The sequence below is a fragment of the Actinoplanes sp. NPDC019969 genome (assembly GCF_055562375.1).
On sequence record NZ_JBVHFK010000014.1, the window covers coordinates 173015 to 285584 of the forward strand.

A 112570-nucleotide genomic window follows, 5' to 3' on the forward strand; every position below is an offset into this window, starting at 1 on the left:
AGCGGGGAGCCGCCAAGCCGCCGCTGGCCGAGCTGGGCCCGGACCCGGTCACGCAGAAGCCGATGGTGGTCAAGGAGGGCCGGTTCGGGCCGTACGTGACCGACGGCGAGACCAACGCGACGCTGCGGCGCGGTCAGACGCCCGAGGAGCTGACCGCCGAGCAGGCCGCCGAGATGCTGGCGGAGAAGCGGGCCAAGGGGCCGGCGACGAAGCGGGCGCCGGCGAAGAAGACCGCTGCCAAGAAGGTGCCCGCCAAGGCCACCGCCGCTGCCGACGGGGAGACGCCGGCCAAGAAGGCGCCGGCCAAGCGGGCCACCGCGGCGAAGAAGACGACGGCGGCCAAGAAGACGACGGCGGCCAAGAAGGCGGCCCCCGCCAAGAAGGCCGCCCCGCGCAAGGCGGCCACCGCCGCCGAGTGAGCTAACCGCCCAGGACCCTCGTCAGGTATTCGTTGGTGAAGATCCGATGGGGGTCCAGGCGGTCGCGGACGGCGAGGAAGTCGTCGAACCGGGGGTACGCCGTCCGCAGCGATGCCGCGTCCCGATAGTGCAGCTTGCCCCAGTGCGGCCGGCCGCCCAGCGGCGTGCAGACGTCCTCCAGGGCCCGGAAGTACGGCTCGTACGGGCTGCCGAGGTACTGGTGCACGGCGATGTAGGCGGACTCCCTGCCGTACCCGTGCGACAGCCACACGTCGTCCGGCCCGGTGAACCGCACCTCGACCGGGAACTGCACCTTGAACGGCAGCCGCTCGATGATCTTCCCGAGCGCGTCCAGGACCTCGGGCAGGGCGGCGCGCGGGACCTCGTACTCCATCTCGGTGAACTTGACCTTGCGCGGGGAGCAGAAGACCTGATCGGAACGCCCGGTGTAGGTCCGCGCGCTGAGGGCCCGGGCCGAGACGGCGCTCAGTGCCGGGACCACCGCCGGGAACCGCCGCCCCACCGCGCAGACACCCTGCCAGACGGTGTTGGACAGGAAGTCGTCGTCGAGCCAGCCCCGGAACCTCGACAGTGGCCGGTCGTCGTCGGCCACCCGCCGGTTCCGCTTGAGCGACGTGCGGTTGGTGTACGGGTACCAGAAGAACTCGACGTGGTCGTACGCCGGCAGCCACTCGTCGATCCCGGCCAGCACATCCGGCAGCAGCATCGGCTGTTCCTCGGCGAGCAGCGTGAACGCCGGCACGCAGCGCAGCGTCACCTCGACCAGCACGCCGAGCGCGCCGAGCCCGAGCCGCGCCGCCGGGAACTCGGGGGCGTCCACGGCGTACCGCTCGGCCTTCCCGCCCGCGGTCACCAGGGTCACCGCCTCGACGCAGGAGGCCAGCGTGGCGTGCCCGATCCCGGTGCCGTGCGTGCCGGTGGAGATCGCCCCGGCGACGGTCTGCGCGTCGATGTCGCCCAGGTTGGGCATGGCCAGGCCGTGGTCGGCGAGCACCGCGTTGAGGACGGACAGCGGCATCCCGGCCTGCACGGTGACCAGCGGCCCGTCGACCGAGACGAGCCGGTTCAGCCGGTGCACGAACATCCGCTGGTCGTCAGCGACGGCGATGGCGGTGAACGAGTGGCCGCTGCCGACCACCTTGATCCGCCGGCCGCTTTCGCCGGCCTGGTTCACTTGGGCGATGACTTCGTCGATGTCGGCGGGTGTCAGCACATCCGCGATCGATTGCTGATTGCGGCCCCAGTTGGTCCAGCGGCGCGCGTTAACGGGTGCGGTCATTCGGGCCTTTGTCCTCCATCCGAGCGGACACCGTCACCCGGCGTCCCGTCGATGCGCCTCGCTCGTTGATCCGAGTAACGTTCGATTTAATACTGTCGAGAGGGAGTGGCGACGCGTGTCGACACCAACCGTCAGCACCGGACCGCTGAGGCGGGTTCCGGTGCAGGGCAGAAGCGTTGCCCGGGTTCAGCGCATGCTCGACGCCTGTGCCGAGCTGGTCGACGAGGTCGGCTATGAGGGCCTGACCACGACGCTGCTCGCCGAGCGCGCCGAGGTCGCCATCGGCTCGGTCTACCAGTTCTTCCCGGACAAGCGAGCCATCGTGCAGGCGCTCGCGCTGCGCAACATGGATGCGTACCTGCAAAGTCTGTCCGATCGGTTCGCCGGCGAGACGTACACCCATTGGTGGGATGCCGTCGACGGCGCGATCGACGCCTACATCCACATGCACCGCAGCGTGCCCGGCTTCCGGACGCTGCACTTCGGTGACGTCGTCGACCTGCACCTGCTCGACTCCGACCGGGACAACAACGCGGTCATCGCCGAGCGCCTGGCCGAGCTGCTGGTCGAGCAGTTCAAGCTGGCCGACCGGAACCGTCTGCGGTTCGCGCTGCAGATCTCGGTCGAGGCCGCCGACGCCCTGATCAAGCTGGCCTTCCGCCGGGACCCGGGCGGCGACGAGTCGGTGCTGACCGAGGCCAAGGCGTTGATAAGGGAATACCTGCACCGCCACGTCTCCGCCTGAGGCGTCAGCCCAGGAAGGCACGGCCTTCTCCCCGGTAGGTAGGGGCCGGCGTGGCTGTCCCGCCGTCGACCAGCTGCAGCTCGTTGACGTGTTCGCACAGCTCGCCGGCCTTGGCGTGCCGGAACCACACCCGGTCGCCGGGGCGCAACTGCTCGGCGGCCGCGCCCAGCAGCGGCGTCTGCACCTCGCCGGCGCCCTCGTCGGCCTTGAACCGCAGGCCCTCGGGCAGCCACGGGACCGGCAGACGGGACGGCTCGGGCGCGCCGGAGGCCACCCAGCCGCCGCCCAGCACGGTCGCGATCCGCGGGGCCGGGCGGCGCACCACGGACAGCGCGAAGAACGCGGCCGGGGCCGGCTGCCAGTTGCGGTAGGTGTCGAAGAGGGTGGGACCGTACAGCCCGGAACCGGCGGTGACCTCGGTGACGGACGGATCGGCGCTGGTCGCGGCCACACTGCCGGTGCCGCCGCCGTTGACGAACTCCAGGTCGGCGTGGGCGGCGACGGCCCGTACCGCCGCCTCTCGTCTCTTCAGCAACTCCGGCAACGCCCGGCTCTGCATCAGCCGGATGGCGCGGGCGCGCAGCGCCTGACCGGGCGGGTTGTCGCCGACGCCGGCGATGTGCGCCTCGTAGCACATCAGGCCGACCAGGCGGAATCCCTCGCGGCCGGCGATGGTGGCGGCCAGTTTCCCGGCCTGGGCGGCCGAGTGGACGGGGGAGCGGCGTACCCCGATGTGCACCGGGCCGGCGGGACGCCAGGACGCGTCGAGATCGATGCACAGGCGTACGGGGGGACGCGCGGCCGGCTCGGCGACCTGGTCGACCAAAGTGAGGTGGGACGGATGGTCGACCATCAGGGTGATCGCCGCGGCCAGCACCGGGTCCGACGCCAGCTCGCGCAGCGCGGCCCGGTCGGCCGTCGGGTACGCCACCAGGACGTCGCCGGTCACGCCGGTGCGCACCAGCCAGATCGCCTCCGGCAGGGTGTACGCCATCACGCCGTGCCAGCCGGGCCGGGCCAGCACCCGTTCCAGCAGCGTCCGGCAGCGGACCGACTTGCTGGCCACCCGGATCGGCTTGCCGCCGGCGCGGGCGGTCAGGCGCTCGGCGTTGTCGTCGAAGGCGGCCAGGTCCACCACGGCGACCGGGGTGTCCAGGTGGCCGGTGGCGCCGTCGAGCCGCCGGCGCAGAGCGATGCGGTCTGTGAGCACGCGAGCACGGTATCCCGTGACGAAGGTAACGCGAAAGACATTCATCTCTGCTCCACCCGTTCGTGGTTGCCCCACACCTCGTGAGGCGGGCGGTTACAGTGCTCCGAGCAATGACCACGGGAGGTAGGGCCATCAACACCGACACGCAGCCGGACCCGGGGCCCGCCGACCTGACCGGTGTCGCGGCCCTCCGCTCGGTCCTCCGGCGGCGCGGCTTCCGGCGTCTCTGGCTGGTGCTCGCGGCCGCCTCCTTCGGCGACTGGATCGGCCTGCTCGCCACCGCGCTCTTTGCCTCCGCGCAGTTCGAGAACACCGCCGCCCAGGGCGCCGCGTTCGGCCTGACCGTCGCCGTACGCCTGCTCCCGGCCCTGGTCCTCGGCCCGATCGCGGGCGTGCTCGCGGACCGGTTCGACCGCCGCTACACCATGGTCATCGTCGACCTGCTGCGCTTCTTCATCTACGGGTCGATCCCGCTCGTCCCGCTGCTCGGCGGCTCCCCGGCGCTGACCGTCACCTGGGCCACCGTGGCCACCCTGATCGGCGAGGCGATCACGCTGATCTGGATCCCGGCCAAGGAGGCCGCGGTCCCCAACCTGATCCCGAAGTCGCAGATCGAGGTCTCCAATCAGCTGACCCTGATCACCACGTACGGGATCACGCCGATCCTGGCGGCGCTGCTGCTCTCCGCGATGACCGCCGGCCTCCAGCAGTCCGGCGTCTCCCTGCCGGACTGGGCACAGCCGGTGCAGATCGCCCTCTACATCAACGCGCTGTCCCGGCTGGCCACCGCGATCGTGGTGTTCTTCGGCATCCGCGAGATCGGCGGCAAGAGCGAGGAGCGCCGCAAGGCCGCCGAGCAGAGCATGACCACCCAGTTCGTCGAGGGCTGGAAGTTCATCGGACAGACCCCGATGGTCCGCGGCCTGGTCCTGGGCATCTTCGGCGCGTTCACGGCCGGCGGCGTGGTGATCGGCGCGGCCCGTACCTTCGCGTACTCGCTCGGCGCCGGCGAAGCCGCCTTCTCGCTGCTCTTCGGCGTGATCTTCATGGGCCTGGCGTTCGGCATCGGCCTCGGCCCGATGATCGTCAAGGATCTCTCCCGGCGCCGCTGGTTCGGCATGAGCATCGTGCTGGCCAGCGGTTCGGTGATGTTCCTCGGCCTCTCCATCCACCTGTCGATGGCGCTGGTCGGCGCGCTGCTGGTGGGCGCCGGCGCCGGCATGGCGTTCCTGTCCGGCACCACCCTGCTGTACGGCGAGATCGCCGACGAACTGCGCGGCCGGGTCTTCGCCGTCGTGCAGATCGGCGTGCGGACCGTGCTGCTGCTGGCCATCACGCTCGCCGGTGTGCTGGTCGGTCTGGGCAGCTCCCGGCGGGTCGAGCTGGGCCCGGTCGCGTTCGACGTCTCCGCCACCCGGGTGCTGCTGCTGGTGGCCGGCGCCGTCGGGATCTGGGTCGGCATCGGCTCGTTCCGCCAGATGGACGACAAACGGGGCGTCCCGGTCTTCGCCGACCTGATCGGCTCGCTGCGCGGCCGGCCGCTGTCGCCGCCCGAGGAGTTCGCCCGCTCCGGCGTCTTCGTGGTCTTCGAGGGCGGCGAGGGCGCCGGGAAGTCGACGCAGGTCAACCGGCTCGCCGACGCGCTCAAGGCGCAGGGGCGGGACGTGGTCGTCACCCGGGAGCCGGGCGCCACCGCGATCGGCGCCCGGATCCGCGGACTGGTGCTGGACACCCCGGAGGGGCCGTCGCCGCGGGCCGAGGCGCTGCTCTACGCCGCCGACCGGGCGCACCACGTCGCCACGGTGGTCCGGCCGGCCCTGGCCCGCGGGGCCGTGGTGATCAGCGACCGGTACGTCGACTCCTCGCTGGCCTACCAGGGCGCCGGCCGTACTCTCCCGGTCCAGGAGATCTCCTGGCTGTCCGCCTGGGCCACCGGCGGCCTCAAGCCGGACCTGGTCGTCCTCCTCGACGTGGACCCCAACGTGGGCCTGACCAGGGTCGACGCCCGGGGCGCCGGCACCGACCGGCTGGAGAGCGAGTCCCGTGCCTTCCATGACCGGGTCCGGTACGCGTTCCTCGACCTGGCCGCCAACGACCCCAAGCGGTACCTGGTGCTGGACGCGTCCCGCCCGGTCGACGAGATCGCCGGTACGGTCGCCGAGCGGCTGACCACCATCCTGGCCCCCGCCACCGCCGACGCCTGAACCCCGCGTGTGTAGTTCGGCCGTCATGCGCGCCCCAACGACACATGGCAACGTCCAAGCCCAGCGTGTGTAGTTCGGCCGTTATTTGCGCCCGAACTACACACGCTGGGATGTCAGCTCTTGAACAGGCGCAGCGGGACGGCGGCGGCCATCGCTGCCATGCCGGCGTCGTTGGGGTGCAGGTGGTCGCCGCTGTCGTAGGCCGCGGCCAGGCGCAACGGGTCGGCCGGGTCGCGCACCGCGGCGTCGAAGTCGATCACCCCGTCGTACTCACCGGAGGTCCGGATCCAGCTGTTCAGAACGGACCGCTTGCGCTCGTTCTCCGGGCTGTAGAAACCCAGCGTGTCGTCCTTGAACGGCAGGATCGTCGCACCGTACGCCCGTAGCCCCGCCTGCTTGGCCCGGATGATCAGCTGACGGTGCCCCCAGATCAGGTCGTCGGCCGAGACCACCTCGCCGGGCGGGGCGGCCGTGCCCGGGTGACCGAGATCGTTCACTCCGAGCAGCACCACCAGATGCGTCGCGCCGGGCTGGGCCAGCACGTCGCGGTCGAAACGGCGCAGGCCGCTCTGGGCGAAATACGCCGCGTACGCCTCGGCCGGGCTCCCGGCCGGCGGGTTCGGATCGTGCAGCAGCCGGTTGCCGGAGACGCCGACGTTCGCCACCCCGAGCCGGATGCCGGTCGCCCGGAACCGGGCCGCCAGATGATCCGGCCAGCGGTGGTTGGCGTTCGTCTCGGTGTTCGCCCCGTTGGTGATCGAGTCACCGAGGGTGACGACCGCCCCGGCGCCGCCGTGCACGCTCACCCCGGAGAGGAACAGGTACTGCGTGACCGTGCCGGTGGGCGTGATCCGCCGGGCCGCGGTGACGTTGCCGGCGGCCAGCGCGTTCTCCTGGAAGGCGAAGGCGGCCACCGTGGTCACCGGCGTCGGGTCCGGCAGGTAGATGCTGACCAGCAGGTCGTCCCCACCCCGGACGGACAGCGCGATCGGGTCGCTGACCAGGGGCGCGCCGGCCGGCACGGTGACCGAGGACCGCCCGCCGAAGGTGACCGGGCGGTCGGTGCCCGGCCGGGCGTCGGTGCTCGCGCCCGCGCCCGCGCCGGCTCGGATCGCGACGCGTACCTCGCCGATCCGCAGCGGCGCCGTGCCGAACTCGTTGGTGAGCCGCAGCTGGATCCGGCTGCCGCCGGAGCTGAGGTGCGCCACCTGGCGAACGGTCTGGCCGGACAGGGTCAGCGGGGCGCCGGGCGGGACGGTGGTCGGCGCGGCGGCCCAGGAGGCGGTCCAGCCGTCGTCACGGCCCCCGGCGAGCACCAGCTGGGGAACGGCGGCGCCGGCGATCGCGGCGCCGGAAGCCAGGACCAGGAGCTCGCGGCGAGTCGACATGAGCACTCCGAAAGTTTCGGAAACGGAGGAACGATCGTCCGTAACGTATGGCGGATCGACAAAGGCAGTCAAGAGGCCGTTTCCGAGATCGCGCATTGACGTCCGTCGGTGAGTGCGCCTAATGTTTCGGACGTTGATCGAAACTTTCGGGAGGGCTGATGGGAAAGCGACGTACCGTGCTGGCCGGCCTGCTAGTGGCCGTGGCCGCCGCCGTGAGTGGCGCGGCGCCCGCCGTGGCTGACCCCTCGGCGGCGGTCGACCCCGCGTCGCTGCGGGCCGCGGCACGGGGGACCGGCGTCCGGATCGGCACCGCCGTCGACATGACCGCGCTGGCCGACGACGCGGCGTACCGGGCGGCCGTCGCGCGCGAGTTCGACAGCGTGACCGCCGAGAACGTGATGAAGTGGGAAGCCGTCGAACCGGAACGCGGCAAGTACGACTGGGCCGCGGCCGACCGCTTGGTCGACTTCGCCCGCGCCAACGGTCAGGTCGTCCGCGGGCACACGCTGGTCTGGCACAACCAGAACCCGGCCTGGCTCACCGAGGAAGCCTTCACCCCGGCCGAGCTGCGCCGGATCCTCCGCGACCACATCCACACCCAGGTCCGGCACTTCAAGGGCAAGGTCTACCAGTGGGACGTGGTGAACGAGGCGTTCAACGACGACGGGACCTGGCGCGACACCATCTGGCTGCGGGCGCTCGGCCCCGGTTACATCGCCGACGCGTTCCGCTGGGCGCACGAGGCCGACCCGAAGGCGAAGCTGTACCTCAACGACTACAACAACGAGGGCGTCAACGCGAAGAGCGACGCCTACTACAACCTGACCAAGAAGCTGCGGGCGCAGGGCGTTCCCGTGCACGGGTACGGCATCCAGGGGCACCTGGCCCTGCAGTACGGCATCCCGGACACCGTGCTGCCGAACCTCCGCCGCTTCGACGCGCTCGGGGTGCAGACCGCGTTCACCGAGGTCGACGTCCGCATGCAGCTCCCCGCCGACCAGATCAAGGTGCAGGCGCAGGCGCAGGGCTTCACCAGCCTGCTGCAGGCCTGCCTGCTGACCCGGCACTGCGTGTCCTACACGGTCTGGGGATTCACCGACAAGTACTCCTGGGTGCCGGGCGTCTTCGACGGTGAGGGCTCGGCGACCCCGTTCGACGAGCAGTTGCAGCCGAAGCCCGCGTACCACGCGCTGCGCAACACCTACCTGCTCGGCCGCCGCTGACCCGGCTCCTCCGCCGCCCTGGCGGCGTTGGTGATCAGCCCTTCCACAGGGTGGTCATCATCGCCTCCAGGGCGACCTGGGGTTTCACGTTCCGGTCGATCTCGTCCCGGCAGGCCAGGACCGCCTCCAGCCGGCGCAGCGTGCTCTCCGGCGACCACTTCTCCGCCGCCGCCGAGGACACCGCGGCCAGATCGCTGTGCACCACCGCCACCGGCGCGCGCAACGAGGTGACCAGCACGTCCCGGTAGAAACCGATCAGGTCCTGCAGCGCCCGGTCCAGCGCGTCCCGCTGCGACCGGGTGGCCCGCGCCTTCTGGGTGCGCTCTAGCTCCTTGAGCTGCCCGGCCGCCCCGCGCATCGCCGACGTCGCGCCCTTGCCCGTGCCGCCCGCGCCGAGCGCACGCTCCAGCGCCGCTCGCTCTCCCGCGTCGAGCTCGGCGACCGCGTTGGCCGCCTCCTGTTTCGTCGCCGTCTCCAGTTTCGCCGCGACCTCGAAGCAGGCGCCGATGCTGGTCAGCCGCCGGGGAATGGCCAGCACGTCCTCCCGCCGGCCGCGGGCCTCCGGATCGGCGGCCAACTGCCGGGCCCGCTCGATGTCGCCCTGCGCGGCGGCCGCGGCCCAACCGGCCTGCTCCGGCGTCATGCCGTGCCGCTGCACCAGGAACGCGGCCAGCGCCGACGCCGACGGCTGCGCCAGCGGCACCACCCGGCACCGGGAACGGATCGTCACCATGATGTCGTCCGGGTGCACCGACGGCGTGCAGAGCAGGAAGACGGTCCGCGGCGACGGCTCCTCGATGGCCTTGAGCAGCGCATTGCTCGCCCGCTCGCCGAGCCGGTCGGCATCCTCGACGATCACCACCTGCCAGCGGCTGCCGGACGGCGCGCTGGCCGCCCGCAACACCAGCATCCGCGTCTCCTTGACCCCGATGCTGAGCCCCTCGGTCGTCACCACGTGCACGTCGGCGTGAGTGCCGACGAGCGTGGTGTGACAGCCGTGGCACTCGCCGCAGCCGGTGCCGTCCCGCTCGCACTGCAGAGCCGCCGCGAACGCCCGGGCCGCGACCGTGCGGCGGGCGCCGGGTGGGCCGGTGAAGATCCAGGCATGGGTCATCCCGCCCGGGTCCGGGTCGCCGGCCATGATCCGGGCCGCCGCTGCGGCGGCCCGGCGCAGCGTCCCGACCGGCTCGTCCTGGCCCACCAGATCGGAGAAGACACTCACCCGGTGATGGTATTGCGAGGGCCCGACAGAAACCCTCACCGGTACGAGTTGATCACTTATCGTAGTCGACTTAGTGCTTTTTGTGACGCTGTGTGGTCAGCGCTGAAGTTATCCACAAAGGACGCCAGGCCGTAGCGGGGTGGTCACTGAAGCGGGTAGGTTCTCAACCCGGAACGCGACGGCGACATGACGCGCGGTGAGGAGCCATGGATGGCCCGCGAGATCGACGAGGCGTGGATCGACGAGGCGATCGAGCGGTACCGGCGCGTCGAGGATCTGCACGCCGGCTTCGAGAAAGCGGTCGCCGCCCACACCGTGTCGGTGCATTCGCCGGACCAGTCGATCGAGGTGGTGGTGACCGCCGCGGGCGAAATCGTCGACGTGCGCATCCACGATGGACTGCGCCATCGCGAGCCATCCGAGTTCGCCCGCGAGATGCGCGCCGTCGTGACCAGCGCGGCCGAGGCCGCCCGCTGGGCGCGCGAGAAGTTGCACGGTGAGATTTTCGGATCGTTGCGGACGCTTGAGGAGCACTGACGTGGACCGGCTCGCCGACCAGATCGACCATGCCGCCGAGGCTCTGGCCATCATGGACCGACGCCTGCCAGAGCTGGTGCCCGCCGCCGCGATCTTCGGCGCCGACGACACCGGCCGCCCGGGCCGGATCGGCCGCGCCCTCTACGCCGGCTGGTCGGCGGTGCTCGCCGCCCGCGCCCGCGAAGCCGCCGACGCGGCCAGTGAGCTGGCCGATCTGGCGCAGTCGGTCCGCGCCACCACCCACGGCTACACGGAGACGGACGATCTGGTCCGGCGCCGCTTCTTGCGAGGCCTCTGATGCCCTTCCACATCCCGCGCGATCCGCTTCCGCGCGCCTTTTGCGCGTGTGGTCCTCTCCCTCGACCGCAGGATCTGTGATGGACCAGTTGGATGAGCTGCTTGATGCGGCGCGACCGCTGCTGAGCCGGGTTGACGAGGTGCTCTCCACGGTCGGCGCCCCCGGTGGGCACGAGGTCTGGGCCGAGCTGCGCCGGGTACGGCTACTGCCCGGCGACGCGGCGCGGGCGGTCGCGGCGCTGCGACCGGCGGCGATCCTGGAGACCGCGCCCGAATTGCGAGCAGATGCCCGGGTCTATGCGAGCCTGGCCGACGCACTGCCGGGGCCGGGCGCCTGGTCGGGTGCCGCGGCCGAAGCCTACGATCAGGCCCGCTGCCGCACCGCCGAACATCTCAACGCCGGCGCCGGCAGCCTCGCCCAGCGGATGGAGGCGACAGCGGACCTCGCCGACGATCTGGCCGGCTGGATGCTGCGCACCCGCGACGACTTGGCGAACGTGCTGGCTGACGTGTCCCGTACCACCGAAGCCCTGGTCCTCACCCGCGGCCCACACCCGCCGGCCGATACGGCTTCCGCTGCGGCAGCGATCGGCGCAATTCTGCTTCGTACGGTCGCCGACAGCTACGACCGCGCGGAAGAACTCCTCGGCAGTTCCACCGACCTGCAATCACCACGGTCGCCGCTGAACGGTTGACGAGCGTTCCTCGTGGGTTCGGGGCCGATCTTCGTCGTGGCGGTTGAAGGGCGCCTGATCGAGTCACCGACCGAGCGCCGTGGCTGTGACATCGACACCCGAAACGCGGACCCGGAGCGCGGCGGCCAAACGGTTCCCAACGCCGCCGAGCAAACGCGGCTTTCCGCTGTTTGATCTCGTTGTGGTGCTGCGGAAACGGAACGGGAGCGCGTTCGGCTCCGCGGGCCGGCGGCTCTGTCCGATGTGGCTGTCTGCCGTCAGGGTTCGTTGCGACGGCGGCGTGAGGTGAGGGCCACCGCGCAGATGCCGCCGAGGATCAGGCCGGCGCCGGCGATGAACAACGTGATCACACGCGGGCCGGTGATCGGGAGACCGGCGATGCCGGCGCCGCTGCCCGCGGACGAGACGCCCTGCCCGGAACCGCCACCTTTCGGGGCGACCGCAGCGGCCTCCAGCATGCCGATGCCGAGGTCGGCGACCACACCGGACGGTACCCGATCGGCCTTGCTGTCCGCTTTGTTCTCATTGCGCACCAGCGTCATCCGGATCGCCGTCGCGCGGGCCGCGATCGCGTCCCCCGCACGTGCCTGGCGAACCTCGCCGAGCGAGATCCGCAACGTCGAGCCTGGCTTGGCGGTGGGCGCGAGCGCGTTCTCCGGTTCGCCGATGGCCGGAAGCTCCGGAATCTTCGGCAACGGCAGTTTCGTGGCCGGTCCGAGCGGTGCCGGCAGTGACTCCAGCGGGCGCATTTCTTCACTCAGCGTGACGTCGATGTGATCACCGGCTGTGGTCAACCGGGTCTGTTTGCCGCCGCGGCTGCTGACCTCCACGATCGCCGGCTGGTAATCGACCCGGCTCTGCCGGTCCGCGGTCATGCTGACCCGCAGTTCCGGGGCACGCAGCAGCCGGATCCGGACCTCGTTGTCGACCAGGCTGATCCGCCCGCCGGTGATCGTCGCCGACGCCACGGTCTGCGCGGTTCCCGCTCGCTGCCGCAGGGCGGTGCTGCTGCGGCTGGAGATCCTTTCCGGTACGCGTACCAGCGCCCCACTCCCACCCCCGGCCACGGTGACCCGGCTGATCTCGGCCGACGCCGCCGCGGCGTCCCCGTTCTCCGGATCGCACTCCATGCCGGCCGCCCATGCCGCCCGGGCCATCAGCGCCCCGGCGCCGACCTTCACCGGTCCGAACTTCTTCGACCCGGTACGCCGTTCGTTCGCCTTCGGGCTGACCGGCGGCGCCTGCTGAATCACCAGATCGGCATCTTCCGCCCCGGCGACCCGCCCGTTCAGGATCCGCGCCGCACCCCCCGAGTTGACCGGCCCATCGGCGATCAGAACGCTGCGCGCGTCCCCGAACCCGACATCGCCGACCACCTGCCCACCGGCCTCAGCACCCCGCTTGCCCGCCCCGGACCGCTGCTCCCTGGGCCCGGCGCCCGGCTTCTCCGCCCCGGGTCGCTGCTCGACAGCCCCGGCACCCGGCTTCCCTGCCCCGGCTCCCTGCTCCCCAGCCGCTGCATTTCTCCTCACCGCCGGCGCCTCGGGGGCATCCGTCGCGCCGCGCTGGCCCCTGCCGGCCGTGTCACCGTCAGGCTGCCCGATCACTCTGCCCACGCCCGGTTCGCGGCCACCGGCGCCAACGGGCTCGGCGATCACTTCACCCGCGCCTTGACCACCGGCGCGAAGCGGTTCATTGATCACCTCGCCCGAGCCCTGGCCGCCGGCGCCGAGGGGTTCACCGATCACCTCACCCGTGCTCTGACCGCCGGACCCGCTGCTGGTGCCGTCAGTGTTCCGGTTGTCGGAACCGCGGCCGGGCCTGTCGGCGGGCGGGTTCTTCCAGGCGGGCAACGTACGGGCCACATGCTCCCCACCAGAGCCGCCCGCACCGCTCTTCGGTGAATCGGGGCGGCTTTCCCCCGTACCCGCAAGCGGTGGTGAAGAACCGGAACCACCGCCCTTGCCGGACCGTGCCGCCGGGCCGAGGTCGAGCCGGTCGATGCGGAGCAGTTCGGCGCCGGATTGGGCCGCGTAGTGGTCCGGCCGGGCGCACGTCTGCGGGGCGGCGAAGGCCGGTGGCGGAACCGTCAGCGTGCCCGCGAGTCCGAGCGCTACGACACTGGCGGCCACCGACCTGGGAGTCATGGGTGAGGGGTCCTTTCGAGCCGTGGGGCGTCTACGGGACTGGCCAACGAGGGTCGATTGGGGCGGTTGCGCGGCATCTATGCGACAACCCTCGCGGGTAGTTCAAATCCGGCATTTGGTGCGGCTGCCGAAGCGTCGTAGGGTTGGTCGCATGGGCATGCTGTGCGCGGTCAGTTTCAACCGGTACGGCCGCCTCTACTACCTTGATCCGGCCGGCTTCACCCCGGCCGTCGGTGATCGCGTTCTGGTGCCCACCGATGACGGTCCCGAGGTGGCGGAGTGCGTCTGGGCGCCGCAATGGGTCGACGAGGACACCTCGGGTTTTCCGAAAGTGGTCGGTCTCGCCGCCGACGTCGACCTGCGCCGCGACGAGACCCTGCGCAAGCGCAAAGCCGAGGCCAAGGTCGCCGCGAAGAAACTGATCAAGGCGCACGAGCTGCCGATGAAGGTCGTCGCCGTGGACCACGTCCTCGACGCGCCGGGCAACGGCGGCGCCCGCACCACGATCTATTTCACCGCGCCGCACCGGGTCGACTTCCGTTCCCTGGTCCGCGACCTGGGCGCCACCCTGCACTGCCGGGTCGAGCTGCGCCAGCTCTCCGCCCGTGACTCGGCCCGGGTCCAGGGCGGCATCGGCTCGTGCGGCCGGGACCTGTGCTGCGCCACCTTCCTGACCGATTTTGAACCGGTCACCATCCGCATGGCCAAAGATCAGGACCTGCCGCTCAACCCGCTGCGGATCTCCGGCGCGTGCGGCCGCCTGATGTGCTGCCTGAAATACGAGCACCCGCTCTACCAGCAGTTCCAGGCCTCCGCCCCGGCCGTCGGCAGCCGCGTGACGACTCCCGAGGGCGACGGCCGGGTCGTCGCGCACAGCGTCCCGAAGGACTCGGTGGTGGTCCGTCTGGATGCCGACGGCTCCCGCTGCTCCTGCTCCCGGGCCTCGGTCTGCGCGCCCCGCCAGGCTCACGACACCCATTACAACCCCTCCCCGGGTACGCCGTAGCAAAGCGCTTGACCCTCCGGGGCACAATCCGGCGGCGTGGGATCACGCTATGGAAAGACCTTCCTCGTCGCCTCCGGCTGGTATGCCGTCATCGCCGTCGTGTTGTTCATCAACGCCCGGCTGCCCCGCGAGGACAGTTCCTGTGATGACACCAGCAATTTCTGCTTCACCGCCAAGGACACGGCCGAGCTGCTGTTCGTGCTGGCCCTGGTGTTCCTCGGCGCCTCGCTGCTGATGGCGTCGCTGGTCGCGATCCCGCTGTCGCGCCGGCTCGGGTCGGCCTTCGCGGCGGGGACGCTGGCGGCGCTGGCCGGCTCGATGGTCACGGTCGCCGGACTCTTCCTCTGGGCCGCCGCGTCCTGACTTCATGATCGACTGCGTGACCGGGGGGACACGCAGTGTCGCATCGAGCGGCTACGATGGTCCGCGCATCCGACCCGGGCAGTGAGGGAGCGGCATGAAGTTCGACATGGGAACACCCACGCTGGGCAATCTGGCACGGCAGACACAGGGCGCCTCGGACGACCTCGGCGCGCTGATCCGGCAGCTGATCGTCGCGGCCGAGCCATTGCAGGGCAACTTCAACGGCGCGGGCCGTCAGGCGTTCGACGGCTTCAAGGCCAACGCCGACGCGATCACCGCCGAGCTCAACTCGTCGCTCACCGCGATCCTCGGCGGGCAGAGCGGCATGGACACCGCGTTCGGCCAGGGCGACACCGAGATGGCCGACAACGCGTCGTCGGCGCAGGGTTCCGCGAATTTCGATTCGGCCCGGTTCTCCGGCCTGCGCTGAGCCGGCGGCTCTGCCTTCCCCGAGCCATTCGGCTCTCCCTGAGCCATTCGGCTTTCCGTGATCCTCCGGCTTTCGCCGAGACGAGAGGCATCGATCAATGACGTTGGACCGCCGCAGCTTCGACACCGGTACGTCCCAGCAGGTACAGGGCGACCTCGCGGGCATCATCGCCCGCCTGGAGGCCACCATCGCCCAGCGCAGCGCGGACGTCGCCGCCGCCATGTCGGATTTCCAGGCCGACGGTGTCTCCGAGGAGTACCGGACGGTCGAGGACCGGTGGAACCGGGCCGCCAACGAGGTCCGGCAGATCATCGACCTGGTCAAGACCACCATGGTGCGCAACGACGAGACCGCCGGGACGACCCTCGCGCGGGCCCGGGCGGCCGTGCAGGGCATCGGCTGACCGACTCCGATCCATCGGCGCGAGGCTGACGCCGATCGACAGTGAGGGAGCACGAGCGTGAGCGCGTGGGACATCTCCCCCCATGGAGTTCGCGGGGTGCTGACCCGGACCCAAGGGGTCGCCATGGAGTTCGACGGCCACATGACCAGCCTCAACGCCGCGGTGCAGGGGGCAGGCGCCCAGTGCAGCTCCGGCATCGTGGGCGAGGCGATCGCGGGGTTCTTCGAGTCGGCGAAATCGGACATCGAGTTCGTGTTCACCCGTACCAACGCCTGTCTCAACGCCGCCGCCCAGGCGACCAACGCCTATGTCGACGGCGACCTGGAGATGGCCGGAAACGCCCAGGCCTCGGCGACCGCTGCACCGGATCCGGCCGCGGTCCTGCCGCGCGGACCGGGCCGGGCGATGGCCGAATGATCAATCCGGCCGAGATCCCGCAGATCCCCGGCGACATGGAGGCCCTCGCCGGGCACGCGGGCGCCATCACCAAGGTCGGCGGTGACTTCGCCGACACCGGCCAGCGGGTCAACGCGACCTGGCAGGGTTTGGCCGCTTTCTACCGGGCACCGGAGGCGGCGCAGCTGTTCGCGGCCACCGGGCCGGTGCAGAGCGTGTCCGGTTCGGTCGGTGAGGACATCGAGGGGGTCGGTGCGGCGCTCACCGCGTACGCCACCGAGGTCGCCGAGATCAAACGGCAGCTCGCGAGTCTGCAGTCGCAGGCCGGCGGTTTCGTGGACTCGGTCACCGGCGACGACGACTGGCGCGAGGACGAGGGCAAGGTCGACCAGCACAACGGCCTGATCCAGGCGGTCAACACCCAGGTCGCCGCGTTCTTCGAGGCGCAGCGCCGGTGCGCCAACACGATCAATGCGCTGTACGGCGGCCGGCAGTACCGCGCCGAGAACGGCGACGGCCAGGTCCAGGACGGCGAGTACGGTTTCGCTGCCGACGTGCTCAACGCCGCCTCCGGTGAGGACGGCGTGCTGCCGTGGGGCGACTCCGAGGACCACGACCGGGGCTTCTTCGGCGACGTCGGCGAATACTTCGGCGGCATCGGCGAAAGCTTCGAGACCATGGTCGGCGACCTCGGCTCGCTGATCGGCCGCGACCCGGAGACCGGAGGATGGAGCTGGTCGAACGCCGGCAACGCCTGGAAAGGCGTCGGAACTTTCGGGTACGCCCTCGTCGTCTACAGCAACCCGATCACCATCACCATCGACCAGACCGCCGGCATGCCCGGCTTCGACCGCCGCGGCGCGGGAAACCTGCTGCTCGGCGCGGGGAAGAGCATCATCGCGTACGACGAGTGGGGCGAGGACAACGCTCGCGCCGCGGGCATGGCCACCTTCAACATCGTGTCCGCCGTCATCGGCACCAAGGGCGCCGGCGCGAGCCTGCGCGGCGCCGGAACCGCCGCCACCGTGCTCCACAACAGCGCCACCGCGGCAAAGATCAGCAGCGGCCTGATCCGCACCGGCAACTGGATCGACAACCTGCCGAGCGCGGCCCAGATCGCCACCAACATCAGCAACAAACTCAACATCCACATCCCGAAGTTCAACTTCGGCCCGATCCCCGCTTTCGCTGACGGCTTCCCGGGGAGCGGCGGTCACCACTTCGACGTGGACATGCCACCCCAGCGCGGCCCCAACACCTTCAACATGGACTCCGGCAACAACTCCGGCGGCGGCCATGTCCCTGACCTCGACGGTTCGAGGGGTAACCGGCCGAGCGTCGGCGATCCGATCCCGAGCGGATCAGAACCGAACGCTGCCGGCGACAGCGTCCCCGCGCGCAGCGATTCGGGGGTGGGCGATCCCGTCGGTAAACATGTCGACCCCGATGACAGTGGTTCGGGCACTGACGGAAACAACAGATTCGAACCACGCGATCGATATGACGTCCCTCACCGAGAACTCACGGACGCAGAGCGTAGCGCTGTTAATAACAGGCTGAATGAGCTGGAGCATCGATATCCCGAAGATTTCGATGCGATGCAGCGTGATCCAGACAAACACGGCAAGATTGGTCCAGACTCCAAGGAGGAGGCCCGTATCGGCCTCGACCTTCGAGAATCGGGCGGTCTGCCCAGTGATATCGAGCGTCCGACCGTGGCTGATCAGGGCGAGTTCATATCGCCGAGCAACGGGAAGCACTACGACATCAAAGGTCTGCATTCCGGCTGGCCCCCGGGATCAAGGCCCAGTGATCCGACCGCACCATTCCCGGAAGCAGTTGACCCCCGTAATAATCCGGAAGCTGCCGAACGATTCGTCAGAAAGATCGAACGCCAGATCTTCGTGAAGCAGAGGGATGTCGTCATTGACACCCGAAATGCCAACCAGGAGGCGATCGACTACATCAAGGACGCCGTAGAGCAGAATAGTTGGGGTGATCATGTCTCCTGGTATCCGTGACCCGTGGAGGCCGGCTCGGCTGCCGTCTGATGCTGAGGCTGCTCGGCGGCTCGAGGCATGGCTGCAGTCGGCGGACGAGCCGTTCAACGCGATCAGCGTGGATCTGCGTGGCGCCGACCTGTCAGGTGCGGACTTCAGTGAGGCTTGGTTGACGTATGCCAAGCTGAGTTCCGTTCTGCTGCGCGGCGTCGAGTTGCATCGTGCGCACCTCGAGGCGGCCGATCTATCCGACGCCGACCTCACCGGGGCAAGCCTGACAAGGGCGACGTTGGATGACGCCCGGTTGTGCCGCGCTCGGCTCGACGGCGCCGATCTGTCCAGTTCCTCGGTGTACGACGTGGACGCCCGGCAGGCGAGTCTCCGAGGCGCGAGATTCGTGGCCGCTTCGGTGGAGGATACCGATTTCAGTGGCGCCGACTTGTCCAACGCCGTCTTGCAAGGAACCGCCTTCGCCGTCCGGATGACTGCGCTGACCGTAATCCAAGGTCTTCAGGGCACCATGTCCGGGTCGGTGACGCTGGTCGATGAAAATGGTGCGACGCCACATGAGTTGCGCGGCGCCGAACTCGAGCAATGGTTCGCCGCACGCGGTGCTCAGGTGCAGGTCCTGACGCCGCGCCCCCGATAGTGGATCTGATGGGAGTCACCTGATGAGCGTGACGGGTCACCTGGTTTGTCCGGCACGACGGCTGACGCTGGCCTTGGGCAAGCGCCTCAGAACCGCCGACGGCCGACTTACCGGCTTTGCTCTCGTGGACCGATTGACCTCGGACGACGCGGAGATGACCCGGGCGCTGTGGAAGTTCCTGGTGGATACCGCCGGCGAGGAACTGGTGGTCAAGTTCAGCGACGAAGAAGACTACGAGGAGATCGCGGGTTACCGCGAGATCAGTCTGTGGGCTGACGGGTTCGACGATGACATCCCGATAGCCGACTACCTACGCGATGGCAGGTAAAGGACGGATGGGCAAGAACGTCTGCGTCGACGGCGAGATCATCTGGGATCCCGCGCTTCGTGTTGCGCAGCTCTTTCAAGCGCAAGTGGCCGCTATTTCGGAGGTCACCGGAGTGCCGAGCGGCGTGGACGAACCGGTCGACGACGAGATCGAGATCGACCTGCCGGTTTTCGAGGCCTTCGTCCGTCACCTGCTCGGCATGCTGGCTACTACCGGTCATCCCATTTCGCGGTTGCTCCTGAGCGGGACCGTGGAAACCTGCGTCGCCGTGCACTACGCCGCGACGCGGACTCGGATCGACGCGCCGGCGAACGTTGAGGAACTGGTGGACCGGGCGACCACGCACGCGATGCGCCCGGCGCCCTGAGCGGCAGGCACGAGTCAGCGGGCCGGGATGGGCAGGCCGTAGGACTGCAGGACGGCGGTCAGCACCTCGTACGGCTGGCCCGGCCCGTCATCGAGGCGGTGCCAGCGGGCGCCGCCCCGCAACCCCCGCCCCGCGACCGGCGGCGTCACGCCGCCGACCGGTGGGGCCTGCGGGCCGACCAGGATGGCGTACGGCAACGGCGGTAACGCCGGCGCCCCCGTACGCAGGCCGCCCTGCCGTCCATGATGAACCGCGACGATCATGCTGCGGATGGTCCCGGCCACGTCGTCAGCCAGCGCTTCGTAGCCGGCCTCGCCCGCGGCCAGGAACGGCGGCCCGGACAGGCGAACCTCCTCGATCACCCCGGTGCGGACCCGTTTCACCGTCACCACCCCGAGCACGTCCTCCCCGACCACGACCAGGCTGCTCGGCGCGGGCGCCCGGTTGCGGCAGTGCAGGGTGAGTTCCCGCCGGGACCACGGCTGAGTGACCGGCTCGGCGACACCCCAGCCGAGCGGCGCCCGGCCGGTCAGCGCACGTACCGCCGCTTCTGTCGTGGCCCCCAGTGAGAGGTCCGCGTCGGCGGGATGCAGCGCGGTGATCTGAATGTCGGCGCTGCCACCCCACACCGTGTCGGGCGCGAGCGGCGCGGCCGGCACACCCTCGGGCACCGCGGTGTACCTGTCACCGTCCCAGTGCAGCGGTGATCCGGTGAGCCCGTCGCGGGCGGTGTCGCCGGCCCTGACCACCCAGCGTCCACCGGTTTCGGCGAGCATGAGTTCCAGCGGGTACGTGATCCGGCTGTCCGCCGGGGTGACCAGCTGAAACGTCCGCCCGTTGCGGGCCGCGGCGACAGCGGCGTCGGCCAGCCAGGCCGACCGCGGCACGACCCGCCGGCCCTGCTCGGCGATCACGGCGGACGCAGTGATCCGGTCGGCTGCGGGATGCCCGGTCAGCGGCTCGTCCATGCTGCTCCTCCCAAAGCCGTGACCAGCGCATGTGTGAACCGGCGAGCAGCCTCCTCCGCCTCCGGATCGTTGTCGGGCCCACGGGTCTCCACCCACCAGACCGGCCCCGGCATGTCGACGCCCAGCAGCCGCCGGGCCTCGCCGGGAACCTGCACGAGCCGGGCGCCGTCGGTGCTCAACAGCACCCTGCCGTCGTCGGGGTGGCGGAGCTGGATCAGCCGCGCGGCGTCGATGGTGTCCACTTTCAACTGTTCGCCGGCGGCGAGCATCGCGGACAACATCATTTCCAGTACGGGCTGGTCCCGGCACAGCGCCACGGCATCGAAGGTCAACGGTCCTCCTGCGGAACAGGGACGGGAACGTGGGCGGTCTGTACGGTGCGTGCCGGTTCCCCGGTGCGGACGAACTGGGCCCGCCCGACCGGCATGATCTGTGGCCGTACCCCCGCGAAGAGCTGCCCTTCGGTCCGGTCGCCGGACATCAGCAGACCCAGACAACCCGCCTCGCGTACGCCCAGCGTGAACGGCTCGTACAACCCCCGAGAGGCGCCCGCGACCCGCCTGGTCATGACGACGTGCAGCCCGATGTCGCGGGCGGTCGCGAGGTACGGCAGGAACCCGCCGAGCGGCTGCATCGTGGAGGCGGACAGGATGTCGTAGTCGTCGATGAGCAGCACGATCCGCGGCGACGGGCCCTGCCGTCCGGCGAGTTCCTTGCACACCGCCGCGGTGAGCTGGGCCGCAAGGGTCGCGTTCGGCGCATAACCGCCCTGGTACTCGTCGGGCACCACGTCGGCGAGGTTCCGGCGCGGGTCGAACACCGCGAACACCAGCTCGTCGGGGCTGTACCGGCCGATCAGCCGGTCGGCGACGAGCCGCAGCAGGTTCGTCTTGCCGGCGCCGGGGTCGCCCAGCGCGAGCAGGTGCTGGTCACGGCCGAACAGGTCGAGCACGGCAGGGGCGAGGTCGCTCTCGAACCGGCCCAGCGGCACCCCGTCCCCGGCCGGTTCACCGTCCAGGTCGGCGGCGGGCAGGACGGCGGGCAGGACCCGTACCGGTGGTGGGAGTGGGCCGGTCCAGGCGCTGCGGACCAGTGTCGCCGCTTCGGTGAGCCCGGAGCCTGCCGGGTCCGGCAGCGCGTCCAGGCGGGGTAGCGCCACCTGGGCGTACAGCTTGCCGGTGGTGAGCGCCCGGCCCGGCGTGTCCACCGGCACCGCGCGGGCCAGCTTGCCGTCCACGCTGGACTCGCCGGGTTCGGTCAGCCGCAGTTCGACCCGGTTGCCGAAGGCGACCTGCTGGGCGGCGCGTACCTCGTTCCACCGGCGTGCGGTGGCCACCACGTGGAGACCGTAACGGCCGCCGCGGGCGAGCAGATCGTGCACCTTCGGTTCCAGACTCGCGAACTCGTCGGTGCCGAGCTGGCCGTACCCGTCGACGAGCAGCACCACATCGGCGCAGCCGAGATCCTCCGGGAAAGCCCGCAGGTCGGCGGCGTTGTCGAAACCATGACGGGTGAAGACGCGCTCCCGTACGGCCATCATCTGATGGACCTCGTCGACGGTGCGCCGGATCCGTTCGCGGTCGTCGCGTCCCGCCACCCCGCCGGTGTGCGGCAGACCGGACAGTGCCTGCAGGCCGCTGCCGAGCAGGTCGATGCCGTACACGCCGACCTGCCGTGGGGTGTGGGTGACGGCCAGGCCGAGGGCGAGCGTCCGCAGCGCGGTGGTCTTGCCGGTGCCGGGCGCGCCGAGGACGAGCAGGTTGCCGCCGCCGGTGGCCAGGTCCAGCCACCAGACGCCCTGCCACTGCCGGGCCGGGTCGTCGACGAGGCCGAGCGGGACCGGCAGTCCGGCGGCGGGGTTCGGGGCGGCGCGGAGGCGTACCCCGTCAGTGGTGATGTCGACGCCGCCACCCGCCCGGTCCAGGGTGATCGCCGGCGGCAGCGGCGGAAGCCAGATCGCGGCGACCCGCTCGCCGGAGCGGGCGAGCTGATCGACGGTGACCGAGAGCAGGGTGGGACCGGTGGTCCGCCGGGTCGCCCGGGCCGGTTCGGCGTCACCGGTCTCGCGCACCGTGCCGAACACCGGCATGGTCTTCACCAGTGGCCCGGAGAGGGGCGCCAGTTCGGCTTCGGCCGGATCGGTGAGCGGGCCGGACACGTACGCCGCCTTGAATCTCTGATAGATCGACACGTCGACCTTCAGGTAGCCGTTGCCGGGCAGCGGCGGCAGGTGGAACGCGTCGGGGGTGTCCAGGACCGTCCGGGACTCCATGTCGGTCAGCGTGCGCAGTCCGATCCGGTACGACAGGTAGTTCTCCAGGCCGCGCATCCTGCCCTGCTCGATGCGCTGACTGGACAGCAGCAGGTGGATGCCGATCGACCGGCCGATCCGCCCGATCCGCAGGAACAGGTCGATGAACTCCTGCTTGGCCGCGAGCAGCTCACCGAACTCGTCGATCAGCACCAGCAGGTACGGCAGGGCCGGCAGTTCCGGGCCGCGCAGGTGGTACTCGGTGATGTCGGTGAGCTTCCCGGCGTCGGCGAGGACCTGCTGGCGGCGTTGCACCTCGCCGTCGAGGCTGGTGTACATCCGGTCCACGAGCGACGCGTCCGCCTCCAGGTTCGTGATCAGCCCGGCGACGTGCGGCAGCCCGGTGAACGGCGCGAACGTCGCGCCGCCCTTGTAGTCCACCAGGACCATCGCGAGGCGTTCCGGTGGATGGCTCGCCGCCAGGGCCAGCACGAGCGTACGCAGCAGTTCGCTCTTGCCCGAACCGGTCGCCCCCACGCACAACCCGTGCGGGCCCATCCCCAGCTGGGCCGGCTCCTTCAGATCGAGCAGCACCGGCTGCCCGCCCGGGTCGACGCCGAGCGGCACCCGCAGGAAGTCCCGGTCGGAGCGCTGCGGATCGGTGGCGGCGAGCAGGGCCGTGAAGTCGGCGGGCGGCGTGCCGGTGCCGTCGTCGTAGGAGTCGGCGGACAGCCGCAGCGGCGCGACCGTCCGGGCCAGTCCTTCGACCAGCGCGGCCGGCGCCTCGTCCGGAGTTCCCCGGACCACGGCGGGCGGTGTCGCGGTCAGGTCCTCCAGCGCCATCGTGTCGCCGTCGAGGGTGACCCGCCGGGTGACCTCGCCCGGTTCGTGCAGCCGGTCGGCGAGCAGATGCACGACGGTGACACCGAGGCTGGGCAGGCCCACCGCCCGGTCCGGGCTGGGCAGCCGGGCGGCCACCGACCCGTACGCGTCGTCGATGACCAGCAGCCGCGGCCGGGTCCGTGCCTCGGCCCGTCCCGCCCCGTGCCGGAACGACTTCATCGCGCTGGTCGCCCGTTCCTCCAGATCGGCGGCGAGCAGACCGGCCAGCGTGCCGGCGTCGGTGACCAGCAGCGGTGTCGGTCCGGCCGGGCCGATGCCGTGCCGGTCGAGCAGGTGCGGCAGCCAGTGCGCCCACGCCCAGTCGGCCGCCCGCTGCGGTGTGGTGATCACGGCGAGCGTCACGTCGTCGGGGGCGTGGAACGCGGCGACCTGGATCAGCACGGCCCGGGCGAAGGCGAGGGCGCCGGCACGGTCCCCGGCGATCACGCTGACGTCGCCCGCGCAGTCCAGGTCGACCCGCAGCGGCAGCCCGGGCGTCAGCGCGAACCGGCGGATCAGCGACTGCGCCTCCCGGCGCATGAACGGGTCGGTGGGATTGCTCTGCGACCCCTGCTCCGGCAGCCGGATCCGCCGGGCCGGCAGGGTGCCCACGCCGGCGCGTACCCGCAGGAAGTCCGGGTCGGCGCGCCGGCGTTCCCAGCGCCGGGCCGGATCGCGGACCACGTCGAGCAGCCGGGTCACCGGCGGGTCGAGCCGGCTCGCCTCCTGCCGCAGCGTGTGTTCGCGGGCGCGCAGGTCCTCCCGCAGCTCCTCCAGGTAGTCCTGGTACTGCTCGCGCTGTGCCCGCCGCTTGCGCGCCGCCCGGCCCTGCTGGGTCACGTACAGCACGGCGGCGGCACCGAGCGAGACCAGCATGACGACGGCGCCGAGCGCGGCGAAACCGGAGCCGCGCAGGAACATCATCATGCTCATCGCCACGCCCGCCCCGGCCATCGGGATCAGCGCCTGGATGCCGACCGCGCCGGTCCGCCCGTCCGGCAGGGCCGGCGGCGGGTCCAGGACCAGCGGTTCCGCCTCGGGAAGCGGGCGTACCACCCGGGTCGGCCGGTGCACCACACGCGTCGACATGTCCGTCTCCGATCAGATCGGCCAGGCGCGGCTCAGGGCGTGACCACCGGCGCGGGTGGCCTCCCGCAGCGTCGCCTCCCCGATCCGCGACGGCACGATCAGGCCACCGCCGGCCAGATGCCTGTCGTACGGCACGGTCACGACCGGCACCGGGAACTCCCCCAGCAGCGCCGCGGCGTCACCGGCGGGCCGGCGCCGCCCGCCGGGCTGCAGCGTGTTCAGCACCACCACCACACGCTGCAGCGACGAGGTACGGCCGTGGCTCACCCGCCGCCGCAGGAACTGGTGGGCGGCCCGGATCCCGTCAGGCGTCGCCGCCGCGACGAGCACCACGGCATGCGCCTCCGGCAGGATCGACGCGGTGACCGGCGAGTCGAACCCGGGCGGGCAGTCGGTGACACACACCGCGAACAGGCGGGACAGGGCCCGGGTCACTTCGCTGCACAGTCGCGGTTGGCGGGGCGCACCGCTGGGCAACACCCAGAGACCGCTTGCGGTACGGGGTAACAGCGCATCGAGCGCCCGCACGGTGGTGTCCCGGGCCGCGATCAGGGTGGGCGCCAGATCGGCCAACGCCGGCGATCCGGTGAGCCCCAGCCGCCACGACAGTGACCCCTCGTACGGGTCGGCGTCCGCCGCGAGCACCGAATCGGCCCGCCGGCCGGCGTAGAGCGAGGCCAGCACCGCCGCGACCGTCGACTTCCCGGTGCCGCCCCGGATCGACACGACCGCGATCCGCCGGCCGGTGGTCAACGGTGCCTGCAGGGCGGTGGCGAGTTCAGCCAGTTCCCGGGCCTGCCGGGGGCCGGCGACAGTGGACCGCACGGTGTGCCACAGCCGTGCGGTCAGCGGGTCCGCGACAGGTGCGGCACCGGTCGGATCGCTCATCGGAAGCTGTCGAGCAGTCGCGGGTACACGTCGAAGACCCCGACCGCCACCGGGACCAGCGCGACCACGGCCAGCGCCTCCAGCCGGTCGGCGTCCCGACGCAGCCGGGCCCGGACGTGCGGCGCCGGCCGGTACGCCAGGGTGACCAGCGCGGCCGCCGCCACCAGAACGGCCCCGGCCACCGGCAGCCACCACTGCCCGCGGGCCGCCCCGGACCCGCTCAGCAGCAGTGCGGCGGTGACGGCCAGGCCCCCGGCGACCAGCGCCAGCATCTCGGCGGCCAGCGGGAAGGCGCGGGTGCGCAGCAGCAACGCGACGGCGAGCAGGGCGGCCAGCGCCGACGTCCACCCCGGCGGCGCCAGGGCCAGCACGATCCCGGCCACCGTCGCGGATCCGGCGACCGCCACCACGCTCACGGCGAGCCCTCGGTGCGCCGCGTCGATCGCGGCGGCGACCGACGACCGGCGTACCGGCTCGTCACTGTGGCGCTGGTCGTCGAGGCGGGTCAGGCCGGACGTCACCATGGCGATCCGGGGCAGCAGCCCGAGCGCGCCGATCGACACGATCGCCATGACCGCCGCGACCCGTGCGGCAGGCAGCCCGGCCAGCAGCGGCCCCGCCCACCCGGCGAGCATCAGCAGCACCGCGGTCCCGCCGGAGACACCGGCCCGCCGGTTGCCGGTGACCGCACCGAGCGCGACGAGCAGCAGCCCGGCGGAAAGGATCCACCACGCCCACCGCCACGGCCCGTCCGGCACCGCTGTCATCGCCGCCGCCGTGCCACTGAGCAGCACCGCGACACCGATCTCGCGGCGTCCCAACAGGCCGGCGGCGAGACCGGCGAACGCGATCAGCACACCGGCCGCCATGATCGCCACGGCCGGCAGCGGGGGAGTGGCGAGCACCGCCGCGAACGCCGTCGCGGCGGCGGACACCGCGGTCGCCGTGGCGGTCCGGGCAGCCGGGCCCCAGCGGCCCGGGCGGCGGGCCAGGTCGTCGGCGACCTCGTCGGAGACGTCGTGCACGATCGCCGCCGGCGGCGCCTCCACCAGCGGGTCGACCCGCAGCACGGCCCCGTCCGGGATGTCGGCGGCGCCCAGCGTGGTGGCCGGGTCCAGCACTCGGCTGTCCACAGTGCTGAGCTGATAGCCGCGGGCGTCTGCGGTGGCGGGATAGCCGACCATGGTCACGATCTCGGGCAGCAGAACCCCGATCGACTCGTCGGAGGGCAGCACCAGATCCAGCCGGCGGCGGCTGCCGGCGAGCGTGACCCGGCTGAGCCTGCCGCTGCGTGGCGCGTGCGGCCCGGGCGTGTTCATCGAGCCGGGTGTGCTCATCGGGCCGCCGGCCGTGTTCATCGGGCCGCCGGTGAGGAGACGGGCACGCTGGTGAGCGGGCCGGTCCGGGTGGCGCGCTGGTCGGCGAGGACGCTCTGCAGAAAGGACCAGCCGACACAGGCGGCGCAGGCGATCGCGGCCAGGACCACACCGATGCGCAGCCAGCGCAGACCGTCACCGGTTGCCCGGGCCCGCCGGTCCCGGCCCCACAGCAGGAGCTCGCGCATGCGGGCCCGGCGGACGGCGACGAACTCGATGAGCTGAGTGTCGTACTCCCTCGCCACGCAGCGATCGTATCCGTACCCGCCGATCTCCGGGGGCCTGACGTCCGGTCAGGACATGATGAGGCTCGTGAGGATGTTGCCGGCGAAGCCGATGATCGCCCCCGCCACGAAGGTGATCCAGGCGACCCGGGTGCCCGACCTCTTGAGCGTCTCGACCTGGGCGGCATGCGCGTGCGCCAGGCGATCGATCTCTTCCTTCAGGCGCGTCTGGCTCTCGGAACCCAGGATCAGCGCGATCTTCCGGGCCGCGTCCTCGTTCAGCGCCACCGTGGCGCGCGCGGCCTCACCGCGTTCCACGAGTCCTCGTACCTCCTCCTCGTAAGCCTTTGCCCGCTCGCTGATGTCGTGCAGACGAGCCATCGTGCGGGAGAGTTCGCTGGAAACCTCACCCAGCTCGGCGTCCAGTGACGGCGCGGCGTCGCCCCCCAGACCTTGCACCGCCCTGTCCAGTTGTCTGCGGGACTCCTCGGCCTCCCCCTCCGCGGCCAGGCTGCTCTGCCGGGCTTGCCGTGCCTCGCGCACCATGATCGTCAGGGCGGTCAGCGAAGCGACGACTCCGGCGACGGTCGCGGGTCTGTCGAGGCTGAGCCAGGTGGTCGCGTCACTGCTGCACCCGGCGAGGACGGCGAGCAGCGTGAGCCCGCCGAGCATGGGTCCAGCGGTCCGGTGCGGGGAGGACGACATCGCCGCAGGGTACGCAATCAGGCGTGCCCAGGCTTCGATACGGCGAGCCGGTGTCAACCGATCGAGCGGACCTGTACCCCGGGCGGGTGCGGACCCGTACAAAAGAGAAACCCCAGGCCGGTGACCTGGGGTTTCCTTCTGAGCTACGGGACTACCGGCGACGGGAGAGGCGCACCCGCCCCACCGTGCCCCTCAATCGCGACTCACCGGCCGTGCGGGAACACCGTGACGTCGCAGCCGTCCGGCACGTCACCGGGGTAGAGCTCACAGGTGTCCCGGTCGACGCCGCCGGAGACCAGGTCGGGCACGTACTCCGACGGGTACGGGGGCACCGACCAGATCACCCAGTCCCGGCCGTCGAGCTTGTCGTCACCGACTCCGCCATAGAGCCGATCGGCGCCCTCGTCGCCGATCAGGCTGTCGGCCCCGGCCCCACCGATGATGGTGTCGTTGCCGCCACTACCCCGGATGTCGTCGTTGCGGCCGGACCCGACGAGCATGTCGGGGCCGTTTCCGCCACGGATACGCTCGAGGTCCGGGAAGAGTGTGTCGCGCTCGCCCCGGGCGCCGTCGTCGCCCTTCACCCCGTCCAGATCGACCGTGACCCCGGCCGCGTATTCCTCGTAGGAGACGGTGTCGACACCGGCGTCGCCGTAGACACGGTCGTCGTCGCCGGCGACGACGGGGGTGTACATCCCAATGCCGTCGTCGCCCGCGCCGCCGGTAATCAGGTCGGCCCCCGAGCCACCGCTGATCCCATCATTGCCGGTTCCACCGGAGAGCGTGTCGTTGCCGGCATCGCCTTCGATGCCGTCGGGGCCTGCGCCGCCGTAGATGCGGTCCGCGCCCGGGCCCCCGCTGTGGTGTTCAGACCAGCCCGCACCGCCGAGGATGGTGTCCGAGCCCTCCTCGCCGTACTGATCAGATCTGCCGTCGAAGGTCTGGAGCGTGTCGTTCCCGGCGCCGCCGTGCATCTCGGTCCACATCTGCGACCGGATGACGACGCGGTCGTCGCGGTCACCGGCGTGGACCAGGACGGCGGGTGCGAGATCCGGCACCCCGGTGAAGACACACCGCACCATGGTGCGGTCCTTGCTGATCACCGTGCATCCCGGACCGGTCCGGATCGGGACGACATCGTCGATGATGACGGACTCGGACGAGGCGGTGACGACGATCTGATTCGTCGCACCATAACCTGCCCAAAAGGCGGCCTGCGCGCCCTGCAGCCGTATGCCGGCGTAGCCGGATGCCACGGCCTGAGCCGGCCCGGCGGCCACCGTGGCGCCGATGGCGCCGACGAGCACGGCCAGCCCGACCGCGAACGGTCGTGATGGATGAATTGCCATGGTGGATCCCCCGAACTCCACTGCGGACGGTACGGCCGCAGTTTAAGGAAGGCTTCGAGACTTGTGGATCACCTTTCCGGCCGAGGGGGCGGGCGACGGCGAAGGCGTGCACCGCCGGGTACCGACGGCCGCAACCCGCGTTGCATCCCAGGGTGGGCAGCTCGGCCACGTCGCCGGCCTACCGGGCGGTCGGTCCGGGCGCGGATGCGCGGCCATGACCCTCGACGCGTATGCGGACCTCTCCGCAGATGACCTGGTCCAGGTCGCGGACCGTGGGCACTGCGGGCACAGTCATCGACCTGGGAAAAAGAAGAACCCCAGGTCGATGACCTGGGGTTTCTCGCTGAGCCGCCTGACGGAATCGAACCGTCGACCTACGCATTACGAGTGCGTCGCTCTAGCCGACTGAGCTAAGGCGGCAACGGTTGCAAGTGTACGGCATGGGCGAAGCCGTCATCATCGGGGTATCTCGGATGTCGTACCTCGTGACTACTGTGCAAAGGGTGACGGAGGATCAGTCGATGGCCATCGTTCCCCTGCCGCGCGCCGCCGACGTCCGGCCGGTCGATCCGGAGCCGAGTTCGTCCCACCGCCCACGCAGTCTCGACCCGCGTGAGCTGGGCTTCGAGCCGCAGGGGCAGATCGGCTGGCTGGCGCCGTTGCTGCTGCTCACCACCGGGCTGCGCACGCTGCTGCACCTGCTCTTCGGGGCCTATCTCGACAAGCGCGAGTTGCAGAACGCTCTCGACGGTGACGTCTTCGACCATTCCGCCACGGCCACCGGCGACTTCTGGGTGGACTATGTGGCTGACCTGGGCGACGGGTTCGACGCCACCTATTCGGTGGCCTATCTGCTGGCTCAGCCGGAACTCGAGGTCGACGGGGAGCGGCTGCCCCGGGGCCGGGTGCTGCTGATGGGCGGTGACCAGGTCTACCCGTCGGCCAGCGGTGACGACTACGAGAACCGGATGAAGGGCCCGTACCGCGCGGCCCTGCCCGAGGCGCCAGCCGGCCTTCCCCGCCCGACGCTGTACGCGCTGCCCGGCAACCACGACTGGTACGACGGCCTCACCGCGTTCCTGCGGCTGTTCGCCCGGCGCAAGGACGGCCACATCGGCGGGTGGCGCACCCAGCAGCGCCGGTCCTATTTCGCGGTGAAGCTCCCGGCGAACTGGTGGCTGTTCGCGGTGGACGAGCAGTTCGGCGCCTACATCGACGACCCGCAGCTGCTCTACTTCGAGAAGGCGGCCGAGCAGGTCGGGCCGGACGACCGGATCATCCTGATGACACCGTCACCCACCTGGGTGAAGGCCCGGCAGAACCCGCACGCGTACGACGCCGTCGACTACTTCATCCGCACCATCGTGGGGCCGACCCGGGCGCAGGTGCGGGTGCTGCTCTCCGGCGATCTGCACCACTACGCGCGGTTTTCTGCCGACGACCGGGAGTTGATCACCTGCGGGGGCGGTGGGGCGTACACGCTCGGCACCCAGAACCTGCCGGAGGAGCTGATGGTCCCGCCGCCGGCGACGTTGAGCCGCAGCGCGAGCCGCAGCCGGCGGTATGAGCGCAAGGCGGCCTTCCCGGACGCGGCGGCGTCGCGGCGGATGGGCCACGGGGTCTTCCACCGGGTGCCGCGGCGCAACGCCGGGTTCGCCAGCATGCTCGGCATCATCCACACGCTGACCATGCTGGCGATGGCCGGCGCGGTCGCCGAGGGCGGCACCTTCCAGCGGCTGTTCAGCATCCCGCTGGTCCTGATGCTGGTGCTGATCATGGCGGGCACGATCCTGTTCGCGAAGCCGGACGGGCACATCCGGCATTGGGTGTTCGGTGCCGGGCACGGCCTGGCCCAGATCGGGCTGGCGGCCGGAGGCACCTGGGTGTGGCTGCAGTTGCCCGCCCGGAACTGGGCGTGGCCCGGCCCGCTGGCGGTGGCCGCCGTCGCCTACGGCCCACTGATCGCGATCCTCTCCACCCAGTTGCTCGCGCTGTACCTGCTGCTCGCCGCCCGTTTCGACGTCAACCTGAACGAGCTGTTCGCCGGCCAGGGCATCGAGCAGGCGAAGAGTTTCCTGCGCCTGCACATCGCCGCGGACGGCTCGCTGACCATCCACCCGATCGGGATCGACACGATCTGCCACGACTGGGAAGCGCATCCGGCGGGCGATCCGCACGAGCCATGGGTGCGCCCGTTGACCCCGCTGACCGCCCGCCGCATCGAGCCGCCGATTCAGATCACCTGAGCCTGCGCCGGGTCGGGTTCTTCACCGCCACCAGCCAGGCGGTCACCTGCTCGCGGGCGGCTTCCGGCACGACGGTGGCGATCAGCGCGTTCGGCGCCAGATCGAAGATCGCGAAGGTGACGGCAAGCAGCGCCCACTGCCCCCAGAACGCGACCCACCGTACGTCGATGCCGGCTTTCAGGCGGGCGAGGGCCTCGCGGTGGTTCATCTCGCTTGCGGCCAATTCCACGATCCTCACCAGTGCGACGAGCACTCCCGTGGTGATCGCGACGGCGGCCGGCGGATCCCAGCGGACGATCGCGAACCGTTGCACGGTGCGGAGCAGCGACAGCCCGAAGACCAGCGCGAAGTGGCGCAGATAGAAGCCGCCGGCCCAGGTGGCGGCAGCGTGACCGAGATGCAGCGTGTCCTCCGGGAGCAGACCGCGCGCCTCGTCGACGGCTGAAAGGCGAAACCCCGGCTGGTTGTCAGGGCTGTCTCACGGGTCGTGAGACAGCCCTGACAACCAGCCGGGGTTCGGCCCTGATCAGCTGAGCTGGGCGAGGAGCGCGTCGCAGAAGGCGGGCAGGTCGTCCGGCTTGCGGCTGGTCACCAGGTGCTCGTCGACGTGAACCGGCTCGTCGACCCAGGTGGCGCCGGCGTTGACCAGGTCGGTGCGCAGGCTGGGCCAGCTGGTGAGGGTTCGGCCGTCCACGACGCCGGCCTCGACCAGCGTCCACGGGCCGTGGCAGATCGCCGCGACCGGCTTGCCCGCGGCGACGAACTCGCGGACGAACCGGACGGCGTCGGCGTCGGCGCGCAGGAAGTCCGGGTTGGCCACGCCACCGGGCAGGACCAGCGCGTCGTACTGCCCGGCGTCGGCGTCGCGCACCGTCTTCTCGACGGGATAGGTGCCGGCCTTGTCCAGGTGGTTCAGCGCCTGGATCTCGCCGTCGGCCAGGGAGACCAGTTCGGCATGCCCGCCGGCCGCCTCGATCGCCTTGCGCGGCTGGGTGTACTCGATCTCCTCCACGCCGTCGGTCGCGAGGAATGCCACCCGCTTCCCGTTGAGCGATACGGTCATGGTCGTGCTCCTTCCGGCCGGGAACTGTCAGTAGTTCCGGTTCCCGGCGGCGGCGCGGGCAAACGCGGGGGCCCGTCCGTTGGCGATCTCGCCGCCGAACCAGGCGCCGAACCCGGCCAGGCCGAGGGCCAGCAGCTCGATGACGAAGAGCCCGCCACCGACGGCCCGGTCGGCGGCCTGGACGCGGAGCATCGCGATGACCGCGAAGATGACCAGCACGCCGACGTTGAGCAGGCTGCGGAGCACCCCCAGGCGCCGGTCACGCGAGCGGCGCGCGAACATCACGTCGACGGCCACGGCGACCGTGACCAGAGCGCCTCCGACCAGACCGGCCACGATGTTCCAGTAGGCCAGCGCGCCCAGGATGTTAGGACCCCCCAGCAAGTCGGCCATGTCGAACATAACGGCCATCGCGAATAGCCCGAGCGGGAACAACATCAGAATGGGCTGCACCGTCTGACCGGCGACGTTCAATCGGCTTTCCATTCGGCTTCGCCTTCCCACCTGCGTAAATACAGGTTCGTAACGGCATCGCGAGTTGGCCTACCCGTCCCCGATCGGACGCAAACACCTCGGCGGACGCCGATGGATGATCGACTGCGCGTCGCACAGCTTGTACGCAATCTGCAACATGGCAGATTGAGTGGTGGCGGCCTGCCGGGTGGCGTGCTTCACTGCTAGTAGGGCAACAAAGGGCGGAGTCGGAGGGAGAGACAAGCAACGGCACCCGGCGGCAAACGGGTGCCGTTGTCCGCCTCTGCGGCCTTTTCGGTCGCGACTTCGTTCGTTGCGGCTCAGGCGAGGCGGGTCGGGTCTCTCGCGCCAATGGTGGCCCCACTCCTTCCCTCCTCGCAAGAAACAGCGAAGAGGAGTTCGCCATGCGCACACGGATCTACTATCGCGGGCCTGACGCTCTGGTGTCCGACGATCAGTTCGTCTGGCACCCCACCACCGCACCGCTGGTCTTCGCCATTTCCGATCTGCGCAATGTCGGCCTGGTCCAGGCGCCGTCGCGAATCCGCCCGTTCGCTCCCGCATTGGCCGTCGGCGCTCTCGCGATCGCGGCCGCCGGCTGGGCGCTCCTGCCCGACCCGGCTGTCTACATCCTCGTCTTCCTCGGTCTGGCGATACCCGGCGTAGCCGCGATGTGGCGTGAGCCAGGACGCTGGGAGCTACACGCGCAGTACCGCGGCACCGCCGTGGTGCTCTATTCCTCACCCGATGCCCGGGTGTTCAATCAGGTCAGCCGCGCCTTGCGCCGGGCCATGGAGGACACCCGCCGGACCCCGTGGGGTTATGGCCTAGCTGCGGCTTGACCTGCGACTTCGCGAGGTTCTCTCGGGTGAGTTCAGGACTTGGATCAAAACCGCACCTTGCGCCCGTCGTTCTGATAGGACAGTAATAGGATGTCCGCGACCTCGCTGGTTGCCAGTTGGCATTCAGCGAGGTGGCAGACGGATAGCCATCGACTACAAAGCGTCACCACCCCCACTTCGACGATGAAGGACTCATGACCGAGGGTGACTCGCCGACGATCGCGCGCCGGCGCGTACGTCTCGCGCTCCGTGAAGCGCGGGAACGAGCCGGACTCACCCAAAATCAGGTCGCCGAGGAAATGGAGTGGTCGCTCAGCAAGGTGATCCGGATCGAGAACGGGGACGTCAGCGTCTCCCAGAACGATCTGCGCCCGCTGCTGACCTATCTCGGTATCAAGGACAAGACGGTCGTCGCCGATCTGCTCGCGGCTACTCGCATCGCGCGGACCCGCCGAGGTCAGGCGTGGTATCAGGCCGCTGAATTCCGCGACACCCTCACCGACGGCATGCGTAAACTGATCGAGTACGAGAGTGAAGCCACCGAGATCCGCTCGTACTCGATCTATTACATACCGGGTCACCTCCAGACGCCCGCCTACGCGGAAGCCCTGATGTCCCGGTACGAGGACGAGCTTTCCGAGGAACTGCGCACCAGGCGTATCGAGGCACGGAACAAGCGCCGCGAGGTGCTGCAGGCCCGGAACGTGAAGTACCTGCTCATGGTCGACGAGTCGGTTCTCCGGCGGACCATCGGCGGGTCCGAGGTCTTCGCGGAACAGCTGCGCCGCCTGAAGCAGGCGGTCGAGGAGGACGGCGTCCGGATCCGGATGGTGCCGTTCTCGCAGGACGCCGCGGTGACCAACAACGCCAGCTTCGACCTGCTCAAGCTGGGACAGGGCGAAGTGCTGTACCGGGAGACCGGTCTCAACGACGAAATGATCGAGGACCCGGAGACGATCGCGAAACATCGCGCCCGTTATGACCGGGTCTGGCATGAGGTCGCGGATGAGGAGGACACGATCCAATTCATCGAGCGGCAGATAAAAGAACTGGAGCGCGCCACCACCGAGCGGGTGCTCCGGCAGAACCCGTGAAACATGATTGCTGGATAGATTCCGAAAGGTCCCCGATGGAAGAGATGAACGTGCCCGCTTGGCGGAAGAGCAGCCGCTGCGGAACGTCGACGTGTGTCGAGGTCGCGAAGGTCGGCGAGAACTACCTGATCCGCGACTCGAAGAAGCCCGAGGCCGCTGCTCTGAGCTTCACCGAGGCCGAGTGGGATGCCTTCGTCGAGGGCGTGACGGCGGGCGAGTTCCGCTTCTGATGTCGTCGGGCCCGCCCGCTCAGGCACTGCGTTTTGCAGGAGCGGGCCGGTCAAAACAGCGGTCCAAATACTCGCAAAAAAGAATAAGCGCAGCAAATAGACGCCGCATAGACCACATTTAGTGGGATAAGCGGCGTTTCCTGTTTTTCATTCATGCGCGGCTCCGGTCAGTGACGAATCCCTCGCTTAACGTTGATTCCGAACCGTCACGGAGGTGTACAGAAATGATCAAAATGGGGGAAGTGCTCCACTGGCGGCGGAGCAGATCCTGCTCCCACAGCGCCTGTGTCGAGGTGGCGCGGGTCGAGGATGGCTACCTCGTCCGTGACTCCAAGAACCCCGGCGGTGGGTACCTCGCCTTCACCCACCAGGAGTGGGCGGCGTTCCTGGAAGGCGTCAAGGCAGGGGACTTCGGTTTCTGATGACTCGTCTTCCACCGCAGCACCGGGCTGCCGCGGGCCGAGCGCGGCATACTGCAGTGGTGGACGGCAGACCGGACACCACCCAGACCGACCGCTTCGCCCTGCTGCACGAGGCGGCCGACACCATGCTGGACGAGCTCACCGAGCGCTACCTGGTCGAGCGCCGGGAGTGCAAGGAGCCGCTCGAGCCCGATGACGCGCTCGTGCGGACCGTCCGGCTCATCCCTCGCATGCCCACCGCCGCCCCGCTGGCGATCCAGTTCGCCGAGCCGGGGCTGCGGTTGCGGTTCGGCCGCTGGTGGACCGAGTCGCTGCCGGCCTGCCCCTGTGACGCCTGCGACGAGGACCCGAAGGTGCTGGCCGAGCGCCTTCGCGTGCACGCCGACGCGCTGATCGAGGGCGGCCTGTGGGAGCGCGTGCGCCGTGGCCTGAACGGTTCCTGGTTCGAGACCAGGCTGATCGGGGCCGGCGTGAAATCCGACCGGGAGGGCCCGCTCTCCGCGTCCGGCGCCCGGGACGCCCGCCGGGGTGGTTTCGCCGCTCCGGTCCAGTGGGCTCCCTGGCAGGTGCGATCGCTCTAGAGGCTGCGCCCCGATTTTGGATAGGTTGTTAAGAGTAAACGTTCACGATCACACGGGGTCACCCTTTTGAGCACAGTCGAGACGGTCGGCCTCCGGTCGTCCACCCGGTCGGTCTACGTCACTTTCATCTTCCTCGGCGTTGCCATGTCCAGCTTCGCCGCGCGCATCCCGCAGATCCGCGACGAACTCGGGCTCACCCCGTCACAGCTCGGCCTGGTGCTGCTGGCCATCGCGGCCGGCTCCATCACGTCGTTGCCGCTGGCCGGGCACATGGTCAGCCGGTTCGGGTCGCGGGCCATGGTCGGCACGATGGCGGTCGTGCTCGGGGCGTCGCTGGCCGCCGTCGCGGTCGGTTACACGTACGGGGTCGTCCCGGTGGTGATCGCGCTCTACGTCTACGGGTTCTCCACCGGCGCCTGGGACGTCGCGATGAACGTGCAGGCCGCAGTGGTGGAACGCCACCTCGGCCGGTCGATCATGTCGCGTTTCCACGCCGGGTACAGCGTCGGCACGGTGGCCGGCGCGCTGGTCGGCGCGGGCGCCGTGAAGATCGGCCTGTCGGTCACCGTGCACGTGGTGATCAGCTGTGTCCTGGTCGTGGCGGCGGTGGTGCCGGCGGTCCGCTGGTTCGTGCCGGACGAGGCGGAGACCGAGACCGGTACGGGGGAGAAGCCCAGCGCCCTGGCCGCCTGGCGGGAGCCCCGCACCCTGCTGATCGGCCTGTTCGTGCTGGCCTTCGCGCTCACCGAGGGCGCCGGGATCGACTGGATCAGCATCGCGCTGATCGACGACCACGGCACCGAGGCGTCCACCGGCACGCTCGGGTTCGCGCTGTTCCTGGCCGCGATGACGGTAGGCCGGTGGTACGGGCCCAACCTGCTCGACCGCTACGGCCGGGTCCCGGTGCTGCGTGGTCTGGCCGTGACCGGCCTCGTCGGGCTGCTGATCTTCGTGTTCGGCCCGTCCGCGCCGGTCGCGTTCGCCGGGGCCATGCTCTGGGGGCTCGGGGCGTCGCTGGGCTTCCCGGTCGGGATGAGTGCGGCGGCCGACGAGCCGGCGAAGGCGCCGGCCCGGGTCGGGGCGGTCGCCTCGATCGGGTACTGCGCGTTCCTCGGCGGCCCGCCCCTGATCGGCTTCCTCGGCGACCACTTCACGGTGTCCCGCGGCCTGCTCGCGGTCGCCATGCTCCTGGTTCTGTCGATCGCCCTGACCCCGGCACTGCGCGAACCCGCCCGAGCGAAGTAGATCTTGCCCGGCTGGTTCTCATGGCTGCCTCCGGCCGCGCGAGACAGCCATGAGGGCCAGCCGGGGAACCTCGCGGCGGGACCGAGGCGGATCCGGCTGGCTGTCAGTGCTGTCTCACCCGCGCCGAGACAGCACGGAGGACCAGCCGGAGAATTCCGCGAGCCGGCCGGCAGAGCTTCGGGCCGGCCGCTGCGCGTGGCCCGTGGGGAGGTGCCTGGGGGCGGCCCGTGGGGCGGCGCGTGAGGATGGCTGTGAGGGCGGTGGCGTGGGGGCGTGCGTGGGGGTGGCCTGTGAGGGCGGTGCGTGGGGGCGGTGTGTGTCGGTCAGGAACGGTCGGCGGCGGTGGCGGCCCATTCGTCGTCGGCGGCCTTCTTCAGGGCCATGCCGTCCTTGCCGTTGTAGGCGACGAACTTCGGCAGAGCGGCCGCCAGCGCCAGGCTGCCCGCCACGCAGAGGACACCACCGAGCCAGATGGCGCCGGTGACGCCGAGGCCGGTACGGGCCATCGCGCCGGCCCGCAACTGCCCGAGCAGCGGCCCGGTGGTGTACGACAGCATCTCGATGCCGGCGAGCCGCCCGCGCAGATGGTCGGGGATCGTCTGGTTCCAGATGATCATGCGGAACAGGCCGGACACCATGTCGGCCGCGCCGGCGAACGCCAGGCAGAACAGGGTCAGCCAGAGCGTGTTCGACAGGCCCACGCCGATGATGCCGACACCCCAGAAAGCCGCCGCTATCAGCACCATCAGGCCGTGCCGGTGCACGCGTGCGGTCCACCCGGAGCCGAACGTGGCGATCAGGGAGCCGACCGCGGGCGCGGCGTAGAGCAGCCCGAGCACCTTGGGTCCGCCCAGGTCCTGCGCGAGGAACGGGTAGAGCGCCGACGGCATGCCGAAGAACATGGCGTTGATGTCGACCAGGTAGGTGCCGAGCAGTTCGGGGCGGGACTTGGCGTACTTCAGGCCGGTGACGACGGTCTTCAGCGACGGGCGGTCGGCGGCGACCGGCGGGGGGACGGCCTTCACCAGGGTCAGGCAGACCAGCGAGACGGCGAAGGTGAGCAGGTCGAACGCGTACACCCAGGCCAGGTCGAAGCTGGCCAGCAGGATGCCGGCCAGCGGCATGCCGAAGAGCTGGGCGAACTGCATGCCGAGCGAGTGCAGCGACATGACGGCCGGCAGCTCCTCCGGCTTCACCAGGCGGGGCAGCATCGCGTCCAGGGCGGGACGTTGCAGGCCGGCGACGGCGGCGGTGAGGAACGCGGCCACGTACAGCAGCCACAGGTGCGGCTCGTCGGAGAGCGAGTTGAACAGCAGGATGCCGCAGATCGCGGCCAGGGCCAGCTCGGAACCGCGGACCAGCAGCCGCCGGTCGATGTAGTCGGCGAGCGCGCCGCCGACGAACGACATGATCAGCAGCGGGAGCAGCTCGCAGACGCCGATCAGGCCGACCATCAGCGGGTCGTCGGTCAGTTTCGCCACCTGGTACGGGATGGTGACGTAACTGATGAACGACCCGAAAGCGGTCGCGACGCCGCCGATGAAGACGAGCCGGAAGTCCCGGGAGGTGCGCAACGGGGACAGGTCCAGGCTCAGGCGGCGCTTCCTACTCACGGAACGCCATCCTGCCCGAAGCAGGCGGGGTGCCGCACCGCGATTTAGGACACCCTTACTTCATCACCAGGATTCCGGTCTTCCGGAACTCGGCGAGGTCGGCGAGCGCCTCGTCGACGATGAACGACTCCTGCGGCAGCTCCTCCAGGGCGAAGAAGCCGGCGTCCACGCTCTCGTCGGTCTGCCGGAGCAGCTCACCCTCCCAGGAGTGCACCACGAACGACATCAGCACCTGCTGATAGGTGTGCCGGTATTCGTTGGTGTAGGTGTAGTTGGTGTAGAACGCGTACGGCGTCAGCGACGTCGCCCGCAGCCCGGTCTCCTCCCACAGCTCACGGACGGCGCACTGCTCCATGCTCTCGCCGAGCTCCATCGCGCCGGCCGGGATCGCCCAGCGCCGGTTGTCCGACCGCTGGATCAGCAGCAGCCTGCCCTGCTCGTCGAGGACCACGGTGCGCGCGCCGACGAAGAAGATCGTGTCGGTGTCGCCGATGCTCGCCCGAACCTTGCCCAGGTAAGACTCCGCCCATGTCAGTGCCATCGAGCCACCCCATCCGCCACGCCCATGGGAGAAGAGTAGTCACGCGGACTTCTTCGTGGCCTTCCTGGCGGGCGTGGTCTTGGTCGCGGCGGTGGTCTTTTTGGCCGGAGCGGCGGCACTCTTCTTCTTCGCGCTCGCGCGGGGCGCCGACGACGCCTTTTTCGCGGGTGGGGGCGCGTCGACCGTACCCTCAGATGATCTTGCTTGTTTTGCTCTCTCGACGGATGCCTTGAGGGCTGCCATCAGGTCGATCGCGGCCGGCGCCGCCTCCTCGGGCTCGTCCGGCTGGACCACCTCGCGGCCCTCGACCTTGGCGTCGATGACCTCCTGGAGCGCGGTGCGGTAGTTGTCGGTGAACTCGTCGGGCTTGAAGCTGCCGGCCATCGAGTCGATCAGCGAACTCGCCATCGCGAGCTCGGCCGGGCGGGTCTCGATCGGGTCTTCGAGGAAGCCGAAGTCGGGTGTGCGGACCTCGTCGGGCCACATCATGGTGTTGAGCACCAGCACGTCGTCGCGGACCCGCAGGGTGGCGAGCTGCTCGCGCTGCCGGATCGCGATCTTGACGATGGCCACCCGGTCGGCGTCCCGGAGGGCGTCGCGCAGCAGCACGTACGGTTTGGCGGCCTGGCCCTCGGGTTCCAGATAGTACGATTTGGCGAACAGGATCGGGTCGATCTGCTCGGCCGGAACGAATTCGAGCACGTCAATGGCACGCGATGTGCTCAGGGGCAGCTCGGCGAAGTCGTCATCGGTCAAGATCACCATTTCGCCGCCGCCGATGTCGTAGCCCTTGGCGATGTCGTCGTAGGCCACCACCTCGCCGTCCACCGAACAGGTGCGCTGATATTTGATCCGGCCCCCGTCGGTGCGATGCACCTGGTGGAAGCGGATGTCCTTCTCCTCGGTCGCCGAATAGAGCTTGACGGCGATCGACACCAGACCGAATGAGACAGCGCCCTTCCAGATCGCTCGCATGTTCCCAGAATGGCATCACTGGGACGCCTGCGTAAGGTGAACGCTTTTGCCTATGGTGATCGGGTGCCCGGATCACCGCTGACGCCGATGCTCGCGACCGCGGGCGACCTGCCGGTGGGCGCGGACTGGAGCTACGAGTTCAAGTGGGACGGGGTGCGGGTCCTGGCCCTCTTCGACGGCGGCCCGCCCCGGCTGTTCGCCCGGTCCGGCGCGGTGGTCACCCCCGCCTACCCGGAGATCGCCGACCTGCACCTGCCGGAGGGGACGCTGCTCGACGGCGAGATGGTCGTCTTCGACGCGGCGGGACGGCCGTCGTTCACCGCGCTGGCCGAGCGGATGCACGTCCGGGACACGCAGAAGGCCGCCGCCCTCGCGGTCACCGTTCCCGCCACGTACCTCATCTTCGACCTGCTCTTCCTCGACGGGATCGACTACACCGGCCTGCCCTACCTGGCCCGCCGCGAGCGCCTGGAGGAGCTCGACCTGGCCGGGCCGCGCTGGATGGTGCCGCCGTCCTTCGGCGACGGGCCGGCCACCGCGGCCGCCGCCCGGGAGAACCAGCTCGAAGGCGTGATGGCCAAGCGCTCCGACTCGGTCTACCTGCCCGGGCACCGCTCCGCGGACTGGGTCAAGGTCAAGTTCGACCGGACCGGCGACTACGTGATCGGCGGCTGGCGGCCCGGCGCGCGCAAGCTCGGCGGCCTGCTGATCGGCGTGCCGACCCCGTCCGGCCTGGCCTTCCGCGGCCGGGTGGGTGGTGGCATCGGCGCGGCGGCGGAGAAGGATCTGCTCTCGCGGCTGGCGCCGCTCGCCACCCCGGGTTCGCCGTTCGCTCCCGGTGCGGTGCCGCGTGCGGATGCCCGGGGAGCGCATTGGGTACGCCCGGAGCTGGTGGCCGAGATCCGATACGGCAACCAGACGCCCGACCGTCGCCTGCGCTTCCCCCGCTTCCTGCGGCTGCGCGACGACAAGCTGCCCTCGGAGTGTGCCGACGATGCGCCGTGACCGGTTCCTGGTGACCATCGAAGATCGCGACGTCGAGCTGTCGAACCTGGACAAGGTGATGTACCCGGCGGCCGGCTTCACCAAGGGCGAGGTGATCGACTACTACACGCGGGTTGCTGCGGTGATGCTGCCGCATCTGCGGGACCGGGCGGTCACCCGGATCCGCTATCCCAACGGCGTCGACCAGGCGCACTTCTTCGAGAAGAACAAGCCGGGGGGTACGCCGTCCTGGGTGCGCCTGGAGACCCTGCCGGTGCCGGGGTCCACCAAGAGCCGGGAGACCATCGACTTCGTGGTGGTCGACGAGCTGGCCACGCTGGTCTGGCTGGCGAACCTCGCGGCGATCGAACTGCACACCCCGCAGTGGCGGATCGGCGCCGACCCGGACCTGCTGGTCGTCGACCTGGACCCGGGGGCGCCGGCCGGGCTGCGGGAATGCTCGGCGGTGGCGGTCCTGATGCGCGACCGGCTGGCCGCCGACGGGATCGCCGCCTATCCGAAGACGTCGGGCAAGAAGGGTATGCAGTTGTGCTGCCCGATCTCCGGGACGCAGTCATCGGAGACCGTGTCGGCCTATGCCAAGCGGGTGGCGGAGGAACTGGCGAAGATGGTGCCCGGCTCGATCACCGCGAAGATGGCTCGCCGGCTACGGCCCGGGAAGATCTTCATCGACTGGAGCCAGAACGCGGCGGCCAAGACGACGGTGACGCCGTACTCGCTGCGGGCGGGCGGATCGCCGACCGCGTCCACGCCGCTGACCTGGGACGAGGTGGTGGCCATGGCGACCGGGGAGATGCCGTCCTGGCAGTGCGGCGCGGCGGAGACCCTGCAGCGCGTCGAGACGCACGGGGATCTGCTCGCCGACATCCTGCGGCCAGGGCCGGCCCTTCCGGAATAGCGCGCACCTGTGTATAACTGTTCTAGAACTCAGTTCTAGAACAGTGGAGGTGTGCCGTGACCGAGATCGCGCTGCCGATGCCGGCCGCCATTGTCATGACCGACTGCACCGCAGCGAAGCAAGGGCCGGGAGGGCATGACCGAGGAAGCGCAGTGATGGCCGATCCCGGTGGAACGGGACGGTTCGGGGAGTACGGCGGGCGCTACGTGCCCGAGTCCCTCGTGCCGGCCTGCGCCGCGGTCGAGGAGGCGTTCCGGGAGGCGTGGGCCGACCCGCGGTTCCACCGGGACCTGGACCGGCTGCTCGCCGTGCACGCCGGACGGCCCACCGCGCTCACCCCGGCCTGGCGGCTCTCCGCCGAACTCGGCGTGAACGTGCTGCTCAAGCGCGAGGACCTGGCACACACCGGTTCCCACAAGATTAATAACGTGCTGGGGCAGGCGCTGCTCGCCCAGCGGATGGGCAAGACCCGGATCCTCGCCGAGACCGGCGCCGGCCAGCACGGGGTCGCCACCGCCACCGCGGCCGCGCTGCTCGGGCTCCAGGCGACGATCTTCATGGGTGAGGTCGACATCGAGCGGCAGGCGCTCAACGTCTTCCGGATGAAGATGCTCGGCGCCGAGGTCGTCCCGGTGACCAGCGGGACCCGTACGCTCAAGGACTCCACCAGCGAAGCCATGCGGCACTGGGTGACCTGCGTCGACGAGGCCTACTACTGCCTCGGCTCGGTGATGGGCCCCCACCCGTACCCCTGGATGGTCCGGGAGTTCCAGCGGGTCATCGGCGACGAGGCCCGCCGGCAGTGCGCCGCCGAACTCACCACCGGCACCCCCGACTACGTGGTCGCCTGCATCGGCGGCGGATCCAACGCGGCCGGCACGTTCGCCGGGTTCGCCGACACCCCGGCGCAGCTCATCGGCGTCGAGGCCGAGGGCGGGGCGGCGGTCGCGGCCGGGCGGACCGGTGTGCTGCACGGGTTCCGGTCCTACCTGCTGCAGGACGAGAACGGGCAGGTCAGCGAGGCGCACTCGATCGCGGCCGGGCTGGACTACCCGGGGATCGGGCCGGAACACGCCTACCTCAAGGACATGGGCCGGGCCCGGTACGTGACGGTCAGCGACGCCGAGGTGATCCCGGCGGTGCACCGGCTGGCCCGTACCGAAGGGATCCTCCCCGCACTGGAATCGGCGCACGCCATCGCCTGGGTGATCCGGGCCGCCGAGTCGGGGGAGCTGCCGCCCTGGTCGACGGTGCTGGTGACGCTCTCCGGGCGCGGCGACAAGGACATGGCGACCCTGATGGAGGCATCGTGACCCTCGAACGTCATCTGCGCGCGCGCCGGGTCGAGGGACGGCCGCTCCTCGTTCCCTACCTGACCGGCGGCATCACCGAATACTGGACCGAATACCTGCGGGAGTACGCCCGCAACGGCGCCGACGCCATCGAGATCGGGCTGCCGTTCTCCGATCCGATCCTCGACGGGCCGGTCATCCAGGAAGCCTCGGACCGGGCCCTGCGGCGCGGCGTCACGGTCCGTGGCGTGCTGGACGAGGTGGCCGCCCTCGACCTCGACGTCCCGCTGATCGCCATGACGTACTACAACCTGGTGATCTCCCGGCCGTCGTTCTGCGAGGAACTCGCGGACGCCGGGATCAGCGGGCTCATCGTGCCGGACGTGCCGGTCGACGAAGCCGGGCCACTCGCCGAGGCCGCCGCTGCCGCCGGTGTCGAACTGACGCTGCTGGCCGCGCCGGCCACCCCCGCCGACCGGCTCGCGGAGATCGCCGAACGCAGTCGTGGCTTCGTCTACGCGGTCTCGGTGATGGGCACGACCGGCACGGAGTTCGCCGCCTCCGGCGGGCGGATCGCCACCGAGGTCCGGCAGCTCACCGACCGGCCGGTGCTGCTGGCGTTCGGGATCTCCACCCACGAGCACGCGATCGCCGCCGCCGGGTCGGCCGACGGGGTGGTGATCGGGGCGGCCCTGATGCGGCGGATCCTCGACGGCGAGTCCCCGGCACAGCTCGGCGCCGTGCTGGCCGGGTTCCGGACGGCCCTCGACGCGTGATGGGCCAGACTGTGTCCCGTGAAGATCCCCGCGTATCGGCGCATCGCCGCCGACCTGGCCGACAAGATCCGGAGCGGGGTCTACCGGCCCGGTGACGCGCTGCCGGCGCAGCGGGAACTCAGTGCCCAGTACGGCGTGACGCTGATGACCCTGCGCCAGGCCCTCCAGCAACTGCGCGACGACGGGCTGATCCTGCAGCAGGCCGGGCGGGGGACGTTCGTGGCGCCGGTGCAGGCCGCGTACCGGGTCGACACGCTGCGCAGCTTCGTCGAGGACCTGAGGGAACAGGGCCACGACGTGACGACCGAGGTGATCTCGGTCACGGCCGAGGGCGCCGGCCTGCGCCTGGAACGGGTCCGGCTCCTCGGCGACCAGCCGGTGATCCATCAGACGTCGTGGATCCCGGAGCCGTACGGCGCCCGGATCGCCGCCGAGAACTTCCGGCGGACCTCGCTGTACGTGGCACTGGCCGACGCCGGCGCGATGATCGTGCGCGCCTCGGAACGGATCGTTCCGGGGCTGCTCACCGAACCGGTCGCCGGTCACCTGCGGCGGCCGTCAGGTGAGGCGGTCTTCGTCAGCGAGCGGACCACCTACGCCATGGACGACCAGGCGGTGGTGGTGGACCGCGCGGTGATCCTCGGCGACCTGATGGAGATCCGCGCCGAACGTGCCGCCACCCGCCTGTCGCTGCAGTGGGGAGCGAGTCTCTAGATCGACTTCTGGCGATTCCGCGGCGTATTGTGCCCGGGCAGCCAAATTTCAACGGGGAGCCACTGTGGGCATGCTGCGTTTCGCCGCGATCGCGGCGCTTTCCAGCACCTTGATTCTTTCCAGCACCGGGCCGGCGTCAGCCGTCGACGAGCCGGTCGACGTCGCCGCGCCGACGGTCACCTCGACCGGCTTCACCGACGGTCAAGCCATCAGCCGCAACCCCTTCCTGACTCCGGTGGTCAGCGACGATGTCGGCGTCAGGTTCGTGGATGTCCTGGTCGACGGCACATCAGTACGTCGCGCTTCGGCCACGCAGGCGCGGGACGGATTCACCGTCAACGTCGCTGACATTCCGCATGGCACCGACTTCGATCTCACCATCCGTGCCCACGACACCACCGGCAAGACCGGTGAGATGACCACCCGGGTGCGGCTGGACGACGAGTTCCCGGCCGCCGTGTTCCCGTCGATGAGCGGCACGATCCTGCACGGCCAGGTGGAACTCCGAGTGTCGGGCGTCTCCGCGGACACCGCGCGCATCGTGCTGAGCGACATCTACGGGCGCGAGGCGAGCCGCGTCGAGGCGGCGCCCTGGGTCCTGCCCTGGGACACCCGGATCACCGGCTCGACGGTCCACTTCGCCGTCGTCGACCACGCCGGCAACACGACCAACTACTACTCACGTAAGTACAAGGTGGACAACACCGGGCCGGAGATCAGCGGCATCGACCATCTGGTCGGTCCCGGGCGGTCCCGGCTCGTCGTGAACGCGACGGACGTCTCCGGTGTCGACCGGGTCGAATGGTGGATCGGCGGCACCCTGCGGTCCACCGCCTGGAGTTACGAGCACGACTTCGGCCGGACCACGCGGATCGTGCCAGTGACCGTCCACGCCTGGGACGAGCTGGGACAACAATCGACCCGCACGGTCGACGTCCAGGTCGACGCGCAGGCGCCGGTCGTCACCTGGGTCGCCCCGGCGAACAACACGCTGATCCGCGGCAACCGGATCAGCACCACGATCCGGGTCAGCGACAACCTGGGCTACTTCCCGTCGGCCGTGCTCTCCGGCACCGACAAGGAACTGTCCGGCACGGTCCTCACCGCGGTGCGGACCAACATCCCGGAGGGCCGGTGGCCCCTGATCTGGGACGTCCGGGACAGGGCCGGCAACCGCGTTCAGACCCAGCGGACCGTGATCGTGGACAACACCAAGCCGCTCCTGAGCATCACCAAGGCGCCGGCCAACAACGCGAAGGTCAAGGGCACGGTCCAGGTCGCCGCGGCGGCGTGGGACCGCAACGGGATCGCCCGGGTCGAGCTGGGCATCAACGGCAAGATCGTCGCCGCGGATGTCACGCCTGGTTACGCGTTCTGGATCAACACCGCGAAGTACGGCACGACGTTCAAGGTGCAGCTGCGGGCCTTCGACCGGGCCGGCAATGTGATCTACACGCCGGCCCGGACCTGGAAGCGGTGACCCGGCCTCAGTCGACGGTCGGCAGCGGCGGGCCGAGGACGTCGTCCGCGTCGACGATCTTGTAGGCGTAGCCCTGTTCGGCGAGGAAGCGCTGGCGGTGGGCGGCGTACTCGGTGTCGATCGTGTCCCGCGAGACGACCGTGTAGAAGTGCGCCTGCCTGCCGTCACCCTTCGGCCGCAGCACCCGGCCGAGACGCTGCGCCTCCTCCTGCCGGGAACCGAACGTGCCGGACACCTGGATCGCCACCGCCGCCTCCGGCAGGTCGATCGAGAAGTTGCCCACCTTCGACAGCACCAGGGTCCGCAGCGAGCCGTCCCGGAACGCGTCGAACAGCCGCTCCCGCTCCTTGTTCGTCGTCGAACCCTGCACGATCGGGGCGTCCAGGAACCCGCCGAGCTCGTGCAACTGATCCAGGAAACCGCCGATCACCAGCACCTGCTCCTCCGGGTGCCGGTCGACCAAGGCCTTCACCACGGGCAGTTTGGTCCGGGCGGTGGCCGCGACCCGGTAGCGTTCCTCGGCCTCGGTCACCGCGTACGACATCCGCTCGGCGTCGGTCAGGGTGACCCGCACCTCGACGCACTCCGCCGGGGCGATCCAGCCCTGCGCCTCGATGTCCTTCCACGGGGCGTCGTACCGCTTCGGGCCGATCAGGGAGAACACGTCACCCTCCCGGCCGTCCTCGCGCACCAGCGTGGCGGTCAGCCCCAGCCGCCGCCGGGCCTGCAGGTCAGCGGTGAACCGGAAGATCGGCGCCGGCAGCAGGTGCACCTCGTCGTAGACGACCAGGCCCCAGTCCCGCGCGCCGAACAGGTCCAGGTGCGTGAACGCGCCACCGCGCCGCGACGTGAGCACCTGGTACGTCGCGATGGTGACCGGGCGGATCTCCTTGCGCTCGCCGCTGTACTCCCCGATCTCCTCCTCGGTCAGCGTGGTCCGGGCCAGCAGCTCCCGCTTCCACTGCCGGCCGGCGACCGTGTTGGTCACCAGGATCAGCGTGGTGGCCTTGGCCGTCGCCATCGCGGCCGCGCCCACCAGCGTCTTCCCCGCGCCACAGGGCAAGACCACAACCCCTGAGCCTCCGGCCCAGAAACCGTCGACCGCCTCTTGCTGGTACGACCGGAGCGTCCACCCGTCCTGCCTGAGGTCGATCTGGTGCGCCTCGCCGTCCACGTAACCGGCCAGGTCCTCGGCCGGCCAGCCCAGCTTGAGCAGCGCCTGCTTCAGCCGGCCGCGCTCGGACCCGTGCACCAGGATGGTCTCGTCGTCGATCCGGGCGCCGAGCATGCCGGCCAGCTTCTTCGACTTCGCCACCTCGATCAGCACGATCTTGTCGAGGCCGCGCAGGACCAGCCCGTGCACCGGGTCGTTCAGCAGTTGCAGGCGACCGTACCGATCCATCGTCTCGGCGACGTCCACCAGCAGCGCGTGCGGCACCGGGTAACGCGAGAACTTGATCAGCGAGTCGACCACGCTCTCCGCGTCGTGCCCGGCCGCCCGGCTGTTCCACAGGCCCAGCGGGGTCAACCGGTACGTGTGCACGTGCTCCGGTGACCGCTCCAGCTCGGCGAACGGCGCGATCGCCATCCGGCAGGCCTGCGCGTCCGGGTGATCCACCTCCAGGAGAAGGGTCTTGTCCGACTGCACGATCAGTGGTCCGCCGCTCACGCGTACACCCTCCGAAGAGCCGAAATACCGACCCTCCAGTTTGCCACGAAATTCGTCTACAACCTTTTGCCCCCGTAGAGCGTCGGTATTAACGGCCGGGTCGTGCGTCAAACGGGGGCGCACGACCCGACAGAACCCCTACTTCCCGACAATCAGGGCGTTGAGATCGTTGAGGTCGCCGAACGCGGCCTGCTCCACTGCGCCGTTCCGGTTCTTCTCGATGAGCTGATCCGCGATCAGCGTGGCCTTGGTGTGAGCGATTCCGCGATGCGTCAGGAGCTGGATGGCGCTGTTTCGGGTGCCCTCGACGCGTCCTTCGTCGATGAGCTCGTCCTCCCAGGTCATCTCACCTTTGTAATTCGGCATGCCGGCCTCCCTCAGGGCTCTCTCGATATCTTCTCGCTTCATCACCACCGCGGCAAAGTCCAGCGTGGTCGTCATCAGGTCGCGGGCAAGGGACTCGGATCCGGCGGATCGTGCGACTCGCATGACCTCGGCGAGCCGGGCCATCTGGCCGTCGTCGTCGTGGACAGGGGCGAGCATGGCCCATGGCGCGGTCAGTGGATCACCGAGCGCCACTGCCGGATCGAGGTCTCGGGCGTAGTGGGTCTCGAACATGTAGACCAGCTCGGGTGGCTCATCGATCCTGCTCGGTGAAGTGCCTTGACCGAGGACGATGACGTGCTGCTTGATCCTTTTGTCGGCACAGGCGGGTTCGACCCGCAGAAGGCTGCGGTAGATGAGCATCCGGTCAGCCATCGCCGGATCCGCCCTGCGCTGGAATTCGAGGTGCAGGACGAGGTCCTCGCCGGTGATGACCAGGTCGGCATTTCGCCGGTCGACGTGCACCTCGGCGAGATTGAGCTCGGTAGGCCCGGTTCCGGGTCGTTGCGGCACATCGATACCGAAGACCCGCCCGAACAGAGCCGGGTTCCTGTTGACGATGCGTTTTGTGGCTACGTCGTACTGATTGGCTGCAGGTGCGATCGCACTGCCATCCCCCATGAGGTGATAAGCGACTAGCTGCGTGGAGCCTATAGGCTCCACGCAGCTAGTCGCAAGGCAGTAGGCGAGGGACTATTCCTCCGTGACGGCGGCGGTGATGCGGTGCAGGGCGAACGTGTGCAGGCTCTCGCCGCGTTCGTCCTCGGCGCGGAGGTAGCCGGCGGACAGGGAGACCGGGCGGACCAGGCGGGAGAGGGTGGCGCCGTGCGAGTCGACGTACCCCACCCAGACCCGGGCCTTGTCGCGGACCGCCTGCTGGAGCACCGCCATCGCCTGGGTGTGCTGCTGGACCGCGGTCAGGCCGGGGATCGCCTGGCCGTGCGCGGCCCGGACGGTGACCGGGGCGCGCCGGGCGGCCCGGGTGGCGATGTCGCCGCGGCGCAACTGCTCGACCACCCCGGCCAGGCGCGGGCCGACCAGCACGGGGGTGGACGGCTCGGCGATCCGCGGTGAGCGGCTCGGGGACCGCCGCGCTTTCGGCCTGGTCAGCACGGTGGTGCCGCCGGCGTCCTCGGCGACCGGGGCGTACCCGGCCTCGCGCAGCGCCCCCAGCAGCCGGGCCACCGGGCGGGGGCTGACCAGCACGGTCGGCGCGATCCGGCGCAGGTCGAGGGTGCCGACCCGTTTGTCGGCGAGCACCTCGGCGAGCAGCGCCTCGTCGTCGCTGCGCAGGTAGGAGCCGGCCGAGCCGCTGCGCAGGCCGCCGTGCCGCCGGGCGGCGTCGTCGATCAGGTAGGTCAGCGTCTGCGGGACGGGGGTACGGGATCGGCGCCGGAACAGTTCGTGCAGGTCGGTGGCCTGGTAGCCGATGTCGAGGGCGCGCCGCACGCTGGCCGGGGTGACCCGGAAGACGCTCGCCGACTCCTGCTCGGTGAGCACGTCCAGTTCGGTGGCCAGGTCGGGTTCGGGCGGGCCGGGCACGATCACGGTCAGGTCGGCCTGCACCAGCAGGTGATCGACCGGGGCCGGCAGCAGCCGGTCGAGGGCGCTGACGGCGTCGGCGTGCGCGTCCTCCGGGTGCACCCCCAGCGGGTCGGTCCCGTCCGGTCCGGAGTCGTTCAGGAGCAGGCGGGCGTACGAGGTGAGCGCGCCCAGCCCGGTGATCCCCAGCAGGGCCGCACCGGCGTACGCGTCCCGGTGTGCCGTCTCCCGGCCGCGGGCCCGCCGGGGCGCCTGCCAGGACAGCAGCGCCAGCAACTCGTCCGGAGCCGGTGCCGCGCCGGTGTCCAGGTCGGCGAGCGCGGTCAGCGCCTCCCGGCGGGCCTGCGGGGCGCCGGCCCGTTCCGCGTCGGGGGCGAGGGCGTTGATCGGCCGGTCCCGTTCGTCGCGGCGGCCGACCAGGCCCGGCTGCCGGGTCATGGTGAGCCAGGCCCGGGCCAGGGCGCCCCAGCGGTGCGCGATGCCGGTGGCGCGCCACAGGTCGTACGCCCCGGTGGGCAGGAACAGCTCCTGGTTGGGGCCGGCGTCGGATTCGCCGAGCAGGCCGGCCGCGTACGCCGTCTCCACCAGCAGGGCCGTCCCGGCTTCGTCGGTCCCGGCGGCCTTGGCCAGCCGTTTCAGGTCGCGAACGCCGAGCCCGCCGGTCCGCAGCACCGGCGCCGGCTCGGCGGCGAGGGACTCGAGGACCGCCTCGGTGGCGCGGACCGCCTCCATGGTCTGCCCGGCCCCGGCCGAGTCGGCGGACTGCGGATCACGCGACGGCCCGCCGGGGACCGGCGGAAGCGGCCGCAGCACCCCGAGCGGGCCGGTCTCCCGGCGCAGCAGCATGCCGACCTCACGGGGGAGTTCGACCAGCTCACCGTCGGGGCGCGGGGCCCGGCCGGCCTCCGAGACCGGCACCAGGACGTGCTGCTCGACGAGCCACCGGACCGGCTCGGCGACCGTGTTCTGATTGAGTGCTCCGACCGGCGGGCCGGCGGCGAGCCGGTCCAGGACGGCGCGGGCGCCCGGGGGCGCGGCGAGCACGGTCCGGCGCAGCTTGGCCCGGTCGGCGCAGAGCGCGGCGGCCCGGGCGTCCAGGTAGTCGGCGGGACGGCCGAGCCCGGCGGGGTACGGCGAGGTGACCTCGTCGACGGCGCCGACGACCTGCAGCGCCTCGGGCGGCCCGTGCAGCAGGAACCGCACCCGGAGCCGGTCGATCGCCACCCGGACGTCCTCGGCGGGCGCGGCCGCGGCGAGTTCGAGGATGGCGTCGACCGAGGTCAGCGCGGTGTCGGCGGCCCGGCTCAGGCGGGCCGCGTCGAGGATCACGAGGGTGAACTCGTCCAGGCCGTCCAGACAGCGGGCGACCGAGTTACGGGACTGTGCGCGTACGGCGAGGGCCGAGATGTCGGCGGGCACCGGAACGACGAGATCGGGGCGCAACTGTATGAGCGCGCCCAGCGCTTCGTCGGGCAGCGACCGGAGTTGATCGGCGAATGTGGTGGCCATCGTCTTCAACGCTAACGTTCATGGGACGATAGTGGTTGGTCCGGGCGTGGCCGGGCCTTCGATCTTCAGGAGGACCGAAAGTGGCGAAGGGGATCACGGCGGGCAGCTCGACGCCGGCGAACGAGAACACTCACCTTCGCGGCGTGGACATGAAGGGCAAGATGGACGTGTCCGAGCTTCTCTCCGACCGTGCCGCCGCCCCGTCCCCGTTCGGCGACGACCAGAGTTTCCCTCTTCCGGTGGAAAGCCTGAGCTACCGGGCCTCCAGCCGGCACCCGTGACGGACGCGGTCGGTTTCGACCTGGACATGACCTTGATCGACTCCCGGCCGGGCATCCGGGAGACGTACCACGCGCTGGTCGCGAAGACCGGCGTGCACGTCGACGCCGACCTCGCCGTGTCCCGGCTCGGTCCGCCGCTGCGGACCGAGCTGCGGCACTGGTTCCCCGAGGAGCAGGTCGAGGAGGCGGTGACCACGTTCCGGGGGCTCTATCCGGATCACGCGGTCCTGCCGAGCCGGCCGACCCCGGGCGCGGTGGCGGCTCTGGACGCGGTCCGGGCGGCCGGGTTGCGGGTCGTGGTGGTCACCTCGAAACTGGGCCGGCTGGCCCAGCTGCACCTGGACCACCTCGGGCTGCACGCCGACGAGCTGGCCGGTGACCTGTTCTCCGAGGGCAAGGCGGCCGCGCTGACCGAGCACGGCGTCCGGTGGTACGTGGGTGACCACGTCGGCGACATGGTCGCGGCCCGGACCGCGGGCGTCCCAGGGATCGGGGTGGTGACCGGCCCGTGTTCCGAGGCCGAGTTGCGGGCCGCCGGCGCTTCGTACGTCTTGCCGGATCTGACCGTGTTCCCGGCGTTACTCAGTGAGATTGCAGTTGGGCCGGAAGCGTCCGGTGGATAGCCTTGCCGTGAGCGGTTGTGTCCATTGAGTGAAGTTGAGGTCAGCGGTGCCCACGGGTCGAGTGAAGTGGTACGACGCAGCGAAGGGATTCGGTTTCGTCACCAGTGATGAGGGCGGAGACGTTTTCCTTCCCAAGGGTGCGCTGCCGGCGGGGGTCACGGAACTGAAAACGGGCCAGCGGATCGAGTTCGGCATCGTCGACAGTCGTAAGGGAGCGCAGGCTCTCGGCGTGAAACTGCTGGATGCCCCGCCGTCCCTGGCCGAGTTGCGCCGCCGCCCGGCGGATGAGCTGGCCAGCATGATCGAGGACATGATCAAGGTGCTGGAGAGCTCGGTGCAGCCGTCTCTGCAGCGTGGGCGCTACCCCGACAAGAAGACCTCGCTGAAGATCGCGCAGCTGGTGCACGCGGTCGCCCGCGAGTTCGAGATCTAGATAAACGACGGAACAGCCGGCGTGAGACCCGCCGCCGCCGCACGCCCCAGCAGGGCGTCGGCGGCGGCGAGTCCTTCTTCGCCCAGTTCCAGGGTGAACTCGTTGACGTACAGCTCGATGTGCTGCTTGACCACCGCGGGCTCCATCTCCTGCGCGTTGGCGAGGATGAAGTCCTGGCCGGCGGCCGGGTCGCGCCAGGCGTGGCGCAGCGACTCGCGGATCCATCCGGTGGCCTCGGCCGGGTCGACGGCGCCGCGTTTGGCCAGGATCGCGCCGAGCGGGATGGGCAGGCCGGTGTCGCTCTCCCACCACTCGCCGAGGTCGGCCAGGGCGGTCAGCCCATATCGCTGGTAGGTGAAGCGGGCCTCGTGGATCACCAGGCCGGCGTCGAACCGGCCCTCGGCCACGCCCGGCATGATCCGGTGGAACGGGACGACCTCGATGCGGGCCGGCGGCTGATCGGCGGCCCAGAGGCGGAACAGCAGGTAGGCCGTGGTGCGGTCGCCGGGGACGGCGACGGTGGCGCCGGTCAGGTCGGTGCGCCCGTTGCTGAGCACCAGGGGGCCGCAGCCGCGCCCGAGCGCGCCGCCGGTGGGCAGCAGCTCGTAGTCGCCGAGCAGCCAGGGCAGCGCCGCATAGCTCACCTTGACCAGGTCGAACCGGCCGTCGAGGGCGGCCGTGTTGGTGACGTCGACGTCGGCGAAGGTCAGATCGACGGGCGGGGCCCCGCTCACCAGCCCGTGGATCAGGGCGTGGAACACGAAGGTGTCGTTGGGGCACGGGGAGACCGCCAGTGAGAGCGCCACGCCTCACACGCTAGCTCTCATCCCGCTCCAGAGAAAAATATTCACGTCTCCCTCTGGCCTCGAAGGTGTGACCGTTCTTACACTCCAATTTTGTTGGATCAAGTGATCGACAAAAGGGGGTGCCGCGTGACTCGTTCGCTGGTTGCGGGCGTCCTGGTGATCGGCCTCGTCGGTGGGCTGCCCGCGCCCGCCTCCGGAGCTGCGAACTGGACGCCCGCCTACGACCTGGAGGGCGCCTGCGTCACCCTCCAGGCCTTCAACGGATCCACCTCGCTCGGCCACGTCTGGAAGGACTCGGTCGGCTACGGCTTCGGCGCGGCTGCCAAGGCCGAGCCGTTCCGCTTCGAGGCCACCGCGCTCGGCCGTTACCTGCTCCGCGACGCCGACGGCGCCCCGCCGTACCAGAGCGTGGTCAACTGGGTGTGGGCCGGCGGCGAGTACGGCGCCCGGGCCGACTGGACGATCACCACCGACGGCAGCCGCCACAAGTTCGTGAACACCTCGACCGGCCAGCAGATGGGCTCCTACCTGGGCGGGCTCGGCACCGGCGGGGCCACCTTCGCGCTCGCCCCGGCGACCGGCTGCGCCGCGATCCCGGACATCGCCACCGGCGTCAGCGGCACCCCGGCCCCCGGCGTCGGCGCGAACGGCAAGCTGGTCGGCTGGATCGACGCGCACGCGCACATCACGGCGGCCGAGGCGTTCGGCGGATCACTGCACTGCGGGGACGCGTACGCCGCCGGCGGCGCCCCGGTCGCCCTGAAAGGCTGCGCGTCGCACGCCACCCTCGGCTGGGGCGCCCTGCTCGAGGCGATCATCGCCGGTACCGACCCGGTCGCCTCGGCCGAGGACGGCTGGCCGACCTTCGGCGACTGGCCGCAGCACGACACGATGCTGCACGAGGCCTCCTACTTCCGCAGTCTGGAGCGGGCCTGGAAGTCCGGCCAGCGGGTGCTCAACGTGCTGCTGGTCGCCAACCGGGTGATCTGTGAGCTGACCCCGGAGCACACCTCCTGCGACGAGATGGATCAGATCCGCGCGCAGGCCACCTATCTGCGCAAGATGCAGGACTATGTGGACGCCCGCAGCGGCGGCCCGGGCAAGGGCTGGTTCCGGCTGGCGAAGACCCCTGCCGAGGTACGCCAGATCGCCGCCCAGGGCAAACTCGCCGTCACGATCGGCGTGGAGAACTCCGAGATCTTCGGATGCCGCGAGATCAACGGCGCCGCGCAGTGCACGACTGCCGACATCGACGCCGGGCTCGACGAGCTGGCGGCGATCGGGGTCAGCGGCCTGTACCCGGTGCACAAGTTCGACAACGCGTTCGGCGGCACCCGGTTCGACGAGGGCACGACCGGCGCGGCGATCAACGTCGGCAACCTGATCTCCACCGGGCACTGGTGGCAGGCGACCAACTGCACCGGGCCGTCGGACAACGAGCAGCCACTGGTCAGCGACGACATCGCGAAGCTGCTCCAGCTCGGGGTCAAGCTGCCGGCCGGCACGATCCTGCCGGTCTATCCGAGCGGGAAGATCTGCAACACCCGTGGGCTCACCGCGCTCGGAACGTACCTCGTCCAGGAAATGATCGACCGCGGCATGATCATCCACATCGACCACATGGGGGTGAAGACCGCGTCAGCGGTCCTGGACCTGGCCGAACAGGCCGGATATCCCGGGATCGCCTCGGTGCACACCTGGTCCGACCCGGCCCTGATCAACCGGATGCTGGGGCTCGGCGGCTTCCTCGCCAGCTACGCCTTCTCGGCCACCGACGACGGCCAGGACACCGGCACCTTCCTGGCCGAATGGCGTGGCCACCGGGCTCTCGCCAACGGCTCGAGGATCACCGGGTACGGGGTCGGCACCGACGTGAACGGTCTGGGACCGCAGGCCGCTCCCCGGCTGAACGCCGGGTCCAGCCCGCTCACCTACCCCTTCACCGCCATCAACGGAACGACGGTCGGCAAGCAGGTCTACGGCAGCCGGACCTTCGACCTCAACACCGACGGCGTCGCCCAGTACGGGCTGTACGCCGACTGGATTACCGACCTGATCAACCAGGCCGGGGCGGACGGGCCGCTGCTGCGGACACAGCTGCTCAGCGGGGCCGAGGCGTACACGGTGATGTGGGAACGGGCGCGTGGATGACAGCTGTCGTCGAGTCCCGGGTCGGCCGCGGCTGGATGGCGGCGTACGCGCTGGCCATGGTCGGTGTCGCGGCCGGCTGGTTCGGGCCGATCCAGATCCTGCTCCCCGAGCAGGCGGCCCGGCTGGCCGGGGACGACGGCAAGGAGGCCCTGCTCGCCCTGGTCACCGCGTGGGGCGCGGGAGCGTCCATGGTGGCCAACCCGCTCTGGGGCGCGCTCTCCGACCGGCTGCGGGCCCGCCGGCCGATCTTCGTGGCCGGGACCGTGATCGGGGTCGCGGGACTGATCGTTCTTTCCGGGGCGGACACCACCGCGACGATGATGACCGGCTGGATCCTGGTGCAGGTGGGCCTGAACGGGCCGCTGGCCGCGCTCGCCGCCCTGATCGGCGATCGGGTGCCGGAGAGTCAGCGCGGCACGGTCGGCGCCCTGTTCGGGGTCGCCCAGATCGCCGGGGTCATCCTCGGGACGGCAGTGGCGGTCGCGGCGGGTGACGCGACGATCGGCTACCTCGCGGTGGCGATCGCCGTCCCGGCGCTCGGCGCGGCGCTGCTGATCATCAACCGGGAGAGTCCCGTGCTCGAGCGGCGGCGAGGGCGGATGCGGTGGCCGGGCGGGCAGTTCGCCTGGGCGTGGCTGATCCGGTTCCTGCTCAACCTGGTGAACGCGCTGGTCCTGGTCTACCTCCTGTACTACCTGTCGGACCAGGTCGGCGTCGACGACGCGGCCACCTGGGTGCTGATCCTGACCGTGGTCAACGTGCTGTTCGCGGGGATCTTCGGGTTCGCCGGGGGAGTGCTGTCCGACCGCTGGGAGAGACGCCGGATCTTCGTGGTGGTGGGCGCGATCGTGCTCGCCGCCGGCACCACCCTGATGGCCCTCGTCCCGGTCGTCCCGGTCGTGATCGTCGCCTCGGTGCTGGTCGGCGTGGGGTGGGGCGCCTACATCGCGGTCGACATGGCGATCCTCACCCAGGTCGTGCCGGACGCCGAGACCCGGGCCACCATGCTCGGCGTCGCCAACGTCGCCGGAACCCTGCCGCAGATGCTCGCCCCGGTGCTGGCCGCGCCGATCGTCACCGCGCTCGGCGGTTACCGCGTCCTGTACCTGGTCACGGCGGCCATCGCGCTGGTCGCGCTGGCCCTTCTCCCGCGCCTTCGGGCGATTCGCTGAAAGGTACCGCCTTGTATCCCCAGTTACCCGCCGGATTCCGGTTCGGCATGTCGACGTCGGCGTACCAGATCGAGGGCGCGGCCGACGCCGCCGGCAAGGGCCCGAGCATCTGGGACACCTTCACCGCCCGCCCCGGGACCGTCGTGCACGGCCAGGACGCGCGGGTGGCGATCGACCACTACCACCGGTACGAGTCGGACATCGCGCTGATCGCCGCGGCCGGGGTGCAGGACTACCGGTTCTCCTTCTCCTGGCCGCGGGTCCTGGCCGGGGACGTCGCCTTCTACGACCGGCTCGTCGACGCGATCCTCGGCGCGGGGCTGCGGCCGGTGCCGACGCTCTACCACTGGGACCTGCCGCAGGAGCTGGAGGACGCCGGCGGCTGGATGAACCGGGACACCGCGTACCGGTTCGCCGACTACACCGGGACGCTCGTCGCACATCTGGGCGACCGGGTCCGGCACTGGATCACCATGAACGAGATGAACGTGCACACCCTCTACGGGTACGCGCTCACCGACCACGCCCCGGCGCGCGGGCTCGGGCTCGGGGCGCTGCCGGCGGGGCACCATCAGTTGCTCGCGCACGGGCTGGCGGTGCAGGTTCTGCGTACCCAGCCGGCAGTTTCCGTCGGGATCGCGAACCAGCACTTCCCGGTGACCCCGGCCGGTGACGATCCGGCGGACGTCGCGGCAGCGACGCTCTTCTCCGAACTCACCAACTGGACCTTCTCCGACCCGATCCTGCGCGGCGAATACCCGAACGAGCTGATCCGGGCCGGGATCGGGACGCCGGACACCCAGCTCGACCAGGACCTGGAACTCATCCGGGCGCCGCTCGACTTCTACGGGGTCAACTACTACGAACCGACGATGATCGAGGCGCCGCGAGCCGGGAAGGACTACAGCGGTGTGCTCGAAGTGGACATTCCATCGGACATGCCGTTCTCCCCGGTGCCGGTGAAGTGCGACGAACGTACCGATTTCGGGTGGGCGATCGTGCCATCCGGGCTGACCGAGATCCTGGTGACGCTCCACGAGCGCTATCCGAACCTGCCGCCGGTGATCATCACGGAGAACGGGGCGTCGTTCCACGACGCGGGGCCCGGGCCGGACGGCCGGGTCGCCGATCCCCGGCGCATCGGCTATCTCGACGCCCACCTGCGGGCGGTGGCCGATGCCATTGCCGCGGGGGTACGGGTGGACGGGTACTACGTCTGGTCGGCGCTCGACAACTTCGAGTGGGCGGCGGGGTACGAGCAACGGTTCGGCCTGATCCACGTCGACTACGCGGACCTGTCCCGTACGCCCAAGGACTCCTACTACTGGTACCAGTCGCTGATCGCGGCTCAGCCGCGCAACTGATCCACGAACTGGTTGGCGAGGCGGGACAGCCGCTCGGCGCGTCCCTCCTCGGCCCAGCCGTCCACCAGGCTGAGCAGGGTGCTGCCCTCGACCAGAATGATGAAGTCGTCGATCACCGCCTCGTCGTCGACACCGGCCCGCAGCTCACCGAGCTCCCGCGCCTCCCGCAGACAGTTCCGCAGGTGCACCCGGATCTCCTGGTGCGAGGACCGCCGCGAGTCGGCCAGCCGCGGATGCGACAGCGCCGCCCCGGCGAACGCCACGTTCACATGCGCGTCCGCCGCCCGCTCCTCGTCCAGCGGCAGCACCGCCTCCAGGGCCGCCCGCAGCCCCTCCAGCCCGAACAGGTCGCCACCGATCCGGAAGGCCCGCTCCACGATCCGGTCGTACACCGCCTTCTGCGCGGCCACCAGGATGTCGCCCTTGCCGCCCAGGAAATGCGCCAGCACGCTCAACGAACATCCGGCCTCGTCGGCGATCGCCCGGGTGGTGGTGCCCTCGACGCCGCGCGCCCGGACCACCCGCCAGGTGGCCGCCAGCAACTCGCCCTGTCGCTGTTCGCGATCCACCACCTTCGGCACGCGCCCAGCTTGCCACAGCCCCGTCAGCCGCGGACGCAGCGTGTGGAGTTGCGGCGCGTATGACGGCCGAACTCCACACGCTGGGTGGCGCTTTGGGTGTGTGGAGTTGGGGCGCGTATGACGGCCGAACTCCACACGCCGGGTGGCGCTTTGGGTGTGTGGAGTTGGGGCGCGTATGACGGCCGAAATCAACACGCGGGTTGGCAGCGGTGCGGCGGGGCGTGACGTCGAGCGGTTGCCAGTTTTGTTCGGCTGGTTCTCATGGCTGTCTCGGCACTGCCGAGACAGCCATGAGAACCAGCCGGGGGTGACCGGGACGGGCATGCATGAGCCGCACCCGCGGGGTGACCGGGAGGGGGCGCCTGCCGTGGCCGCCGCGAGGCACGGGACGTCGTGTGGCCCGTACCGGAGCATGGTGTGGGAGAAGCCCGGCGGACCGCAAGCGATCAGGTGGGTTTGGGGATGGGGGTGATCACCGTGAGGTTGCGGAGGCGGCGGGCCAGCGGCAGCGTGGCGACCACCGCGAGCACCGGGATCAGGAAAGCCCAGCGCAGGCCGATCGGTTCGGAGAGCGCGCCGAGCAGGACCGCGCCGAGCAGCGCCCCGCCGTAGTTGAACAGGTTCACCTTGGCGATCACCTCGTCGCTGCTGCCCACCGCGGCCTCGCCGGCGGCGCTGAACGCCAGCGGCACCAGCACCCCGACCCCGACCCCGGCGATCGCGAAGCCGGCCACCGCCGCACCCACCGCGGGCAGGGTGACGACCAGTCCGCAGCCTACGCCGCAGACGGCCAGCGAGCCGACGGCGAGCAGCGTCCGGCCGGTCCGTGGCACCACGTGGTCGGCGACGAGCCGGCTGACCAGGACGGCGCCCTGATAGGCGGCGTACCCCAGCGGGGCGACGGAGGCCGCCGCGGCCAGCGAGTCCTGCAGGTAGACCGAACTCCACGTGCTGACCGCCGAGTCCACCAGGAACGCTGTGAAGATCAACATCCCGCAGACCAGTACGACCGGTCGTACGCTCCCGCTGCCCTCGGCATGGGCCACACTGGACCGCAGCGTCCGCCCGGGTTCGAACAGCCGCCAGCCGACCGCGCCGACCAGGACCGCGAACCCGGCCGCCGTCCCGACCGCCAGCGCGGCGCCCGCACCCGACTCCAGCGAACCCGACATCAGCAGGGCGGCGGCGATCGCGGCGGCGGTGTACGCGGCGAACAACCGGCTCATCACACTGCGCCCCAGCCGGGCCTGCACCAGCACCCCCTGCATGCTCAGCGAGGCGTCGACCGCTCCGAGGCCCAGCCCGTACGCCAGCAGGATCGCGGCGAAGACCGCGTTCGGCGACCAGAACGTCGTGCCGGCGAGACCCGCCCCGACCAGGAACAGGCCCGAGGCCAGCGCGTACCGGCTGCCCCATCGGGCCGCGACCCGGTCGGCCAGCACCGACCCGCCCGCCGCGGCCACCACGACCAGCAGCAGCAGCGCCGAGACGAAGGTGTCGTCGATGCCCTGCCGGTCCTTGAACGTGGGGAGGGCGGTGACCACGGCGGCGTACCCGAGGCCCTGCGCGGCATAGCCCGCGCCGATCAACCGGGCCCGTGCGCCGGCCGACATGACGTCCTTCATCGAATGCCCTCGCTCCGCGGTAGGCGATGGTGGTGCCGGTCACACATTCGTTCAGCGCAGCATGCCGGTCGAGATCGTCAACGGCAACGACTTCCGTGTTACGGCTTTCGCGCGCGCCCGCCGCCCTCGTCGATGATCAAGGCCGGGGTGGCCTCGACTAACCTGCATGGGTGTACAGCCCGACGCCGCGATCCCAGCCGACTCGACGCATGCTGCTGACCGCGGCGGCGGCACTGCTGGCGGCGGGCTGCGGCGACACGACAGCGGGCGGGACCGCGACACCGGCGCCGTCCGCCGACCCCGCGGCGCTGCTCGGTGAGCTGGCCGAGGGGTTGTCGCCGGAGAACCCGTACCGGGACCCGGTCGCCGCGGAGCGCACGGCCGGCCGGCTCGCAGCCCGGTCGCTGGTCGACGAGGTCTCCGACGCGGAACGGGACCGGCTCTTCGCGGAGATCGGGTTCGGCGTGCACCGGGGCACGGAACCGGGGACCGGGGCGCCGTTCGAGCTGTACCTGGCCTCCGGCACGGACGACCGGACGTGGGGCGCCGTGCTGCGCAACCCGGCGGAGAAGCCGCGGATCGTCCTGGAGGTGCCGCATCCGGGCTTCGACATCAACACCGAGCGGCTCGGCCTGGACCTCTACCGCCGGGTCGACGGCGGGGTGCTGCTGATGGCCGGCGCGCACCGGCAGGCGGCCGGGGCGTCGGCGGACGTGGCGCACAACGATCGTTCGATGTTCCACGTGCTGGCGGTGGAACTGGCCCGCAACGGGCTGGACCAGGTCCAGTTGCACGGTTTCGCCGACAAGAACCTGCCGAAGTCCGACGCCGTGGTGTCCACCGGCTCGGCGCCGATCAGCCGGTTGGCCCGGGACATCGCCGACGGGCTGGACCAGGCCGGGATCCGTACCTGTCGGGCGTGGTCACGCGGGTGCGGCTCGCTGGAGGGCCGGACCAACGAGCAGGGCCGGGCCGCGGTGAAGAACAGCGACGTCTTCGTCCACCTCGAGATGAACTACGCGATCCGGAAGGACGAGGCTTCCTGGGAGGAGACGGTCGCCGCGCTGGCCGGCCAGATCAACGGGAGCTGACCCGGCCGGATCCCGCGGTCAGAGCCGCCGGGCGGTGCGCCACCGCTGCGCCCAGTAACCGGTGCCGTCGAGGATGGACTCGCCGCCGAAGTCCCCCATGGTCGGCCCGTTGGCGCCGCTGCGGCTGGAGATGAAGCGGTGGTGGCCGCGGTCGTCGACGCCGAGGTACATCCCGGAGTGCTCGATGTGCTTGCCCTTGAGCGGACCGGCGTTGAAGAACAGCAGGTCACCGGGGAGCAACCGGTCGAGCTCGCGGGCCCGGGCGCCGGTGTTGGGCATCAGCAGGGTGCCCGGGCCGAAGGCGGCCATGGCGATGGCACGGCGCGGCAGGCCCGGACCCGGGCTGTTGGTGCCGCGCAGCGGATAGCCCAGGCGGTAGCCGTAGACCATCCGGAGGAAGCCGGAACAGTCGAGACTGCGGATGTGGCTCGCGGTCGGCTTCTCCTTCTTGTCGGAGAAGGTCCACGAGACGCCCAGGTAGTCGTAGAAGTCGGAGTTCTCGGCGCGGCCGTCCGGGTCGATGTCGGAGAGCGGGCCGAACGCGGCGTCACCGGAGTACTGCCGGCCCGTCGCATCCTTCTTCGGGGCGGCGACGTACGTGTATTCGATGGCGAGACCCAGCACGTCGGGGGACCTGTCGGTGCGGGCCTTCGCGTACCAATTGGTGAACCACTGCTGCCTCTCGGCGCCCTGACTCCACTCGCGTGGCGCGAGGCGTACCCAGAGACTGGTGTGGATCTTGGCCTTGGTGTAGCGCGGCTCGGCGATGGTCCGGCCCGGCCCGACCAGGTGCACGGTGCGGGAACCGTCGGTCATGGTCGCGAGGACCGTGCCGTCCGGGCCGATCATGCGGGTCCGGGCCGGTGCGGCCAGCCGCTGGTAACGGATGCCGGAGGCGTCGGCCGGCACGGCCATCGCGGCCGGCGATCCGAGACTGATCTCGATCGTCTCGGTCATCGTCGACCGGACGGTCACGAACGCGAAGAGGCCGGCGGCGGAGAGCATGGCCCCGATGACAGCGGTGACGAGCGCCGCCCGGCCCCGCGAGTAGGTCTGGTAGTTCATGGCGCTTCCCTCGTCGGCTTGCTCAGGTCACCGGCACGAGACCGGCCACGACGCCGCTGAAGGCGACGCCGTAGGTGATCGCGGTGACCACCAGGGTCGCCAGCACCGTCGCCTTCGGCGGCTGCCGGACGAGCTGGTAGGTGATCAGGCCGGGCGCCACGAAGCCCAGCGTCTGGTGCGCGAACAGCAGCGGCAGGTCCCGCTGGACCAGCACGAACAGGGTCATCTGCAGGAAGACGCTGAGCAGCACGATGGCGGCGAACAGCCGCTTGCCGTAGAGGATCACGGTCTTCTGCATGAGCTTCGTGAGGAGGAAGGTGACCACGGTCATCACCACGATCACGCCCGCCTGGATCGGGTCCTCGATCAGCGCGAGAGCCAGCCAGCCCGGCGTGATCATTCCGCCCGGCGAGAGGTTGGTGGTCAGATAGCAGAGCAGCGCGAAGACCAGACCGATGCCGAGGCAGGCGGTGGCAAGCTGGGCGCTGAGTTCTCCCCCGAATGTCACCGGTGAGTCCTTTCCAGGAAGACGGTACGGTCGAGCTCGTCGAATCCCGGCGTCGTCGAGACGCGCAGCATCGAGTCGGATCGGGCGCTGCTCTGCGGTTCCCAGCTCGGCAGCGCGGCCAGTTCGTGCAGCAGCACCTCGCCCTGCCCGTGGATGTTGCCGACGGCCACGATGGACGCGTCGTTGTCGGTCGCGCCCATCAGCTCGGCGAGCAGCTGCTCGGGCGGCATCTTGCCGCCCAGGTCGAGCACCCGGCCCTGCAGCTCCGCCGGGACGTTGACCCGGGCGCTGCGGGTCATCTCACCGATCAGCACGATCCGCTGCGGCTGGATCCGCCCGGAGAGCGTGCCCATCTGGCCGTTGCGCTCCACCCGGTCCGGCCGGCAGTTGATCACCATCGTCAGCGGCCGCTGGATCAGGCGCTGCTTCTCGAGCTGCTCGATGTTCATGAAGGTCGACTCGGGGTCGTTGGCGGCGAAGATGTTCGCGAACCGGACCCGCTTGTCCCGGTAGAGCACCCGGGCCACGGACAGCACGCCCGGGTCCGGCGGCGCCGACCACATGCCCTGCAGCGCGCTGCGCCGGTCGACACCCAGCTGGGCGGCCACGGCGAGGGCGATCGCCACGTTCTCCTTGAAGGTGATCCAGCCGAAACCGGCCATCTCCTGATCGGTCACCGACTCCGGATCCACCTTGACCAGCCGGCAGTTCCGCTTGTCGGCCTCCTCCTGCAGGATCGCGAGCCGGTCCTGCTCGGCGGTGATGCAGATGCCGCCCTCGGGCATCGACCGGCTCAGCGACCGGGCCACGTCGTCGAGGGTCGGGCCCATCTCGGCCAGGTGGTCCTCACGCACGTTGCAGAGCACGCCGATGTTCGACTGGATCAGCTTGCTCTGGTTGATCTCCTGAAGCGCCGGCATCACCGCCATGCACTCGATCACCAGGGCGTCCGGGTGGTAGACGGCGGCCCGCCGCACGATGCCGATCTGCTCCACCACGTTGGCGATGCCGAACTTGCGGTGCACCGGCTCCTCGCTGGCGTCCGGGAAGATGAACCGCGCGGCCGTGCCGGTGGTCTTCGCCACCACCACCTTGTCACCGCCCCGCAGCGCCCCCGCGCAGAGCCGGGTGATCGAGCTCTTGCCCCGGATGCCGTTGACCAGCACCCGGTGCGGCAGCTTCCGCAGGTTGGCGTAGTGGTTGCGCTGCTCGATCACGCCGGCCACGAGCAGCGCGAGACAGCACAGGCTGAAGACGGTGTAGAGGTAGAGCATGTCAGCCCTTCGCTGCCCGGGTGTGCTGGCCGCGTGCCGGGGCATCCCGGTACGGCATGACGGTGGTCCGGTCCGGCCCGGCGCCTCGCAAGCGCAGCGCGCCACCGAAACGGGCCGAGCCGGTGTGCCGTACCTGACGGCAGATCTCCAGACAGATGGCGACCGCGCCGATGTCGTCGTGACGCTGCGGCGGCACCGGCTGGTCCAGGTCACCGCCGCTCATCCGGTCGGCGAACATCGCCAGCCGCCGCAACGGCTGGACGAAGATGTAGAACTGCCAGACGTGGGTGAGCAGCACGATGCCCACGACAGCGGCCGCGACCAGGAGCGTCCACCGGCGTTCGATCGTCTTGGACAGGCGCAGGCCGGCCACGTTCTGCTCGACCACCACCGCCCACTCCAGATGCGCGACCGTCGTCGGCTCGGTCAACCCGAAACCGGCCGCCAGGGCGGGCTTCCCGTCGGCGTCGGCGCCCCGGCCGGCGGTCAGGCCGGGCAGCGCCTCGACCGCCACCTGGCGGGCCAGATCGCCGGTCAGTTGCTGGAAGCCCACATAGCCCTCGGAGTCGAGGATCGTCCGCAGGCCGGCGTCGACCACCCGGACCCGGCCGTCGACCCGGCGGATCAGGGTGAGCATCCGGTCCGGGTCGAACTCGCCGACGACGGCGTTCCCGTCGGACCGCTCGTTGTAGGCGAACACCACCGGCAGCCGGTCCACGGTGGAGTCGAGCTGGATGCCGATCTCGCCGGGCAGCGGCCCGGCCGGGCGCAGCGGGTCACGGCCGGCGGCGCTGAGCACCTTGCCGGCGGCGTCCACCAGGTAGAGGGCTCGCAGCCGGCTGTCGCCGGCCAATTCCTTCTCGAGGGTACGACCGGTCGCCGCGCTGTTCCCCGGATCGACCGCCTGCGACGTCCGGGTCACCGTGGACAGTCCCTGGTTCAGGAGGTTGCCGAGCGCGTACCCCGCCGTCTCCGCCCGGGTCTCCTCGTCGCGGACCAGCTGCACCGGGATCGCCGGATGCGACTCGCGGGCCACCATCGCCACCGCCGCCACCGGCCACAGCAACGCGATCACGACCGCCAGTGCCAGACCCTGGGTGACGGTCGGCCGCCACCCCTTCTCGTCGGGCATCCGCGCACCGACCGTGGTGGCCAGCGCCCGGGCGATCCGGTGCGCCTCGCGGATCCGCAACGGGCGGCGGTCCCGGGGCGGCGCGCCGCTGGCGTCGTCGGTCGCCTGTTCCAGCAGCTGCCGGACCGGCCGGGTCAGCGCCCCGCGCATGACGGCGAAGCTGAGCAGCGTCACGACCAGCAGGCTGAGCCCGAGCAGGAGGCCCTTGACCAGCGAGGTGCCGCCGCTGACCGGCGCGATCAGCAGGGCGGCCACGGCGAGGCCGGTGCCGTCGATCGGCGCCGAGGTGACGACGAGGCGCTGATCCGGCCACTCGGTGACGACCACCTCGCGGCTCTGCCGGGTGGTGGCGCCGGCCAGGCCCGCGAAGACCTTCGCCTGGTGGGCCGGGTCGATCGCGTGGGCGCCCTGCATCAGGGTGCTCTTGCCGTCGGCGGTGAGCAGGTGGATGCCGTGGCGCGCGTCCGGGTTGAGCCGCAGGTTGCGCATCGTGATCGGCTGCAGGGCCAGCAGCGACCGGGTCGCGTCGACGACGGCGCTGAAGACCAGCATCGGGCCGTCCGCCGTCGTGATCGCCGTGGCCGTGCCGGCCGGAAGCGGGGTGGGCAGCAGGTTCAGCGGCACCGCGGAGCCCTTGGCCGCGACCGGCTGCCGGGTCGTGGTGTCGACGACAGCGGCACCGGTGACCGCGGAACCGTCACCGACCGCCCGGGCCGCCAGGTCCGCGGGCGGTGTGCCGCCGCCGCCCTCGGCGATCCGGCCCAGCTCGCCCGACTTCGCCCGGATCTCGGCCTCGATGTTGCCCGCCAGCTTGGACACCACGTCGCGCTGGGAGTCCGCGATCGCGGGCAGCACGGCGGACCGGGCGTTGACGGCGAGGCCGAGAACGGCGACTACCACCACGAACAGCGTGGTCCAGAGGAAGATCAGGGAAGGGGCGCCGGTGCCGGCCGGGAACGCCGCCGCCGGCAACTGCTGACCGAGCGCCCGGCGCCGCCAGGCGAGCAGCTGCTCCTGCTCACCGGCGAGCTCGGCAGCACGAGCGGAAAAGAACTGCTTCGACATTTCCGGCACTGCCACGACTGCCTTCCATTCATTGTTACGGCAGCCCATGCACGTGTTACAGGTCTAGCCCCCGAAGTCGCCGCGAGACTAGCAACCTTTCCTTCCATGGCAGAAACGCGTGACCCCTCATCGGGACTTTCCTGTGCCACGAATCACCAGCCCGGCGGTGTTCGCGCCGCGGGACAGCAGGTTCCCCTCAATGCGTTCCACCGCGGCCTCATAGATGCGGCGACGGCCCGGTGCCAGATTCGGATCCGCTAATTCCCGTTCGAGATCGACAAGACGGACATCTGGATTCAGATCAACAAACGTCGGAATGGCCTCGAGAGCAGCCACCTTCCAGCGATTCGTCGCTTTTGCGGGGCTGAACGTGACCTTAATCATCGCTCCGTCCCGATTGGAGTTGACCGGCTCCGCGTGACGGGCGATCTGATTGCCCATGCCGTAGATGACCCAGGTGTCACCGATTCGTTCCACCGGCTGCACGACGTGCGCGTGATGACCGAAGATGATGTCCACGTCGTCGATCTTCGCGATCTCCCGTGCCCAGTTCTGCTGGTCCACGTCGGGCTCGTGCTCGTACTCAGTGCCCCAGTGCATGCTGACCACGACGATCTCCGCGCCCGCGTCCCGCGCCGCCGCCGCGTCCTTGCGGATCTTCTTGACGTCGATCAGGTTCGCCACCCACGGCATACCGGCCGGAGCCGTCAGGCCGTTGAAACTCTTGGTGTAACTCAGGTGACCGACCTTCACGCCCTTCACCGGGTAGATCTTCGGCACCTTCGCCTCGGCCGCCGACCGGTACGAGCCGGTGTGCCCCAGCCGTGCCGCGTCCAGCGCGTCGAGAGTCCGCTTGATGCCGTCGTACCCCTGGTCGATGCTGTGGTTCGACGCGGTCGAGCAGCCGTCGTACCCCACCTCGCGGATCGCCGGCACGATCTCCCGCGGCACGCTGAACTTGGGGAACCCGATGTACGGCCCGCCCGCCGGGGCCACCGCCGTCTCCAGATGGCACAGCGACAGATCAGCGCCGGCGATCGCGTCCTTCGCCGGCGCGATCATCGGCGCGAAGTCCATCGGGCCGCCGCCGTCCCGGCTCGCCTGATGCCACATCTCCGGGTGCACCAGAATGTCGCCCGCCCCGAGAATCGAGACGGTACGCCCCGGCAGTTCCGCCGTGACGCCGACCGGCCGAACCGAACCGATCGGTTCCGGCGCGCCGGTGTCCCACGGGCCCAACGCGTAAATAGCTCCGGACGCCAGCGCCACCGCGGAAAGGCAACCCAACGTCGCCTTGAGCGGACTGGAACCGGATTGAGAAGTGCTTGCCACCGCGACAGGCTAGACGGCGTTGCCGGTTCCTATGCAGGTCAGTGACGCGGCTTCATTTGCCTGCGTGGCCGGTGGACAGGTATAGGGGAACCGTTTGCGCGACCGCGACTTTTCGCGGCGCGATTCAGGGAAAGGTATCGAGAACGGGAGAAGCGGCCCGGAGCGCGGCGAAAGCATCCGGGATACGCCAGGACCCGCGGTCGCGAGGGCCGATCGGGTTGGAGATGGCGCGCAGCTCGGCGAACGGGACGCCGGCCCCCTCGGCGGCGACCGCCACCCCGTGCCCCTCCATGGCCTCGGCGACCGCCAGCGGGAAACGGGCGGCGAGCCGGTCGGCGGTCTCGCCGGTGCCGGTGACGGTGGCCAGGGTGAGCACATCGCCGCAGATCGCCTCGGGAAGGGCGGTGCGCAGGGCCTTGACCAGGTCCGGGTCGGTGTCCAGAGCGCTCGTGCCGAAGCCGAGCTCGTCGATCGGCAGGAAGCCGCCCGGGGATTCGGCGCCCAGATCGGCGGCGATGCTGCGGGTGGCGACGACCAGGCCGCCGACGGCGACCCGGCCGGGGAAACCGCCGGCGATCCCCGCGCTGATCACGGCGCGGTAGGAGCGGGTGGCGAGCAGGCGTGCGGTTCCCGCGGCGGCGGCGGCCGGGCCGACACCGACGGCCTCGACCACGATCCGGTCCGGGTCGAGGAGGTCACGGACGGCTTCGGCTTCGGCGGCGACAGCGGTCACGACCAGGAGGGGGTACGGGCTCACGAGTCCTCACTGTTCGTCGGCTCACCGTCGGTGTCGGCGGAGGAGGGCCGGTAGACGTGGTATCCCGGCGGCGCCGGAGCCGGCTTGAACGAACCCGTGGCACCGGAGTCGCCGCCGAGCCGCCGGGTGGTCGGCTCGTCGTCGGTGAGCCAGTCGTCGTCGGGGCGTGCGGCAGTGAACGACCGCGTGGACGGCCCACCGGCCCGCGTCTCCGCCTGCCGGTCACCGTTGCGGGCGCCGGGCACGGCAGGGGTGGCGGCGGCGACCGGTGGTGCGGTCTTCTCCCCGCGACCTCGCCGCCAGCGCCGGCCCTTGGCCGCAGGGGCGGGGGCGGGGTCCATCACCTGGGTGTCGCCGTCCCGGGCCGGGTCTTCACGAGGCGGGCTGGAGGGGGCGGGACGGGTGCTTTCCCCGTACTCCGCAGCCTGGTTCTGATCCGGGGGTGGCGAGGGAACCGCGTCGGGGCGGCCGGAGAGGCGCTCGTTGTGCAGGCGGGCGGCGGACCAGGCGGCGCGAAGGGCGGCCAGGACCGCCAGCACCGCCGCGAACGCGATGCCGAGACGCCCTGGGAACGGGATGAGGCCCAGGCCGCCACCGGCGACCCAGGCGAGCATCAGCGCGGTCTCGGAGTGGGCGAAGGCGGTGGCGCGCTGCTGCTCCGGGACGCGTTCCTGGATGCTGGCGTCGACGGCGAGCTTGGCGATGCCGCTGAAGACGGCGGTGATCAGCGCGAGCAGCGTCACCATCGCCAGGTTGTAGAAGATCGTCGTGAGCACCGTCACGCCGGCGACCACGACCAGGCCACTGGACTGCAGCGCGAGGGGCCGGCGGATCCGCAAGCTGGTGCCGGCGGCGGTGGAGACGAAGGTGCCCAGCGCGAGCGCCCCGCCGACCAGGCCGGCGGCGGCGCCCCGGCCGACCTCCAGGCCGAACACCACGGTGTCGAGCTGGTTGCCCATGATCGCGAAGGTGAGGAAGAGCAGCAGGAAGCCGTAGAGCAGGCGCAGGCTGCTGCTGCCGATCAGGGTGGCGACGATCAGGCGGCCGGAGAGGGGCTTCTCGGTGCCGCGGATGCGCAGGACCGCCCGCCAGGCCTTGGGCAGGGCCTCCGGGGGGTCCGAATCGGCGCGTGGCGGCAGGCGGAGCGCGACGACCATGCCGACCACGAAGATGATCGCGGCGACGCGTAGCGGCCACTGTGGCCCGAATTTGAAGGCGAGCAGGCCGATCGGCGCCACCAGCGCGCCGGCGAACGTGCCGTAGACGCTGGCCCGGGCGCCGGCCTGGGACAGCCCGATGCCGTCCGGCAGCAGGCGGGGGACGGCGGCGGAGCGGGCCACACCGTACGCCCGGGAGAAGGCCAGCACCCCGAACGCCGCCGGATAGAGCGCCCAGCCGGTCAGGTGATCCGCCATCACGTAGGCCAGGAAGGCCCGGCCCAGGAAGGTGGTGGCGAGCGCGTAGCGCCGGCCGTGCCGGAAATGGTCGAGCAGCGGGCCGACCACCGGCGCCAGCAGCGCGAACGGCACCATCGTGATCAACAGGTAGAGCGCGACCTTGCTGCGGGCCTCGCCCAGCGGAACGCTGAAGATGGTCCCGGCCAGGCCGATCGCGATGAGGGCGTCACCGGCACAGGAGACCGCGTGCAGGTCGAAGAGGCGGATCATGCCGATCTCGCCGGCGGCGCCGCGGGCCCGCGCCGAACCGACCCGGCGGGTGGCCCAGGCGCTTCCGCGCACCGAGCCGCGCACCAGCAGCCGGGCGGCTTTGACGCCGGAGCCGACGGTGCGTCCGAGCGAGGGAAGCAGCGGCATGGGAACCATCCTGACTGATGTGGGCGACCCGCGTCCTGTTCCGGTGTCCGGCGATCCGCCCGGGTCCCGTTGTCCGGCTATCTGGGGAGTCGTTGCGGGCTACCGGGGTTGGTAGGCAACAATGGGCGGGTGACCTCCAGGACCACTTCCCGCGCCGCCCGACTCGACCAGGTCTGTGCCGATGCTGTCGGGGTGGCCAGGGGTGCCATCACCGAAGTGGACCCCGACGACATCGGTGACCATCTCGAAGCCGTCGCCGAGGGCGACCGTGTGGTTACTCACTTCTTTGAAAGTCACCTCGACGGCTACAAGGGCTGGCGGTGGGCCGTCACGGTGACCCGGGTGCCGCGCAGCCGGCACGTGACCGTCTGCGAGACGGTCCTGCTGCCCGGGCCGGACGCGCTGCTCGCCCCCGGCTGGGTGCCGTGGAACGAGCGGGTTCAGCCCGGTGACCTCGGCGTCGGCGACCTGATGCCGACCGCGCCCGACGACGACCGGCTCGCCCCGGGCTATGTGCTCAGTGACGACGCCGCCGTCGAGGCCGTCTCGTGGGAGCTCGGCCTGGGCCGGTCCCGCGTGATGTCGATGGAGGGCCGGATGGAGACGGCCCAGCGGTGGTATGACGGCGACGCCGGCCCGGAGGCCCCGATCTCCGCCGCCGCCCCGCGCAACGCCCGCTGCGGCGCCTGCGGCTTCTACCTGCCGCTGGCCGGTGCGATGCGGTCGATGTTCGGCGTCTGCGGCAACCTGTACGCGCCCGACGACGGCCGGGCGGTCAGCGCCGACCACGGGTGTGGCGCCCACTCCGAGGCGCTGCTCAGCACGCCGGCCGAGCCGCCGGTCGACGAGCTCCCCACGGTGTACGACGACAGTGAGGTCGAGTCGGTGGCGGTCAGCCGCGGGCACGGCTCGGTGGAGTCCGGTGAGCCGGCCGAGGATTACGGCCACAGCTGACGGTCAGTCGCCGACGCTGAACTCCGGGTGCGTCAGCGCCCGGCGGCGTCGGCGTTTCCGGTCGTGGACCACCATGGTCAGGGTGCCGGGGACGCCCCACACCAGGCCCGCGACGCTGATCGCGACCCAGTGCTGCGGTGCGCCGGCCAGCCAGGTGATCAGGGACGCGACGGCGAAGGCGGCGACGCCGGCGAGCGCGAACGGGACCATCGGCGGGTCCAGGGGCTCGGGCCGCGGTTTCGTCCCGGTCACCACGGCGAGAACCGGTAGGGGCTCACCGGTTTGCGTGGCGGGAGACAGGTCACTCACTCCGACAGGGTACGGCCATTACGCATCGCATCCGCGCAGCGCGTGAGAGTTGTAACATCACTTCGCTTTTACCGAGGTAGTTGCATCTGAAAGCATGCGCGCGTCGATCATGCGTCATCTTTCGGAGAGTCCCATGTCTGCTGATACCGAACCGGCTGCCGGAACGGCGAAAAACGCCTTCGACCGGTTCTTCGAGATAACCAAGCGCGGCTCCACGCTGAGCCGCGAGGTCCGTGGCGGCATCGTCACGTTCTTCACGATGGCCTACATCGTCGTCCTCAACCCGCTCATCCTGGCCGGCGGCGCCGACAAGTCCGGCGCGCAGCTGCCGATCACCGCGCTGGCGGCCGGCACCGCGCTGGTCGCCGGGGTGATGACCATCCTGATGGGGGTGGTGGGCCGGTTCCCGCTGGCGCTGGCCGCCGGCCTGGGTGTGAACGCGCTGGTGGCGTACGAGATCGCGCCGCAGATGACCTGGGCCGACGCGATGGGCCTGGTCGTCATCGAGGGCGTGCTGATCGCGATCCTGGTGCTGACCGGGCTGCGGACGGCGGTGTTCCGGGCGGTGCCGACCCAGCTGAAGACCGCGATCGGTGTCGGCATCGGCCTCTTCCTGATGATCATCGGACTGGTCGACGCCGGTTTCGTCACCCGGGTCCCGGACGCTGCGAACACCACCGTCCCGGTCGGGCTGGGCCAGAACGGCAAGCTGATGACCTGGCCGCTCGTGGTCTTCGTGATCGGCCTGCTGCTCACGCTGGTGCTGTTCGTCCGCAAGGTCAAGGGCGCGATCCTGATCGGCATCCTCGGCACCACGGTACTGGCGATCATCGTGGAGGCGGTGGCCAAGCCGGGCGGCTGGTCGCTGAACACGCCGGCGCTGCCCGAGAAGATCATCGACACGCCGGACCTCTCGCTGATCGGCCAGTTCAACGTGCTCGACTCGTGGACCACGGCCGGCCCACTGGTCGCGCTGATGTTCATCTTCACGCTGTTGGTGACGGACTTCTTCGACACCATGGGCACGATGGTCGCGGTCGGGCAGGAGGGTGAGCTGCTCGACTCCGAGGGCATGCCGCCGCGTGCCAAGGAGATCCTGCTCGTCGACTCGGTCGCCGCGGCGGCCGGTGGCGCGGCGAGCGTGTCCAGCAACACCTCGTACGTGGAGAGCGCCTCCGGTGTCGGCGAGGGCGCCCGGACCGGTGTCGCCAGCCTGGTGACCGGTGTGCTGTTCCTGATCGCGATGTTCTTCGCCCCGCTGGTGAAGGTGGTGCCGTTCGAGGCGGCGTCGACCGCGCTGGTGGTCGTCGGCTTCCTGATGATCACCACGGTGCGGCAGATCGAGTGGTCGGACTACACGATCGCGGTGCCGGCCTTCCTGACCGTCACGCTGATGCCGTTCACGTACTCGATCTCCAACGGCATCGGGGCCGGGATCATCACGTACGTCGTCCTGAAGCTCGCCGCCGGCAAGGCGAAGGACATCCGCCCGCTGATGTACGGCATCGCGGCGCTGTTCGTGCTCTACTTCGCCCGGGGCCCGCTGGAGGCCTGGATCCTCTGAGGTTCTGCCGCCGTCACCGGGTGCGCTAGCGTGCCCGGTGACGGCTGTCATACAGGTCGACAGATGTCGTTAGCCATGCTTATTAGCTAAGCTAAGGATCGTGACGGAGCGGGGATGATGACGGAGCGCACGACGGCGGACACGCTGGCCAAGACGCTGCGCGACGCGATCATCCGGTTCAGCCGGAGAGTCCGGCAGGCCCGCCCGGTCGGCGATCTGACGTTCAGTCAGCTCTCCGCGCTGACCAGCCTCCAACTGGCCGGCTCGATGACTCCGCGTGAGCTCGCCGACGTGGAACGGGTCCAGCCCCCGACGATGACCAAGATCGTCGGGAAGCTGAAGGAGCGCGGGCTCGTGGCGCAGAGCGCACATCCCACCGACGGCCGGCAGGTTCTCCTGGAGGCCACCGATGAGGGGCGTGCGGTGTACGCGCTGCACGAACGAACCCGTAACGAATGGCTGGCCGGGGCGTTGGACCGGCTCACGCCCGAGGAACGGGACACCCTCGCGAACGCCGCCGAGATCCTGCACCGGATCGCCCGCGGCTGAGCACGGCCCGCCTCGTCACGCCGCGATGACGCGTACGACTTCGAGGGGGCTGTTCTGAACGCCGTGTTCCGATCCCTACAGGTCCCGAACTACCGGCTCTTCACCGCCGGTCAACTGGTGAAGCTGATGGGCGTGTGGATGATGTTCACCGCCCAGGACTGGCTGGTGCTCGAACTCTCCGACAACTCCCCGGGCGCCCTGGGGACGGTGACCGCGCTCCAATTCGTACCGGTGATGCTCCTGACCCTGTGGAGCGGCAAACTCGCCGACCGATACGACAAACGCAAGCTCCTCATCGCCGCGAACGCCGCCTTCGCGCTCTTCGCCATCGTCTTCGCGGTGCTCGTCGCCGCCGGGGTCGTCGAGCTCTGGCACGTCTTCGTCTCCGCGCTGTTCCTCGGCATCGCCAATGCCGTCGAGACCCCGGTCCGGCAGGCGTTCGTCTCCGAACTCGTCGAGATGCGCCTCCTGCCGAACGCCCTCGCCCTCTCCGCGGCCACCTTCAACGTGGCCCGGATCAGCGGGCCCGCCCTGGCCGGCGTGCTGCTCGCCCTGCTCTCCACCCCCGCGGTGTTCCTGATCTCGACCGCGCTGGCGATCGCGCCGGTCTTCACCTACCTCCGGATGCGCACTGCCGATTTGCACCGGGCCGAGCGCAAGGCCCGCGGCAGCACCCGGGTGATCGACGGCCTGCGGTACGTCGGCAAGCGCCACGACCTGCTCCTCCCGATCTGCATGATGGCCGTCATCGGCATGATCGGCTTCAACTTCCCGGTCACCCTGGCCGCCCTCGCGAAGATCGATTTCAACGCCGGCCCGTCCACGTTCGGCCTGCTCACCACCTGTCTGGCGATCGGCTCCCTGGGTGGGGCGCTGGCCGGCACCCGGCGTCGCTCCCGCCCCGGCGCCTACCTGGTGATCGGCGCCGCGTTGCTGTTCGGCATCTTCGAGTTCGCCGTCGGCTTCGCGCCGAACTTCGTGACCGCCGCGATCCTCCTCGTCCCCACCGGCTTCTTCTCGATCTACCTGGCGCAAGGCTGCAACCATCGCGTGCAGATGGGGGTCGACCCGGAGTACCGCGGCCGCGTCATGTCCCTCTACGTGCTGGTCTTCCTCGGCACCACACCGATCGGGGCCTCGCTGTCCGGCTGGTGGGGCGAGCACTTCGGCGTGCCGTCGAGCATCTGGGCGGCCGGTCTGGTGAGCTTCGCCGCCGCGGTGGGCGCGCTGATCTGGCAGCTGCGGGTCTCCGGCGACAAGATCAAGCTTGCCGTACGCCCCAAGCCCCATCTGTCCGTGATCAGCCCCCCGGACCCGTCTCCCGCGTCCGGACAGGCGGCGCGGCCGCATGCCGAGCCCTTCGAGCGCTCCGTCCCCGCGGCGCGCGTCTGACTTCGTCGTGCGCTAGTGATATACAGCACAGTGATGCGCCTTCCTTCGGCGCTTCGCCGGTTCGGGCGGCGTTGGATCCCGGGGAAATACGGAAACCCCTCGCGATCCCCTCGTTCGAGGGAATTCCGAGGTCAGAGTGGGTGATGTTGGCACGGCAGGCTCCTCCGAACGGGTATTCCGGACCGGCGAATCAGGGCCTAGCGTCGAACCGTGGCGATCGCGCACATGGCTGTGCTTTCGGCAGCGCTCTCAGCGCTGCTGCTACTCCCGTGCGCCGCGATCATTCTGCTCAGTGGCGATACGTCCGATTTGCGAAGCATGCTGACTCGCAAGGGCCGCCAGGAGTTGCGGGCAGATGACCGTGAGCGCGCCGACACCCGTCATCTGGCCCGCGGAGTGCGACGCCGGATCGACCGGGGCCCCCGCAGCCGCGACGACCGGACCTGGCGCCGCGTCGACCGCTCCCTGCGGACCTGGGACCAGACCTCCCGCCTCGCAACCCTCCGCCCACCGCCGATCGAGCAACTCGCCTACCACCTGCGCCGCCTCGACCACGAGCGCCGCAACGGCCTGGCGAAGCGTTCGGAGCTGTGGCTGGCCGCCGTCATGCGGGGTTACGACACCCGCCTGCAGATGGCCTGCCAGTGCCTGGACATCCCGGAGCGCCTGGAGTCCCTGCACGGCGTCGAACGCGACCTCGAACGCCTCCGCCTCGAATCCCTCCTCGAAGCCGCCGGCCTGGTCCTCCGCCGCTGACATCCTCGCTCAGCCGGCTCTCATGGCTGCCTCCGTGCGCCCGAGACAGCCATGACGACCAGCCGGTGTTCTCGGCTTTCCGGTCCCGCTGCTGTTGTTCCCGGGCGGCCGGTTCCACCGGCCCCCGCGCGCCGCGTTTGTTCCTGGCCGGTCCGTGGATCTTGCTCGGCTGGTTCTCATGGCTGTCTCCGCGCCCGTGAGGCAGCCATGAGAACCAGCCGGGGTTTTCTGCCCGGACCGAGCGCTGCCCGGGGCGGGTCCGGCGGTGGTCCGGCTGGTTGTCAGGGCTGTCTCCGTGCGCTGGAGACAGCCCTGACAACCAGCCGGGCGAAGTGACGTGGAAGTCCGGTCGACGGTGGGACGTCGTTCTCGGTTCGGCTGTGGTGCGGACGGATCGGGGGCCGCGCTCAGGTGCTCGGCGTGCCGGGGTGGGTCCACAGGTGGTGGTAGTCGCCGTCGCGGCTCTCGACCAGTGTCAGGGCGCCCGCCGTCCACGGCGGGCCGGTGTAGGTGTCGAGGGCGGCGACGATCCGGCGGTCATAGCGGTAGGTGATCGTCAGATGCGGACGGAACGTTCGTTCTTCAATCGGGAAGCCGGCGTCCACCAGCACGGCGCGGATTCGCTCCCGAAAGGCCCCCAAGAGCTCCAGATCGCCCTGCAGCCCGGCCCAGACCACTGATCCGAAACGGCCACCACCCGCGAGCCTGAGGTGCAGCAGGCCGGGTGTCGGAACGTCGGCGAGGGTCTGCGTGACGACCGTGGTGGCCTCGTCCGGGACGTCGCCGAGGAAAGCCAGGGTGATGTGCCACTTGTCCGGGCGGCGGGCGGCGCCGGGGGGAAGGTGACGGCGCAGGTGGTCGCGGGCCTCCGAGGACGGGAAGACCGCGACGAACAGGCGGCTCAGGAGGACTCGCGGGCTGCCGGGCCGCCGCCGAACAGCACGTCGTCCCAGCTGGGGAGGCGCTTGCGCGGCTTGTTGGTCTCTTCGCTCTCGGTGCTGGCGGCCTGCGGGGCCTGGCCCACCGTGCGGCGCGGGCGCAGCACCGCCAGGGACGGGACGGCCGGCACCTCCTTGGGCAGGTCGGCGTCGTCGTCGAAGGCGGAACCGGAGCCGCCGCCGAGCAGGGCCGCGGCGCCACCGGCGACCGGGCGGCGGGTGGCGGGCGACTCGAGGCTGCGGCCGGACGAACCCTCCAGCGGCCGGTCCAGCGAGGCGAGGAGCGCGTCGCGGCTGGCCCGGATCGAGTCGCGGGTGGAGGCGCGGGCGGCCGGGTCGGCGCTGGGCAGGCCGTGGCCCCCGCGGCTCGGCTCGGAGCTGCGGGCGGGACCGGGCAGGCCGTGGCCGCCGCGCTCGGGCGCCGGCTCCTGGCCGAGGATCTGGGTGGGGCGTTCGGCGCAGAGGTACTGCGCCATGTCGTCGTGCGGCGAGACGACCTGGCGGCCCTTGTCGAGGTCCCAGATGGCCTGGGCGGTGGCCTTGCCGGACGGCCAGGTGGCGACGATGCGCCAGGTGCCGTCGTCCTTGCGGAACGCGTCCCAGGAGATCTTCTCGGTGTCGATGCCGTGCTGGGAGAGGCGGCTGTCGACCACCTCGGACAGCGGCTGACCGGAATCGGACGTCTTCAAACGGGTGCGGCGGGCGTGCTGGGCCAGCATGGCGCGCTCCTGCAGCACCGGGCCGGCGTAACGCAGGACGCGGTCGACGGGCACCCCGGCGATGCGGGCCACATCCTCGGCGGACTCGCCGGACCGGATGCGGGCCTGGATGTCCCGTGGTGACAGGGAGGGCATCGCGGCCTCGGCCGTCAGCACCGCCACCGTGGCCCCCGCGGGTGCGGGGCCCTCGGTCAGCACGCCGGAGACCCGGTCGTCGATGGGAAGGGCTAGCAGGCGACCCACCTCGTCGGCGAGCACCAGTGCCTGTCCATCCTCGGAGAGGGCGACGAAGCGTACCGGCCGCATGCGTTGCCTCCGTCTCGTCGCGTTGGCCTGTGCTCCCGAGGATCATTCACGGGGGCGCGTTTCGGAACACGGTACGCGCCTTGGTCACCCTATGGGGGTAAGCCACGCCGTCAAACTGCTGACCAGCAGAGATGATCTTCGCCTCCGCTGCCGCCCTCCCATTTACGCGTACGTCTACCCGCCCGTCAACCGCGATGAACACCGCTGGAGTGATTCAGAGCCGTTCCACCACGTAGTCGATGCACGTGGTGAGAGCCGTCACGTCGGACGGGTCCACTGTCGGGTACAGGGCGACGCGGAGCTGGTTGCGGCCGAGCTTCCGGTACGGCTCGGTGTCCACCACGTCGTTGGCCCGCAGCACCTTGGCGATCGCCGCCGCGTCCACGCTCTCGGCGAAGTCGATGGTGGCGACCGCTGCCGATCGCAGCGCCGGGTCGGTGACGAACGGCTGCGCGTACGGCGACCGGTCGGCCCAGCCGTAGATCGCCTCGGCGCTCTCCGCGCTGCGCTTGACCGCCCAGGAGAGGCCGCCCTGCGCGTTCATCCAGTCGACCTGCTCGGCGGCGAGGAAGACGGTGGCCAGCGCCGGGGTGTTGTAGGTCTGCTCCAGCCGGGACTGCTCGATCGCGGTCACCAGGTCGAGGAACTGCGGGATGTAGCGCTTGGCCGCCTTGATCTCGTACGCCCGCTCGATCGCGGCCGGCGAGAACACCGCGAGCCAGATGCCGCCGTCGGAGCCGAGCGCCTTCTGCGGGGCGAGGTAGTAGACGTCGGTCTCGCTGACGTCCACGTCCAGGCTGCCGCCGCCGGAGGTGGCGTCGGTGAGCAGCAGGGCGCCCGGGTCGGCGCCGGCGACCCGGCGGACCGGCACGGCGACACCGGTGGACGTCTCGTTCTGCACGGTGGCGTAGACGTCGACGCCGGCCTCGGCGGTCAGGTAGGCCGCCTGGCCGCCGGGCGCCCGGTGCACGGTCGGCTCTGCCAGGAACGGGGCGTCGGTGACCGCCTGCACGAACTTGGCGCCGAACTCACCGAACTCGGCGAACTGCGCCTTCTCGCGGACCAGGCCGAACGTGGCGGCCTCCCAGAACGCGCTGGTGCCGCCGTTGCTGAGGACGACCTCGTAGCCCTCGGGGAGCGAGAAGAACTCGGCCAGGCCCCGGCGCAGGCGGGCGACCTGCTCCTTCACCGTCTTCTGCCGGTGGGAGGTGCCCATGAACGTGCGGGACACCGCGGAGAGCGCCTCGACGCCCTCGGGACGGACCTTGCTCGGGCCCGAGCCGAAACGGCCGTCTACGGGTTTGATCTCGTCGGGGATCCGGATGTCAGCCACGGTCACACATTATGCGGCAGCTGGTTCCAGCCCTCGACCTCCTGCGGCTTCCGCGGCTCGGCTCCCACATAGTGGAGGCCGGGGCGCAGGATCCGGCCGAGCCGCTTCTGCTCCAGGATGTGCGCGCTCCAGCCGGCCATCCGGGCACAGGCGAACATCGAGGTGAACATGTGCGCGGGGACCTCGGCGAAGTCGAGCACCACGGCGGCCCAGAACTCCACGTTCGTCCACAGCTGCAGGTCGGGCTTGCGCTCGTGCAACTCGGCCAGCGCGGCGCGTTCCAGCGCTTCGGCGACCTCGTACCGCGGGGCGCCCAGATCTTTCGCGATGCGCCGCAGCACCCGCGCCCGGGGATCCTCGGCGCGGTAGACCCGGTGGCCGAACCCCATCAGCCGCTCGCCGCGGTCCAGCACGTCCTTCACGAACGACTCGGCGTCACCGCTGCGCTCGACGTCCTCGATCATCTGCAGCACCCGGGTGGGGGCGCCGCCGTGCAGCGGGCCGGAGAGCGCGCCGATCCCGCTGGAGATGCAGGCCGCCGCGTCGGCGCCGGTGGAGGCGACGATCCGGGCGGTGAAGGTGGACGCGTTGAGACCGTGCTCACAGGACGAGATGAAGTACGCGTCGACGGCCTTGACGTGCCGCGGGTCGGGCTCGCCGCGCCACCGGCGCATGAACCGCTCCACGATGGTCTCGGCCTTGTCGATGTCCTTCTGCGGGACGGCGGGCAGGCCGAGGCCGCGGGCCGCCTGGGCGACGAAGGAGAGCGCCGTCACCGACACCCGGGCCAGATCCTTGCGGGCCTGCTCGTCGTTGATGTCGAACATCTGGGACAAGCCCCAGTACGGCGCGAGCATGGCCACCGCGGACTGCACGTCCACCCGGATGTCACCGGAGTGCACCGGCACCGGGAACGGCTCGGCCGGCGGCAGCCCGGGACCGAACCTGCCGTCCACGAGCAGGCCCCAGACGTTGCCGAACGAGACCTGCCCGATCAGGTCCTCGATGTCGACGCCGCGGTATCGCAGCGCGCCACCGTCCCGGTCGGGCTCGGCGATCTCGGTCTCGAAGGCGACGACGCCCTCGAGCCCCGGCTTGAAGTCGGTCACGGCACTCCCTGTGGAACCGAACAGCGGTGGGTGATTCATCCTGCCTCCCGGGTAACGGCAAGGTCGACCCATCGCGATTGTGCTCTCGATGACACCCATCCTGGTTCACCTGACGTTTCGTGGCGCGGGACTTAACGTCGTTTCCGCCCCATGGGCCGATAGGACCGAACGTGAGGAGCAGGTGTGGTCACCGAACCGCCGTCGCCGGCCGGGATGCGCCGGGACTACACCGAGTGGCCGCCCCTGGTGGAGGGGGCTCTGGCCGATCACTGGACCGGCCAGTTCGCCGCCTGGTTCGCCGACGCGGCGGCCTTCGGCCTGCCGGAGCCCAACGCGATGATCGTGGCGACGGCGGACGATCGGGCCCGGCCGTCGGCGCGCACGGTCCTTCTCAAGGGGTACGACGAGGGCGGTTTCGTATTTTTCACGAACTATGAGTCGCGCAAGGGTACGGAGATCACGCTCAACCCGTACGCAAGCCTCGTCTTCCCGTGGTTTCCCATGCAGCGCCAGGTGATCGTGGCCGGGCCGGTGGAGCGGGTGAGCCGGGCCGAGACCGAGGAGTATTTCGCGTCCCGGCCGCGCGGATCGCAGCTCGGCGCCTGGGCGAGCGCGCAGTCGACGGTTCTGCCCGGCCCGGAGGCGCTGGAGGAAGGGCTGGCCCGGGCGGCGGAGCGGTTCGGGGATGGGCCGGTTCCGGCGCCGCCGCACTGGGGTGGGCTGCGGGTGCGGCCGGAGACCGTGGAGTTCTGGCAGGGGCGCAGCAGCCGGTTGCACGATCGGCTGCGATACCGGCGTACGGATGACGGCTGGGCCGTCGAGCGGCTCGCGCCTTGAGTCAGGAGACCGCGCGCGAGTCCCGGTCCTGGATGATCGACACCCGTCCGCTGGGCGTGCCCACGTTCCGGCGGACATGGATCGGCAACGGCGCGTCGTTCTTCGGGTTCCAGTTCACCGCGGTGGCCGTACCGGTGCAGATGTTCGCCATCACCGGCTCGCCCACCTGGGTCGGGCTGCTCGGGGTCGCGGGCCTCGTACCCCTGCTGATCTTCGGTCTCTGGGGTGGCGCGGCCGCCGACGTGGTGGACCGCCGCAAGCTGCTGCTGACCAGCTCGGTGATCACCTGGGTGACCACGCTGGCGCTGCTGGGCCAGGCGGTCCTCGGGATGCGCAGCGGTCATCTGCTGCTGGCGCTCACCGCGGTGCAGTCGGCCGGGTTCGCGGTGAGCTCCCCGGCACGGCAGGCGATCGTGCCGCGGATCGTGCCGAAACCGCTGGTCCCGTCCGCGAACACGCTCAACTACACGGCGACCACGGCCGGTGGGGTGCTCGGGCCGCTCGCCGCCGGCGTGATCATCGGGATCTGGTCGACCGGCGCGGGCGTGGTGGTGGCGTACGCGGTCGATGTCCTCCTGTTCACCGTGACGTTCTGGGCGACGTGGAGACTTCCCGACATCCCGCCCGTCGTCCGGCACGATGCCGAGAAACCGAGCGCCGGGCTGCGCGGGATCGCGGTCGGGCTGAAGTTCCTGGTCACTCAGCCGGTGCTGCTGCTGTCGTTCGCGATCGACCTGATCGCGATGGTGTTCGCGATGCCGCGGGCGCTGTTCCCCGCGGTCGCCCAGGAGCAGTTCGGCGGCGGCTCGGCGGTCGGCTGGCTGTACAGCGCGATCGCGATCGGTTCGATGCTCGGCGGTCTGACCTCGGGCTGGATCAGCCGGGTCCGGCGGCAGGGGCTCGCCCTGATCGTCGCGGTGGTCGGCTGGGGGCTCGCGATCGGGCTGGCCGGGCTGGCGACCAGTCTGTGGCTGATGGTGGTGCTGCTCGCCCTGGCCGGGCTGGCGGACCTGGTGAGCGCGGTCTACCGGCAGACGATCATGCAGACGTACGCGCCGGATCATCTGCGGGGCCGGCTGCAGGGCGTGTTCACCGTGGTGGTGGCGGGCGGGCCCCGTCTCGGCGACCTGCGGGCCGGGGTCACCGCCGATCTCGCCGGCGTCGGCACGTCCTGGGTCGGTGGCGGCCTGGTGGCGGCCGGCCTCGCCGTGGCGCTGGGGCTCACCTCGCCCGCGCTGATCCGATACCGGCCCGAGCCGGGCGAGGCGGACGACCGATAGTGTCCCCGGTATGAGCACAGAGTCAGCCGCCAGGTCCGGGATCCAGTGGTCGATCGAGGCGGGCGGTCACCGTGCCGTCCTGGTGGAGGTCGGCGGGACACTCCGGTCGTACTCGGTGGACGGCACCGAGGTGCTGGACGGGTTCGGCACCGAGGAGATCTCGCCGGGATCGGCCGGGCAGATCCTGGCGCCCTGGCCCAACCGGATCCGGGACGGCGTCTACACCTTCGAGGAGCAGACGTACCAGCTCGCGCTCACCGAACCGGCCCGGCGCAACGCCATCCACGGCCTGGTCAACTGGTCGCGGTGGCGGCTCGCCGAGCGGTCCGCCGACTCGGTGACGCTGGAGTTCGACCTGCCCGCCCAGGTGGGATACCCGTGGTCGCTGCTGCTGCGGGCCCGGTGGACCGTCTCGGCGGACGGGCTGACGTGCGCGCAGGAGGTCGTCAACACGGCGGGCTCCAACGCGCCGTGGGGGTACTCGGTGCACCCGTACCTCCGGCTGCCCGGGGTGGCGGTGGAGGACACCGTCCTGCACGTGCCGGCCAAGTCGCGGATCCTGGCCGACAACCGGCTGCTGCCGATCGGGGCGCAGAAGATCGCCGGGACCGAGTTCGACTTCTCCGAGCCGCGCCGGATCGGCGACCTGGTGCTGGACACCACGTTCGGTGACATCGACTTCGGCGCCGACGGGATCACCGCGGTCACCCTGGCGGACGCCGGGTCGGACCGCAAGATCGTGGTGTGGGCGGACGAGAAGTTCCGCTACTGGCAGGTGTTCACGGCCGACACGCTGCACGGTGAACGGCACCGCCGGTCGATCGCGGTGGAGCCGATGACCTGCCCGCCGGACGCCTTCCGGACCGGCCGGGACCTGGTCGTCCTCGAGCCCGGCCAGACCTGGTCGACCTCGTGGGGGATCCGCGCCTGATGGAGTTCGACGAGGTGGTCCGCCGCCGGCGGATGGTCCGGGGGTACGACCCGGACCGGCCGATCCCGCCGGAGCTGGTGGACAAGATCATCAGGCACGGGCTGCGGGCGCCGTCGGCCGGCTTCTCACAGGGCTGGAGCTTCCTGGTCCTCACGTCGCCGGAGGATCGGGAGCTGTTCTGGGCGAGCACCGTGGAGGGCGAGGGCCCGGTCGAGGGCTGGCTGGCCCGGATGCGGACGGCGCCGCTGATCATCGTGCCGTTCGCCAACAAATCGGTTTATCTTGATCGGTACGCCGAATCCGACAAGGGCTGGACGGATCGGGACGAGTCGCGCTGGCCGGTGCCGTACTGGGACATCGACACCGGGTTCGCCGCGTTGCTCATGCACCTGACCGCGGTCAATGAAGACCTCGGATCATGCTTCATCGGGATCCCGGCGGGGAAGACATCAGCCGTCAAGGACGCGTTCGGGGTGCCGGCGGAGTTCCGCCCGATCGGGGCGCTCACCGTCGGATACCGGGGCGCGGACAAGAGGTCACCGTCACTCCGCCGCGGCCACCGGCCGGTGGCGGACGTGGTGCATCATGGCCGGTGGACTTCGGAGTCGTCGGAGGCTTCGGCGGGCAGGGCCTGACCGACCAGCGGTCAGGCCGGCATACGGTTCTCACGGAAAGGGTGGCCGCTGTGATCTTCAAAGCGGTCCGGGACGGAGCCCCGTACCCCGATCACAACACCACGCTCAAGGAGTGGGCGGAGATCCCTCCGCGCAAGGTCTGGCTCGCGGATCTGATCACCACCAAGCGTGAGCTGGCGCTCGACAAGCTCCTCGCGGAGGACTCGACCTTCTACGGCGATCTCTTCCCGCACGTCGTGGAGTACCAGGGCTTCTACTACCTGGAGGACGGCCTGCACCGGGCGCTGCGGGCCGCTCTGCAACAGCGCAAGGAGATCCACGCCAGGGTGCTCGTGCTGGACGAGTGAATCGATCAGCATCTGTCGATGTTGGACGGCTACCCGTTAGCTTGAATTCATGGGTGTCCGACCGCTTGACCTGCTGGATCTTGACGACCTGCTGAGCGGAGAGGAGCGCGACGCCCGCGCTCTGGCCCGCCGTGTGGCCGACGATCACGTTCGTCCCGAGGTTGCCGGATGGTATGAATCGGGCCGCGCCCCGGTCCGCGACCTCGCCGTCGAGCTGGGCAAGGCCGGCCTCTTCGGGATGCACCTGACCGGGTACGACCTGCCCGGCTCGTCGATGGTCTCCCTCGGCCTGGCCTGCATGGAGCTCGAAGCCGCCGACTCCGGCATCCGTTCCCTGGTGTCGGTGCAGGGATCCCTGGTGATGTACGCGATCTGGCGGTACGGCTCGGAGGAACAGCGCCTGCAGTGGCTGCCCGCGCTCGCCGCCGGCCGGGCGATCGGCTGCTTCGGGCTCGCCGAACCCGACCACGGCTCCGACCCCACCGGCATGTCCACCCGGGCCCGCCGGGACGGCGACGACTGGGTGCTCGACGGGGTGAAGACCTGGATCCTCAACGCGCCGATCGCCGACATGGCGGTGATCTGGGCCAAGGCCGAGAAGGGCGTGGTGGGGTTCGTCGTGCCGACCGACGCGCCCGGCTTCGCCGTCCACGAGATCGATCACACGATGTCGCTGCGGGCGTCCAGCACCGGTGAGATCTGTCTGGACGGGGTACGGCTACCGGACAGCGCCCGGCTGCCCGGCGCGCGGAGCCTGATGGCGCCGCTGTCGTGCCTCACCGAGGCACGGCTCAGCATCATCTGGGGAGTGCTCGGAGCGGCCCGGGACTGCCTGGACACGGCGCTGGACTACGCGGCGGGGCGGGAGCAGTTCGGCCGGCCGATCGCGGGGTTCCAGCTCACCCAGGCGAAGCTCGCGGACATGGCGCTGGAGCTGCAGAAGGGGTTCCTGCTGGCGTTGCATCTCGGACGGTTGCGGGACGCCGGCGACCGGCCGTTGCGGCCGGAACAGATCAGTGTGGGGAAGCTGAACAACGTACGGGAATCGCTCAAGATCGCGAGGCAGTGCCGGACGATCATGGGCGGGAACGGGATCCGCGGCGAGTATCCGGTGATGCGTCACGCCAGCAATCTGGAGAGCGTGCTGACGTACGAGGGCACATCGGAGATCCACCAGCTGTCGATCGGGCAGAAGCTGACCGGCTTGAACGCTTTCGCGCACTGAGCCGCGCTCCGGATGCGAATTGTCGTACCCCCTCCGTACCGTTGAAGCATGGCCGATTCGCCTGCCCCCGCCCCCTCCGATCCGCTGCCCACCAATGAATATCCGGTGGTCCCGGATCCATCGGTGCCCACGTCTCCGCCGCCGGCGCCCGCACCGCCCGCGGAGCCGGAGCATCGGCCGAGCGGCTTCGCCCGGCTGCTGATCTTCGTCGGGTTCGTCTTCGCGCTGATGGTGCTCTCCTGCTTCGGGCTGCGGGCGATCAACGTGCTGCCCAGCTTCGACAACCCGTTCGCCGACCGGACCACCGACCGCAGCCAGCCGGTGCTCCTGCAGTCCATGCGCGACCTGCACCGTTACGTGGCAGCCGACGGCACCTTCCAGGTCATCGTCGATCTCCAGGAGAACAAGGACAACATCCCCGACTTCCTGGTCAACCGGCGCACGCTGTTCGTCGGCTCCGGGACGGTGGAGACCTATGTCGACTTCAGCGCGCTCGCCGGTGACGCCCTCAAGATCGACGAGGAGAAGAAGTCGATCGAACTGACCCTGCCGGCGCCACAGCAGTCGAGCGCGGCCCTGGACATGCAGCGCAGCTATGTGGTGGCGGAGGAGCGCGGGCTCTTCGACCGGATCGGCGACGCGTTCCGGGAGGACCCGGCGAAGCAGCAGCGGGTCTACCAGCTGGCCCAGGAGCGGATCACCGAGGCCGCCCGGTCCAGTGGGCTGGACGAGCGCGCCCGGGAGAACACGCAGCGCATGCTGGAGAGCCTTTTCGGCCGCCTCGGCTATACGACGGTTACCGTCACCTTCACCAGCCCCTGAGGCGAGGGACGGGCTGCCTTCGCGGGGGCTGTTCCCCGGGCTTCGTTGCCCGGGGAACAGCCCACCGGTTCTCGCCGGCGGACGAGAACGGGGAGGAGACGCCCGCCGGTGGTCATCGGAGCCGCGTGCCGCTCGGGGCGCGCCGGCTCGGGTTGAGGCGGCGCGGGTGACGGAGTGCCACATCGCGCCGCCGGTGGGACGGGCGGGTGACCGAGGGTCACACGGCCGGGTGGCGGTGGCTGAGGGTCACTCGCTCGGCATGAGGGCCCAGAGGGCCAGGTAGGCCAGGATCTGCGGGCCGGGCAGCAGGCAGGACAGGACGAACAGGAGCCGCACCATCCCGGGGCGCATCCCGAAACGCTGGGCCAGTCCGGCGCAGACACCGGCGATCCGGCGGTTGTGACGCGGGCGGGAGAACGAGCGGGTCTTGAGGGGGCTGGTCACGTCATCCACTCCTTCGGCGGTGGTCCGGAATCCCGGACCACTTCGACGGTAGGTACGGGAACTTCGCTCTCCCTCATCCCACGGGCGGATGCCGGCGACGATGCTCCCGTAGGGGGAACCCGTACCCGGAGAACGCCCTCGGCTAACCCGGGAGGGTGCGACCGGCCCGTGACCAGCACCTTGATCACTGAGGGTGCACGGGGGCGGCTGGGAGCGTACCCAGCGCCGACATTATGTGAACGTGCACAACAGTGACCTGCGGCGTTCCATGTTGCGTAATCGATTGATCACTATGTGCAAATGGCACTTTCGTCCGATGGTGGAGTATCGAAGGCACTCGCAGAGTTAGTGCCCGATCGCCGACCGTCGTGGGTCCGGGATCGCCCTCGATCGCGGGAGGTTGACGGTGTCCACCGTCGCGCTCAAAGACGTCACCAAGATCTGGCCGGACGGCACGTTTGCCGTCGACAACGTCAGCCTGGAGGTGCAGGACGGCGAGTTCATGGTCCTGCTCGGCCCGTCCGGCTGCGGGAAGTCCACCGTGCTCCGGATGATCGCCGGGCTGGAGGATCCCACGCAGGGGGAGATCCTGCTGAACGGCGAGCCCGTTTTGGAGCTGCCGCCGCGGGACCGCAGCATCGCCATGGTGTTTCAGGATTTCGCGCTCTATCCGCACATGACCGTCGCGGACAACATCGGCTTCCCGCTGAAGCTGTCCGGTGTCGAGCCGGCGCCGCGGCAGGACCGGATCGGCGCCATCGCGGGCGCGCTCGGGATCGGCGAGGTGCTCGGCCGGCGGCCCAGCCAGCTCTCCGGCGGGCAGCGGCAGCGGGTGGCGATGGGCCGTGCCATGGTGCGGCGGCCGGGCCTGTTCCTGATGGACGAGCCGCTGTCCAACCTCGACAGCGGGCTGCGTGCCGAGTTGCGTGCCGAGATCACCAGCATGACCCGCGAGCTGGGTGTGACCACCATGTACGTGACGCACGACCAGGCCGAGGCGCTGACCATGGCCGACCGGGTGGCGATCATGCGCAAGGGCGTGCTGCAGGACGTGGGCACCCCCACCGAGGTCTACCGGCGCCCGGCGACCCTCTACGTCGCGGCCTTCCTGGGCTCGCCGAAGATGAACCTGCTCGAGGCCTCGGTCTACGTGCACCTGGACCAGTACATCGGGCTGAACTTCGGGGAGCAGGCCCTCTACCTGCCGTGGAACGACCCGCGGACGCGGGCGCTGTCGCGCTACCACGGCGAGCGGATCGTGGTCGGCATCCGGGCCGAGGCGCTCACCCCGGTCACCCCGGACACTCCGGGGCCGGTGTTCCAGGGGCGGATCCGGTACCTGGAACACCACGGGCACGAGTCGCTGGCGTACCTGGACATCGGCGCCACCGCGATCGTGGTGGACGAGATCGGCGCCCCGGCGACGGCGCCGTCCAGTGGTGGCGGTGCGTTCAAACGGGCGATCCAGCGGCTGACCGGTTCCGGCGCGCCCGAGCCGGTGGCCCCGCAGGGTCAGGTCGGCGTGCTCAGCGACCCGGGCCGGCACCACCGCAAACCGGCCGAGCTCTCGGTGCGGCTCGCCCCGTACCCCGCGGTGTCCTCCGGCCATCCGCTGGCCGTCTCGGTGCGCCTGGACGCCATCCACCTCTTCGACGAGCGGGGGGACCGGATCGACGTGGGGTGGCGCTGACCGCCTGAAACGCGACACGCGCCACTTATTGGCGCGTTGAACCACGCCTCCCGCCACCGGTCGGCCACAGCGCGTAGGCTGCACGACGGTGGAGGACAGGATCGGCCAGAGCGTTCGTGCGGCTCTCGACGGGGAGCCGAGGCTCGACGCCGCCCCGCCACGGGAGTGGCCGGTGCTGCTGGACCGGCCCTTCGGCCCGGGCGAGATCACCGTGCTCCGGCACGAGGCGACCCGGCTGCTGGTGGCCGCGGGACTGGCCGGTGACCGGCTGGACGGTTTCGTGCTGGCCCTCAACGAGGTGATCACCAACGTGGTCCTGCACGCCGGCGGGCAGGGGCGGATCGTCCTCAAGATCGAGGACGGGTCGTTGTGGTGCGTCGTGACCGACTCCGGCCCCGGGATCCCGGGCGCCTATCTGGACGGAGTGCGCACCCCCGAGGCGTTCGAGGTCGGGGGACGCGGGCTGTGGCTGGCGCACCAGTTGTGCGACGAGGTCACCACGGCCACCGGACCGATCGGTACCTCGATCGGATTGCGGATCTCCCTGGGGCAGTGCCGGATTCCCGGTGAAACAGCAGGTTGAACGTCTTGTAAAGCATCGGGCAAATGTGAAGCCGCCCTTCGCCTCTCGCCGGCGAGCGCGTCCGGCTACATTGGGCGCGTGCTCGGACTTCCTTCACAGGTGACCGCTTGCCTTTTCGATCTCGACGGGGTGCTGACGCAGACCGCGCTCGTGCACAGTGCCGCGTGGAAACAGACCTTCGACGAGTTCCTCGTATCGTGGGCCGAAAAGCATGATCAACTTTTCGTGCCTTTCGATTCCGGCGCCGACTATCACCGATACGTCGACGGCCGGCAGCGTGCCGACGGTGTCCGGACGTTCCTGGCGTCGCGTGCGATCACGCTGCCGGAGGGCGATCCTGATGACACCCCCGATCGGGAGACCGTCAACGGCATCGGCAATCGCAAGAACATCCTCGTGCTACAGAAGATCAAAGAAGGCGCCGTTCAGGTCTACCCCGGATCGGTGGAGTACCTGAAGGCCGCCAAGGCCGCCGGTCTACGCCGGGCGGTCGTGTCGGCGAGCGCCAACTGCAGGGACGTCCTGGAGGCGGCCGGGATCGCCGACCTCCTGGAGGCCCGGGTGGACGGCGTCGTCGCGCGTGAGCTGGGCCTGCCCGGCAAGCCCGCGCCGGACACCTTCCTGCACGGTGCGAAACTGCTCGGCCTCGACCCCGCGCAGTGTGCCGTGTTCGAGGACGCTCAGGCGGGCGTGGCCGCCGGGCGGGCCGGCGAGTTCGGCATCGTGATCGGGGTGGACCGGGTCGGTCAGGCGGAGGCGCTGCGTGAACACGGCGCCGACGTGGTGGTGACAGACCTGTCCGAACTGCTCCCGCAATAAAGACTCAGTTACGAGAGGCACGACCGTGATCCGTGAACGGGCCTACCCCGTCGACCCTTGGCACATCCGGGAGACCCGGCTCGACCTGGACCTGCTGGCCCAGTCCGAGTCGGTGTTCGCGCTCTCGAACGGCCACATCGGGATACGCGGGAACCTGGACGAGGGCGAGCCGCACGGCCTTCCCGGCAGCTATCTGAACTCGTTCTACGAGTTGCGGCCGCTGCCGCACGCGGAGGCCGGCTACGGCTTCCCCGAGTCCGGCCAGACCATGGTCAACGTCACCAACGCCAAGCTGATGCGCCTGCTGGTCGACGACGAGCCCTTCGACGTGCGGTACGGCGAGGTGCTGTCCCATGAGCGCTGCCTGGACCTGCGGGCCGGCACGCTGGAGCGGGTCGTCGAGTGGGTGTCGCCGTCCGGCAAGGGCGTCCGGGTGCGAACGGTCCGGCTCGTCTCCTTCACCCAGCGCGCCGTCGTCGCGTTCCTCTACGAGGTCGAGCCGCTGCACGAGTCGACCCGGCTGATCCTGCAGTCGGAGCTGGTTGCCAACGAGCAGTTGCCGCCGATGAGCAAGGACCCGCGGGTCGCCGCGGTGCTGGACCGGCCGCTGCTGGCCGAGGAGATGCTGGAGCAGCGCACCGGCGGCATCCTGGTGCACCGCACCAAGGCCAGCGACCTGCGGATGGCCGCGGCCATGGAGCACTCGGTGGAGACGCCGGGCCGGCACGCCATCACCACCGAGGGACATCCGGACTGGCTGCGTACCACGGTCGCCTGCCGGCTGGAGCCGGGCCAGAAACTGCGGGTGGTCAAACTCGCGGCGTACGGGTGGTCGAGCATGCGCTCGCTGCCCGCCCTGCGTGACCAGGTGGGCGCCGCTCTGGCCAGTGCCCGCCTGGACGGCTGGGACGGACTGGTCCAGCAGCAGAAGGATTACCTGGACGCGTTCTGGGACCACTCCGACGTGCGTGTCGAGGGTGACCCGGAGGTGCAGCAGGCGGTCCGGTTCGGCCTGTTCCACACGCTGCAGGCCGGCGCGCGGGCGGAGCAGCGCCCGATCGGCTCCAAGGGCCTCACCGGCCCGGGGTACGACGGCCACACGTTCTGGGACGCCGAGACGTTCGTGCTGCCCGCCCTGACCTACACCCAGCCCTCCGCGGCGGCCGACGTGCTGCGCTGGCGGCACTCGACGCTGGACCTGGCCCGGGAGCGGGCGCAGACGCTCGGCCTGCAGGGCGCCGCGTTCCCGTGGCGGACCATCCGCGGTCAGGAGTGCTCGGGGTACTGGCCGGCCGGCACGGCGGGCTTCCACATCGCCGCCGACATCGCCGATGCGGTCCGCCGGTACGTGCAGGCCACCGGCGACTACGACTTCGAGCGGGAGGTCGGGCTGGAGCTGCTGGTCGAGACGGCCCGGCTGTGGCGGTCGCTGGGCCACCACGACCGGCACGGGCGGTTCCACATCGACGGCGTCACCGGACCCGACGAGTACACCGCGGTGGTGAACGACAACGTCTACACCAACCTGATGGCGCAGCAGAACCTGATGGCCGCGGTGGACGCCTGCAAGCGGCATCCGGACCTGGGCCGCAAGTTCGGCGTCGACGACGAGGAGACGGCGTCGTGGCGGGACGCGGCGGCTGCCGTGCACATCCCGTACGACAAGGAATTGGGTGTCCATCAGCAGTGCGAGGGGTTCACCCGGCTGCAGGAGTGGGACTTCGAGAACACCCCGCCGGAGGGGTACCCGCTGCTGCTGAACTTCCCGTACTTCGACCTGTACCGCAAACAGGTGATCAAGCAGGCCGACCTGGTCATGGCGATGTACATCCGGGGCGACGCGTTCACGCCGGAGGAGAAGGCGCGCAACTTCGCCTACTACGACGCCCGAACCGTACGGGACTCCTCGCTCTCCGCCTGCATCCAGGCCGTTCTGGCGGCCGAGACCGGGCATCTCGAGCTGGCCCACGACTACCTGGGCGAAGCCGCCCTGATGGACCTGCACGACCTGCACCAGAACTCCCGCGACGGCGTGCACGTGGCCTCGCTGGCCGGCACCTGGATCTCGCTGGTCGCCGGCCTCGGCGGCATGCGTGACTACAACGGGCAGCTGAGCTTCGCCCCGCGGCTGCCCAGCCGGATCAACAACCTGGAGTTCTCGCTGCTCTGGCGGGGACTGCGGCTGCGGGTCAACGTGACCTCCGACGAGGTGACGTACTCACTGCGCAACGGCGGCGGTCAGGCCCGGCTCACCCTGCTGCACCACGGCAAGGAGCTCGAGGTGACCCAGGTGCGGCCGGTGACCATGCCGATCCCGGCGGGCGTTCCGGCCGGTCCGGCGCCGGCTCAGCCGCACGGCCGCGCGCCGGTCCGGAGAGCGGTTCACTGAGCGATCGACCGCAACGAGAAAGGGCCCGCCTCCCAGGAGGCGGGCCCTTTTCTCAGAGCATCGAGATGTGTACGTGGTCCGTATGGTCACTGACCCCGTGGTACTTGTGCCAGCCCGTCGCCGGGAACCAGATCTGCTTGTACCAGATGACGTAGTAGATGCCGAGCCGGTCGGCGTTCCGTACCAGGAAGGCCGTCAGGTCGTTGCCGTACTTCATCATCGCGTCGTTGTTCGCGACCGCGAACCCGCTCTTCTGCAGTGACCAGTCGCAGGCGCGGCCCTTGGGGTGCTCGTAGGGCCCACCGGATCGGTAGCAGTTCACGAACATGTTGAAGCCGGCCTTCTTGACCTGCTTGTACATGTGCAGCGTCCGCTTGGTGACACATCCGCCGTTGAGCGGGTCCTCCTCGGTGCAGCCCTCCGGGGAGAAGCCACCGCTGGAGTTCCGCGGCGCCGGGGCCGCGATCTTCGACGTCGCGTCGACGAAGCCCTTGCTGATCGTGTCGTTGATACCGGTGTTGCCACCGAGGAGCTCGATCTGCTCGGCGGCCGAGTCCTTCTGCTTCTGCAGCACCGCGAGCTGGGTCTGCTCGTTCTTGACCTCGGCGTCGAGCGCCGTCTTCTTCTCGGTGACCTCGCGGACCACCGTGTTGAGCTCGTTCAGCTTCCTGTCGTGCACGCCGTTGATCTCTTCGAGCGAGACCGCCTTGTTCAGGAAGTCGCCCGAGGAGTCGCTGCTGAGCAGGTAGCTGAGCGTGCTGACATCGCCGGTCATGTACTGCTGGCGGGCGATGGAGTTGACCTCGGGGATCAGCGCGCTCCGGCGGGCCTCGGCGGCCTTGATCTCCGCGTTCAGTTGCTTCTGTGCCTTCACCGATGCCGTGACCGCCGCCTTCGCGGCGACGTAGCGCCGGTTGGTGGACTCCATCACCGACGACATCAGTTTGTCTTCCGCGTCCTCGGCGGGTGTCGCCGAGGTGCCACCGGGCTCGGCAGACGCGGGGGTGGCCGGTGCCATGAACATTGCGGCAGCCACCAGCGGCGCCAGGGCGAGTATCAGCCACCGGCGGGGACTTGCTGTCATCAACAGTTCCTTCCGTCGCACCGCCGACCGAGTTAGCTGACGGGTTCGGGACGGAAGCGATCCCTACCGCAAACTGCGGATACACCCCAGTTACCTGGTTCCCCGGCTCGCCTTTCACAGCGATTGGGCGGCGGCCTGCCGGCAACTCGGGGGCGGTGCCGTCCTGGCAGGACCGGCGGCCAGTTTACCCGAGATATCGCTGCGTATCAGGCCCGGAGAACCGTCAAAAGTGTTACCTTGCAACCACTTTCTGTAATTGCTGTCACTACATGTGGTGAGGCAATCGCGGGAAGTACAAGAACTGTCGATCCGTCGATCGCTTCGGTATGGTCGTTGCGGTTCCGCATGGGAACCGCCGCCTAATCGTCACCATCGGCGAGCCGGGGATCCAATTCCCACCGGGGTGAATCCGCGCCGAGCGGTAGGGATTTTCCTTCGTCCCGAACCCGTCAGCTAACCCGGCCGGCGGCCGACGGAAGGAAACGCCTGTGCTGCAGTTCACTGCGCGGCGATTAGCGGCGCTGCTGGCGCTGCTGATCACCGCGTGCGGATTGGCCGTCACCGCGACGCCGGCCACCGCGGCCCCCCGGCTGCTCGCCGCACCCGGAGGCACCGGGGACGACGGCGAGGGCGGCTCGGCCGCCCTGATCAAACAACTCGAGAAGGCCTCCAGCGGGTTCGTGGAGGCGCAGAAGAAGCTGAAGGCCTCGAAGGCCCAGCAGGTCAAGCTGGCCGCGGAGGTCAAGCGCCTGGACGCCGCGGTCGGGCCGCAGCAGAAGACCCTCGACATGATCGCGAGCCAGGCGTACACCGCCGGCCGGGCCGGCCCGATGGCGGCGTTGCTCAGCGCGGACTCGCCCGAGGGCTTCATGGACCGGGCCGAGACCCTGGCCACCATCGCGGCCGACCAGAACAAGGCGATCCAGGACCTCAAGAGCACCCTGGAAGCCCGCCAGAAGGCCAAGAGCGCCATCGACATCACCGTCCGGGACCAGCAGAAGCAGGTCACCGTGATGGCGAAGCAGAAGACCGCCGCGGAGGCCGCTCTCAAGGCGGCCAACCAGGGCGCCGAGGCCCGCTCGTCGTCGGACGGCGGCGACAGCCCCGACGCGGCCCCCGGGCCGAGCGGATCCGGTTGCAACAAGACGGACCCGACCGGCACCGGCGGCTGTGTCACGCCGACCCTGCTGCACGCCTACAACGAGGCTCGTGCGGACGGCTTCACCCGCTACACGAAGTGCTGGCGGACGCAGAACAGTGGCGAGCATCCCAAGGGGCGGGCGTGTGACTTCTCCTCGGAGAAGGGCACCTTCGGTGGTGACGCCACCGGGTCGGACAAGACCTACGGCGACAACCTGGCGAACTACTTCATCAACAACGCCGAGACCCTCGACGTGCTCTACGTGATCTGGTACCGGCGGATCTGGCTACCGAGCAGTGGCTGGAAGTCGTACAGCGGGGCGGGCGGAGACCCGTCCAGCGACCACACCAACCACGTGCACCTGTCGGTCAACTAGAAACACCCGGAGGAGTACGGGGCCTACCTGCGGGAGAAGGCCTCGTACTCCTTCATCACATCGGCGGTGGGGCCGTCGGCGCGGATCAGGCCGGCCTCCAGCCAGATGCACCGCTCGCAGGTGTCCCGGATCGACTGCTCGCTGTGGCTGACCAGGAAGACCGTGCCGGCCTGGGCGCGCAGCTCGCGGACCCGCGCCTCGCTGCGCTTGCGGAAGCTGGCGTCACCGGTGGCCAGCGCCTCGTCGATCAGCAGCACGTCGTGCTGCTTCGCGGCGGCGATGGAGAACCGCAGCCGGGCCGACATGCCCGACGAGTAGGTCCGCATCGGCAGGGACGAGAAGTCACCCTTCTCGTTGATGCCGGAGAACTCGATGATCTCGTCCTTCTTCGCCTGCACCTCGGCCGGCGACATGCCCATCGCGAGGCAGCCCAGCTCGACGTTCTGGTCGCCGGGCAGCTCGTTCATCAGGGCCGCGTTCACACCCAGCAGGGACGGCTGGCCGGCGGCGTAGATCCCGCCCCGGGAGACCGGCAGCAGGCCGGCGACCGCGCGCAGCAGGGTGGACTTGCCGGAGCCGTTGGTGCCGATCAGGCCGATCGCCTCGCCGCGGTAGGCGACGAAGCTGACGCCCTTGACCGCGTGCACCTCGCGGACGTTGGTGTTCTTGGTCCGGGTGGCGATGCGCTTGAAGCTGGCCAGCGGGCTGTTGCCGGCGCCGGGGCCCTGCAGGACGCGGTAGATGATGTGGGCGTCATCGGCGATGACGGTGGGGACGCGCTCGTTGTCAGCCACGGCCGTAGCCCTTCTCTCCGCGCCAGAAGTAGACGAAACCGAGGATGCCGACCGCCAGGCTCCAGACGGTCGCCTGGATCCACAGCACGAGCGGCGGGTTGGCCAGCGTCGTGCCCTCGAGCAGCGCGTGGCGGGTCAGCTCGATGAAGACCAGCATCGGGTTCGCCTCGACGACCTGGAGCTGCCAGCCGCTCAGCACGCTCTCGAACTGGGTCACCGGGTAGAGCACGGCGGACCCGTACAGCCAGAACCGCATGATGAACGGGACCAGCTGCCGTACGTCGCTCATCTTGGTGATGTACCGGGACATGAACATGATGAGCCCGGTGTTGAAGATCGACTGGAGCAGCAGGATCGGCACCACGAGCAGCCACTGGAAGGTGAGCGGCTCACCGTCGATCAGCACGATGCCGAGCAGGACGACCACCGCGACCACGAAGTTGCGGATCTCCACCAGCGCGGCCGAGACCGGCAGGGTGGCCCGTGGGAAGTGCAGCGCGCGGATCATGCCGATGTTGCCGGTGATCGAGTTCATCCCGATCTGCACCGACGACTGGGTGAACTGGAAGACGAAGACCCCGATGCACAGGTACGAGATGAAGTTGTCCATCGAGTTGTGCGTGTTCAGCACCAACCCGAAGATCACGTAGTACACCGCGGCGTTGATCACCGGTGTGAGCACCTGCCACACCGCGCCGAGCTTGGTGCTGCCGAGCGAGGAGGTTATCTTCGCTCCGGCGTGCGCCCGGACGAAGTGCCGGTACTCCCACAACTGCCGGGTGTACTCCGGAAGGCTGGGCAGCCGTCCGGAAGAGCTCAGACCATGGCGCCGGGCCAGCTCCTTGAGGGAGAGGCCGGCGTCGGCCGAGGCGACCGCCGTCTCTGGCATGGGATGGTGCTCCGATCTCGTCGGCCCGCCGGGGGCGGGTTCCGATGCCTGATGCGAGGTCACAGCAAAAAGCATGACAGGCCCTCGCCGACGCCGATGGAACGGGTTCGTATCGACGTCGCTGTGACGGTAGCCGACCAAACGGCGGAACGCAACCGTTACGTCGTAGCGCTATAGTGACTCTGTGGCGACTATCAAGCGGGCACCAGCCGGAGCGGCGGTGCTCCGAGGCGACATCACCGTGGCGATCCGCAACGCGGTCATGAGCGAACTGGCGGAGGTGGGTTACGGCAGGCTGTCCATCGAGGCGGTGGCGCGTCGAGCCGGGGTCGGCAAGACCGCCATCTACCGTCGATGGAGCAACAAACTCGAGATGGTAATGGAGATAATCTCGGATGTCGCGGAGCGGAAAGTGCCGCTTCCCGACACCGGGAGCTTCGCCGGCGACCTCGCGCTGCTCCTGCTGATCGTGAAGACGGCTCTGCAGCACCGGATGGCCTCGCAGATCATCCCGGACCTGATGGCCGAGGCGGCGCGCAACCCGCAGATCGCCGAGACCCTCCAGCGGGCCCTGCGCACGCACCAGCAGGCCGTCGGGGAGAAGCTGATCGGCCAGGCCGTGACCCGGGGCGAGCTGCCCGAGGGCACCGACCCGGACGTGGCGGTCGACATGATCCTCGGCCCGCTCTACTGGCGTCTGGCCGTGGCCCGTCAGCCGATCGAGGACGACTACCTGGAGAAGTTCACCGTGGCGGTCACCGCGGCGCTGCGCGCCACCGGCTGACCCCGCACCCGTTCGGGTCCCGGAAAGCTCCCTTCTGCAACTCAGAAGTCCAGAGAGCCGAGCCGTGTGCTGCCGACCGGAGAGGGCGATCCCCTACCGGAGCCGGAGACCATGGCCACTTCCTGTGAACCCCGCGTCGACTTCACGGTGCTCGACGCCGCATCCATCCTCGCGATCGCCATGGGCGGCACGCCGGCCGTGAACTCCCGGCCGGCGTCGGCGCGCCCCCGCGTGCTGACCGGCGGGGCCGTTGTCGGCGCCTGGCGCAGCACCGACGGTGTGGTGCGGCTCAAGCTGCACATCGACGGCACCTACGCCGGCGAGGTGGCGGGCCGCAGGCAGCCCGCCAAGGGCACCTACTGGATCGACGGCGAGTCGGTCGTGCTGAACGACGAGTCCGGCATCCAGACGCCGATCCACGTGCTCGACGGCGAACTGGAGATGGCCGGTCACCGGCTGCGCCCGGCGTCCTAAGGCGGTGGCGGCCGTGGCCGATCGGGAGGAGACACCGAACGGGGAGGACGGCATGCGGCGTACCGGTATGGCGATCGTGCTGGCGGGAGCAACGCTGGCCCTCGGCGGCTGCGCCGCGCTGGGACTGGGCGGGGACACGGCGGGCGAGTCGTCGGCCACCGCCCGGGAGGGCGCCACGTGGATCAACGTGGCGGAGGGGAAGGCGACGCCCTCGCCGTCCGAGACGATGGGCCGGCCGAGCGCCACGCCCACCACGTCGCTCTCCATGCCGGCTCCCGACCCGAGCTGCACGAAGAACTGGACCCGGACCGAGGCGGTGCTGATCCCGGTCGAGGTGACGCCGGGCTCCGGTTCGCTGACCGTCGAGTGGCCCACCCAGTACGGCTCGAACTACCGGGTCACCGCCGTGCCGCAGAAGCTGGTGTACGGCGCCCAGCCGGAGCCGGAGTGGAAAGAGGTGCCCCCGGGCACCGGCTGTGCGATGAGCACCACGCTGACCGGCCTGATCCCGGGCGCGGCCTACATCGTCTGGCTGGACGCGCCCAACTCCGGACGTGAGGTGGACGGCACCCGGCACCTCTACAGCGGCCGTTCCGGCGTGGTCTACCCGCTCTAGACAACACCGACGGCGTGTGGAGTACGGGCGCGAATAGCGGCCGAACTCAACACGCGGTTTGGCCTTCACCACTGGGCGCCGGCGCGCTCCACGGTCAGGACCTCGAGGCCGGCCGGGCTCAGGCGGTACTTCGTCATGCTGGACAGCGCCGGCCCGTAGACGTGCACGCTGACCGCCGGGCGGGACGAGCGGTTCTCGATCCGGTGGATGTGGTGGCTGCCGAACCGGCGGCCGGCCCCCTCGCCCAGCTCCCGTGACACCACCCGGGGCGACCCGTCGCGGACCGACACCGAGTCCTCGGCCAGGGTGCCGCTGTGCAGGTGGAAGGCGCCCGCCGAGCCGCCGTGGTCGTGGATCTCGGTGCCCTGGCCGGGCAGCCAGGTGAGCAGCCAGACCTCGTAGTCGTCGGTGAGCGCGAGCCGGTGGTACCACCGCTCGACCGGGTCGAACCGGGGAACCACGGGCCAGGCGCCGGTCGCGGCGGAGAACTGCTGGGCGATGGCGAGGTGGTCGGCGCTCACGATGCCTCCTATAAAACCTATGGACCCGATAGGTTTTATCATAAGATCGCGTTGCGCGTGGGCGGAATCCGGGATCCGGTACGCGCATCGAAAGAGGCTTGATGCGCAATGCCTCTTTCGAGATCTGGCGCGAAAACTCCGGTGCGCGATCGTACGCGCACGCTGCGTCCATCAATGTGGTCCAGGCGTCACCGGATCGGCCTACCCCGATCGGCCGTTCCGGCGAAATACGCTGCTCAGGCGGTCCCTGGTGAATAGAGAAAGCTATATGGTGACCAGCGCTGCCGAGAATCGGGCTCTGATGCCCTGACCACACCGAGGACGGACACGTGTTGAAGTCACGCCGCGGCCTGCTTGCCGCCGGCATCACCGTAGCCGTGGTCGGCTCGATCGGGGTCGCCTCGACGCTGAACGCGGGCGCCGAGCAGATCCCGGCCCCGGTGGTGGCGCCCGCTGTCGCCGCGCAGGCCGCAAAGGCCGCCGTGCCGGTGGCCGGCGTCACCCCGCCGGCGACACTGCCGTGGGGACAGCGCCCGCAGAAGATCCGGACCGGGCGTGGCGGGGCGACCAGCAAGACCCTCAAGGCGGCCGGGCTGTCCGCCGCCGCTCCCGACGCGTCCGGCCGCGAGGCCGAGCAGGAGTTCGCGCCGAAGGGGCGGACCGGCCGCAAGAGCGAGCGGACCAGCGTCGTCCCGCCGGAGCCACCGACACCGACCCCGACGCCGACCGCCACCGATGCCAAGCCGACCGTGTACTTCCACTACAACGTCGGCTCCCAGGCCGCGGTCACCGAGGGCGCCTACGCCAACCTGACCATCGGCAAGCCGGTGCTGGACCGCGAGGACTACCACACGCTCGCCGAGATCGCGGTGCAGTCGGCCGACGGCACCCAGATCGTCGAGGTGGGGTGGAACGTGGACCGGGTCGTCAACGGTGACGACGACCCGCACCTGTTCGTCTTCCACTGGGTCGACGGCAAGTCGAAGTGCTACAACGGCTGCGGGTTCGTGCCGTACAGCAAGAACATCCGCCCCGGCGACACCCTGCCGTACGACGTCACCAAGCCGTTCGGCATCCAGTACAACAACGGGGCCTGGTGGGTCGCGTACGACACCGAGTGGGTCGGGCACTTCCCGGTGACCAACTGGACCGTGCCGTTCAAGCAGTCCGGTCTGGTGCAGGTGTTCGGCGAGGTGGCCGCGGCCAGTCAGTGGCCGTGCACGGAGATGGGCAACGGCAGGAGCGGCATCGACAGCACCGCGGCCCGGATCGGCAGCGTCACCTATCTCAACGGGCCCACCGTGGACCTCAACATGCGGAGCATCGGCGACGTCTACAGTGTCTCGCCGATTACCAAGCGCACCTTCCGCTACGGCGGCCCCGGAGCCTGCTGACCTCGATCTTCACTCCCGATGCCCGGTACCCCGAAAGGGTGCCGGGCATCGACGTTTCTGGAAGTGTGGGCAGCTCTTGAACCGGTCCACATGCCACGATGTACATCCGGGTGGACGGGCCTGACCCGAGGGGAGAGCTGGCGCCGATGAAGCGACGGGTGAGCCCCGACGAGCAACTGATGACCGCGCTCTACACCGAGCACTACGCCGTCCTGATCAACTTCGTCTCGCGTTACGTGTCGGACCGGCACAAGGCGGAGGACCTGGTTCAGGAGACGCTGTTGCGAGCCTGGAAGCACATCGACCACCTCGACCCGGAACCGGGACGGACCAGGTCGTACCTGCTCACCATCGCCCGCAACGTGGTGACCAACGCCTGGCGCGCCGAACAGCGCCGGCCGAAGCTGGTCGCCGATGAGAACGCGGTCAATTCGGTGCCGTCGGCTGACAATGTTGATCAGATGGTGGAAGGTTGGCTGGTGGCGGAGGCGCTCGAGCGGCTCTCGCCGGAACACCGGGCGGTCATCCAGGCGATGTACTACGAGGGGCAGAGCGTGGCGGATGCGGCGCGGAAACTGTCGGTGCCGGAGGGCACGGTGAAATCGCGCGCCTATTACGCGGTTCGCGCGTTACGTACCGTCTTCGAGGAGATGGGGATGTTGCGATGAGCGACATTGACGAACACGAATCCCTGCACCGTCTTCTCGGTGGGTACCTGCTCGGTGGGCTCGACGAGGCCGACACCGAGAAGCTGGACGAACACCTGCACGACTGCGCCGAATGCCGGGCGGAACTGGACCGGCTGGCGCCCGTACCGGAGATGTTGCAGAGCCTGCCGGACGCCCGGCACCTCGGCGGCGGCGCGGCGCTCGCGGTCGGGCCGGCCGCCCGGCCCAGCCCGCAGAACATCGAGAACCTGCTGAGCCGGATGCGCGCCGAGAAGTACCAGGAGACCCGGGTCAGCCGGGTGCGCTGGCTGGCCGCCGCCTCGGTCACGCTGATCGCGGCCGCCGCCATCGGCTACGGCATCATGACCAACACCGGCGGCGACACCCCGGGACCCGATCCGACCGTGCAGGCGCTGCCCAGCGCGGTGACCGCCCAGTTCCAGCCGGCCCCGGGCAACGGGCTCACCGGCAACGCCTCGGTCACCCCGAAGAAGTGGGGCGTCGAGGTCACCCTGAACGTGAGCCGGATGTCCGGTGAGGGGCCGTTCCTCTGCCTGGTCAAGACCAAGAGCGGAACCACGCAGCAGGCCGCCGCGTGGGGCGACACCGTGGACGGCGAGGCGAAACTGACCGGCGCCAGCTCGACACCGGCGTCCGACGTCGCCTCGATCCTGATCACCGATCGCAACGGCAACGTGCTGGGCACGGCGGCGATGGCCTAGGCGGTTCGCCGCATCGGCGCCTTCTCGGCATGGACCGGCACGAGGGGCTGCCGGACGGCGGCCAGCATCGCCGCCCGGGCCGCCACGGCCGAGCGGCCCGCACCGCGGTTCCGGTCGCCGATCATGGCCGCCAGCCGGGTGGCGAGCTCGGCCCGGCTGAACGGCTTGGACAGGAAGTCGTCCGCGCCGGCGTGCAACGCGGTCGTCATCTGATGGCGGTGCACGTCGGCGCTCACCACCATGACCGGCAGCGACTCGGTCTGCGGGGACTCGCGGATGATCCGGCACAGCTCGATCCCGGAGACGCCCGGCATCCGCACGTCGATCAGGGCGGCGTCGATCCCGCCCGCCGCCAGCAGCGCCAGCGCGCCGGCCGAGTCGCCGGCGGCCACCACGTCGTAGCCGAGCCGCTCGAGCGTGATCGTCAGCAGGTCGCGGTGGTCGGCCTCGTCGTCGGCGATGAGCACGGTGGGCACGGGAACCTCCAGGGTCTGCTGTCTACCTTTCGGCAGTCCGGAGGAACCGCTGAGCACGAAATAGGGTGGAGGACATGGGTGCCTCCGATCTCCAGACCGCCGACCGTCCGCTACCGCTGGCCGGGGCGGGTGAGATTCGCGTGCGCATCGTCCGGCCGGGTGCGGGCGTGGTGGACGCCCTCGGTGAGGGCGTCCGCGGCCTGGAGCCGGGCGACCGGGTCTGCTGGGTGTCGAGCGCGGCTCACACCCGGACCGACGGCGCCGCCCAGGAGTACGTGGTGCTGCCCCGGCGCCAGGTGGTCCGGCTGAGCGACGACGTCCCGTTCGCGGCCGGCGCCGGCCCGATGGTCACCGAGGTGAGCGCTCCCTGAGCAGGCTGTCGGCGACCCGCTCCACACCCCTGCCGTCCACCGCGGCCCATCCGCTCGCGGCGAGCGCGGTGCGTTCGGCCGGGTCCGAGAGCAGCCGCCGCAGCGTGGCGACCGAGTCGTCGCCGAACTCCCCGAGACGGCCGATTCCGGCGGCGAAGCCGCGTGCGACCGTCCGGTCGTACCCCAGGATCTGGTTGTCGACCACCCAGACCAGGGCGGCGGCCCGGCCGAGGCAGAGCAGCTCCCAGGTCGAGGTGCCGCTCGCGCTGACCACCAGATCGGCGTCGGCCAGCAGCTCGGGCAGGCGATCGGTCGGGTCCAGGATGTCGAACCGCTGGCCGTCTGCCGTCTCGATCGCCTCCAGTTCGGCGCGCAGGCTCGCGTCGGCGGCGATCACCGTCGCCTCGAAAGGCGCCGCGGTGTCCGCGAGCAGCCGCGCCACCTGGGGCGCGGCACGGTAGGCGTCGGTTCCGCCGAAGAAGGCGACAACCTTGGGGGTACGTTCGGACGAGTGCACCGGCGGCGTAGCGGGCCGCAACCGCCGCACCGCCGAGCGCAGCAGCGCGTAGTCGAGACCGGCCAGCCGCACGTCCCCGTAGTCGAGCGAGGTGTCCAGGTTCTGGTCGACGTAGATGTCGGCGTCCTGCCCGCGCGCCTCGCCGTCGACGATCGCCAGCACGGTCCGCCCGGTGGCCCGGACCGCCTTGCTGTGCGCCGGCGGAAGCGTGTACGAGTCCACCACCAGCGCGTCCAGCTCCAGCCGCTCGACCGCCGCGACCAGTTCGTGCTCGTCGGCGGGCGCCGGGTGCCGGGGCAGCCCGCGGGTGGCGAGCTGCGCCTCGGCCCAGGTGACCCCGCCCAGGTCGCTGAGGAAGTGCACGTCCACACCCCGCGCGACCAGCTCCTCAGCGAGAGCCACACACCGTACGAGATGTCCTACTCCGGTCTTCGCTCCCGCGTCGCACCGGATCCCGATTCGGGTCGTCACGCCTGCTCAAGATCCTTCTGGAGAATGTGCGCGTTCAGCTCGGCCAGCTCCGGCCGGTGACCGAGGAACTCGGCGACCGCGGCGGCGGTGATCGGCTCGTCCCCGAAGTGGTCGACGATCGCCTCGATGAGCCGCCAGTCCTCCTCGGTGTCCAGGGTCAGCCGCAGGAACGACAGGTCCGGCTGCACGGTCAGGCCGATCACGTCGAACTCGGCCGCGTGCGTGTAGATGTACGACGTCACGTGCGTACGGTGGTGCTCCTCGGCCAGCTTGTCGATGTCCTTGAGGACCGACGCCCGGACCACCTCGACGTCCAGCCCGCGCGGCAGGGTCCGGGTGATCGACGTGGTCAGGTAGTCGACGTCGGCCGCGGCGAACACCCGGTACGCCCGGGCGACCAGCCGCGGGTCGAGCAGCGGGCAGTCCGCGGTGAACCGGAGCACGTGGTCGGCGTCGCGGCCCTCCAGCACCCCGAGGAACCGGGTGAGCACGTCGTCGACCGGCCCGCGGTAGCTCTCCACGCCGATCGCCGCGCACTCCGCCACGACCGCGTCGTCGGCCGGCTCGGTGGTGGTCGCCACGACCAGCTCGTCAACGACACCGCTCTCCCGGGCGGCCTGCACCACCCGATCGAGGACGGTCTTCCCGCCGAGCTGCCGGAGTACCTTGCCGGGCAACCGGGTGGAACCCATCCGGGCCTGAATGATGCCGAGGGTCGTCATGACCGTCCTTTACGGATTCGATTGCGGGCCGCACGGGCCAGGACGAGCCCGGCCTTGGCGGCGCGATAGCCGAGGTTGCCGCTGAACGCGGCGATCTGTGTCTTGGCGCGGCCCAGTTCGGCTTCGCGCTTCTCCAGTTCCACCTCGAAGAAGCGGGCGCGGGCCTCGGCGTCGGCGAGCTGCTCCCGCAGGGCGCGCATCTGCTCCTCGTGCTCCCGCAGGCTGTCCGGGAGGGTGTCCCCGGGATCGGCGAGCGGGACCGGCGCGGTGGTCAGCCCGGCGGCCCCGGCGAGGACCTCGGCGAGGCGGTCCACCGAGGTGATACCCGGCCACGGGTGGTGGTAACCACCGGTGGCCAGGGTGTGCGCGAAACGGGCCAGGGCATCCGGGCGTTCCGGCGTGAGATCGAGTCTCGTGAAGCGGTCCCCGTCCACCAGCACGTCCGCGGCGTCGGCGGCCGGCAGCGCGGCCATCCAGCCGGTGAGCAGCCGCCGCAGCGTCGGCAGGTCGTGGCCGAGAGCGGCGCTGAGCAGCTGCTCCTCCAGGAGCCGGCCGGCCGGGAGCGGGCCGTTCAGCTCCGGCGGGCCCTGCACCACGCGGCGCAGCCAGCCACCGTCGGGAGCCTTGGTCACCTCGGCGATCGACCCGCCCGGCCCGGCGATCAGCGCGGGCGCGACCGGGACGGACGACTCGGGACGGGTGGCGCGCTGGGCGACGGCCAGCCAGCCGGGCGCCAGCTCGGCGCCGATGCCGCGGCGCACCGACGTGGCGGCGAGCCGACGGGGGTCACTGAGGACGGACCTTTTCCGGTACGCCGGAGCGACCGCCGCCGCGGCCAGAGCGGCCAGGGCGTCCAGCGGCCCGTATTTCAAGGTCTCCGGGGTGACCAACAGGGTCGGATGCTCCGGCGACGGCCAGGCGGCGGCCAGCCCGGCGACCGGCAGTCCTTCGGCGCCGAGCACCGCGGCGAGCCGGTCGGCGCGGCCCGGGGCGTTGCCGAAGTCGGCGAGCGGATGCCAGGCGTCACCGGTCCGGGCGGCGGTCGGCACACCCGGGTCGACGAGCCGGTGCACACCGAGTTCGTTCTCCACGGCGAGCAGCAGCGTGCCGCCGGGGCGCAGGGTGCGCTTGAGGACCCGGACCGACTCGATCCAGTCCAGCTGCGGGCCCTCCGGCGAGCACAGGCGCCGGGCGCCGTCCAGGGCGACCACCGCGTCGTACCGCTCGGTGTCGGTGACTTTGGACAGATCGCCGCAGACCACCGTCACGCCGGGGATCTCGCGGGCGGCCAGGCTCGCCGCGTCCGGCTGGGAGCGCAGCAGGCATGTCACGTCCCGCCGGCCGGCCAGCGCGCCGACCAGCTCGGCGTCGTGCGGGCCGGCGACCAGCACCCGGATCCCGGCGGGCAGCCGATCGATCAGATGCCGGTGGAGCGGGCCGGCGGCGGGTGGGCGTTCTTCGGCGTACTCCGGCATCTCGCCACCGATCATCGTGATCATGCGGCGACCTTAGCGGGGGGCTCCGCGCCGAAAGCGGGCCAGCCCAGGATCGCCCGGAGCTCGGCGGGGGAGGCCAGGTGGCCGTCACCGAGCTCGGCGAGCGCGGTGGCCCGGGCGGTCTCCGGGTCGGGGGCGGCGCCGTGCAGCTCCGGCCACTCGCGGCGGACCCGGGCGGCGGTGGGGGTGTCCTCGCCGTCCAGGTACATCGGATCGCCGTACACCGCGGGGTCGCACCCGGCGGCGGCGCCGTACATGATCGCGGTGCTCAGCCGGTTCGACGCGACGCGCTGGTGGCGGCGCAGCTCGGCGAGCTGGTTGTGCAGGAACCGCGGGTCGGTCCGCATCCGCATGTAGCCACGGTAGCCGTGGCAGATGACCCGGCCGGACCGCTCGTACAGCGCCCGGATCCTCTCGTCCTGGAACTCGTTCCAGTAGAGGCAGAAGGTGATCGGGCCCGGCTCGGTCGCGGTGATCTCGTCGATCAGCCGGTGGTGGTCACCGGAGACCTTCTGACCCTCCCAGCCGTGGAACGGGTACCAGATGGTGCCCTCCCGCGGCTGCTCCGGCGTGGTGTCCTCGGTGGACCGCAGGATGTAGAGGAAGGGCGCGCCGATCACGGTCGCCAGCGGGCGGTCCATCGACCAGGCCCGCCGGCGGGTCCGCTCCGACCAGACGAAGATCGGACGGCCGGGCGCGTACGGCGTACCCGCGCCCAGTCCGTCCACCACGTTCCATCCGTGCTGCAGGTAGCCCTCGATCCGGGGCGGATCGCCGCCGTCGAGCCCGCAGTACTCGGCGAGCACATGCGCGTGCCCGTAGAAGTGGTTGCCGTGGTGCACCCGTCAGCTCCCGAGGATGCCGCGGAGCGCTTCCACTACGCGGTCCTGGTCGCTGTCGGTAAGGTCGGCGAACAGCGGCAGCGAGATCTCCTCGGCGTAGAAGGCCTCGGCGTTCGGGCACATGCCGCGCTGGTAGCCGAGGTCCGCGAAGACCGGGTGCCAGTACACCGGGATGTAGTTGACCTGCACCCCGATGCCGGCCGCACGCAGCCGCTCGAACACCTCACGGCGGCGGCCGTCGAGCACCCGCACCGGATAGAGGTGACGCATCGGGTCGACGTCCTCGCGCTGCGCCGGGAGACGCAGGCCCGGCACGCCGGCCAGCAACTCGTCGTAGCGGGCGGTCAGCTCCGCGCGGCGCGCCTTGAACCCGGCGAGCCGGCTCAGCTGCGCGCTGCCCAGGGCACAGAGCACGTCGGGCAGCCGGTAGTTGAGGCCGAACTCGTGCACCTCGTACCACCACCCGCCCTCGTCGGTGGTCCGCAGCCGCTTCGGGTCCCGGATCGATCCGACGGTCCGGAAGTCACGCAGCCGGTCCACCAGCTCCGGCCGGGTCGAGGCGACCGCCCCGCCCTCGGCGGTGGTGAAGTTCTTCGTCGGGAAGAACGAGAAGGTGGTCAGATCGGCGAGGGTGCCGACCGGACGTCCCTTGTAGAGCGAGCCGATCGAGTGAGCCGCGTCGCCGAGCAGGAACGCCCCGGCGCTGTCACTGATCTTGCGGAGCGCGTCGTAGTCGGCCGGGACGCCGGCGTAGTCGACGGCCGCGATCACCTTGGTCCGCTCGGTCACCGCGGCTTCCACGGCGGCCGGGTCCAGGTTGGCGGTGTCCTCCGCGACGTCGGCGAAGATCACCTTGGCGCCGAGCATCGCCGCGCCGGACGCGGTGGCCACGAACGTCATCGGCGTCGTGACGACCTCGTCACCACGGGTCACGCCGGCCGCGGCGTAGGCCGCGTGCAGCGCCGTGGTCCCGTTGGTCACCGTCACGGTCGGCGCGCCGGTGACCTTCTCCAGGTCGGCCTCGAACTGGGCGACCCGCGGCCCGGTGGTCAGCCAGTCGCTGCCCAGGGCCGCGACGACCGCCTCGACGTCGGCAGAGTCGATGGACTGTCGTCCGTAGGGCAGCATCAGTTCTCCGCGAGGAGGTTGCGCATGTCCTCGACGGTGAGCCAGAGGTCGTTGTTGTCCGACCGGTAGTTGAAGCCGTCCGGAACCTCTTCGCCGCCGGGCGGGGTCTGGTAGCCCCAGCTCGCCACCACCGGCTGGACCACGTAACGGTCCTTGAAGCGCAGCGTGCGGCGGCTGTCGTCGGCGGCGATCATCTCCTCGTGGAGCTTCTCGCCGGGACGCATGCCCATCTCGTGGGTGGCGGCGCCGGGCGCGACGGCCTCGACCAGGTCCATGATCCGCATGCTCGGGATGCGCGGGACGTAGAGCTCGCCGCCCTGCATCACGTCGAACGAGTCGACGACGAACTGGACGGCCTGGTCCAGGGTGATCCAGAAGCGGGTCATCCGCTTGTCGGTGATCGGCAGGCTCTTGCCCTCGGCGGCGAGCTTGCGGAAGAACGGGACCACCGAGCCACGGCTGCCCATCACGTTGCCGTAGCGCACCACGGCCAGACGGGTCGGGTGGGTGGCGGCGTAGTGGTTGCCGGCGATCACGATCTTGTCGGCGGCGAGCTTGGTCGCGCCGTACAGGTTGATCGGGCTGGACGCCTTGTCGGTGGAGAGCGCGACGACCTTCTTGACGGAGGCCTCGATGGCCGCGTCGATCACGTTCTGGGTGCCGTTGATGTTCGTCGCGACGAACTCCGACGGGTTGTACTCGGCGGTGTCGACCTGCTTGAGCGCTGCCGCGTGCACGACGTAGTCGATCCCGTGCATGGCCCGGGCGAGACGCTTCTCGTCGCGGATGTCGCCGATGAAGAAGCGCAGGCGCGGGTCGTCGCCGAACATCTGACGGACCTCGTACTGCTTCAGCTCGTCGCGGGAGAAGACCACGATGCGGGCCGGGTCGAGGTGGGTCAGGGCGTACCTCAGGAAGGCCTTGCCGAAGGAACCGGTGGAGCCGGTGACAAGGATCGAGGAGCCGGCGATTTCAGACAAGGTTTTCTCCGGGGGATCAGCGAGTGGCCGATTCGAGCAGCCAAGTACGTGGCGGAAGCATAACCAGCCGAGCTGTCTTTTCCAGCGGACCGCAAGAACGTCGCCCTCAGTTCACCTTGCGTTCATCTGATGTTTGTCGCCTAGATCAGGAACCTAGAGGATTGTGGAACTCCTCTGTTCACCCGAGCATCCTGGAGTTACCACGTGACTGAGCTGCAGAGACTACGGGACGCGTTCCGTACCGCCCTCGATCTTCCGGCGGATGCGACCGTGGACGACCTGCGCTACCAGGACAACGAGAAGTGGGATTCGCTCGCACACATGTCGCTGGTCGCGACCATCGAGGACGAGTTCTCGGTGATGATCGACACCGATGACGTCATCGGCATGTCCAGCTTCGACGAAGCGGTGCGGATCCTCGGTAAATACGGGGTGGACGTCAAGTGAGCGTCGCCCTGGTCACCGGGGCGTCGCGCGGCATCGGCCGGGCCACCGCGCACCGGCTCGCCGAGCAGGGCTACGACCTGGTCCTGCACGGTCACGGGGAGGCCGGCGTCGCCGAGGCGGCGGAGGCTCTCAGCGGTAAGTTCGGCGTCACGGTCAAGCACGCGTCCGGTGACATCGCCGACCCGGCGACCAGCAAGGCCCTGGTCCGGCTGGCCTTCGAGTCCTTCAAGCGCCTGGACGCGCTGGTCGTCAACGCCGGCACGCACGCCGCGGGGATGCTCGGCATGACCCCCGACGCCACCGTCGAGCGGCTTTTCGCGGTCAACGCGGCCGGCGCGGCGTACACCCTGCAGAACGCGGTCCGTCTCCTCGCGCGCGCGGAGAAACCGTCGGTCGTGCTGACCGCCTCGATCACCGGCACCCACGGTGTCGCCGGCCAGGCCGTCTACGCCGCCTCCAAGGCCGCCGTGGTCGGTCTGACCAGGTCCGCGGCCAAGGAGCTCGGCTCCCGCGGCATCCGGGTCAACGCGGTCGCCCCCGGCTTCATCGCCACCGACATGCTGGACACCCTGGACGAGGCGGGCCGCGCCGAGCGGGTCGCCGCCACCGCGCTCGGCCGTCTCGGCACCGCCGAGGACGTCGCCGACGTGATCTCTTTCCTTCTCTCCGACCAGGCCCGGTTCGTCACCGGCCAGATCATCGGAGTCGACGGAGGCCTGACGCTGTGAATCTGCTCCACCCGGACGCCCGCGTCATCGACGCCGCAACCGGGGAGTCGCTGACCCCTGCCCTGATCGACGCGGCCGCCGCCGAGCTGGCCGGTGAGTCGCTGGTCTTCATGCCGATGGCGACCACCGTCGCGGCGGTCGCCCGCTACCTGGCGGCGCTGCGGCTGGGCAAACCGGTGGTGCTGCTCGACCCGGACGCCGACCACTCCCGGCTGATCGAGCGGTACACCACCACCGATCTGCACCCCGACCTGGCGCTGATGCTCACCACCAGCGGCTCCACCGGCGACCCGAAACTGGTGCGGCTGTCCGCCGCGGCGGTGCGGGCGAACGCGGAGCAGGTCGCCGAGAGCCTCGGCATCACCGGCGACGACGTGGCGATCACCACACTGCCGCTGTTCTACTCGTACGGGCTCTCGGTCCTGCACTCGCACCTGCTGCGCGGGGCGACGGTGGTGCTCGAGCGCACCGGCATCATGCAGAAGGACTTCTGGGCCGCGGTGAACGAGCACCGGGTCACCTCGATGGCGTTCGTGCCGTATCAGTACGAGATGCTCCGCCGCCTGCGGTTCGACCCGGCGAAGTACCCGACCGTGCGGACCCTCACGCAGGCCGGTGGCCGGCTGCGGGCCGAGCTGGTGACCGACTTCGCCGACCGGATGGCGACCGTCGGCGGCCGGCTGTTCGTGATGTACGGACAGACCGAGGCCGCCCCCCGGATGGCCTGCCTGCCCCCGGACCGGATCGGCGACAAGCTTGGCTCGGCCGGCCTGGCGATGCCCGGCGGCGCCTTCGCGATCGAGGACGACGAGGTCGTCTACCGCGGCCCCAACGTCATGATGGGGTACGCCGAGACCGCCGCCGACCTGGCTCGCGGCGACGACCTGGGCAGCGTGCTGCGCACCGGTGACCTGGGCCGGATCGACGACGAGGGCTTCCTCTTCATCACCGGCCGGATCAAGCGGATGGGCAAGGTCTTCGGCGTCCGGATCAACCTGGACGACGTGGAGCGGCAGTTCCCGGTCGCGGCCGTGGCCGGCGACGACAAGCTGCACGTGTTCGCGGAGAACATCACCGACGACGAGGCCCGCGCGCTGCGGACCAAGATCGCCGAGTGGCTCGGCAGCCACTTCACCGGAGTCGACGTGCGCATTATTGAGGTCCTGCCGTTGCTCCCCAACGGCAAGACCGACTACCGCGCCCTGGAGGCGTCGCTGTGAGTGTCTTCACCCTTCCGCAGGCGGAGAAGGAGGCTGTGCTGCTGGCACAGCTCTCCGAGCTGACCGAGCACCATCGGGCCGCCTGCGAGCCGTACGACCGCATTCTCGCCGCGTCCGGTTTCACCAAGGCCGAATCGATCGCCGACCTGCCGTGGCTGCCGGTCCGCCTGTTCAAGACGCTGGACCTGAAGAGCATCCCGGACGACGAGGTGTTCAAGGTCCTCACGTCCAGCGGCACCACCGGTGACGTCAGCAAGATCTACCTGGACAAGGCGGCCGCTGCCGAGCAGCAGAAGCGCCTGGCCGCCACGGTGCAGACCGCGATCGGCCCGAAGCGGCTGCCGATGATCCTGGTCGACACCAAGGCGATGCTGAAGGACCGCCGCTCGTTCAGCGCCCGCGGCGCCGGCGTGCTCGGCATGTCCACCTTCGGGCGCGACCACGTCTGGGCGCTCGACATGGAGGGCCAGGTCGACGTCGGCGCGCTGCGCGGCTTCCTGGAGAAGCACGGCGATCAGCCGTTCCTGATCTTCGGGTTCACCTTCCTGGTCTGGCTGCACCTCTACGAGGTGGCGCTGGAGCACAAGCTGGACCTGAGCAACGGCATCCTGATCCACTCCGGCGGCTGGAAGAAGCTGATCGACCAGGCCGTCTCGCCCGAGGAGTTCCGTGCCCGGCTGTCCGGCGTCGGCCTGACCCGGGTGCACAACTACTACGGCATGGTCGAGCAGATCGGCACGATCTTCCTGGAGGGGCCGGACGGCGGCGCGCTGTACTGCCCCGACTTCGCCGACGTGGTGATCCGCGACCCGGAGACGTGGGCCGAGTTGCCGCCCGGCAAGCCGGGACTGATCGAGGTGATCAGCACCCTGCCCACGTCGTACCCCGGCCATGTCCTCCTCACCGAGGACCTCGGCGTGGTGCACGGCATCGACGACGGGGCCTGGCCCGGCAAGCGCTTCTCGGTGCTCGGCCGGCTGCCCCGCGCCGAGGCCCGTGGCTGCTCGGACACGTATCGGAGTGCGGCATGAGGTTCCGTTTCGGCGTC

General features: G+C 70.3%; 114 protein-coding genes, 1 tRNA gene and 2 riboswitches (2 of these 117 cut by a window edge). Of the genes, 65 read left to right on the plus strand and 50 right to left on the minus strand.

Going from position 1 to position 112570, the window contains the following annotated elements:
- A protein-coding gene (topA, locus tag ACZ3II_RS35525; RefSeq protein WP_465523660.1) for a type I DNA topoisomerase crosses the window boundary here: on the plus strand, positions 1-419 show its 3' portion. Its footprint begins 2419 nt before the window's first position; the window shows 419 of its 2838 coding nt (coding positions 2420-2838); its start codon lies off the left edge, out of view; its stop codon occupies positions 417-419.
- A gap of 1 nt (position 420) precedes the next feature.
- Here topA and ACZ3II_RS35530 read toward each other — a convergent pair whose 3' ends face one another.
- Complete coding sequence (locus ACZ3II_RS35530; protein WP_465523662.1) at positions 421-1719, minus strand: D-arabinono-1,4-lactone oxidase; 1299 nt, start codon at positions 1717-1719, stop codon at positions 421-423.
- A 115-nt stretch (positions 1720-1834) separates the two neighbouring features.
- On the opposite strand from ACZ3II_RS35530, the gene ACZ3II_RS35535 reads away from it, so the two are divergent.
- Positions 1835-2464, plus strand: a complete 630-nt coding sequence (locus tag ACZ3II_RS35535) for a TetR/AcrR family transcriptional regulator (protein ID WP_465523664.1) — start codon at positions 1835-1837, stop codon at positions 2462-2464.
- Between the two features lie 4 nt (positions 2465-2468).
- On the opposite strand, the gene ACZ3II_RS35540 is transcribed toward ACZ3II_RS35535, so the two are convergent.
- Positions 2469-3674, minus strand: a complete 1206-nt coding sequence (locus tag ACZ3II_RS35540; RefSeq protein ID WP_465523666.1) for an amino acid deaminase/aldolase — start codon at positions 3672-3674, stop codon at positions 2469-2471.
- A gap of 110 nt (positions 3675-3784) precedes the next feature.
- Between ACZ3II_RS35540 and tmk the strand changes: the two genes are divergently transcribed.
- Entirely contained in the window at positions 3785-5878 is a 2094-nt protein-coding gene (gene tmk, locus ACZ3II_RS35545) for a dTMP kinase (protein ID WP_465523668.1), read from the plus strand.
- A gap of 113 nt (positions 5879-5991) precedes the next feature.
- Here the strand turns inward: tmk and ACZ3II_RS35550 are convergent, their stop codons facing one another.
- Positions 5992-7266 carry an SGNH/GDSL hydrolase family protein gene (locus ACZ3II_RS35550; protein ID WP_465523670.1) on the minus strand — a complete coding sequence of 425 codons (1275 nt, stop codon included), beginning with the start codon at positions 7264-7266 and terminating at the stop codon, positions 5992-5994.
- A 158-nt stretch (positions 7267-7424) separates the two neighbouring features.
- Between ACZ3II_RS35550 and ACZ3II_RS35555 the strand changes: the two genes are divergently transcribed.
- A complete protein-coding gene (locus ACZ3II_RS35555) occupies positions 7425-8489 on the plus strand; it encodes an endo-1,4-beta-xylanase (protein WP_465523672.1) in 1065 nt (354 codons plus the stop codon).
- 34 nt (positions 8490-8523) lie between these two features.
- Here the strand turns inward: ACZ3II_RS35555 and ACZ3II_RS35560 are convergent, their stop codons facing one another.
- Positions 8524-9711: a DNA polymerase III subunit delta' gene (locus ACZ3II_RS35560; protein ID WP_465523674.1), complete on the minus strand. Its 1188-nt coding sequence runs from the start codon at positions 9709-9711 to the stop codon at positions 8524-8526.
- 210 nt (positions 9712-9921) lie between these two features.
- On the opposite strand from ACZ3II_RS35560, the gene ACZ3II_RS35565 reads away from it, so the two are divergent.
- The 3 genes from ACZ3II_RS35565 to ACZ3II_RS35575 all read left to right on the plus strand — a co-directional run bounded on the left by ACZ3II_RS35565 (position 9922) and on the right by ACZ3II_RS35575 (position 11240).
- Positions 9922-10248, plus strand: a complete 327-nt coding sequence (locus ACZ3II_RS35565) for a YbaB/EbfC family nucleoid-associated protein (protein WP_465523676.1) — start codon at positions 9922-9924, stop codon at positions 10246-10248.
- Between the two features lies 1 nt (position 10249).
- Positions 10250-10546: a hypothetical protein gene (locus tag ACZ3II_RS35570; protein WP_465523678.1), complete on the plus strand. Its 297-nt coding sequence runs from the start codon at positions 10250-10252 to the stop codon at positions 10544-10546.
- A 79-nt stretch (positions 10547-10625) separates the two neighbouring features.
- Positions 10626-11240 carry a hypothetical protein gene (locus ACZ3II_RS35575; protein ID WP_465523680.1) on the plus strand — a complete coding sequence of 205 codons (615 nt, stop codon included), beginning with the start codon at positions 10626-10628 and terminating at the stop codon, positions 11238-11240.
- A 257-nt stretch (positions 11241-11497) separates the two neighbouring features.
- Here the strand turns inward: ACZ3II_RS35575 and ACZ3II_RS35580 are convergent, their stop codons facing one another.
- On the minus strand, positions 11498-12616 hold the full coding sequence (locus tag ACZ3II_RS35580) for a hypothetical protein (protein WP_465523682.1): 1119 nt from the start codon (positions 12614-12616) through the stop codon (positions 11498-11500).
- Positions 12617-13538: 922 nt separating this feature from the next.
- Here ACZ3II_RS35580 and ACZ3II_RS35585 point away from each other — a divergent pair.
- The 9 genes from ACZ3II_RS35585 (at position 13539) to ACZ3II_RS35625 (ending at position 19329) form a co-directional block, all read left to right on the plus strand.
- A complete protein-coding gene (locus ACZ3II_RS35585) occupies positions 13539-14393 on the plus strand; it encodes a PSP1 domain-containing protein (protein ID WP_465523684.1) in 855 nt (284 codons plus the stop codon).
- 36 nt (positions 14394-14429) lie between these two features.
- Positions 14430-14756: a hypothetical protein gene (locus ACZ3II_RS35590; protein ID WP_465523686.1), complete on the plus strand. Its 327-nt coding sequence runs from the start codon at positions 14430-14432 to the stop codon at positions 14754-14756.
- A gap of 94 nt (positions 14757-14850) precedes the next feature.
- Complete coding sequence (locus ACZ3II_RS35595; protein WP_465523688.1) at positions 14851-15186, plus strand: hypothetical protein; 336 nt, start codon at positions 14851-14853, stop codon at positions 15184-15186.
- A 97-nt stretch (positions 15187-15283) separates the two neighbouring features.
- Positions 15284-15589, plus strand: coding sequence for a pore-forming ESAT-6 family protein (locus ACZ3II_RS35600; RefSeq protein WP_043522708.1), 306 nt, complete (start codon positions 15284-15286; stop codon positions 15587-15589).
- A gap of 57 nt (positions 15590-15646) precedes the next feature.
- A complete protein-coding gene (locus tag ACZ3II_RS35605) occupies positions 15647-16006 on the plus strand; it encodes a DUF6507 family protein (protein WP_465523690.1) in 360 nt (119 codons plus the stop codon).
- Positions 16003-18006 carry a hypothetical protein gene (locus ACZ3II_RS35610; RefSeq protein WP_465523692.1) on the plus strand — a complete coding sequence of 668 codons (2004 nt, stop codon included), beginning with the start codon at positions 16003-16005 and terminating at the stop codon, positions 18004-18006. Before ACZ3II_RS35605 ends, ACZ3II_RS35610 begins: the two co-directional genes overlap by 4 nt.
- On the plus strand, positions 17987-18634 hold the full coding sequence (locus tag ACZ3II_RS35615) for a pentapeptide repeat-containing protein (RefSeq protein WP_465523934.1): 648 nt from the start codon (positions 17987-17989) through the stop codon (positions 18632-18634). Before ACZ3II_RS35610 ends, ACZ3II_RS35615 begins: the two co-directional genes overlap by 20 nt.
- A gap of 22 nt (positions 18635-18656) precedes the next feature.
- Complete coding sequence (locus ACZ3II_RS35620) at positions 18657-18962, plus strand: hypothetical protein (RefSeq protein ID WP_465523694.1); 306 nt, start codon at positions 18657-18659, stop codon at positions 18960-18962.
- A gap of 7 nt (positions 18963-18969) precedes the next feature.
- Positions 18970-19329: a DUF6086 family protein gene (locus tag ACZ3II_RS35625; RefSeq protein WP_465523696.1), complete on the plus strand. Its 360-nt coding sequence runs from the start codon at positions 18970-18972 to the stop codon at positions 19327-19329.
- Between the two features lie 14 nt (positions 19330-19343).
- Here ACZ3II_RS35625 and ACZ3II_RS35630 read toward each other — a convergent pair whose 3' ends face one another.
- The 9 genes from ACZ3II_RS35630 to ACZ3II_RS35670 all read right to left on the minus strand — a co-directional run bounded on the left by ACZ3II_RS35630 (position 19344) and on the right by ACZ3II_RS35670 (position 29481).
- On the minus strand, positions 19344-20297 hold the full coding sequence (locus tag ACZ3II_RS35630) for a DUF6177 family protein (protein ID WP_465523698.1): 954 nt from the start codon (positions 20295-20297) through the stop codon (positions 19344-19346).
- The gene (locus ACZ3II_RS35635) at positions 20282-20629 is read right to left on the minus strand and encodes a hypothetical protein (protein WP_465523700.1); all 348 of its coding nucleotides are present in this window, start codon (positions 20627-20629) and stop codon (positions 20282-20284) included. The genes ACZ3II_RS35630 and ACZ3II_RS35635 overlap by 16 nt, the downstream gene beginning before the upstream one ends.
- Positions 20626-24519 (minus strand): type VII secretion protein EccCa, encoded by a 3894-nt coding sequence (gene eccCa / locus ACZ3II_RS35640; RefSeq protein ID WP_465523702.1) that lies wholly within the window; start codon positions 24517-24519, stop codon positions 20626-20628. The genes ACZ3II_RS35635 and eccCa overlap by 4 nt, the downstream gene beginning before the upstream one ends.
- A gap of 12 nt (positions 24520-24531) precedes the next feature.
- The gene (locus ACZ3II_RS35645; RefSeq protein ID WP_465523704.1) at positions 24532-25407 is read right to left on the minus strand and encodes a nucleotide-binding protein; all 876 of its coding nucleotides are present in this window, start codon (positions 25405-25407) and stop codon (positions 24532-24534) included.
- On the minus strand, positions 25404-26765 hold the full coding sequence (eccD, locus tag ACZ3II_RS35650) for a type VII secretion integral membrane protein EccD (RefSeq protein ID WP_465523706.1): 1362 nt from the start codon (positions 26763-26765) through the stop codon (positions 25404-25406). The genes ACZ3II_RS35645 and eccD overlap by 4 nt, the downstream gene beginning before the upstream one ends.
- Entirely contained in the window at positions 26762-27028 is a 267-nt protein-coding gene (locus ACZ3II_RS35655; RefSeq protein WP_465523708.1) for a hypothetical protein, read from the minus strand. The genes eccD and ACZ3II_RS35655 overlap by 4 nt, the downstream gene beginning before the upstream one ends.
- A 48-nt stretch (positions 27029-27076) precedes the next feature.
- The gene (locus ACZ3II_RS35660) at positions 27077-27712 is read right to left on the minus strand and encodes a hypothetical protein (RefSeq protein ID WP_465523710.1); all 636 of its coding nucleotides are present in this window, start codon (positions 27710-27712) and stop codon (positions 27077-27079) included.
- A 203-nt stretch (positions 27713-27915) separates the two neighbouring features.
- Positions 27916-29061, minus strand: coding sequence for a calcium-binding protein (locus tag ACZ3II_RS35665; RefSeq protein ID WP_465523711.1), 1146 nt, complete (start codon positions 29059-29061; stop codon positions 27916-27918).
- A 346-nt stretch (positions 29062-29407) separates the two neighbouring features.
- Positions 29408-29481, minus strand: a tRNA-Thr gene (locus ACZ3II_RS35670).
- Positions 29482-29582: 101 nt separating this feature from the next.
- Between ACZ3II_RS35670 and ACZ3II_RS35675 the strand changes: the two genes are divergently transcribed.
- Positions 29583-31307, plus strand: coding sequence for a metallophosphoesterase family protein (locus tag ACZ3II_RS35675; protein WP_465523713.1), 1725 nt, complete (start codon positions 29583-29585; stop codon positions 31305-31307).
- On the opposite strand, the gene ACZ3II_RS35680 is transcribed toward ACZ3II_RS35675, so the two are convergent.
- The 3 genes from ACZ3II_RS35680 to ACZ3II_RS35690 all read right to left on the minus strand — a co-directional run bounded on the left by ACZ3II_RS35680 (position 31300) and on the right by ACZ3II_RS35690 (position 32856).
- Positions 31300-31620 (minus strand): hypothetical protein, encoded by a 321-nt coding sequence (locus ACZ3II_RS35680; RefSeq protein WP_465523715.1) that lies wholly within the window; start codon positions 31618-31620, stop codon positions 31300-31302. The genes ACZ3II_RS35675 and ACZ3II_RS35680 overlap by 8 nt on opposite strands.
- A 213-nt stretch (positions 31621-31833) precedes the next feature.
- Positions 31834-32370, minus strand: a complete 537-nt coding sequence (locus tag ACZ3II_RS35685; protein WP_465523717.1) for a type 1 glutamine amidotransferase domain-containing protein — start codon at positions 32368-32370, stop codon at positions 31834-31836.
- Positions 32371-32397: 27 nt separating this feature from the next.
- Complete coding sequence (locus ACZ3II_RS35690) at positions 32398-32856, minus strand: DUF2231 domain-containing protein (RefSeq protein WP_465523719.1); 459 nt, start codon at positions 32854-32856, stop codon at positions 32398-32400.
- 392 nt (positions 32857-33248) lie between these two features.
- Here ACZ3II_RS35690 and ACZ3II_RS35695 point away from each other — a divergent pair, with 392 nt between their 5' ends.
- The 6 genes from ACZ3II_RS35695 to ACZ3II_RS35720 all read left to right on the plus strand — a co-directional run bounded on the left by ACZ3II_RS35695 (position 33249) and on the right by ACZ3II_RS35720 (position 37258).
- Positions 33249-33686: a DUF6232 family protein gene (locus ACZ3II_RS35695; RefSeq protein ID WP_465523723.1), complete on the plus strand. Its 438-nt coding sequence runs from the start codon at positions 33249-33251 to the stop codon at positions 33684-33686.
- 194 nt (positions 33687-33880) lie between these two features.
- Complete coding sequence (locus ACZ3II_RS35700) at positions 33881-34780, plus strand: helix-turn-helix domain-containing protein (protein WP_465523725.1); 900 nt, start codon at positions 33881-33883, stop codon at positions 34778-34780.
- A gap of 35 nt (positions 34781-34815) precedes the next feature.
- The gene (locus ACZ3II_RS35705) at positions 34816-35010 is read left to right on the plus strand and encodes a DUF397 domain-containing protein (protein WP_043522688.1); all 195 of its coding nucleotides are present in this window, start codon (positions 34816-34818) and stop codon (positions 35008-35010) included.
- 233 nt (positions 35011-35243) lie between these two features.
- Entirely contained in the window at positions 35244-35432 is a 189-nt protein-coding gene (locus ACZ3II_RS35710; protein WP_465523727.1) for a DUF397 domain-containing protein, read from the plus strand.
- A 59-nt stretch (positions 35433-35491) separates the two neighbouring features.
- On the plus strand, positions 35492-36013 hold the full coding sequence (locus tag ACZ3II_RS35715) for a DUF6226 family protein (protein WP_465523729.1): 522 nt from the start codon (positions 35492-35494) through the stop codon (positions 36011-36013).
- Positions 36014-36079: 66 nt separating this feature from the next.
- Positions 36080-37258: an MFS transporter gene (locus tag ACZ3II_RS35720; RefSeq protein ID WP_465523731.1), complete on the plus strand. Its 1179-nt coding sequence runs from the start codon at positions 36080-36082 to the stop codon at positions 37256-37258.
- A gap of 323 nt (positions 37259-37581) precedes the next feature.
- Here the strand turns inward: ACZ3II_RS35720 and ACZ3II_RS35725 are convergent, their stop codons facing one another.
- Genes ACZ3II_RS35725 through ku form a run of 3 tightly spaced genes read right to left on the minus strand, consistent with a single transcriptional unit; the run spans position 37582 to position 40387 of the window.
- Positions 37582-38871: an MFS transporter gene (locus ACZ3II_RS35725; RefSeq protein WP_465523733.1), complete on the minus strand. Its 1290-nt coding sequence runs from the start codon at positions 38869-38871 to the stop codon at positions 37582-37584.
- 55 nt (positions 38872-38926) lie between these two features.
- Positions 38927-39412 (minus strand): NUDIX domain-containing protein, encoded by a 486-nt coding sequence (locus ACZ3II_RS35730; protein WP_465523735.1) that lies wholly within the window; start codon positions 39410-39412, stop codon positions 38927-38929.
- A gap of 39 nt (positions 39413-39451) precedes the next feature.
- A complete protein-coding gene (gene ku / locus ACZ3II_RS35735) occupies positions 39452-40387 on the minus strand; it encodes a non-homologous end joining protein Ku (protein WP_465523737.1) in 936 nt (311 codons plus the stop codon).
- A gap of 63 nt (positions 40388-40450) precedes the next feature.
- Here ku and ligD (ACZ3II_RS35740) point away from each other — a divergent pair, with 63 nt between their 5' ends.
- The 6 genes from ligD (ACZ3II_RS35740) to ACZ3II_RS35765 all read left to right on the plus strand — a co-directional run bounded on the left by ligD (ACZ3II_RS35740) (position 40451) and on the right by ACZ3II_RS35765 (position 46552).
- Entirely contained in the window at positions 40451-41392 is a 942-nt protein-coding gene (ligD, locus tag ACZ3II_RS35740; RefSeq protein ID WP_465523739.1) for a non-homologous end-joining DNA ligase, read from the plus strand.
- Positions 41382-42290, plus strand: a complete 909-nt coding sequence (gene ligD / locus ACZ3II_RS35745; protein ID WP_465523741.1) for a non-homologous end-joining DNA ligase — start codon at positions 41382-41384, stop codon at positions 42288-42290. Before ligD (ACZ3II_RS35740) ends, ligD (ACZ3II_RS35745) begins: the two co-directional genes overlap by 11 nt.
- A gap of 155 nt (positions 42291-42445) precedes the next feature.
- Positions 42446-43603, plus strand: a complete 1158-nt coding sequence (gene trpB / locus ACZ3II_RS35750) for a tryptophan synthase subunit beta (protein ID WP_465523743.1) — start codon at positions 42446-42448, stop codon at positions 43601-43603.
- Positions 43600-44358, plus strand: a complete 759-nt coding sequence (gene trpA, locus ACZ3II_RS35755) for a tryptophan synthase subunit alpha (RefSeq protein WP_465523745.1) — start codon at positions 43600-43602, stop codon at positions 44356-44358. Before trpB ends, trpA begins: the two co-directional genes overlap by 4 nt.
- 18 nt (positions 44359-44376) lie before the next feature.
- Positions 44377-45072, plus strand: a complete 696-nt coding sequence (locus ACZ3II_RS35760; RefSeq protein WP_465523747.1) for a GntR family transcriptional regulator — start codon at positions 44377-44379, stop codon at positions 45070-45072.
- A gap of 70 nt (positions 45073-45142) precedes the next feature.
- Entirely contained in the window at positions 45143-46552 is a 1410-nt protein-coding gene (locus ACZ3II_RS35765) for an Ig-like domain-containing protein (protein ID WP_465523936.1), read from the plus strand.
- Positions 46553-46559: 7 nt separating this feature from the next.
- On the opposite strand, the gene ACZ3II_RS35770 is transcribed toward ACZ3II_RS35765, so the two are convergent.
- The 3 genes from ACZ3II_RS35770 to ACZ3II_RS35780 all read right to left on the minus strand — a co-directional run bounded on the left by ACZ3II_RS35770 (position 46560) and on the right by ACZ3II_RS35780 (position 51656).
- Positions 46560-48221: a DNA repair helicase XPB gene (locus ACZ3II_RS35770; RefSeq protein ID WP_465523749.1), complete on the minus strand. Its 1662-nt coding sequence runs from the start codon at positions 48219-48221 to the stop codon at positions 46560-46562.
- Positions 48222-48359: 138 nt separating this feature from the next.
- Entirely contained in the window at positions 48360-49226 is an 867-nt protein-coding gene (locus tag ACZ3II_RS35775) for an RpnC/YadD family protein (RefSeq protein ID WP_465523752.1), read from the minus strand.
- Between the two features lie 72 nt (positions 49227-49298).
- On the minus strand, positions 49299-51656 hold the full coding sequence (locus tag ACZ3II_RS35780) for a helicase-associated domain-containing protein (RefSeq protein WP_465523754.1): 2358 nt from the start codon (positions 51654-51656) through the stop codon (positions 49299-49301).
- A gap of 80 nt (positions 51657-51736) precedes the next feature.
- Between ACZ3II_RS35780 and ACZ3II_RS35785 the strand changes: the two genes are divergently transcribed.
- Genes ACZ3II_RS35785 through ACZ3II_RS35795 form a run of 3 tightly spaced genes read left to right on the plus strand, consistent with a single transcriptional unit; the run spans position 51737 to position 52993 of the window.
- A complete protein-coding gene (locus ACZ3II_RS35785; protein WP_465523756.1) occupies positions 51737-51937 on the plus strand; it encodes a hypothetical protein in 201 nt (66 codons plus the stop codon).
- A complete protein-coding gene (locus ACZ3II_RS35790; RefSeq protein ID WP_465523758.1) occupies positions 51934-52560 on the plus strand; it encodes an HAD family hydrolase in 627 nt (208 codons plus the stop codon). Before ACZ3II_RS35785 ends, ACZ3II_RS35790 begins: the two co-directional genes overlap by 4 nt.
- Positions 52561-52606: 46 nt before the next feature.
- Positions 52607-52993 carry a cold-shock protein gene (locus tag ACZ3II_RS35795; protein WP_043522675.1) on the plus strand — a complete coding sequence of 129 codons (387 nt, stop codon included), beginning with the start codon at positions 52607-52609 and terminating at the stop codon, positions 52991-52993.
- On the opposite strand, the gene ACZ3II_RS35800 is transcribed toward ACZ3II_RS35795, so the two are convergent.
- Positions 52990-53799 carry a 1,4-dihydroxy-6-naphthoate synthase gene (locus ACZ3II_RS35800; RefSeq protein WP_465523760.1) on the minus strand — a complete coding sequence of 270 codons (810 nt, stop codon included), beginning with the start codon at positions 53797-53799 and terminating at the stop codon, positions 52990-52992. The two genes, ACZ3II_RS35795 and ACZ3II_RS35800, sit on opposite strands and share 4 nt — an antisense overlap.
- Before the next feature lie 126 nt (positions 53800-53925).
- Between ACZ3II_RS35800 and ACZ3II_RS35805 the strand changes: the two genes are divergently transcribed.
- From ACZ3II_RS35805 to ACZ3II_RS35815, 3 genes are read left to right on the plus strand one after another with little or no spacing between them, the layout of a single operon-like run.
- On the plus strand, positions 53926-55950 hold the full coding sequence (locus ACZ3II_RS35805) for a hypothetical protein (protein ID WP_465523762.1): 2025 nt from the start codon (positions 53926-53928) through the stop codon (positions 55948-55950).
- Positions 55947-57122, plus strand: a complete 1176-nt coding sequence (locus tag ACZ3II_RS35810; protein ID WP_465523764.1) for an MFS transporter — start codon at positions 55947-55949, stop codon at positions 57120-57122. Before ACZ3II_RS35805 ends, ACZ3II_RS35810 begins: the two co-directional genes overlap by 4 nt.
- Before the next feature lie 11 nt (positions 57123-57133).
- The gene (locus ACZ3II_RS35815; protein WP_465523766.1) at positions 57134-58486 is read left to right on the plus strand and encodes a GH1 family beta-glucosidase; all 1353 of its coding nucleotides are present in this window, start codon (positions 57134-57136) and stop codon (positions 58484-58486) included.
- On the opposite strand, the gene ACZ3II_RS35820 is transcribed toward ACZ3II_RS35815, so the two are convergent.
- Together ACZ3II_RS35820 and ACZ3II_RS35825 are read right to left on the minus strand one after the other, a co-directional pair.
- The gene (locus ACZ3II_RS35820; RefSeq protein ID WP_465523768.1) at positions 58471-59067 is read right to left on the minus strand and encodes a TetR/AcrR family transcriptional regulator; all 597 of its coding nucleotides are present in this window, start codon (positions 59065-59067) and stop codon (positions 58471-58473) included. The two genes, ACZ3II_RS35815 and ACZ3II_RS35820, sit on opposite strands and share 16 nt — an antisense overlap.
- A gap of 446 nt (positions 59068-59513) precedes the next feature.
- Positions 59514-60692 (minus strand): MFS transporter, encoded by a 1179-nt coding sequence (locus tag ACZ3II_RS35825; protein WP_465523770.1) that lies wholly within the window; start codon positions 60690-60692, stop codon positions 59514-59516.
- Positions 60693-60901: 209 nt separating this feature from the next.
- On the opposite strand from ACZ3II_RS35825, the gene ACZ3II_RS35830 reads away from it, so the two are divergent.
- Positions 60902-61783 (plus strand): hypothetical protein, encoded by an 882-nt coding sequence (locus ACZ3II_RS35830; RefSeq protein ID WP_465523772.1) that lies wholly within the window; start codon positions 60902-60904, stop codon positions 61781-61783.
- 18 nt (positions 61784-61801) lie between these two features.
- On the opposite strand, the gene ACZ3II_RS35835 is transcribed toward ACZ3II_RS35830, so the two are convergent.
- From ACZ3II_RS35835 to ACZ3II_RS35865, 7 genes are all read right to left on the minus strand, one after another.
- Positions 61802-62848 carry an NlpC/P60 family protein gene (locus ACZ3II_RS35835; protein ID WP_465523774.1) on the minus strand — a complete coding sequence of 349 codons (1047 nt, stop codon included), beginning with the start codon at positions 62846-62848 and terminating at the stop codon, positions 61802-61804.
- 22 nt (positions 62849-62870) lie between these two features.
- On the minus strand, positions 62871-63356 hold the full coding sequence (locus ACZ3II_RS35840) for a poly-gamma-glutamate biosynthesis protein PgsC/CapC (protein ID WP_465523776.1): 486 nt from the start codon (positions 63354-63356) through the stop codon (positions 62871-62873).
- Positions 63353-64630 carry a poly-gamma-glutamate synthase PgsB gene (gene pgsB, locus ACZ3II_RS35845; RefSeq protein WP_465523778.1) on the minus strand — a complete coding sequence of 426 codons (1278 nt, stop codon included), beginning with the start codon at positions 64628-64630 and terminating at the stop codon, positions 63353-63355. The genes ACZ3II_RS35840 and pgsB overlap by 4 nt, the downstream gene beginning before the upstream one ends.
- A gap of 1 nt (position 64631) precedes the next feature.
- Complete coding sequence (locus ACZ3II_RS35850; protein ID WP_465523780.1) at positions 64632-66842, minus strand: HAMP domain-containing protein; 2211 nt, start codon at positions 66840-66842, stop codon at positions 64632-64634.
- A 111-nt stretch (positions 66843-66953) separates the two neighbouring features.
- Positions 66954-68159, minus strand: coding sequence for a CapA family protein (locus ACZ3II_RS35855; protein ID WP_465523782.1), 1206 nt, complete (start codon positions 68157-68159; stop codon positions 66954-66956).
- Between the two features lie 124 nt (positions 68160-68283).
- Positions 68284-68916 (minus strand): futalosine hydrolase, encoded by a 633-nt coding sequence (locus ACZ3II_RS35860; RefSeq protein ID WP_465523784.1) that lies wholly within the window; start codon positions 68914-68916, stop codon positions 68284-68286.
- The gene (locus ACZ3II_RS35865; RefSeq protein WP_465523786.1) at positions 68913-70730 is read right to left on the minus strand and encodes an MFS transporter; all 1818 of its coding nucleotides are present in this window, start codon (positions 70728-70730) and stop codon (positions 68913-68915) included. Before ACZ3II_RS35865 ends, ACZ3II_RS35860 begins: the two co-directional genes overlap by 4 nt.
- A 108-nt stretch (positions 70731-70838) precedes the next feature.
- On the opposite strand from ACZ3II_RS35865, the gene ACZ3II_RS35870 reads away from it, so the two are divergent.
- Complete coding sequence (locus ACZ3II_RS35870; protein WP_465523788.1) at positions 70839-71684, plus strand: DUF3027 domain-containing protein; 846 nt, start codon at positions 70839-70841, stop codon at positions 71682-71684.
- Positions 71685-71687: 3 nt separating this feature from the next.
- Here the strand turns inward: ACZ3II_RS35870 and ACZ3II_RS35875 are convergent, their stop codons facing one another.
- Positions 71688-71894, minus strand: coding sequence for a DUF2530 domain-containing protein (locus tag ACZ3II_RS35875; protein ID WP_465523938.1), 207 nt, complete (start codon positions 71892-71894; stop codon positions 71688-71690).
- Positions 71895-72126: 232 nt separating this feature from the next.
- On the opposite strand from ACZ3II_RS35875, the gene ACZ3II_RS35880 reads away from it, so the two are divergent.
- The 4 genes from ACZ3II_RS35880 (at position 72127) to ACZ3II_RS35895 (ending at position 76254) form a co-directional block, all read left to right on the plus strand.
- Positions 72127-73557, plus strand: coding sequence for an NCS2 family permease (locus tag ACZ3II_RS35880; protein ID WP_465523790.1), 1431 nt, complete (start codon positions 72127-72129; stop codon positions 73555-73557).
- Between the two features lie 117 nt (positions 73558-73674).
- Positions 73675-74106 carry a MarR family winged helix-turn-helix transcriptional regulator gene (locus ACZ3II_RS35885; protein WP_465523940.1) on the plus strand — a complete coding sequence of 144 codons (432 nt, stop codon included), beginning with the start codon at positions 73675-73677 and terminating at the stop codon, positions 74104-74106.
- A 63-nt stretch (positions 74107-74169) separates the two neighbouring features.
- On the plus strand, positions 74170-75498 hold the full coding sequence (locus tag ACZ3II_RS35890; RefSeq protein WP_465523792.1) for an MFS transporter: 1329 nt from the start codon (positions 74170-74172) through the stop codon (positions 75496-75498).
- A 318-nt stretch (positions 75499-75816) separates the two neighbouring features.
- Positions 75817-76254 carry a hypothetical protein gene (locus tag ACZ3II_RS35895; RefSeq protein ID WP_465523794.1) on the plus strand — a complete coding sequence of 146 codons (438 nt, stop codon included), beginning with the start codon at positions 75817-75819 and terminating at the stop codon, positions 76252-76254.
- Between the two features lie 407 nt (positions 76255-76661).
- Here the strand turns inward: ACZ3II_RS35895 and thpR are convergent, their stop codons facing one another.
- The 4 genes from thpR to ACZ3II_RS35915 all read right to left on the minus strand — a co-directional run bounded on the left by thpR (position 76662) and on the right by ACZ3II_RS35915 (position 80659).
- The gene (gene thpR / locus ACZ3II_RS35900) at positions 76662-77207 is read right to left on the minus strand and encodes an RNA 2',3'-cyclic phosphodiesterase (RefSeq protein ID WP_465523941.1); all 546 of its coding nucleotides are present in this window, start codon (positions 77205-77207) and stop codon (positions 76662-76664) included.
- Positions 77156-78217, minus strand: coding sequence for a septation protein SepH (gene sepH / locus ACZ3II_RS35905; RefSeq protein ID WP_465523796.1), 1062 nt, complete (start codon positions 78215-78217; stop codon positions 77156-77158). Before sepH ends, thpR begins: the two co-directional genes overlap by 52 nt.
- Positions 78218-78431: 214 nt before the next feature.
- Positions 78432-79550, minus strand: a complete 1119-nt coding sequence (serC, locus tag ACZ3II_RS35910; RefSeq protein ID WP_465523798.1) for a phosphoserine transaminase — start codon at positions 79548-79550, stop codon at positions 78432-78434.
- Positions 79551-79552: 2 nt separating this feature from the next.
- Complete coding sequence (locus ACZ3II_RS35915; protein ID WP_465523800.1) at positions 79553-80659, minus strand: citrate synthase 2; 1107 nt, start codon at positions 80657-80659, stop codon at positions 79553-79555.
- A 213-nt stretch (positions 80660-80872) separates the two neighbouring features.
- On the opposite strand from ACZ3II_RS35915, the gene pdxH reads away from it, so the two are divergent.
- From pdxH to ACZ3II_RS35950, 7 genes are read left to right on the plus strand one after another with little or no spacing between them, the layout of a single operon-like run.
- Positions 80873-81496, plus strand: a complete 624-nt coding sequence (gene pdxH, locus ACZ3II_RS35920) for a pyridoxamine 5'-phosphate oxidase (RefSeq protein ID WP_465523943.1) — start codon at positions 80873-80875, stop codon at positions 81494-81496.
- 32 nt (positions 81497-81528) lie between these two features.
- Positions 81529-82776: an MFS transporter gene (locus ACZ3II_RS35925; protein ID WP_465523945.1), complete on the plus strand. Its 1248-nt coding sequence runs from the start codon at positions 81529-81531 to the stop codon at positions 82774-82776.
- A 10-nt stretch (positions 82777-82786) separates the two neighbouring features.
- Positions 82787-83707 carry an aldose 1-epimerase family protein gene (locus ACZ3II_RS35930; RefSeq protein WP_465523802.1) on the plus strand — a complete coding sequence of 307 codons (921 nt, stop codon included), beginning with the start codon at positions 82787-82789 and terminating at the stop codon, positions 83705-83707.
- Positions 83707-84342: a nitroreductase family protein gene (locus ACZ3II_RS35935; protein WP_465523947.1), complete on the plus strand. Its 636-nt coding sequence runs from the start codon at positions 83707-83709 to the stop codon at positions 84340-84342. Before ACZ3II_RS35930 ends, ACZ3II_RS35935 begins: the two co-directional genes overlap by 1 nt.
- A gap of 50 nt (positions 84343-84392) precedes the next feature.
- Entirely contained in the window at positions 84393-84689 is a 297-nt protein-coding gene (locus tag ACZ3II_RS35940; protein ID WP_465523804.1) for a type II toxin-antitoxin system VapB family antitoxin, read from the plus strand.
- Between the two features lie 49 nt (positions 84690-84738).
- Positions 84739-85914 carry an acyl-CoA dehydrogenase family protein gene (locus tag ACZ3II_RS35945; protein WP_465523806.1) on the plus strand — a complete coding sequence of 392 codons (1176 nt, stop codon included), beginning with the start codon at positions 84739-84741 and terminating at the stop codon, positions 85912-85914.
- A 48-nt stretch (positions 85915-85962) separates the two neighbouring features.
- On the plus strand, positions 85963-86736 hold the full coding sequence (locus tag ACZ3II_RS35950; protein ID WP_465523808.1) for a DUF4230 domain-containing protein: 774 nt from the start codon (positions 85963-85965) through the stop codon (positions 86734-86736).
- A gap of 246 nt (positions 86737-86982) precedes the next feature.
- Here ACZ3II_RS35950 and ACZ3II_RS35955 read toward each other — a convergent pair whose 3' ends face one another.
- Positions 86983-87180 carry a PspC domain-containing protein gene (locus ACZ3II_RS35955; protein WP_465523810.1) on the minus strand — a complete coding sequence of 66 codons (198 nt, stop codon included), beginning with the start codon at positions 87178-87180 and terminating at the stop codon, positions 86983-86985.
- Between the two features lie 406 nt (positions 87181-87586).
- On the opposite strand from ACZ3II_RS35955, the gene ACZ3II_RS35960 reads away from it, so the two are divergent.
- The 4 genes from ACZ3II_RS35960 to ACZ3II_RS35975 all read left to right on the plus strand — a co-directional run bounded on the left by ACZ3II_RS35960 (position 87587) and on the right by ACZ3II_RS35975 (position 92661).
- Positions 87587-88870 (plus strand): ABC transporter ATP-binding protein, encoded by a 1284-nt coding sequence (locus ACZ3II_RS35960; RefSeq protein WP_465523812.1) that lies wholly within the window; start codon positions 87587-87589, stop codon positions 88868-88870.
- A gap of 88 nt (positions 88871-88958) precedes the next feature.
- Positions 88959-89453, plus strand: a complete 495-nt coding sequence (locus tag ACZ3II_RS35965; protein ID WP_465523814.1) for an ATP-binding protein — start codon at positions 88959-88961, stop codon at positions 89451-89453.
- 78 nt (positions 89454-89531) lie between these two features.
- On the plus strand, positions 89532-90272 hold the full coding sequence (locus ACZ3II_RS35970) for an HAD family hydrolase (protein WP_465523816.1): 741 nt from the start codon (positions 89532-89534) through the stop codon (positions 90270-90272).
- A 25-nt stretch (positions 90273-90297) separates the two neighbouring features.
- Positions 90298-92661 (plus strand): glycoside hydrolase family 65 protein, encoded by a 2364-nt coding sequence (locus ACZ3II_RS35975; protein ID WP_465523818.1) that lies wholly within the window; start codon positions 90298-90300, stop codon positions 92659-92661.
- A 52-nt stretch (positions 92662-92713) separates the two neighbouring features.
- On the opposite strand, the gene ACZ3II_RS35980 is transcribed toward ACZ3II_RS35975, so the two are convergent.
- Complete coding sequence (locus tag ACZ3II_RS35980) at positions 92714-93745, minus strand: coiled-coil domain-containing protein (RefSeq protein WP_465523820.1); 1032 nt, start codon at positions 93743-93745, stop codon at positions 92714-92716.
- Positions 93746-93752: 7 nt separating this feature from the next.
- Positions 93753-93885: riboswitch (cyclic di-AMP (ydaO/yuaA leader) on the minus strand.
- A 206-nt stretch (positions 93886-94091) separates the two neighbouring features.
- A riboswitch (cyclic di-AMP (ydaO/yuaA leader) is annotated at positions 94092-94229 on the plus strand.
- 4 nt (positions 94230-94233) lie between these two features.
- Here ACZ3II_RS35980 and ACZ3II_RS35985 point away from each other — a divergent pair.
- The gene (locus tag ACZ3II_RS35985) at positions 94234-95262 is read left to right on the plus strand and encodes a coiled-coil domain-containing protein (RefSeq protein ID WP_465523822.1); all 1029 of its coding nucleotides are present in this window, start codon (positions 94234-94236) and stop codon (positions 95260-95262) included.
- A gap of 23 nt (positions 95263-95285) precedes the next feature.
- Here ACZ3II_RS35985 and ACZ3II_RS35990 read toward each other — a convergent pair whose 3' ends face one another.
- Both ACZ3II_RS35990 and ACZ3II_RS35995 read right to left on the minus strand, forming a co-directional pair.
- Complete coding sequence (locus ACZ3II_RS35990; RefSeq protein WP_465523824.1) at positions 95286-96056, minus strand: ABC transporter ATP-binding protein; 771 nt, start codon at positions 96054-96056, stop codon at positions 95286-95288.
- Positions 96049-96945 carry an ABC transporter permease gene (locus ACZ3II_RS35995; protein WP_465523826.1) on the minus strand — a complete coding sequence of 299 codons (897 nt, stop codon included), beginning with the start codon at positions 96943-96945 and terminating at the stop codon, positions 96049-96051. Before ACZ3II_RS35995 ends, ACZ3II_RS35990 begins: the two co-directional genes overlap by 8 nt.
- Positions 96946-97129: 184 nt before the next feature.
- Between ACZ3II_RS35995 and ACZ3II_RS36000 the strand changes: the two genes are divergently transcribed.
- From ACZ3II_RS36000 to ACZ3II_RS36010, 3 genes are all read left to right on the plus strand, one after another.
- The gene (locus ACZ3II_RS36000) at positions 97130-97729 is read left to right on the plus strand and encodes a TetR/AcrR family transcriptional regulator (protein WP_465523828.1); all 600 of its coding nucleotides are present in this window, start codon (positions 97130-97132) and stop codon (positions 97727-97729) included.
- 111 nt (positions 97730-97840) lie between these two features.
- Positions 97841-98203: an Atu4866 domain-containing protein gene (locus tag ACZ3II_RS36005; RefSeq protein WP_465523830.1), complete on the plus strand. Its 363-nt coding sequence runs from the start codon at positions 97841-97843 to the stop codon at positions 98201-98203.
- A 13-nt stretch (positions 98204-98216) separates the two neighbouring features.
- Positions 98217-98819, plus strand: coding sequence for a fibronectin type III domain-containing protein (locus tag ACZ3II_RS36010; RefSeq protein WP_465523832.1), 603 nt, complete (start codon positions 98217-98219; stop codon positions 98817-98819).
- A 65-nt stretch (positions 98820-98884) separates the two neighbouring features.
- On the opposite strand, the gene ACZ3II_RS36015 is transcribed toward ACZ3II_RS36010, so the two are convergent.
- On the minus strand, positions 98885-99340 hold the full coding sequence (locus ACZ3II_RS36015) for a cysteine dioxygenase (protein ID WP_465523834.1): 456 nt from the start codon (positions 99338-99340) through the stop codon (positions 98885-98887).
- Between the two features lie 329 nt (positions 99341-99669).
- Here ACZ3II_RS36015 and ACZ3II_RS36020 point away from each other — a divergent pair, with 329 nt between their 5' ends.
- The 3 genes from ACZ3II_RS36020 (at position 99670) to ACZ3II_RS36030 (ending at position 102124) form a co-directional block, all read left to right on the plus strand.
- On the plus strand, positions 99670-100734 hold the full coding sequence (locus tag ACZ3II_RS36020) for a neprosin family prolyl endopeptidase (RefSeq protein ID WP_465523836.1): 1065 nt from the start codon (positions 99670-99672) through the stop codon (positions 100732-100734).
- Positions 100735-100880: 146 nt separating this feature from the next.
- On the plus strand, positions 100881-101402 hold the full coding sequence (locus ACZ3II_RS36025; RefSeq protein ID WP_043522849.1) for a sigma-70 family RNA polymerase sigma factor: 522 nt from the start codon (positions 100881-100883) through the stop codon (positions 101400-101402).
- Entirely contained in the window at positions 101399-102124 is a 726-nt protein-coding gene (locus ACZ3II_RS36030) for an anti-sigma factor family protein (protein WP_465523838.1), read from the plus strand. Before ACZ3II_RS36025 ends, ACZ3II_RS36030 begins: the two co-directional genes overlap by 4 nt.
- Here ACZ3II_RS36030 and ACZ3II_RS36035 read toward each other — a convergent pair.
- Positions 102121-102600: a response regulator gene (locus ACZ3II_RS36035; protein WP_465523840.1), complete on the minus strand. Its 480-nt coding sequence runs from the start codon at positions 102598-102600 to the stop codon at positions 102121-102123. The genes ACZ3II_RS36030 and ACZ3II_RS36035 overlap by 4 nt on opposite strands.
- Positions 102601-102674: 74 nt before the next feature.
- On the opposite strand from ACZ3II_RS36035, the gene ACZ3II_RS36040 reads away from it, so the two are divergent.
- Complete coding sequence (locus ACZ3II_RS36040; RefSeq protein ID WP_465523842.1) at positions 102675-102971, plus strand: alcohol dehydrogenase catalytic domain-containing protein; 297 nt, start codon at positions 102675-102677, stop codon at positions 102969-102971.
- Here ACZ3II_RS36040 and ACZ3II_RS36045 read toward each other — a convergent pair.
- Genes ACZ3II_RS36045 through pseB form a run of 6 tightly spaced genes read right to left on the minus strand, consistent with a single transcriptional unit; the run spans position 102949 to position 109127 of the window.
- Complete coding sequence (locus ACZ3II_RS36045; protein ID WP_465523844.1) at positions 102949-103959, minus strand: PseG/SpsG family protein; 1011 nt, start codon at positions 103957-103959, stop codon at positions 102949-102951. The genes ACZ3II_RS36040 and ACZ3II_RS36045 overlap by 23 nt on opposite strands.
- Positions 103956-104681, minus strand: a complete 726-nt coding sequence (locus ACZ3II_RS36050; protein ID WP_465523846.1) for a cytidylyltransferase domain-containing protein — start codon at positions 104679-104681, stop codon at positions 103956-103958. The genes ACZ3II_RS36045 and ACZ3II_RS36050 overlap by 4 nt, the downstream gene beginning before the upstream one ends.
- On the minus strand, positions 104678-106180 hold the full coding sequence (locus ACZ3II_RS36055; protein ID WP_465523848.1) for a hypothetical protein: 1503 nt from the start codon (positions 106178-106180) through the stop codon (positions 104678-104680). The genes ACZ3II_RS36050 and ACZ3II_RS36055 overlap by 4 nt, the downstream gene beginning before the upstream one ends.
- Positions 106177-107019, minus strand: a complete 843-nt coding sequence (locus ACZ3II_RS36060) for a hypothetical protein (RefSeq protein WP_465523850.1) — start codon at positions 107017-107019, stop codon at positions 106177-106179. The genes ACZ3II_RS36055 and ACZ3II_RS36060 overlap by 4 nt, the downstream gene beginning before the upstream one ends.
- A gap of 3 nt (positions 107020-107022) precedes the next feature.
- On the minus strand, positions 107023-108147 hold the full coding sequence (locus ACZ3II_RS36065; RefSeq protein ID WP_465523852.1) for a DegT/DnrJ/EryC1/StrS family aminotransferase: 1125 nt from the start codon (positions 108145-108147) through the stop codon (positions 107023-107025).
- A complete protein-coding gene (gene pseB, locus ACZ3II_RS36070; RefSeq protein WP_465523854.1) occupies positions 108147-109127 on the minus strand; it encodes a UDP-N-acetylglucosamine 4,6-dehydratase (inverting) in 981 nt (326 codons plus the stop codon). The genes ACZ3II_RS36065 and pseB overlap by 1 nt, the downstream gene beginning before the upstream one ends.
- A gap of 204 nt (positions 109128-109331) precedes the next feature.
- On the opposite strand from pseB, the gene ACZ3II_RS36075 reads away from it, so the two are divergent.
- The 5 genes in view from ACZ3II_RS36075 to ACZ3II_RS36095 are tightly spaced (each overlapping or abutting the next) and all read left to right on the plus strand, a layout consistent with a single transcriptional unit that may run on beyond the window.
- Complete coding sequence (locus ACZ3II_RS36075; protein WP_043522631.1) at positions 109332-109574, plus strand: acyl carrier protein; 243 nt, start codon at positions 109332-109334, stop codon at positions 109572-109574.
- The gene (locus ACZ3II_RS36080) at positions 109571-110302 is read left to right on the plus strand and encodes an SDR family NAD(P)-dependent oxidoreductase (protein ID WP_465523856.1); all 732 of its coding nucleotides are present in this window, start codon (positions 109571-109573) and stop codon (positions 110300-110302) included. Before ACZ3II_RS36075 ends, ACZ3II_RS36080 begins: the two co-directional genes overlap by 4 nt.
- Positions 110299-111522, plus strand: coding sequence for an AMP-binding protein (locus tag ACZ3II_RS36085; protein ID WP_465523858.1), 1224 nt, complete (start codon positions 110299-110301; stop codon positions 111520-111522). Before ACZ3II_RS36080 ends, ACZ3II_RS36085 begins: the two co-directional genes overlap by 4 nt.
- The gene (locus tag ACZ3II_RS36090; protein ID WP_465523860.1) at positions 111519-112553 is read left to right on the plus strand and encodes a LuxE/PaaK family acyltransferase; all 1035 of its coding nucleotides are present in this window, start codon (positions 111519-111521) and stop codon (positions 112551-112553) included. The genes ACZ3II_RS36085 and ACZ3II_RS36090 overlap by 4 nt, the downstream gene beginning before the upstream one ends.
- Positions 112550-112570, plus strand: the 5' portion of a protein-coding gene (locus ACZ3II_RS36095; protein WP_465523862.1) for an acyl-CoA reductase. It continues 1173 nt past the right edge of the window; 21 of the gene's 1194 nt are visible here — the first part of the coding sequence; the start codon lies at positions 112550-112552; its stop codon lies off the right edge, out of view. Before ACZ3II_RS36090 ends, ACZ3II_RS36095 begins: the two co-directional genes overlap by 4 nt.

Excerpts from the sequence above, each read along its gene's own strand:
- ACZ3II_RS35530 (WP_465523662.1), bottom strand. The coding sequence starts at position 1,719 with ATGACCGCACCCGTTAACGCGCGCCGCTGGACCAACTGGGGCCGCAAT.
- ACZ3II_RS35705 (WP_043522688.1), top strand. The coding sequence starts at position 34,816 with ATGGAAGAGATGAACGTGCCCGCTTGGCGGAAGAGCAGCCGCTGCGGA.
- ACZ3II_RS35835 (WP_465523774.1), bottom strand. The coding sequence starts at position 62,848 with ATGAACTACCAGACCTACTCGCGGGGCCGGGCGGCGCTCGTCACCGCT.
- ACZ3II_RS35930 (WP_465523802.1), top strand. The coding sequence starts at position 82,787 with ATGAGCACAGAGTCAGCCGCCAGGTCCGGGATCCAGTGGTCGATCGAG.
- ACZ3II_RS35730 (WP_465523735.1), bottom strand. The coding sequence starts at position 39,412 with ATGGCACTGACATGGGCGGAGTCTTACCTGGGCAAGGTTCGGGCGAGC.
- ACZ3II_RS35765 (WP_465523936.1), top strand. The coding sequence starts at position 45,143 with ATGCTGCGTTTCGCCGCGATCGCGGCGCTTTCCAGCACCTTGATTCTT.
- ACZ3II_RS35995 (WP_465523826.1), bottom strand. The coding sequence starts at position 96,945 with ATGCCAGAGACGGCGGTCGCCTCGGCCGACGCCGGCCTCTCCCTCAAG.
- ACZ3II_RS36025 (WP_043522849.1), top strand. The coding sequence starts at position 100,881 with ATGAAGCGACGGGTGAGCCCCGACGAGCAACTGATGACCGCGCTCTAC.
- ACZ3II_RS35945 (WP_465523806.1), top strand. The coding sequence starts at position 84,739 with ATGGGTGTCCGACCGCTTGACCTGCTGGATCTTGACGACCTGCTGAGC.
- trpB (WP_465523743.1), top strand. The coding sequence starts at position 42,446 with ATGGCCGATCCCGGTGGAACGGGACGGTTCGGGGAGTACGGCGGGCGC.
- ACZ3II_RS35665 (WP_465523711.1), bottom strand. The coding sequence starts at position 29,061 with ATGGCAATTCATCCATCACGACCGTTCGCGGTCGGGCTGGCCGTGCTC.
- ACZ3II_RS35660 (WP_465523710.1), bottom strand. The coding sequence starts at position 27,712 with ATGTCGTCCTCCCCGCACCGGACCGCTGGACCCATGCTCGGCGGGCTC.
- ACZ3II_RS35575 (WP_465523680.1), top strand. The coding sequence starts at position 10,626 with ATGGACCAGTTGGATGAGCTGCTTGATGCGGCGCGACCGCTGCTGAGC.
- ACZ3II_RS35700 (WP_465523725.1), top strand. The coding sequence starts at position 33,881 with ATGACCGAGGGTGACTCGCCGACGATCGCGCGCCGGCGCGTACGTCTC.
- ACZ3II_RS36030 (WP_465523838.1), top strand. The coding sequence starts at position 101,399 with ATGAGCGACATTGACGAACACGAATCCCTGCACCGTCTTCTCGGTGGG.
- sepH (WP_465523796.1), bottom strand. The coding sequence starts at position 78,217 with ATGCGGCCGGTACGCTTCGTCGCCCTCTCCGAGGATGGACAGGCACTG.
- ACZ3II_RS35825 (WP_465523770.1), bottom strand. The coding sequence starts at position 60,692 with ATGAAGGACGTCATGTCGGCCGGCGCACGGGCCCGGTTGATCGGCGCG.
- ACZ3II_RS35780 (WP_465523754.1), bottom strand. The coding sequence starts at position 51,656 with ATGGCCACCACATTCGCCGATCAACTCCGGTCGCTGCCCGACGAAGCG.
- ACZ3II_RS35675 (WP_465523713.1), top strand. The coding sequence starts at position 29,583 with ATGGCCATCGTTCCCCTGCCGCGCGCCGCCGACGTCCGGCCGGTCGAT.
- pgsB (WP_465523778.1), bottom strand. The coding sequence starts at position 64,630 with ATGCTCTACCTCTACACCGTCTTCAGCCTGTGCTGTCTCGCGCTGCTC.
- ACZ3II_RS36050 (WP_465523846.1), bottom strand. The coding sequence starts at position 104,681 with ATGACGACCCTCGGCATCATTCAGGCCCGGATGGGTTCCACCCGGTTG.
- ACZ3II_RS35555 (WP_465523672.1), top strand. The coding sequence starts at position 7,425 with ATGGGAAAGCGACGTACCGTGCTGGCCGGCCTGCTAGTGGCCGTGGCC.
- ACZ3II_RS35595 (WP_465523688.1), top strand. The coding sequence starts at position 14,851 with ATGAAGTTCGACATGGGAACACCCACGCTGGGCAATCTGGCACGGCAG.
- ACZ3II_RS36065 (WP_465523852.1), bottom strand. The coding sequence starts at position 108,147 with ATGCTGCCCTACGGACGACAGTCCATCGACTCTGCCGACGTCGAGGCG.
- ACZ3II_RS35690 (WP_465523719.1), bottom strand. The coding sequence starts at position 32,856 with ATGGAAAGCCGATTGAACGTCGCCGGTCAGACGGTGCAGCCCATTCTG.
- ACZ3II_RS35980 (WP_465523820.1), bottom strand. The coding sequence starts at position 93,745 with ATGACAGCAAGTCCCCGCCGGTGGCTGATACTCGCCCTGGCGCCGCTG.
- ACZ3II_RS35875 (WP_465523938.1), bottom strand. The coding sequence starts at position 71,894 with ATGGTCCCGTTCGCGCTCGCCGGCGTCGCCGCCTTCGCCGTCGCGTCC.
- ACZ3II_RS35810 (WP_465523764.1), top strand. The coding sequence starts at position 55,947 with ATGACAGCTGTCGTCGAGTCCCGGGTCGGCCGCGGCTGGATGGCGGCG.
- ACZ3II_RS35600 (WP_043522708.1), top strand. The coding sequence starts at position 15,284 with ATGACGTTGGACCGCCGCAGCTTCGACACCGGTACGTCCCAGCAGGTA.
- ACZ3II_RS35895 (WP_465523794.1), top strand. The coding sequence starts at position 75,817 with ATGCTGACTCGCAAGGGCCGCCAGGAGTTGCGGGCAGATGACCGTGAG.
- ligD (WP_465523741.1), top strand. The coding sequence starts at position 41,382 with ATGCGCCGTGACCGGTTCCTGGTGACCATCGAAGATCGCGACGTCGAG.
- ACZ3II_RS35630 (WP_465523698.1), bottom strand. The coding sequence starts at position 20,297 with ATGGACGAGCCGCTGACCGGGCATCCCGCAGCCGACCGGATCACTGCG.
- ku (WP_465523737.1), bottom strand. The coding sequence starts at position 40,387 with ATGCGAGCGATCTGGAAGGGCGCTGTCTCATTCGGTCTGGTGTCGATC.
- ACZ3II_RS35885 (WP_465523940.1), top strand. The coding sequence starts at position 73,675 with ATGACGGAGCGCACGACGGCGGACACGCTGGCCAAGACGCTGCGCGAC.
- ACZ3II_RS35865 (WP_465523786.1), bottom strand. The coding sequence starts at position 70,730 with ATGCCGCTGCTTCCCTCGCTCGGACGCACCGTCGGCTCCGGCGTCAAA.
- ACZ3II_RS35925 (WP_465523945.1), top strand. The coding sequence starts at position 81,529 with ATGATCGACACCCGTCCGCTGGGCGTGCCCACGTTCCGGCGGACATGG.
- ACZ3II_RS35585 (WP_465523684.1), top strand. The coding sequence starts at position 13,539 with ATGGGCATGCTGTGCGCGGTCAGTTTCAACCGGTACGGCCGCCTCTAC.
- ACZ3II_RS35950 (WP_465523808.1), top strand. The coding sequence starts at position 85,963 with ATGGCCGATTCGCCTGCCCCCGCCCCCTCCGATCCGCTGCCCACCAAT.
- ACZ3II_RS35565 (WP_465523676.1), top strand. The coding sequence starts at position 9,922 with ATGGCCCGCGAGATCGACGAGGCGTGGATCGACGAGGCGATCGAGCGG.
- ACZ3II_RS36055 (WP_465523848.1), bottom strand. The coding sequence starts at position 106,180 with ATGATCACGATGATCGGTGGCGAGATGCCGGAGTACGCCGAAGAACGC.
- ACZ3II_RS35615 (WP_465523934.1), top strand. The coding sequence starts at position 17,987 with ATGTCTCCTGGTATCCGTGACCCGTGGAGGCCGGCTCGGCTGCCGTCT.
- ACZ3II_RS35610 (WP_465523692.1), top strand. The coding sequence starts at position 16,003 with ATGATCAATCCGGCCGAGATCCCGCAGATCCCCGGCGACATGGAGGCC.
- eccCa (WP_465523702.1), bottom strand. The coding sequence starts at position 24,519 with ATGTCGACGCGTGTGGTGCACCGGCCGACCCGGGTGGTACGCCCGCTT.
- tmk (WP_465523668.1), top strand. The coding sequence starts at position 3,785 with ATGACCACGGGAGGTAGGGCCATCAACACCGACACGCAGCCGGACCCG.
- ACZ3II_RS35550 (WP_465523670.1), bottom strand. The coding sequence starts at position 7,266 with ATGTCGACTCGCCGCGAGCTCCTGGTCCTGGCTTCCGGCGCCGCGATC.
- ACZ3II_RS35830 (WP_465523772.1), top strand. The coding sequence starts at position 60,902 with ATGCTGCTGACCGCGGCGGCGGCACTGCTGGCGGCGGGCTGCGGCGAC.
- ACZ3II_RS35935 (WP_465523947.1), top strand. The coding sequence starts at position 83,707 with ATGGAGTTCGACGAGGTGGTCCGCCGCCGGCGGATGGTCCGGGGGTAC.
- ACZ3II_RS35695 (WP_465523723.1), top strand. The coding sequence starts at position 33,249 with ATGCGCACACGGATCTACTATCGCGGGCCTGACGCTCTGGTGTCCGAC.
- ACZ3II_RS35775 (WP_465523752.1), bottom strand. The coding sequence starts at position 49,226 with ATGGGGGATGGCAGTGCGATCGCACCTGCAGCCAATCAGTACGACGTA.
- ACZ3II_RS35710 (WP_465523727.1), top strand. The coding sequence starts at position 35,244 with ATGGGGGAAGTGCTCCACTGGCGGCGGAGCAGATCCTGCTCCCACAGC.
- ACZ3II_RS36040 (WP_465523842.1), top strand. The coding sequence starts at position 102,675 with ATGGGTGCCTCCGATCTCCAGACCGCCGACCGTCCGCTACCGCTGGCC.
- ACZ3II_RS35685 (WP_465523717.1), bottom strand. The coding sequence starts at position 32,370 with ATGACCGTATCGCTCAACGGGAAGCGGGTGGCATTCCTCGCGACCGAC.
- pdxH (WP_465523943.1), top strand. The coding sequence starts at position 80,873 with ATGCGCCGGGACTACACCGAGTGGCCGCCCCTGGTGGAGGGGGCTCTG.
- eccD (WP_465523706.1), bottom strand. The coding sequence starts at position 26,765 with ATGAACACGGCCGGCGGCCCGATGAGCACACCCGGCTCGATGAACACG.
- ACZ3II_RS35625 (WP_465523696.1), top strand. The coding sequence starts at position 18,970 with ATGGGCAAGAACGTCTGCGTCGACGGCGAGATCATCTGGGATCCCGCG.
- ACZ3II_RS35645 (WP_465523704.1), bottom strand. The coding sequence starts at position 25,407 with ATGAGCGATCCGACCGGTGCCGCACCTGTCGCGGACCCGCTGACCGCA.
- ACZ3II_RS35620 (WP_465523694.1), top strand. The coding sequence starts at position 18,657 with ATGAGCGTGACGGGTCACCTGGTTTGTCCGGCACGACGGCTGACGCTG.
- ACZ3II_RS36005 (WP_465523830.1), top strand. The coding sequence starts at position 97,841 with ATGGCCACTTCCTGTGAACCCCGCGTCGACTTCACGGTGCTCGACGCC.
- ACZ3II_RS35880 (WP_465523790.1), top strand. The coding sequence starts at position 72,127 with ATGTCTGCTGATACCGAACCGGCTGCCGGAACGGCGAAAAACGCCTTC.